The sequence below is a fragment of the Blastococcus mobilis genome, assembly GCF_900188025.1.
In the GTDB taxonomy this organism is placed as follows: domain Bacteria; phylum Actinomycetota; class Actinomycetes; order Mycobacteriales; family Geodermatophilaceae; genus Blastococcus_B; species Blastococcus_B mobilis.
In genome coordinates this window covers 112,274-224,075 of sequence record NZ_FZNO01000001.1, presented here as the reverse complement: position 1 = coordinate 224,075, position 111,802 = coordinate 112,274, and the positions used below count along the sequence as shown (strand labels likewise).

Below are 111,802 nucleotides of genomic sequence, written 5' to 3'. Positions count from 1 at the left end.
CTGGGAGTAGCTGTGGTAACTCAGGACGCCGTCGAAGAGCTCCCGCGCGAAGAGGTCACGGACCGCGCGCACCTCCGGCTCGGAGAACGCCCGCGGGCCGACGTACGTCTCGTCCGAGGGAACGTGGCTGGAGGTGCTGATGTCCAGCGTGCCCCACATGTAGCCGTAGTTGCGGTTGGGGTCGACGCCGATGCTGCCGCCCAGGTTCCGGCGCCGGTTCTTGCGCCAGAGCCGGTTCGCGGTGCGCGTGTGCTCGTGCCCGTCCGGGTTCACCATCGGGGCGACCCACACTTCCCCCTGCTGCAGCCACCGCTCGACGGGCTGGGACGAGGAGTTGTCGAGCAGGTGCTCGGCCAGCCGGTACGGGACCTCCACCGAGATCCACTCCCGCGCGTGGTGGCAGCCGAAGAACGCCACCTTGCGCGCGCCGCCCCGGCGCTCTCCGATGCGCAGCGCCCACAGCGGCCGCCCCTCGATACTGCGCCCGATCTCGTGCAGCTCCGCGATCTCCGGGTGCGACTCGGCGAGGCGCCGGAGGTCCTCCTCCAGGGTCGCCACCGTGTGGTAGCCCGACAGCGCCGCCGCCGTCGCGAACGTCGACAGGTACGGCTCGACCATCTGCAGCTGCTCGACGCCGTATCCCATCGCCTCCAGCCGGCCGGCCTGGTACTCGTCGGCCTGCAGGACGACGAAGTCGGGTGTGACCTCCCACACGTCCAGGCCGAGAGGAGCGCCGGCGAGTCGGGCGAGCGGTGCCCGGGCAGTCGTGGACGTGACCCTGGCGATCAGGCTCGCCATCGTGACCTCCCGTTCCCGCCGGTCCCTGCAGCAGGAGACCACCGGCGGCCTGGACCGACGGTGGAACCGCGGCCGCACGAGGTGGTTGCGCGAGAGACTAGGCCTGCCCGCAGGAGAAACCCCGGGTCGTCGTCGCGCGGGTCCCGGGCACGTGGCGCTGCGTACGAGCCGCGATCGGCCCTCGTCCTCGGGACGCCCTCGACGGATTCGTCACCGGGGCCGGACTCCGCTTCGGAGCTGACCAGGGGTTTCGAGAAGTCTCGTCAAGAAGTGACGTTCTGCTCGTGATGTTTCGTCACTCACGTGCCCCGGGTCGGGGCGCGGAACGGCCGATGGTGGGCACATGTCACGCCGGCTTTCCATTGCGGGGACCACCTGGGCGGACCGACAGGTCGCCTCCGAGCCGTCGTCGGCCTGGTGGCGGACGGCCGTGGTCTACCAGGTGTACCTGCGCAGCTTCGCCGACAGCAACGGCGACGGCATCGGGGACCTGGCAGGCGTCCGCTCCCGCCTGCCCTACCTCGCCTGGCTCGGCGTCGACGCGTTGTGGATCAATCCGCACTACCCGTCCGGCGGCGCGGACGGCGGTTACGACGTCGTCGACTACCGGGCGGTCGACCCCGACTACGGCGATGTCGCCGACCTCGAGGCCCTGGTCGCCGACGCCCGTCGACTGGGGCTGCGCGTCGTCCTCGACGTCGTCCCCAACCACACCTCGGACCGTCACCCGTGGTTCCAGGCCGCTCTCGCCGATGCCGACTCCCCCGAGGCGTCCCGCTACCACTTCGCTCCCCCCTCCGAGGCGCCCCCGAACAACTGGCAGTCGTTGTTCGGTGGCCCGGCGTGGTCGCGGACGCCGGACGGTCGCTGGTACCTGCACCTCTTCGCCCCCGAGCAGCCGGACCTGAACTGGCGCGACCCCGCGGTGGCCGCCGACTTCGAGAAGACCCTGCGCTTCTGGCTGGACCGGGGCGTCAGCGGCTTCCGCGTGGATGTGGCCTACGGCCTCTTCAAGGACCCCGCACTCCGGGACAACCCCGGCGGCTACTCCCCCACCTTGTTCGGTCACGGCCCCGAGCAAGCCATGACGTGGAATCAGCCCGAGGTGCACGACGTGTGGCGCCGCTGGCGATCCATCTGCGACGAGTACCCGGACACCATGCTCGTCGGTGAGGTCTGCCTGGCCGACCTGGATCAGGTGGCGCTCTACTCCCGGCCCGACGAGATGCACCAGTCCCTGTCGTTCCGGCTGCTCAAGTCGCCGTGGTCGACCGAGGCCTTCGCCGACGGCGTGCGCACCGCCCTGGAGGCGTTCGCCCAGGTGGGCGCCCCGGTCTCCTGGGTGCTCGGCAACCACGACAAGGACCGTCAGGTCAGCCGGTTCGGCGGCGGGGCGCTCGGCACCGCACGGGCGCGCGCCGCGGCGCTGCTGATGCTGGCTCTTCCCGGCTCCGCCTACCTCTACGCCGGCGAGGAGCTGGGGCTGCCGCAGGCCCACGTGCCCGACGAGGCCAAGCGCGACCCGATCTTCTTCCGGAGCGGCGGTGCCCGGACCGGCCGTGACGGCTGCCGCGTGCCGATGCCGTGGAACACCGCGGAGAGCCTGGGCTTCTCCCCTGCCGGTGCCGCCGAGCCGTGGCTGCCGGTTCCACCCGGGTGGGACCGGTACGCGGTCTCCCGTCAGCACCGGGACGGCGGCTCGATGCTGACCCTGTACCGGCGAGCCCTGGCCCTGCGCGGGGCACACCCGGCGCTCGGTTCCGGTACGGCGACGGTCGACACGGACGGCGACGTCCTCACCGTGCGCTGCGTCGGGGGGGACGAGACGGTGCGCTGCGTGGTGAACATGGGCACCGAGACGGCCCTCGTCGGCTGCTCCGGCTCCGTCCTGCTCGCCTCGACCGCGCGCCTCCACCGCTCCGGTGGCGGCCTCGCCCTCCCCCCCGACACCGCGGTCTGGCTCATCGAGGACTGATCGCGCCGGACGGGCGTCCCGGAGCCGGGTCCCGGGTCCTGCCGCGGTCGGCGCGCTCAGTCCGCGTCGGCCCAGGAGCCGACGACGGCGACGTCGAGCGGGAAGTCGACGGGGAAGCTCCCGAAGAGCAGCCGGCCGGCTTCCGCCGCAGCACGGCGCACCTCCTCGGCGACGGCGTCGGCCAGGTGTTCGGGCGTGTGCACCACCACCTCGTCGTGGAGGAAGAAGACCAGATGCGGACGCCGGCTCAGCGTCCCGGTGCCGCACAGCCGCCACAGCCGGTTGCGCAGGTCGGCCAGCCAGCACAGAGCCCACTCGGCGCCGGTGCCCTGGACGACGAAATTGCGGGTGAACCGGCCCCACGCCCGGCGGTGGCGGTCCCGGTCCTCGGTGGACCGGTCCTCGTCGGGCGGCTCCCCGAGCTCGAGCGGACGCTCGGCCCATGCCCCCGTGGGGGCCGGGGACCCCCGGCCGAGCAGGGTGTGCACGACCTCGCCGCGCTCCCCGGCCCGAGCGGCCGCCTCGACCAGCCCGATCGCCCGGGGGTAGCTGCGGGCCAGCCGGGGCATCATGCGCCCGCTCTCGCCCCGCGTGCCGCCGTACATCGCCCCGAGCATCCCCACCTTGGCCTCGGCCCGGGTCGCCACGGTGCCGGTGTCGACCATGCCCTGGTACAGGTCCGACGACCGCGCCGCCTCCGCCATGGCCGCGTCCATGCTCATGCCGGCGAGCACGCGCGGTTCCAACTGAGCGACGTCGGCCACGACGAAACGCCAGCCGTCGTCGGCGACCGCCGCCGGGCGCACCTGTGCGGGGACGGAGAGGGCGCCGCCGCCGTTGGAGGCCCATCGCCCGGTCACCACGCCGCCGGGCAGGAAGTACGAGCGGAACCGCCCATCACGCACCCAGGCGTCCAGCCAGTTCCACCCGTTGGCCTGGAGCAGCCGCGACAGCTTCTTGTACTCCAGGAGCGCCGGGATGCCGGGGTGCCGGAGCTGCTCGAGCGTCCAGGAACGGGTGTCGCTCACCGGCAACCCCGAGGTCTGGAGCGCGCGCAGCAACCCGCCGGGCGAGTCGGGGTTCAGCCCGGGCGCCCCGAAGGCCGCGCGGATCTCGGCCAGCAGTCGCTCGAGGGCCGGCGGTCGCCGGCCCGGCGCCGGACGGGGGCCCAGGAGCCCGGTCAACAGGCGTTCGTGCACGTCCGCCCGCCACGGCAACCCGGTATGGGTCATCTCCGCCGCCGCCAGCGCGCCGGAGGACTCGGCGGCGAGCAGCAGACCGAGGCGCCCCCGGCCCGGCGAGGCGGCCAGCGCGGCCTGGTGACGCGCGTGCTCGGCTACCGGGTCGAGACCGTCGGCGGGGTCGTCGAGGGGGAAGAGGGCCGGATCGGTTGCGGTCACCGGTTGGAGGGCGTCCCACCCCGGGGTCTCCTCGCCGACGAGCACGGCCTGATCGACCAGCGGGGACCGCCGGAGGACGGCGTGGCCGAGCCGCAGGTCGGCGCAGCGCTCGACCCGGACGCCGGCCTCCAGGAGCGCCGGGTACCAGCGGGTGGTGTCGTTCCACACCCAGCGGACGGGCGAGGCCTCGCGTTCCCGGACGAAGTCCGGGAGGTCGGCGGAGGGGAACCGGGTGACCCGCGCGGGCGTGTCGTCGTCGAGGCACTCCGACGCCTCGACGGTGGCCTCGCCGCGGCGCGCGAGGAGGACCCGGTTCATCTCCGCAGTGTCGCCGACCGGTCCGACAGAGACCTCCAGCCCCGTGCCGTCCGCAGCGGAGCGCCACACTGGCACGGTGACCTCGCTGCCTCCCGAACGCTCCGCGGCGCGCGGCATCGTCCGCCTGCTCAACACCGCCGCCGGACGGGTGCTGTGCCTCGCCGGCGACGTCGACGGGGTGGCGGTCGACTCCTTCGTGCGGCGCTACGGCCGCGAACCGGTACGGATCGACGCCATCGACGCGGGCTCGGTGACCGGGTTCTCGGCGCCGGCGCTCGAGCTCGTGCTCGACCACCTGGACGCTGCCGCGCGAGCAGGACGGCCGGTGGCGCTGTCCAGCTCTCCCGCTGTGGAGCGGCTGCTCAGGAGGGCGTCGTCGGTCGCCCAACGCCGAGCAGCCGGAGGTTCGCGAGAAAAGTGCTAAAGGTGCAGGTCAGACGCGCCGATGAGGCGGTGTGACCCGGACCGCCGAGGTGAATCGGAGGCGCAGCCCCGCTGCCGCGCCGTCCCTCGATGGCGTGCGCGCCGCCGAGCTGTCGGCGTCGGTCGCCGAACTGGAGAACCTCTCGCGCTTCGACCACGGCGACCTGGACCAGGACGCGGAGAAGGCGGTGGCGGCCGCCCGTGAGCTCGGCCTCGGTGAGCTCGAGCAGCGCGCCCGGCTGGTCCTGGCCGACCTGCTCCGGCGCCGCGGGAACGTCGCGGACGCCGCCCGCCAGGCCCAGAAGATCCACCGGTGGGCCACCGCGCACGACTCCCCGCAGCTCCAGGCTCGCAGTCACTTCGTCCTGACGGCGGTGTTCCAGGAGCTCGGTGACGTGTCCCTCGCCCTCGAGCACGCCGTTCGCGCCGTGGAACTCCTGGCAGATGACGTGGCGCCCACAGCACGGATCGACCACCTTGCGCGCCTGGCCGACTGCCTGGGCCTCAGCGGGGATCTCACGGCGCGGGACCGCTACGACCACGTCCTGCGGCTCGCCGAGGAGCTCGGTGACGTCGACCGCCAGCTCATGGTGCTCAACAACCGCGCGTACTACGAGACCCTGTCGGGGTCGTTCGAGGAGGTGCTGGCCTGGAGCACCAAGCTGCAGGAGCTGGCCGACCGGCACAGCCTGCCCATGAGCGTCGGCCGGCTCGACACCATCGGTCGGGCGCTGATGGGACAGGGGCGCCTCGAGGAGGCCGAGGCCGCGCTGCTGCCCGGACTGCGCCCGGAGGCCCTGCAGGCGTCGCTGGACGGCGACGCCGGTGCGGACTTCCTCCTGACCCTGGCCGAGATCAGGCGCCGGCGCGGCCATCTGGGAGAGGCCCAGGAGACTCTGGACGAGTGCGTGCGCCGCTGCGACGAGTACGGGCTGACCTCGATCCGCGTACGCGCCCGGTGCGAGCAGGCCGAGCTGCACGCCGCGAGCGGTTCCTTCCGCTCGGCGTTCGAGGAGCACAAGCTGTACTGCGCCGAACTCATGGAGCTGCAGTCGGCGGAGCGGGACGCCCGGGCCCGGGCGCTGCAGGCGATGTACGAGACCACGGAGGCGCGGCGGCAGACCCGCCGGTACCGCGAGCTCTCACTGCGGGACCCGCTGACGGGTCTCTACAACCGCCGCTACGTGGACGGTGTACTCCCGCGGCTCCTGCGCGGTCGTGCTGGAGTCGCCGAGCCGGTCACGGTGGCCCTGCTGGACCTGGACCACTTCAAGCGCATCAACGACACGTGCTCGCACGAGGTCGGCGACCAGGTCCTGTGCACGGTCGCCGAGCTGCTGATGAAGGCCGGTGCGTCGTTCGGCGGACCGAACGCCGGTTCCTTCGTCGCCCGCATGGGCGGTGAGGAGTTCCTGCTGGTCCTGGTCGGCGCCACTCCGTCGGCCGCGACGGGGCACCTGGAGGACGTCCGCCGGACGATCCGCACGCACCCCTGGGCGGAGGTGACCGGCGGTCTGCCCGTCACGGTGAGCATCGGGGCGGCCAGCGTGGCGGCACTGACCGTCGCGACACCCGCGGAGGTGCTCGGCCGGGCCGACGGGCACCTGTACCTGGCCAAGCGGTCAGGACGTGACCGGGTCGTCGGCGACGAGGCCTGACCTCGGTCGTCAGCCGTTCCCGAGCTCGGGCGCGAGCCGCGGGTCGCCGGTCCCGGGGCCCCCCGCGGTGTCCAGGACCTCGTGCACAACGCCGGCACTCCCGCCGCCCCGCCGCTCCGTTTCCGCGGCGGCCAGCACGAGTCCACCCGGCAGGTACTCGATGCCCGTTGCCGCGCCGAGCTCCGCGACCGACGTGAACTCGTGTCCGAGGGCCTCCAGCGCGGGGCCGTACGCCGCGATGAAGGCGGGCTCCGCATCGGTCGTCGCGGTGTTGCGCTGGCTGGCCCGGGGCGCCGCGATCGCCTCCGCGAGGTTCATGTTCCGGTCGATGCGGTTCACCAGCGTCTGGAGCAGGGTCGTGATGATCGTGCTGCCACCCGGTGAGCCGAGGGCGAGCACCGGCCTGCCGTCGTCCAGCACGATGGTCGGCGACATGCTGCTGCGCGGACGCTTGCCCGGGGCGGGCAGGTTCGGCTCGGGCCGGGTCGGGTCCGCCGCCTTGAACGTGAAGTCGGTGAGCTCGTTGTTGAGGATGAATCCCCGGCCGGGGACGGTGATCCCGCTGCCGCCGGTCTGCTCGATGGTCAGCGTGTAGCTCGCGACGTTCCCCGCCGCGTCGGCGACGGTGAGATGCGTGGTGGAGGGTCCCTCGGCGCCCGCCCCCGCGGTCGGCCGGTCCTCCGCCGGGCACGGACCGTACTGCCCGTCCGGGCTGCCCGCGGCTACCGGCGTCACCGATGCCGTGCCCGGATCGATGGCGCAGGCCCGCTCGGCCGCGAACCCGTCGGAGAGCAGCTGGGCCAGGGGCACCTGGGTGTACGCGGGGTCACCCACGTAGACGTTCCGGTCCGCGAAGGCCAGGGCGCTCGCCTCGAGGTAGTGATGCAGAGCGGGCACGTCGGGCATCGAGCTCAGGGGGAACAGCTCGAGGATGTTCAGGGCTTCACCGACGGTCGAGCCCCCGCTCGACGGCGGGGCCATCCCGTAGATCTCGAGCCCGCGGTAGTCGATCCTCGTGGGCTCGCGGAACGGGACGTCGTACCGGGCGAGGTCCACCGTGTCGAGCAGTCCCGGTCGCACGTCACCGGTGCCCGCGGCCTCCGGCGGGTCCTGGGCCGTCCGGACGATCTCCTCGGCGAGCTCTCCCGTGTAGGCCGTCTCCGCACCCTTGCCGGCCAGCAGCTCGTAGGTGCGGGCCAGATCCGGATTCCGGAACACCGAACCCACCTCGGGGAGAGCACCGTTCGGGAGGAAGAGCTCGGCGGTGGGCTGGAAGCGACGGAACTTCTCCTCGTTCTCGGCGGTCTGCTGCCGGAACGTCTCGTCGACGACGAAGCCCTCGTCGGCCAGCCGGATCCCACCCTGCAGGGCCTCGGCGAGCGAGAGGGTGCCGAACTCCTCGAGCGCCCGCGACCAGGTGAGCGGCGTGCCCGGCGTGCCCACGGACAGGCCACTCCGGACAGCTTCCTGGAACGGCAGGGCGTTGCCCTCGTCGTCGAGGAAGGCGCCGGCGCCCATCGCCAGAGGAGCGGTCTCCCGCCCGTCCAGCGTGAAGACCTTGCCGGTCGCGGCCTCGAAGTAGACGAAGAAGCCTCCGCCACCGATTCCCGCGGAATAGGGCTCGGTCACGCCCAGTGCGGCGGCCGCGGCGACTGCCGCGTCAGCCGCGTTGCCGCCGTCGGCCAGGACGTCCAGACCGACCCTGGTGGCATCGGGATCGACCGTGGCGACCGCGCCCCCGGTACCCACCGCGAGGGGCTGCTTCCCCGGCGGTGAGCCGCCTGCGGCGGCGGTGGCAGGAGCGCCGGCCACGAGAACGCCTGCAGTCAGCCCGGACAGGGCCAGCAGCGTGGTACGCCGACGCGGCATGGAGACTCCTCGAGGGTCGTCGATGCGCAGGCACACATCGGACACCCGCGGGCCGTGTCGCGCCAGCCGGTCGGACACCCGGCCTCGGTCAGCTCGTCCAGCGCAGCCCGAGGATCACCGTGTCGTCCCGTCCGCCGTCGACGTCCGGCATCTGCATCAGGTGGTCCAGGACCGTCGGCAGTGGCTGCGCGTTCGCGGCGGCGGCCGTGGACCGCAGTCGTTCCAGCCCGGCGTCGATCACCTCGCCCCGGCGTTCCACCGCGCCGTCGGTGAAGGCCAGCAGCGTCGTCGGCCCGGAGACCCGCGCCTCGGCCACTGCTGGCGGGGCCGGGGTCGCCACCCCGACCGGCGGCGCGACGGCGCAGTCCAGGAACTCCGCCCTACCGCCGGTCATGAGCAGCGGGCCGAAGTGCCCGGCCGACACGACCCGGACCAGGCCCGCTACCGGGTCCAGCTCGCCGAGCAGCACGGTGGCGAACTGGTGGTCGACGCTGACGTCGAGCAGGCCGCGCAGCTTCGTCAGGACGGTCGCGACGTCGTCGCCCTGGGCGACGTAGGCGCGCACGGCGAAGCGGAGCGCGGCCATCGTCGTCGCCGCGGCCAGCCCCTGGCCGGAGACGTCGCCGACGACGAACACCGAGCGCCCCGACGGGCCGGGGATGACGTCGTACCAGTCGCCGCCGACCTCCAGCTCGTCGACGCCGGCGACATAGCGGGCCGCGACCTCGATGCCGTCCACGCTGGCCACCTCGGGCAGCAGGGCGTGCTGCAGGGTGCCTGCGATGCCGCGCTGCTGCCGGTAGAGCTGCTCGTTGTCGGCAGCCAGCCGCTCGGCGGTGGTCCGACGCCGGGCGAGGCTCCCCGCGGTCATACCGCCGGCAACGGCCAGCACGCCGCCGACGCCGAGCACGATCCACGGCAGGGTCGCCGACAGCGGGCCGGTCAACCCGATGCGGGACGCGGCGACGACGGTGAAGGTGGTGTCGCCGAACGGCACCCGCGTGGTGACGGTGTCCCCTCGGATCGGGAGGGGAGCGGTGGCCTGCACCAGCTGGTCGGCGTCGGTCCCTCGGCCGAGGAACACCGCCATGTCCAGACCGCCGAAGGCGTCACCCGCCTCCACCGAGACCTGGCGGTCCAGCGGTACCTCCGCGTACACGACGAGGTCCCCGGTCTGCTCCGCGGGCATCAGCGCGTAGGCCAGTCGCGGCTCGGGGCGCTGCACGATCCCGGCGACGGCCAGTTGCCCGGTCGGCTCGAGCCCCGCGAGGAACGTGTCCCGGTCTTCCTCCGGCGCCTGCGGGTCGGGACCGTGCAGGGCCACCTGCTCGACCTGGTCCCCGTTGACCCGCCACAGGGAGAACGACATGCCGGGCCAGATCGCCGTCGCGGCCGCGAAGCGGGTGAACGGCTCCGGGCTGCCGTTCGTCGCGTCGGCGACCTGGCCGGCGTCGAGCATCTGCGTCTGGATCACCGCGACCTGGGTGGCGAGCAGGGTCGCGGCCTGGTCGACCTGCTGAGCCAGCAGCCGCTGCTTGTTGTTCGCGTTGACCGCGGACGCGAGCCAGGCCAGCACCACGGTGATGACCAGGACCACGGCGGTGACGATGACGCTGACCCGGCCGGGGGCGGTCCGCAACCCGCGCAGGCGTCCCTTGCCGGCCGCCACGGCACGGTCAGGGCCGGCCGACTCGCGGCGGGACCCGGTCGGCCGCGCACGTGCAGCCGTGCCGGCTGCGGTCCTTCCGGAGGCCCCCACCGCCGTCGGCTGCGCCGGTGGGCTCGTCGGCCCGGCCGCGGCACCGATCGAGTTCCGCGACCGGGCAGCCTCCTCGGTGACGTCCACGCGGGCCCACACGACCTTGCGCCCGTCGTCCTCAGCCGTCCAGCCGTGGGCCCCGGACAGCTTCGCGATGAGGTGCAGACCCAGGCCCCCGAGGGCGGCGTCCCGGTCGAGGGCCAGGACGGGCGGTGAGTTCCCGGCCGCGTCGCTGACCTCCACCAGCCAACCGGAACCCGCGTCGCTCACCGCCACCCGCACCGGTCCTCGACCGTGCCGCAGCGCATTGCTCACGAGTTCCTCGAAGACCAGCAGCAGCCGGTCCAGGTCGTCGTCGCGGGCACCTGGCGGCCGGCCGCCGTCGGCGAGCACCGTGCGCAGTTGCATCCGGAGCGCGCGCAGCTCGGCGAGCGTGGTCGGAGCGCCGTGCAGCACCGCATCCACCGGAGAGCCCAAGTGCGGCCGCGGGCGGTGCATCCACGGCGCCTCGATCATGAGCCTCATTTCGGCGACGGTGCCGGCCGGCAGCGCCGGGGCACATGTGTGGTCCGTGACTGTGGATCGGCAGCAGCTCGGTCCCCTCGGGTCGGTCAGCACGATCCGCAACGGCTCGGTCCGTACGAGCACGTTACCCAGTGGAGTCGCGCGCTCTCGACACGGACACGGGAGAACCCGCTGCCGCCGAGAATGCCGCGGTGGGGCCGGGCGCCGAGCCCCCGTGCGGCTCGGACGACCGTGGGAACCCGGATCCCCACCGGGGTTCCCAGGTGGCACCCGGCCGGTCACCTCCGCGGCCGGCGCCCCACCCAGCGGACGCGAGGGGCCGGCAGGCGTCGTGGCCGTCGGAGACCTCGTTCATGTCCACGTACGTCGTCGGACGGCGTTACGAAGCCACGTGACTCCCGTGCTCCTCGGGGGCCGGCTCGTCGCTGACGGCGTCGGTTCGTGGGAGGCGCCCCATGAGGAAGAACTCGGGGTTGGGTGCGAGCGCCACGAAGTGCGCCAGCCGGTTGGACAGGGCGAAGAACGAGGTGATCATCCCGACGTCCCAGACGTCGTCCTCGGTGAGGCCGTGGTCGGTGAGGACGGCGAGGTCGTGCTGCGTGACGGCGGCGGGATCGGCGGCCAGCCGCGTGGCCACGGTGAGCACGGCATGCATGCGTGGGGAGAGCGGGGCCTTGCGCCAGTCGATGGCGACCTGGTCGGCCAGGTAGGGGTCGCGCGTGCGGATCCGGGCGACAGCCCCGTGCGCGATCACGCAGTACAGGCAGTCGTTCGCGGCGCTGGTGGCGACCACGATGAGTTCGCGGTCGGCCTTGGACAGCCCGGGCGTCTCCTTGTCCATGAGGGTGTCGTGCATCGCGAAGAACGCCCGTGCCTCCTCGGGCCGCCAGGCCAGCGCGGCGAAGATGTTCGGGAGGAAGCCGGAGCGCTCCGCCACGTCGGCGTAGCGCTCGGCGAGGTCGGCCGGCAGCTGCGCTGACGGCCGGACGGGGAAACGGCTGATCGACGTCTCGGTCATCGCGCCACTGTGGCAGCGCACGGCCCCGTTCGCACCCAGCGGCGACCCCGGGAAGATCGCCGGCGAAGTGCGGCTTGCCCGGGCCGTCGGGTGGGCAGACATGGCCCATGGCCAAGGCCCGCACAGACGCGGCCCGCACGGACGAGGCCCGCGCAGAGGAAGCCGCGCCCCGCACGCCGGCATCGAAGAAGTCCGCCACGGCGACCGACGCCGTCTCGCCGCACCGGATCCCGCTCAGGGCGTGGCGGCCGATCCTCCGGCGCGTCGGGCGGCACGTCCTCAGCGACCGGCTCATGGTGCTGGCGGCGGGGATCTCCTTCTTCGCCGTCCTGTCGATCGCGCCGGTCCTCGTGACGGCGGTCTCGGTCTACGGCGCGGTCAACACCCCCGAGCAGGCGCTCGAGCAGCTGTCGTCGGTGGCCCGGGTGCTGCCGCCGGAACTCGAGCCGATCGTGGCCGACCAGCTGACGACGGTCACGGCGGCGTCGACGCAGGTACTCACGGTGCGGGGGCTCAGCGGCCTCGTCGTCGCCCTCTGGACGGCGACGACCGCCGCCACCTACCTCATCGACGCGCTGACGCTGGCCTACCACGAGACGGAGACCCGCGGCTTCCTCCGGCGCAGCGGTCTCGCGCTGATGTTCGTCCTCGGCGGCGCCCTGCTGCTGGGCGGGGTGATCGCGGCGGTGGGTGCGGCGTCGCGGGCGCTCGGCGGGGTTCGCGGCCCCGTCCGTGAGCTCGCGCCCGTGGTGGGCTGGCTGACCCTCGCGGCCCTCATGGCGATCGTCCTGGCGCTGCTCTACCGCTTCGCGCCCGACCGCAAGCAGGCCCGCTGGCGATGGATCACCGGGGGCGCGGCCGTGGCCACGGCCCTGTGGCTGGCCACATCGGTCGGACTCTTCGCCTATGTCCAGAGCCTCGGTTCCTACGAGTCCACCTACGGCTCGCTCGCCGGCGTCGCCATCAGCATGGTCTGGCTGTGGATCAGCGTCTTCCTCGTCATCGTGGGCGCGGCGATCAACGCCGAGGCCGAGCGTCAGACCCTCCGGGACTCGACCGTCGGGCCCGAGCGGCCGTTGGGCGAGCGGGGAGCGGTCGTCGCGGACAGCGTGCCGCCGTACCCGGACGGGAAGTAGCCGTACCCGGACGGGAAGTAGTTCGGCAGGCACGGCGCTGGTCTCGTCGCCGGCACCCGCGCTCCGTTCGGCGACCGAGGAGGATCGTCCTCGACCGTCGTCGGGACAAGGGCCGTCCGACCGTAGGTCCGGGGAGGTCGGGGTCGGCCCCGACTTCCCCCGACAGCGTTCGCCGGCGCGCTTCCTGGCTCGCCGGTCCGAGAACCGGACCGACGACGGCCGTCGACGATCCGACGACGCTCCTCGGGATGCAGGGGCCGTTCGATCAGTCCTCGGGCGGTGCGCCCTGCCCCATGGCGTCGTCGACCGCGGTCTCGCCTTCCGTTCGGCCGCCGCCGGGCCGCCCGACGTCCTTCCCCACGCTGGCGTGGGAGCCGTCCTCCTCGTCGCCCGACTGCAGCGGGGTGTCCGGTTGCTCGGTCATGGTGTCCTCCTCCGGGATGTGTCCTGATGGTTCCCCGCTCAGCCTCGCGAGAACATCGGGTCCCACGTCATCTGCTCGATGGGCCCGTCGGATCCCGGGCACCCCGCCGCTGCCCGCAGGCGCCGTGGAGGTCAGGCGGAAGCCACCCGCGGAACGACCTCCGTGCCGAGCAGTTCGATGCCCCGCAGCAGGTCGGTGTGCGCGAGTCGGGGGTTGGTCATCTGCAGCGAGATCCGGTCCACCCCGCCCAGCTGCTCGGAGACCCGGAGGAGCTTGTCGGCCACGGTGTCGGGGTCGCCCATGAAGAAGGCGCCGTTCGGGCCGCTCGTGGCGTCGAACCGGGCACGGGTCGGCGGCGCGAAGCCCCGCTCGCGGGACACCGTGGTGAACATCTCGTGCCAGCCGGGATAGATGGTGTCCGCTGCCAGCTGGGTGCTCTCCGCGACGAAGCCGAACACGTGCAGACCGACCTTCAGCTGCTCGGGGGCGTGCCCGGCCTGCGCCCCGGCCCGGCGGTACAGGTCGACGAGGGGGGCGAACTGCCGCGGTTCCCCGCCGATGACGGCCACCATGAGCGGCAGGCCGAGCAGCCCGGCCCGCACGAAGGACTCGGGCGTCCCCCCGACGCCGACCCAGATGGGCAGCGGGTCCTGCAGTGGCCGCGGGTAGACGCCCTGTCCGGTCAGCGCCGGCCGGTGCCGCCCGGACCAGGTGATCTGCTCCGACTCGCGGATGCGCAGCAGCAGGTCCAGCTTCTCCTCGAACAGCGAGTCGTAGTCGGCCAGGCTCAACCCGAACAGCGGGAAGGCCTCGGTGAACGAGCCGCGACCGACGACCAGATCGATCCGTCCCTTGGCGATCAGGTCCAGGGTGGCGAACTGCTGGAACACCCGGACCGGGTCGGCGGCGCTGAGCACCGCCACGGCGCTGCCGAGCCGGATGCGGGAGGTCCGCGCCGCCGCGGCCGCCAGGATCACCGGGGGGGCCGAGTCGTAGTACTCCCTGCGGTGGTGCTCACCGATGCCGAACGAGTGCAGCCCCACCTGGTCGGCGAGTGCGATCTCCTCGAGCAGGTGCTCCATCCGCTCCGCCGGCCCGATGACGCGCCCGGTCGAGGGATCGGTCACCGCCGAGACGAAACTGTCGACGCCGAGCTGCATGGCCGTCCTCCGGTGCGGGGGTTCGTGTCGGCGCCGGCGACCACATGCGGTCAAGCGCTCAACGACAGTCAACCAGGTGCCCTTCCGCCCGGGTGTCGCGCGCGGCGAGCCGATCGGAAAGGCCCGGTTCCCCGGTAGCGTGCCCCTGTCGGCCCGGCCTGTTCCTGGGGTGGCGCATGAGTGGACCCACGGCCCGGACGCGGGTGCTCGACCTCATCGAGCACGTGAGCGGTCCCCTGTCGGACGACGAGCACGATCCCGGCCCCCAGGCGCGCGCAGCCGCCCAGCACCCCGACCCGGGAGGCGCCCGCCACAACCTCCTCCGGCAGGAGGCGGTGCCGATGACGGTGCTGGCCCAGGATCCCTCCGTCGTCGACGAGCACGGCCCGGTACGGGCTCAGATCCCGGTCCCCGCCGAGCGGCTCCAGCGGGGGCCGCGTGGGCACCGGTTCCACGTCGTCCACCTGAACGTCGGCACCGGCCAGGCCACCCCGCCGGTCCTACTGCACGCCGACGACGCCTGGACCTACCGCGACCGCTGGTCGGTCGAACGGCACCCGGACGCCACGACCCTGAGCGGGGACCGCGAGTTCCGGGCCCAGAACGTGTACGCGGTCGCGGCCCGCACCCTGGCGCTGTTCGAGCAGCATCTGGGCCGGCCCATACCGTGGCGCTCGGGCTCTCCGCAGCTGTACCTCATCCCCCAGGCCCTGGTGGAGGCCAACGCCTTCTACTCGCGCGAGCACAACGGCGTGCTCTTCGGCTGGCTGCCGGCGCTCGGTGGCCGGCCGGCGCTGTACACGGCGCTGTCCCATGACGTCATCGCCCACGAGGTCAGCCACGCGATCCTCGACGGGCTGCGACCGCGGTTCACCGAGCCGGGCCTCCCCGACCAGCTGGCCTTCCACGAGGCTCTCGCCGACCTCGTGGCCCTGCTGTCGGTGTTCACCGTGCCGGGGGTCGCCCGGCGTCTGCTGGTCCCGGGGAACTCCGACCACATCCTGTTCCCGTCCGACGCGGACGCCCTCCGGATGCCCGACCGCGAGGAGCGGGCCGCGGCGCTGCTGGCCGGCCGGGCGGTCCTGCTGATGCATCTCCCGCTGGCACGCCTGGCCGAGGAGGTGGGCGGCCGGGCCCAGCGCCCGAGCGTCGGGGACGACACCTCGGGCCGGTTCCCGGCCCTGCGCTGGTCGGTCGTCCTGGAGGCCGGCGACCGGTGGAAGTCCGACCCGCAGTTCGCCGAGCCCCATCGCCGCGCCGAGGTCCTGGTCGCGGCGTTCATGCAGACGCTCGTGACGATGTGGGCCGGCAGGCTGGAGCCCCTCCGCGTGGAGGACGACGGCCTGGACGCCGACCGGGTCGCCGAAGAGGGCGTCAAGTCCGCACGGCACCTGCTGGCCATGCTCCTCCGCGGACTGGACTACCTGCCCCCGGTGGACCTGGGGCTCGCCGACGTGATCGACGCGGTCCTCACAGCCGATCGTCGGCTGGCCCCCGAGGACGAGCACGACTACCGGACAGCGCTCGAGCACGCGTTCGCCGGCTTCGGCATCACGTCCCCGCGGCACCCCATGGTCGACGCGGACGGCATGGCGGCGCCGGCCGGCGACGGGACGCCCGACGGTGCACGCGAGGAACCTGCCCCGGCCGTCTGTCCACCCGACCCCGATGCCGACACCGCCCTCGGGCTGCGGTACGAGCACCTCAACCTGGTCGCCCTCCGGACGTCACCCGAAGCGGTCTACGAGTTCATCTGGAACAACGCCGCGGTCCTGCAGGTCGACGTGCGGTTCCCGACCAGGGTGGAGCGGGTGCTGAGCAGCACCCGGGTGGGGCCCGACGGCCTCGTCGTCACGGAGATCCTCGCCGACTACACCCAGCGGCTGCGCACGGCGGTCCGGGACCTGCCGCCCGGCATCCGCGCCCCCGACGGGATGGCACCGGAGGACCGGGTGGAGCTCTGGGGCGGAGGAGTGCTCGTCTTCGACCAGTTCGGCCGGTTCCGGCTGCACCAGCGCCAGCCGCTGCTGGACCCCGACCGTCAGACCCGCCGCCTGCAGTACCTGGTCGACCGGGGCCTGCGCGGTCAGGACGGCGCATGGGGCTCCTCCGACGGTCTCGGCGAGGACCGGCGGTTGGCGTTGCTGCACCCGAGCCGCAGGGCCGCCGTTCGCACGACGACCAACGTCTCTGGTCAGTACACCTAAGTCAGGAACGCGACCGCCGCGGCCGTCGCACCGGTGGCGGCGAGGACCAGGCAGGCCCCCCTCGTCGCCGGGTCGTGGTGGGGACGCCGGCGCCGCTCGTACCAGGCCACCCCCACCGACGAGAGGACCACGACCGGGTCGTGGGCCGCGACGGCCATCAGCGCCATGAGGGGCCAGCAGCTGACCACGCAGTCCCGCCCCAGGCCGACGCCGTACCGACGGCATGCCCGACGTGACCGAGCCCGGTCCAGGGGCGGGGCGAGGAGGCGGTGGCAGCGGGCGACGCTGCGCCGCTTGAGCGCGGAGCACTGCCATCCGATCGCGGTCGCGGTCAGCAGGGCGATGGCTCCGAGCTCGCCGGCCGTGCTCGTCAGCAGCCAGGCGATCAGGCCGAGGAGGACCGCCGCGCCGGCCCACATGCCCGCCCACCCGGCGACGACGTCGCCCATGACGGCCGCGCGGGCCCGACGGGGGCTGCGCAGCGCCGCGTGACGCACGTTGGCCGTGATCAGCGGAGCCATCACCGCGATCATGGCTGCCCACGCGACGGCATGTGGGGCCAGGCCCGAGCCACCTGCCGCGTGGTGGCCGGAGTGTCCCGCCACCGGCGCCGCCCCCGGGCTCGGGAGCCAGCCGCGGAGGACGAGCGCTACGAGGACCAGCCCGCCGGCTCCGGCGACGGCCCACAGCCACCACTCCGGGTGGCGTTCCGGGTCGAGGCGCCCGGCGACCGGCGTCCGGCGTGGCTCCACCCACGGTGGCGCCGGACCGGTCACCCGAACTCCAGGGTGATGCGGTCGATCGACATCTGCGCGCCGGCCAGATCGCGGCCCGGGTTCACCGGCCGCAACCGGACCGAGGTGGCCAGCGGCCTGAGGTCCCCCGCTTGGGCCGACACCTGCGCGGTCACGTCCAGCCGCCGGCGCTGACCGCTGCCGGACGACGTCCCGTCGTCCCTGCTGGCCTCGTACACGCCGAACAGCGACAGCAGGCCCACGTAGTGCCCGTCGTCCTCCGGAGCGGCGTCCGCGCCGGGCTCCAGACCGAGGAACACCTCGTACGACGTCGGAGCGGGGCGGGTGGACCGGATGCCCTCGAACCGGAGCAGCCAGCGGGCGGCCGCCGGGAACGCATCGACGCCCATACCCTGGTCGGCGGGCTCCCCTCCGGAGACGACGACGTCCTGCTCCCCCACCAGGGACAGCGGGCCGGCCTCCGCGACGGGGACCGGGACCGGCTCACCGAGCCCGAACGGGTCCTCACCCGATCCCGGTGGCGGTGGCGGCGGCACTGCGGGGAGTGGCGGCGGAGCCGTCGTCTCGTAGGTGTAGCCCAACGCACCGACGTCCAGGAGCTTCGGCGCGGTCCACGTACCCGTGCTGCCGTCGGGACGGCGGAACCGGAACTGCCGGTCGATCCACGACGCATGGGCGGCCGTGCCCGTACCCACGCCGTTCCGGAACGGGTAGCCGTGCCCGAGATCGTGGGCGTAGGTCTCCCAGAGGCGGTCGACGTTGCAGTGGTGGAGCCAGAAGGCGGGATCGAGGCCCGCCGTCTGGAACAGCGCCATCGCGCCGCTCACCTGGTTGTGCACCGACCCGTGCGGCTGCATGTCCAGCTGACCGATCTCGGGCGATTCGCCGTGCCACTGCGCCGCGTTGGTGGGGTCCTCGATCACCCCGCCGCCGAACGACACCCGAGCGGTGTCCTGCTGATTGGCGTAGTGCGGGCGGAGCAGCGCCCTCGTCGCGGAAGCCCACGCGACGCTGTCCCCGGGGGCCGGCTCGTCGGGCCCGAGCCGGACCGGGATGAACAGGGGGTTCGGGAACGAGCCGTCGGCGAGTGGTTCCACACCCGGCACCTCGACGCCGTCGGGCAGCGTGTCACCCCGCAGCGGCACGGGCAGGCCGAGACGGCGGGGATCCGCGGCATGGTCGGAGTAGTTCCAGTACGGCAGTGCCCAGTCGTCGGCGGGACCGTCCAGCTGCCGGATGTGCTCCCGCACCACGGCTTCGAACTCCAGCAGGTAGGCCCGGTGCCACGGCAGGAAGAACCAGTGGTTGTGCGCGCACTCCTGCCACAGCGCCGTGCTCGGCCAGGCCGCCTTCGGCGCGAAGGTGCCGTGCACCTGGGACTGGTAGCCCAGGCTCATCGGGTCCTCCCACTGCCGGGCGATGGCGATCATGTCCCCGACCGGATCGCTGCTCGTCCCCACGCCCGTCAGGAGGGTCCGCAGGTGCTCGAAGAAGTCGTCGAGGCCCGGGGTGAGCGCCCTCATCCGGTGCATCCCGGCGGCGTACCAGACGAGATCGTCATCCCAGCCGCCCGCGGAGCCCTCCCGCCAGGCCGCTCGTCGCGTCGTCATGACCATCGGATCGCCCCTCGCCGTCGCGACGCCCGATCGTGGCACGACCGAGTTCCGTTCGGGGCCGTCCCCGTCGTGCTTCGCTCACCCACCGGGCGACGGACTCGACTCCTGGGCCGACCTCTTCCAGGGCCACCCCGGTGATATCGACACCCACGACGGCGGACGCGGCGGCTACCGGCCGGACCCGGACGGGGACGACCGGTCACCCGCCCGTACGGCGGGTGACCGGGCGACGGCCGCCCCGAGCGCTCGGGGCGGCCCCCACCCGCCCGTACGGCGGGTGACCTCACCGAGCCGGGCCGCCGATCAGCTGCGCGCCCGGACCGCCAGCTCGCCGAGCTCGGACCAGTCGTCCTGGGGAACGGTGGCGTTGACGATCCGCGGCGTCTCCGCCAGGTGCGGCGGCAGCTCCTTCTGGGCGGCGTGGAAGTGGTCCGACGTGACGTGCGCCGACGCCGCGTCGTCGTCCCGGAAGGCCTCCACCAGCACGTATTCGGCCGGGTCGTCGAGGCTCCGGGACCAGTCGAACCACAGGCACCCGGGCTCGGCGCGGGTGGCCTCGGTGAACGAGCGGCTGATCTCGGGCCAGGCGTCGGCATCCTCGGGACGGATACGGAACTTGGCGGTGATGAAGATCATCGGGTTCCTTCCTCTCGCCCCGTCCGGAGGCCGGCTGCCAGCTCGCGAGCGGCGAGCGGGACGGGGTCCTTCTTCACGGGACGAGGATGGCCCGACCGCGGACCCGGCCGGCGTCCAGGTCGTCGAGGGCGTCCTGGAAGCTCTCCAGCGCGTACTTCGCCGTGTGCAGCCTGACCCTCTGCTGGGCGGCGAGGGCCATCAGCTCGACCAGGTCGGTGTAGGACCCGACGAGGTTGCCGATGATGTTGATCTCGGTCGAGATGATGTCGATCGTCGGCACGCGGATGTCCTCGCCGTAGCCGACGACGTGGTAGTCACCGGCCCGGCGGGTCATCCGGATGCCCTCCGCGGTCGAGCCACCCTCGCCCACGAAGTCGATGACCTGTTCCGCGCCGTTCCCCCGGTGAGCTCGAGGACCTCCCCGACGTCATCGACGTCCACCACCTCGCGCCCGAGATCCTCGACGGTGGCCGGCGACCGCTGACCCGGCTGGAACGACTGGAGCGGGACGAGATCATCCGCTGCCTCACCGGCCCCGCGATCACGGTCACCAGGGCGGCCGAGGAGCTGGGCATCGCCCGGGCGACCCTCTACCGCAAGATCGCGCAGTACGACATCGTGCTGCCGTCCCGCTCGGGGGACGCGCCGCACTGATCCGCCCCGCCGGTCGCCCTCCGCCGGCGTGCGACGATCCGTCCTCGTGCGGAGACCGGGACAGAGCGAACTACCTCGCGAGGTCGCAATCCTCGCCGTCATCGCGTTCGTGGTCGCGCTGGGCTTCGGGATCGTGGCCCCCGCCATCCCCATCTTCGCCTCCTCGTTCGGCGTGGGGACGACCGCCGTCGGGCTGGCCGTGAGCGCCTTCGCCTTCTTCCGGTTCGTCTCGGCCTTCGGCGGCGGCTCGCTGGTCGAGCGGTTCGGCGAGCGCGCGGTGCTCACCGCCGGGCTGCTCCTGGTCGCGGTCACCACGGGGCTGGCCGGCCTGGCGAGCTCCTTCCCGGCCTTCCTGCTCCTGCGCGCCGCTGGTGGCGTGGGCAGCGCGATGTTCACCGTGTCCGCGCTGTCCCTGCTCCTTCGGGTCGCCCCGCCGACCCACCGGGGCCGTGCGGCGGCGACGTGGCAGGGCGGCTTCATGCTCGGCGGCGTCGCCGGGCCGGCGGCCGGGGGCCTGCTGGCCGAGCTGTCCCCGCGGTTGCCGTTCCTGCTGTATGCCGGGTTCCTGATCGTCGCCAGCGGCGTCGCGCTCCTGCTGCTGCGGCCCCCTCCGTCCCGATCGGCGGTGGGCGCAGCGAGCGCCGCAACGCCCGATCCGGGGCCGGACCCCGTGGGCCTGCGCCGCGCGCTGGGGTCGCGGATCTACCTCACCGCGCTCGTCGCCAACCTCGGAGTGGGCTGGGTGCTGTTCGGGGTCCGCAATTCGCTGGTCCCCCTCTACGTCACCGAGGAGCTCGGCCGCACGGTCGCGTGGGCCGGCGCGGGCCTGCTGGCCGGCTCGGCCGCGCAGGCCGTCGGGCTGCTGCGGTCGGGCCGGCTGACCGACGGCTGGGGCCGCCGCCCCTCGCTCGTCCTCGGCGCGGCACTGGCCACCGCCGCCATGGCCATCCTCGTGCTGCCGCCGGCGCTCTGGTCGTTCCTCGTGTCGATGGCGGTCTACGGTCTGGCCGCCTCCCTGCTGGGCAGCGTGCCGGCCGCCCTGGTCGGCGACATCAGCCCCGCGCGCGGCGGACGGGTGGTGGCGGTCTTCCAGATGTCGGCCGACCTGGGGGCGATCGCCGGCCCACTGATCGCCGGGTGGCTCACCGACGTGGCGTCGTTCCAGGCCGCGTTCGCCGTCACCACCGCGGTCGTCGCCCTGGCGCTGGCCGCTGCCCTCGGCCTGCCCGGGGACGACCGCCGCCCGGTGTCGGCCGGCTGAGCCCCTGGACGACGACGCCGGCGTCGTCGTCCAGGGGCCGGGTCGTGGGTGCGCACGCCACACCGCGCACGTCACCGCAGCCGGCAGACAGATCGGCGTGCGGTTGCGTTCCTACTGGACGAGGCGCGCGGCGAGGAGCACCGTGACCAGCAACTTCTCGTCCAGCCGCGGCGGGTGGTCCGGGAGCCGACGCACCGCCGACGGGAGTTGAGGCCGACGTGAAGGTCGCGCTGTTCGCCACCTGCCTGGTGGACACCATGGTGCCCCAGGTGGCGCGGGCGACCGCCGTGCTGCTGGAACGGCTCGGTCATGAGGTCGTCGTCCCGCGGGGCCAGAGCTGCTGCGGTCAGATGCACGTCAACACCGGCTACCGCCGCGAGGCCGTGCCCATCGTGGCCAACCACGTCCGCGCCTTCGCCGGCGCCGAGGCCGTCGTGGCGCCGTCCGGTTCGTGCGTGGCGTCGATCCACCACCAGCAGGCCGCGGTCGCCCGGCGGGCCGGCGAGCACGCGCTGGCCCACGAGGCCGCGGCGCTGGCCGAGCGGACCTGGGAGCTGTCGCAGTTTCTGGTCGACGTCCTCGGCGTCACCGACGTCGGGGCCTACTACCCGCACCGCGTCACCTACCACCCGACGTGCCACTCGCTGCGCATGCTGAAGGTGGGTGACCGCCCGCTGCAGCTGCTGCGCACCGTCCGCGGCCTGGACCTGGTAGAACTCCCCGCGGCCGAGCAGTGCTGCGGGTTCGGCGGGACCTTCGCGGTCAAGAACGCGGAGACCTCCACCGCGATGCTCACCGACAAGATGGCCAACGTGCTGTCCACGCACGCCGAGGTCTGCACCGCCGGGGACGCGTCGTGCCTCATGCACATCGGCGGTGGGCTCTCCCGCCTCCGGTCGGGCACGCGGACGGTCCACCTGGCCGAGATCCTCGCCTCCACGGAGGACGCGGTCTCCCCCGGCCAGTCCACCCGCCCGGCGGTACGGGCATGACCCCCACCTCCGGGACTCTCGGTACAGGAAGTCCCGACACCCCCGGGGACTCTCGGTACAGAAAGTCCCAGCCGACGTTCCTGGGGCTGCCGACGGCGCCGCGTGGAGTCGGGCACCTGCGGGGCGACCGCTCCTTCCCCGACGCCGCACGCGACTCCCTGCGCGACGGGCAGCTGCGGGCCAACCTCGGCCACGCGACGGCGACCATCCGCGCGAAGCGGGCCAAGGTCGTCGGCGAGGTGCCCGATTGGGCGCAGCTGCGCGAGGCCGGCCGGGCGATCAAGGCCGCCACCATGGCCCGCCTCGACGAGCACCTGATCGCGCTGGAGGAGCAGGTCACCGCCCGGGGCGGCACGGTGCACTGGGCCCGGGACGCCACGGAGGCCAACGCGATCGTCACCCGGCTCGTCCAGGCCGCCGGCGCCGACGAGGTCGTGAAGGTCAAGTCAATGGCAACCCAGGAGATCGCCCTCAACGAGGCCCTGGAGGCCGCGGGCATCACCGCGCACGAGACCGACCTCGCCGAGCTCATCGTGCAGCTCGGCGAGGACAAGCCCAGCCACATCCTGGTGCCGGCGATCCACAAGAACCGGGCCGAGATCCGCGAGATCTTCCTGCGCACCATGCCCGCGGTCGATCCGGCGCTGACCGACGAGCCCCGCAGGCTGGCGATGGCGGCGCGGTCGCACCTGCGCGAGCGCTTCCTCCGGGCGCGCGTGGCCATCAGTGGGGCCAACTTCGCCGTCGCCGAGACGGGGACGCTCGCGGTCGTCGAGTCCGAGGGCAACGGCCGGATGTGCCTGACGCTGCCCCGGACGCTGATCACGGTCATGGGCATCGAGAAGGTGGTGCCCACGTGGCGCGACCTGGAGGTGTTCCTGCAGCTGCTCCCCCGCTCCTCCACCGGCGAGCGGATGAACCCCTACACCTCGCTGTGGGCCGGCGTGACCCCCGGCGACGGGCCGCAGGAGTTCCACCTCGTCCTGCTCGACAACGGGCGGACGGCGGTGCTCGCCGACGAGCTCGGGCGCGAGGCGCTGCACTGCATCCGCTGCTCGGCCTGCCTCAACGTGTGCCCGGTCTACGAGCGCGCCGGCGGGCACGCGTACGGCTCGGTGTACCCCGGCCCCATCGGGGCCGTCCTCTCGCCGCAGCTGACCGGGGTCGAAGACAACGCCTCCCTCCCGTACGCCTCCTCGCTGTGCGGCGCCTGCTACGACGTCTGCCCCGTGGCGATCGACATCCCGTCGATCCTCGTCCACCTGCGCGGCGAGCACGTCGAGGCGCAGACCCGAACGACGCCCGAATCGATGGCCTTCCGGGCCCTGTCGAAAGCCATGTCCAGTCCCCGGCTCTGGCATCTCGCGCAGCGCGCGGCCGGCCTCGGCCGGCTGCTCGCCCGCGGCAGGGCCACGCTGCCGGCCACCCTTCCCCCGCCGGCGTCGCACTGGACCCGCACCCGCGACCTGCCCACGCCCCCGCAGGAGACCTTCACGCAGGCCTGGGCCCGGGAACACCGCCGATGAGTGCCCGGGAGGAGATCCTCGGCCGGATCCGGACGGCGCTGGGTGCCGACCGTCCGGAGCCCGCCGCGATCCCGCGGGACTACCGGCTCACCGACGGCCGCACCCCGGCCGAACTGCTCGACGTCCTGACCGACCGGCTCGAGGACTACAAGGCCACAGTGGTGCGCTGCGCCCCGTCCGACGTCGCCGCGACCGTTGCCGGCGCCCTCCGGACGGCGCTCGGAGAGCACGCACCGGGCGACGTCGTCGTCGCTCCCGGGGTCCCCGCGGACTGGCGGCCGGACGGCGCCGCGCAGGACGACGGCCGTCCCGCCGTCGCGCTCGCCGACTACGCCGCCACCGTCGCCGGGGTGTCGGTCGCCATCGCGGAGACCGGCACGCTCGTCCTCGACGGGAGCCCCGTCTGCGGTCGGCGCGCGCTGTCGCTGCTGCCGGACTGCCTGATCTGCGTGGTTCCCGCGGAGCAGGTGGTGGGTGGTGTCCCGGAGGGCCTGGCGCGGTTGGATCCGCTCGCGCCGCTGACCATGATCAGCGGGCCGTCGGCGACCAGCGACATCGAGCTGCAGCGGGTGGAGGGCGTGCACGGTCCGCGCACGTTGCTCGTCGTCCTCGTGGACGGCTAGAGCCCACGTCGCGCTCGATGCCCGCCCGGGACGACGCGACCACCTGCGCCGGCGGCCTCACCGACCCGCTCGGCCACGTCCCGCAGGTGGGTGGACGGACCAGTCCCACGTGGTCAGCTGCCGGCGACCCCCGCCTCCTACCCTGACCGGATGACGGCGACGGCGCACGAGGGCCGCTCACCGGGCGGCGTTCCCGCGGCCCGGCACACGCTCGCCCTGCTGCAGGCACTCGCCCGGCAGCCAGGCCCGGTCCCGGCCGCCGCGCTGGCCCGGGACCTCGGGCTGCCCCGCTCCACGACGTACCACCTCCTCGCCGAGCTCATCGCCGCCGGCTTCGTCGTCCACCTGCCCGAGGAGCGCCGCTACGGCCTGGGCGTGAGCGCCTTCGAGATCGGCAGCGCCTACTCCCGCCAGGAGCCCCTGGCCCGGCTGGCCCGCCCGGTGCTGTCGCGGTTGGTCGACACCGTCGGCCACACCGCACACCTGGCCGTGCTGCACGGCCGCGAGGTGCTGTACGTCGTCGAGCAACGGGCGCCGGGCCGCCCACCACTGGTGACCGACGTCGGCGTGCGGCTGCCGGCGCAGCTGACCGCCAGCGGGAGGGCGATGCTGGCCGACCTGCCCGGCCCGCACGTCCGGGCCCTCTTCCCCGACGCGAGCGCGTTCGTCGACCGGCACGGCACCGGTCCGCGTCGGCTCGCGGACCTGCGCCGGCTGCTGCTGTCGGTCCGCCGGGATGGTCACGCCTCCGAGGACGGCGAGGTGACGCCGGGCTTCGCCTCGGTGGCGGCGGCCGTCCACGACCACGCGGGCCGGCCGGCCGCGAGCGTCGCCGTCACGTTTCCCGCCGACGAGGTCGACGCTGCGACGAGGGAGGAGCTCGCCCGGCGGGTCACCCGCGCCGCGGCCGAGCTGACCCGCCGGATCGCCGGGCGGCCGCCCGGCCCGTGACGCCGGGCAAATGTCTGGGATACGGGACACGACCGGGGGACGAGAGCTGGGCGAGGCCCTGACCTCGGTGTGCGATGGGGCCATGCGCAGTGATCAGGTAGTCGTGGGGATCGGCCCGGTGGCCCCGGAGGCCGTCGTCCGCGTCGCCCGCGACGGGGCCGGAGTGCGGCTGGCCGACGAGGCGCTGGCCGAGATGGCGCGCAGCCGCGACGTCGTGGACTCCCTCGCCAAGGACGACCGGCCGCACTACGGGATCTCCACCGGGTTCGGCGCGCTGGCCACCACGCACATCCCGGCGGAGCGGCGGACCCAGCTCCAGCGCAGCCTGATCCGCTCGCACGCGGCCGGATCGGGCCCCGAGGTGGAGCGCGAGGTCGTGCGCGCGCTCATGCTCCTCCGGCTCTCGACCCTGGCCACCGGGCGCACCGGCGTCCGGGTGGAGACCGCGCAGGCCTACGCCGCGATGCTCGACGCCGGCCTGACGCCGGTGGTGCACGAGTACGGCTCGCTGGGCTGCTCCGGTGACCTGGCCCCGCTCTCCTCGGTGGCGCTCGCCCTCATGGGCGAGGGCGCCGTGCGCGACGGAGCGGGGACGCTCCGCGCGGCGGCCGAGGCGCTGCGCTCCTGCGGTATCGAGCCGGTGGAACTCGCCGAGAAGGAGGGGCTGGCGCTCGTCAACGGCACGGACGGCATGCTCGGCATGCTCCTGCTCGCCCTCGCCGATCTGCGGCTCCTCCTGGCCACGGCCGACGTCGCCGCGGCGATGAGCGTCGAGGCGCTGCTGGGCACGGACGCGGTGTTCGCCGACGACCTGCACCGCCTGCGGCCGCACCCGGGGCAGGCGGCGTCCGCGGCCAACCTGCGGGCCCTGCTGGCCGGCAGCGGGATCATGGCCAGCCACCGCGGGCCCGAGTGCACCCGCGTGCAGGACGCCTACTCCCTGCGGTGCGCGCCCCAGGTGCACGGTGCCGCACGGGACACGGCGGCGCACGCCTCCGCCGTCGCCGGCCGGGAGCTGGCCGCTGCCGTCGACAACCCGGTCATCACCCTCGACGGCCGGGTGGAGTCCAACGGCAACTTCCACGGCGCCCCGGTCGGGTACGTGCTCGACTTCCTCGCCATCGCCGTCGCCGACGTCGCCGGCATGAGCGAGCGCCGCACCGACCGGTTCCTGGACGTGGCGCGCAGCAACGGCCTGCCGCCGTTCCTGGCAGCCGACCCCGGCGTCGACTCCGGGCACATGATCGCCCACTACACGGCCGCGGGGATCGTCAGCGAGCTCAAGCGCCTGGCGGTGCCGGCCAGCGTCGACTCGATCCCCTCCTCCGCGATGCAGGAGGACCACGTCTCGATGGGCTGGGCCGCGGCCCGCAAGCTCCGCCGCGCGCTGGACGGCCTCACCCGGGTGCTCGCCGTCGAGATCGTCACCGCCGCCCGCGCACTCGACCTCCGCGCCCCGCTCGAACCCGCCGGTCCCACCGCCGCCGTGCGCGCCGCCGTGCGCGCCGCGGGTGTGGCCGGACCGGGACCCGACCGGCACCTCGCGCCGGAGATCGAGACCGTCGTCGACCTGGTGGGCAGCGGCGCGCTGCTCACCGCCACCGGCATCAGCCTCTCCTGACCCACCCGACCCGCCCTCGAAGGAGCCCGCCATGGACGGAGCACGACCCGTACGGTCCCCGCGCGGCACGACGCTGACCGCGCGCAGCTGGCAGACCGAGGCACCGCTGCGCATGCTGCAGAACAACCTCGACCCCGAGGTCGCCGAGCGCCCGGACGACCTCGTCGTCTACGGCGGCACGGGCCGGGCCGCGCGCGACTGGCGCAGCTTCGACGCGATGGTGCGGACGCTCACCACGCTGGCCGACGACGAGACCATGCTCGTGCAGTCCGGCCGCCCGGTCGGCGTGCTGCGCACCCACGAGTGGGCGCCCCGGGTCCTGATCGCCAACTCCAACCTCGTGGGCGACTGGGCGACCTGGCCGGAGTTCCGCCGCCTGGAGCACCTGGGCCTGACCATGTACGGCCAGATGACGGCCGGTTCGTGGATCTACATCGGGACCCAGGGCATCCTGCAGGGCACCTACGAGACCTTCGCCGCCGTCGCGGCGAAACGCTTCGGCGGCACCCTGGCCGGCACCCTCACGCTGACCGGCGGCTGCGGGGGCATGGGCGGGGCACAGCCCCTCGCCGTGACGCTCAACGGCGGGGTCTGCCTGGTGGTCGACGCCGACGAGGGCCGGCTGCGCCGCCGCGTCGCGCAGCGCTACCTCGACGAGGTGGCCGACGACATCGACGACGCGATCCGGCGCTGCCTGGCCGCCAAGCGGGACCGGCGGGCGCTGAGCGTCGGGCTGGTGGGCAATGCCGCCACCGTGTTCCCCGAGCTGCTGCGCCGCGGCGTGGAGATCGACGTCGTCACCGACCAGACCTCGGCGCACGACCCGCTCAGCTACCTGCCGGAGGGCGTCGGTCCCGGCGACTGGCACGACTACGCCGAGAAGAAGCCCGAGGAGTTCACCGACCGCGCCCGCGCCTCGATGGCGAAGCACGTCGAGGCGATGGTCGGGTTCCTGGACGCCGGCGCCGAGGTGTTCGACTACGGCAACTCCATCCGCGACGAGGCCCGGCTCGGCGGGTACGAGCGGGCGTTCGCCTTCCCCGGCTTCGTGCCCGCCTACATCCGGCCCCTCTTCTGCGAGGGCAAGGGCCCGTTCCGCTGGGCCGCCCTCTCGGGCGACCCGAAGGACATCGCCGCCACCGACCGCGCCGTCCTCGACCTGTTCCCCGACGACGACCACCTGCACCGCTGGATCCGCGCCGCCCAGGACAAGGTGGCGTTCCAGGGACTGCCGGCGCGGATCTGCTGGCTCGGCCACGGCGAGCGCGACGCCGCCGGGCTGCGGTTCAACGAGATGGTGGCCTCCGGGGAGATCACCGCGCCGATCGTGATCGGCCGCGACCACCTCGACTCCGGATCGGTCGCCTCCCCTTACCGCGAGACCGAGTCGATGGCCGACGGCTCCGACGCCATCGCCGACTGGCCCCTGCTCAACGCGCTGGTCAACGCCTCCTCCGGGGCCACCTGGGTGTCGATCCACCACGGCGGCGGCGTCGGCATCGGCCGCTCGATCCACGCCGGGCAGGTCAGCGTCGCCGACGGCACGGACCTCGCGGCGCAGAAGCTGGAGCGCGTCCTCCGCAACGATCCGGCCACGGGCGTGATCCGGCACATGGACGCCGGGTACGACCGGGCGGCACTGGTCGCCGAGGAGCGCGGCATCCGCATCCCCATGCAGGAGCTCGCGTGACGGCCACCGTGGCCACTTCGGCCGTCGGAGGGGGCACGTGAGCTCGTTCGATTCCCTGTGGGCCGACCTGCTCCCCGTCGGCCGGCATCCCGCGACCGGCGGGTACCGGCGCTACGCCTGGACGGCGACCGACGCCACCCTCCGCGACTGGTTCACCGGGGAGGCCGGCCGGCGCGGCCTCGACGTCACCACCGACCGGGCCGGCAACCTCTGGGCATGGACCGGCGATCCCGACGCGGCCGCCGCGGCCGGGCGGCCCGGGCTCGTCGTCGGCAGCCACCTGGACTCGGTCCCCGACGGCGGTGCCTTCGACGGACCGCTCGGCATCGTCTCCGCTTTCGCCGCGCTCGACGACCTGACCGCGCGGGGCTGGTCGCCGCGGCGTCCGGTGGGCATCGCCTGCTTCGCCGACGAGGAGGGCGCGCGCTTCGGCGTCGCCTGCGCGGGGTCCCGGCTGCTGACCGGCGTGCTCGACGCCGACCGCGCCCGGTCGCTGTCCGACGACGACGGCACGACCATGGCCGAGGCGATGGCCGCCTCCGGGCACGCCCCCCGCCTGCTGGGGCGCGACGACGAGGCGCTGCGCCGGATCGGCACCTTCCTCGAGCTGCACGTCGAGCAGGGGCGGGCGCTGGCCGCGGCCGACGGACGTGACGCGGCCGTCGGCGTCGCCTCGGCGATCTGGCCGCACGGACGCTGGCGGCTGGACCTGCGGGGCCGGGCCGACCACGCGGGCACCACCCGCCTGGCCGACCGGGAGGACCCGATGCCGGCCCTGGCCGGCGCCATCCTGGAGGCGCGGGCGTCGGCCGGCCGCCGCGGTGTGCTGGCCACCGTGGGCAAGGTCCGGGTCGAGCCCAACGGCGTCAACGCCATCCCCTCGGCGGTCACCGCCTGGCTCGACGCCCGCGGCCCGGTCGAGGACGGGGTCCGGGGGGTGGTCGCCGACGTCGGCCGCGTCGCGGGGACGACGCCGGTCGAGGAGTCCTGGACGCCGCCGACCACCTTCGACGCCGACCTCCGGGACCGGCTCGCCGTCCTGCTCGGGGACGCCGGCGGCGTCCCGGCGCCGATCCTTCCGACGGGGGCCGGCCACGACGCCGGGATCCTCGCCGCGGCCGGGATCCCGACGGCCATGCTGTTCGTCCGGAACCCGACCGGGGTCTCGCACTCCCCCGCCGAGCACGCCGAACCCGATGACTGCTCGGCGGGCGTGGCGGCCCTCGCCCGCGCGATCGACGCGTTGACGTGACCGCCTACTGGTGCGAGCACGCCTGGCTGGACGAGCGGCCCGTGCCCGGTGTCCGCGTCGTCGTGGACGCCGGCCGCATCATCGCCGTGGAGACGGGCGCTGTGCCGGCCACCGGCGACGTCCGGCTGGCCGGACTCGTGCTCCCCGGCCTCGCCAACGCGCACTCGCACGCCTTCCACCGCGCGCTGCGGGGGCGGACCCACGACGGCGGCGGCACGTTCTGGACCTGGCGGGAGCGGATGTACGCCGTCGCCGGGCGTCTCGACCCCGACGGCTACCTGGCCCTGGCCCGGGCGGCCTACGCGGAGATGGCGCTGGCGGGCATCACGTGCGTGGGCGAGTTCCACTACCTGCACCACCCGCCCGGCGGGAGCCGGTACGGCGACCCGAACGCCATGGCCACGGCCCTGGTGCAGGCCGCGGCGGACGCGGGGATCCGGCTGACCCTGCTCGACACCTGCTACCTGGCCGGCGGGCTCGACGGGAACGGGCACCTGCCGCTCGACGCCGTGCAGACCCGGTTCTCCGACGGGGACGCCGACGCGTGGGCGGCCCGCGTCGCGCTGCTGCCGGAGGCACCCGGGGTCCGGGTGGGTGCCGCGGTGCACTCGGTGCGCGCCGTGCCCACGCCGGCGCTGACCACGGTCGCCGACGCCGCGGCCGGGCGACCGCTGCACGTCCACCTGTCGGAGCAGCCCGCCGAGAACGAGGCCTGCCGGGCGTTCCACGGCTGCACCCCCACCCGGCTGCTGGAGGAGCACGGGGTGCTCGGCCCGCGGGCCACCGCCGTGCACGCCACCCACCTGACCGAGGAGGACATCACGACGCTGGGCAGGACCCGGACGGGCGTCTGCGGCTGCCCCAGCACCGAGGCCGACCTCGCCGACGGCGTCGGCCCCTTCCGCAGGCTGCGGGACGCCGGGTCACCGCTGTGCCTGGGCAGCGACCAGCACGTCGTCACCGACCTGTTCGCCGAGGCCCGCCTGCTGGAGGCGGCCGAGCGGCTGGTCACCGGGGAGCGCGGCCGGTTCCGGCCGGCCGAACTGGTCGACGCGCTGACCGTCGCCGGGCACCGCGCACTGGGCTGGCCGGACGCCGGCCGGCTGGCCGTGGGCATGCGGGCGGACCTGGTGGCCGTCCGGCTGGACTCTCCGCGCACGGCCGGGTGCGCACCGGGCCAGGTGGTGACGGCCGCCGGCAGCGCCGACGTGCACACCGTGATCGTCGACGGCCGCGTCGTCGTGTCCGAGGGGCAGCACGTCCTCGGGGACGTCGGCCGCCTGCTCGTCGCGGCGATCGGCGCGCTCGAGGAGGACCGGTGAGCCTGCTGGTCACCGGCATCGGCGAGCTGGTCACGAACGACCCCGCCCTGGGACACGGGCCCCTGGGGCTGCTGACCGACGCCGCCGTGGTGGTGGCCGACGGCGTGGTCGCCTGGACCGGCCCTGCGACGGCGGCGCCCGACGCCGACGCGCGGATCGACCTCGGCGGCCGGGCGGTAGTCCCCGGCTTCGTCGACAGCCATGCCCACCTGGTCTTCGCCGGCGACCGGGCCCAGGAGTTCGAGGCCCGGATGTCGGGTGCCCGGTACGACGGCGGCGGGATCGGCACCACCGTCGCCGCGACCCGGATGGCCTCCGACGAGGAGCTGCGCGGCCGGCTGCGAGGTCTGGTGGCCGAGATGCGCCGCCAGGGCACCACGACGGTGGAGGTGAAGAGCGGCTACGGGCTCACCGTCGCGGACGAGGTCCGGTCCCTCCGGCTGGCCGCCGAGGTCACCGCCGAGACGACGTTCCTCGGCGCCCACGTCGTGCCGGACGAGTACCGCGGACGGTCCGACGAGTACGTGGATCTCGTCACCGGACCGATGCTCGCCGCGTGCACACCGCACGCCCGGTGGGTGGACGTCTTCTGCGAGCCGGGCTCCGCGCACGCCTTCGACGGCGACCAGGCGCGGGCCGTGCTGGAGGCCGGTCGGGCCGCGGGACTGGGCCTGCGGGTGCACGCCAACCAGCTCGGGAACGGGCCCGGGGTGCGGCTCGCGGTGGAGCTCGGCGCCGCGAGCGCCGACCACTGCACCCACCTCGGCGCGGCCGACGTCGACGCGCTGGCCGGCGGGACGACGGTCGCCACCCTGCTGCCGGGCGTGGAGTTCTCCACCCGGTCGCCCTACCCGGACGCGCGCCGACTCCTGGACGCCGGGGTTCCGGTGGCGCTGGCCACCGACTGCAACCCGGGGAGCTGCTTCACCTCGTCGATGGCGTTCTGCATCGCGCTGGCGGTCCGCGAGATGCGGATGACGCCGGCCGAGGCGGTGTGGGCGGCGACCGCCGGGGGCGCGGCCGCGCTGCGCCGGACCGACGTCGGCCATCTGGCCCCCGGTGCGCGGGCGGACCTCGCCGTCCTCGATGCGCCGTCCTACCGGCACCTGGCCTACCGCCCCGGCGTTCCCCTCGTCCGGGCGCTGGAGCTGCCGGGCTGAGGGTTCGACTGCCCGTCCGCACTGAGGGCAGCCCAGCATGGCGAACTCCGCCTCGACGGTCCAGCTGCCGGTCAGCGGTGCCAGGCCCCCGGCATCCGGGAGACCGTCATGCCCGCTGGAACCGGTCGATCACCCGTGGAGCGATCTCCCCCGTCGTCGTCCCGACGACGGCCCAGCCCAGCACGATCAGCCAGGACACCGGGTCCAGCGGCCGGCAGCCGAAGAACCGGCTGACCCCGGGCGTCTGGACGACGGCGAACAGCACCGCCAGGGAACCGGCGGCCGTGGCGAGGACCAGCGGGCTCCGGCGTCCGGCCCAGGCGGTCTGGCCGAGCTGCGTGGCGATGAGCGCCGCGAGGCCCATCGTGCTGGCCCGGGCGAAGGTCCCGGTGAGCCGGCCGGTCGTCCACGCGCCCGTCGCGCCGACGGTGGTCGCGGCACCCCGGACCAGCACCATCCGCCGGACCGTGTCGGTGAACCCCCGCTGCGGCCCGGCCAGCAGGACCCCCGCGAGCGGGTGTCCGGCGAACGGCCCGTCGGCATCCTCGACGGCGGCGGCCCGCGGCGTCGAGACGGCGACGGCCAGCGCCGGGAACATGTCGGTGAGCAGGTTGACCAGCAGCAGCTGCCTCGTCCCGACGGGCGCCCGCCCGCCGAAGATCGTCCCGAGGACGGTGAACGCGACCTCGCCGGCGTTGCCGCCGACCAGCACGGACACGGCGTCGCGCACCCGCGACCACATGGCCCGGCCCTCGGCGATCGCGTCCACCAGCCGGGTGAGGTCCAGGTCGGTGAGCACCAGGTCGGCGGCGGTGCGGGCGGCGGGCGACTCCGCCCCCGAGACGCCGACGCCGACGTCGGCCAGCCGGATGGCAGCGGCGTCGTTGACACCGTCGCCGGTCATGGCCAGCGTCGCACCGGCCCGCCGCAGGGCCGCCACCAGGGTGACCTTCTGCTCCGGGGACAGCCGGGCGAACACACCGGCCGTGCGGACGAGCTCCGCGCGCTCGGTGTCCGACGCCCGGGCCAGCTCCGCGCCGGTCACGACACGGTCGGCGTGCGGGATGCCGGCCTTCGCGGCGATGGCGCCGGCCGTCTCGGGGTGGTCGCCGGTGGCCACCACCACCCGCACGCCCGCGGCGCACAACTGCTCGACAGCCGCGACCGAGGACTCCCGCAGCGCGTCGGCCAGGCCGATGAAGCCACGCAGGGTCAGGTCGCGCGCCGCCTCGTCGAGGTCGTCGGGTCGGCCGTCCACCGCACGGTCGGCGACGGCGAGGACCCGCAGCCCCTCCCCCGTCAGCTCCTGGATGCGCTCCTGCACCCCCTCGACGGCGGAGCAGCGGTCCAGCACCACCTCGGGCGCGCCCTTGACCACCAGGCGGCCGTCCCGGAGCGCCGCGGAGAACCCGCGCTCGGCGGCGAAGGGCAGAGCGCAGTCCGGGTCGTCGGCCGCGGCCACGTCTCGCTCGCCGGCCGCCTCGGCCACGGCCCGGTCGGTCTCGTGCGCCTTGTCGTCGCCCTCGGCGGCGGCGCCGGCCGCCAGCCGCAGCACGTCGCTCTGCGCCCCGTCGCCGTCGCCGTCGACCGACACGAGCCGGACCACCCGCAGCCGGTTCTCCGTGAGCGTCCCGGTCTTGTCGAAGCAGGCGGTGTCCACCCGGCCGAGCGCCTCCAGCACCCGGGCGCTGCGGACGACGGCCCCCCGCCGCGACAGCCGCCGGGCCGCGGACTGCTGGGCGACCGTGGCCACCAGCGGCAGTCCCTCCGGCACGGCGGCCACGGCGATGGCCAGCCCTGAGCCGACGGCCTCGCGCAGCGGCCGCCCCCACAGCACGCCGAGCAGCGCGACCGCGGCGCCGCCGGCCAGGGTGAGCGGCAGCACCGCGCGGGTGAGCTCGCCCAGGCGGGCCTGGACACCGGCCGGGGGCGCGGCTCCGCCGGCGGCGCGCGCGGCCCGCCCGGCCTGGGTGGCCTGGCCGACGGCGACGACGACGGCGCGGCCCCGGCCGGCCACCACGGTGGTCCCGTCGAAGAGCATGCAGGTGCGGTCGCCGACGTCGGCGCCGGGCGTGGCCTCCACGGCCTTGCAGACGGCGAGGGACTCGCCGGTCAAGTTGGACTCGTCGACCTCGAGGTCGACCACCTCGAGCAGCCGGGCGTCGGCGGCCACGACGTCGCCCGCCTCGACCAGCACGACGTCACCGACGCGCAGCGCGCCGCCGGGCACGTCCTCGCGCCCGCCGTCGGTCTCCCGGTGCACGGTGACGTCCTGCTCGAGCAGCAGCGACTCCAGCGCCGTCTCGGCCCGCAGCCGCTGCAGGCCGCTGATGAGCGCGTTCCCGACGGTCACGCTGCCCACGAGAATCGCGTCGGTGGACTCGCCCAGCACCGCCGTCGCGGCCGCGCCCGTGCCGAGGATCGGCGTCAGCGGATCGGCGAGCTCCGCGGCGACCGTCCGGGCGAAGCGGGCCGGGCCACGGACCACCGGTAGTGCCGCGACCGCCCGGACCGGCTTGGGCAGCCGGTGCCGCCCGTGCTCGGTCTGGGCAGGCAGATCGGAGACCCGGCGCAGCACGTCGTCGGGATCCAACGCGTGCCACGGTGTGTGCACCGACGGCGGCGGGGCGGGCCGCCGGGCCAGGCGGACGGCCGAGACCGCACCGTCGACCATGGCGTAGGGGGTCGCGGTCTTGCCGGGTGCCGTGGCCTTCGCCTGGCCGTATCGCGCACTCCCCACCGCCGCCAGCAGTGCCCCGAGCACGTTCCCGGTCAGCGCCGTGCCGGCCACTCGCCGGCTGACGGCCCGGGCGACGGTGGTGGCCGCGACGAGTCGGCACGCGTCCACGAGCCCGGGCGGCGTCACCAGGTCGGCGCCCCACGCCGGGGAGCGCCCCTTCCGCACCGGCGCGACGCCGACGTCGGCGGCCAGCAGGGCCGGGCCGTCGGTCACCGACACGACCAGCACCCCACGCCCCTCCGACTGCAGCCGGCGCACCGTGTCCACGAGCGACTCGTCCGCCGGCGTCACCTCGTCGGCGGCCCCGGCGATCTCCCGCGTCCCGACGTGCGGTGAGAGCACCAGCCGGTGGCCCGCCTCGCCGGCCGCCGTCAGCAGGGCCTCGGCGTGCGGGTCGAGCTCGGGCGCGACGGTCACCTGCCCCACCCGGCGACGGCCCTGCAGCAGCGTGCGCACCTCTCCGCCGGGGGTGTCCGGGGCCTCCCGGGCCGGTCCCAGCCGCAGTCGTGTCCCGTCCCCGTCGTTCCCCGCGCTCGACCCGACGGCGCCCAGCAGCCGGGCCGCCGCGGTCCACACCGCGGCCGAGTCCCAGCCCTTCGCGTCGGCACTGGCGTCGATCACCACCGGCGGGCCCGTGCACAGGGCGTCGGCGTCCACGACGACGGTGTCGACGCGATCGAGGCGGCGGTAGGCGGACCCGTCCATCGGCAGGACGCCCCGCCGGCACATGAGCAGGTCGACGACGGCGGCGAAGGACTCGCGCCCGAGAGCGGCGGCCTTGGGGGTCAGCGCCTTGAGCAGGTCGGCCGACCTGCCCGGACTCCGGGTGAGAGGCAGCAGACCCACCGCGCCGCCGAGAGCGGTCGGGCCGAGCCGAGCCTGGTACGACTCGATCGGTCCGCGCGGCAGCGGCACGGGACGCCCGCCGGGGGGCGGGAGCGGCTCGGAGACGTCCTCCTCCGGCTCCGGCCGGCACAGTTCGGCCTCCCGGCGCCGCCACACCTGTCGCCGGGCCCGGACCTCCAGCGCCTGCTGCAGCGCGGCCGCCGCATTGATGGCCGGGACGGTCGGGCTCTGGGTCAGGGCGTGCAGCAGTGCGCTGGTCCCGGTGAACACCAGGTCGGTACCGATCGGTCCGATCCGCGCCTCGAGCCCGTCCTTGATCCACTTCTGGGAGTCGAGGAGGGCGATGGTGAGCGTGGCGTGCCGGGTCAGCGCAGGGATCGGGAGGACCTTCGCGAAGAACGCCACCCCGACGGCCGCAGTGTCGATCGCGGCGTCCAGGACCGCCGCCAGCAGCGGCTCGAGGTCGGCCGGATGGTCCTGGCGACTCGGGAACACCTGCTTGGCGCCCCGGCCCTGCTCGATGGCCGTGACGACGCCGACGACCTCGTCGACGGAGACCCGCCGGTCGTCGATACCCACGAGCACCCGGCCGACCACGTCGTTGACCGTGGCCCACTGGACACCTTCGAGCCGCTCGAGGTGACGCCGCAGCGCGTGACGGACCTCCGCCTGGTCGCCCGCCGCGGGCGCGGCGACCTCGATCTGGACGTGCCGCCGGTCGGCGTACACCCGGCGCGTCTGCCGCGCCTCGGGGGGTTCGAACATCCCGCGCGCGATCCGCCCGATGCTCCGGACGTGCCCATCCGGGATCGGGTTGGCGCCGGTCACCAGCGTGCCGACCGCCCGGGTGCCGGTCTCGGCCGCCGACCTCGCGAGCTGGAGGGAGCCGCCGGCGACCGCCGCCGTGACGTCCATCCCGGCCCGGGCGAGCCGGCCCGCGGCCCGGGTGGGCTCCGCCAGCAGCCCCGCGGTCGCGAGAGCCGGCGTCGCGGCCAGCGCAGCCCCGGAGACGGCCAGGCGCACACCTGCCCCGGCCGCGGCTCGCGCGGCCTCGATCCGGCGGAGCAGTGCCATCGGCGTCCCCTGGAAACGACGTTGCCCGGGACGTTACGCCGCCCGAGCGCCCCTGGCCCGGCGTCGTCGCACGCCGGTTCTTCCCCGGGGTCGGCGGCGGCGGGCCGACCCCGGGTGCGCGGACGTCCCCGCGCCACTGCCGTCCGGCCCGGCCGGGGTACGGGCGCGTCCGCAGCGGCTCAGGACCGCAGGGACCTGACCAGCTTCCCGACGCCGGAGAACGCCAGCGCGGCCGCGACCACCCACGGCCCGGCGACGATGACCGGGTCGAGAACCTGGTGCACCCGATCGGTCCGCGTGGTGCCGAGCCGGGACTTCAGGCCGTGGTGGGTGAACTCGCTGCGGACACCGGTCTGGGTGATCGGGTTGTCCGGGCGCCGTGTCAGGAAGGACTTCAGGTGGTTCTCCCAGGCGTCCACCCGATCTGCGGCGATCAGCAGCAGCCAATGTGCCGCCCGGCCCTCGCTGTACGTGGCGTAGGAGAACCTGCGGATCGCGCCGGACAGGCCCCTCGGCGGCTGGGCCGTACCGAAGACAGGGGTGAGGAACTTGTGCTCGATGGAGCGTTCCCGTGGCCACTTCTCCGGCTGGCGCTCGGGGAACTCCCAGTGCGCTCCGGACAGGTCGTCGCGGAACTGCAGTTTGGGCACCGACGGCCGGTCCTCCGGGTTCAGGTCGACCCCCCAGCCGGGGATGCGTTCGCGCAGCTTCTCGATCGGCTCGGCGAGCGGCGGCTTGTGCGGCGTGTAGGCCATGATCGTCTCCCTTTCGGTCAGGCCGCGCTCGGGACGACCAACGGCTTGATGCAGCCGTCGAGCTTGGCGGAGAACACGTGGTAGCCCTCGGCGATGTCCTCGAGCGGGAACCGGTGGGTCACCAGTTCGCTGGGCTTGAGATAGCCGTTGCGCACGTGCTCGAACAGCCGCGGCCACTGCCGCTTGACCGGGGTCTGGTTCATCCGCAGGGTGAGCCCCTTGTTGAGGGCGTCGCCGAACTTCACGGCGCTGAAGATCGGGCCGTAGGCGCCGACCACCGCTACCGTCCCGCCCTTGCGGACGGAGTCGATGGCCCAGTTCAGCGCGATCGGCGAGCCGCCCTGCAGCTTGAACTTCGCCGTCGTCACGTGCTGGAGCAGATTCCCGTCGGCCTCGGCGCCCACCGCGTCGATGGCGACGTCGGCCCCCAGGTGATCGGTGGTCTTCTTCATCTCCACCACGATGTCGTCGTACTCGGCGAAGTTGTAGGTCTCGGCGTGCGCGAAGGTGCGCGCCTTCTCCAGCCGGTAGTCCAGGTGGTCGATGACGATCACCCGGCCCGCGCCCATCAGCCACGACGACTGCGCGGCCACCAGGCCGACCGGCCCCGCGCCGAAGACGACGACGGTGTCGCCCTCCACGATCTCGCCCAGCTGCGCACCGAAGTACCCGGTGGGAACGGCGTCGGTCAGCAGTACGGCGTCCTCGTCGCTCATCCAGTCCGGGATGAGGGCGGGTCCGACGTCGGCGAAGGGCACGCGCACGTACTGGGCCTGCCCCCCGTCGTAGCCCCCCGTGGTGTGCGAGTACCCGTAGATGCCGCCGACCGCCGTCGCGTTCGGATTGACGTTGTGGCAGTTGGAGTACAGGCCCCGGGCACAGAACCAGCAGGATCCGCAGAAGATGTTGAACGGCACCACCACCCGGTCACCGACCGCCAGGTTCTGGACCGACGACCCCACCTGCTCCACCACTCCGATGAACTCGTGGCCGAACGTGTGCCCGATGCGGGTGTCCGGCATCATGCCGTGGAAGAGGTGCAGGTCGGAGCCGCAGATGGCCGCCAGCGTCACCCGCACGATCGCATCGTTGGGATGCTCGATCGCCGGGATGTCCTTCTCCTCGACCCGGATCTTGTACGGCCCCCGGTACACCATCGCTCGCATCGAATGCTCTCCTCCGGCTGCGCTCGGGAAGACCGCGGCGCCGTATCCGCCACGGGCCCCCGACCCTGTCCTCCATCGAACCGACTCTGTGCGACCGGGAACGCCACCGCGACTCGAGCGGGACCAGCTGCCGCGGGGCCGGCCGCCGGGGATCGGTCGGTCCTGCCGTACCGGACATGGACCTGCCGGCTCGGACCGACCGGCGGAGGTGTCCCGCTCGGCGGATTCCCGAGGGACGTCGTCGTCCCGGAACGTCTCCCGCAGCCGGCGCGTCAGCGGGTCGCCGGTGACCGTCGTCGATCGCAGGAGGCCGACCACGGGCGCCCGTCCGCGGCCGGCTCCCGGCTGACCTGGCCGGATGGCGGTGGCCCGATGACTGGACGGGGCGACACGCCCGGACGGATCCGGAGGCCTCATTTCCGTCCGAACGGGTAGCGGCTTCGCACGGATCATGACCGTGCCAGCGGGGGGCTAGTCGACTGGCAAGGAGGACACGTGCTCTCGGACCGATCCCGTCCCGTGATCGAGGCGACGCTGCCCGTCGTCGCGGACAACATCGCCGAGATCGCGACGCGCTTCTACGCGCACCTCTTCGGCGAGCATCCGGAACTGATCGACGGCGTCTTCAACCGCGGGAACCAGGCCGAGCGGACCCAGCAGATGGCCCTCGCCGGCTCGGTGGCCGTGTTCGCCGGTTCGCTGCTGAAGGTGCCGGAGCAGACGCCCGAGCACCTTCTCTCGCGGATCGCGCACAAGCACGCCTCCCTCGGCGTCACCCCGGCCCAGTACGACGTCGTCCACGACAACCTGTTCTGGGCGATCGTCGACGTGCTGGGCGACGCCGTGACGCCCGAGGTGGCGGCGGCCTGGGACGAGGTCTACTGGCTGATGGCGTACGCGCTGATCAACCAGGAGCGGGGCCTCTACAGCGCCGGGGGCGTGCGCCCCGAGACGGTGTGGCGCGAGTGGGAGGTCGCCGAGAAGATCCCCGAGACCGAGGAGGTCGTGACGTTCCGGATGCGGCGGGTCGGCGACCGGCTGGTGAAGACCTCGCTGCCCGGGCAGTACGTGACCGTGCAGGTGCCCATGCCGGACGGCGTGCGCCAACCGCGGCAGTACAGCCTCACCAAGGCCGACGACGGGGAGCACCGCCAGTTCTCGGTCAAACGGGTGCGCGGCGGGGGCAAGCCCGACGGCGAGGTGTCCAATCTCCTCTGCGACACCGTGGGCGTCGGCGACCGGCTGACCATGTCGCTGCCGTTCGGGGACGTCGTCCTCGACGACTCCGGCCGTCCGGTGGTGTTCATCAGCGCCGGCATCGGCATCACCCCGATGGCCGGGATGCTCTCCCACCTGACCGCCGCCGGGTCGCACCTGCCGATCACGCTGCTGCACGCCGACGTCGACGAGGCGTCCTTCGCCCTGCGCGAGCAGGTGCTCGCGGACCTGCGCCGGTTGCCGGAGGGGACGGCGCACGTCTGGTACGAGCGTGGTGCCGACAGCAGCCTCCCGGTCGACGGCGTCCACTCCGGCATGATCGACCTCGACGACGTCAAGCTCCCCGAGGGTGCGGGCTACTACCTCTGCGGGCCGTTGCCCTTCATGAAGAGCGTCCGCAGCACCTTGATCGACCGGGGGGTGGCCGCCCGCGACATCCAGTACGAGGTGTTCGGCCCTGACCTGTGGCAGGCCGACCTGGCCACGGAGGCGACGCCCGGCGCGTCCGACGGAGGTGCTCCCCTGCCCGGCTGACCGTCCGTTCCGGGTTCCCCGGCCGAGCGCCCGACGACGAGGCCCGGCCACCGCATGCGATCGAGGAAGGAGGCGAGCGTGGACATCGCCGCGATGCGGGCGAACTTCGCCAAAGCCGCAGCCACCGGGGACGAGGCCCCGCTGTACTTCTACTCCCACCTGTTCCTGAGCCATCCCGAGACCCGCCAGATGTTCCCGGTCTCGATGGCCCACCAACGTGACCGGCTGTTCAGCGCCCTCGGCGACGTGGTCGCGAGGGTGGACGACCTCGACGCCCTCGTGCCCATCCTCCAGCAGCTCGGGCGCGACCACCGCAAGTTCGGGACCCTCGCGGCGCACTATCCGGCCGTGGGGGCCAGCCTGCTCGCCACCCTCGAGCACTTCGACGACGCGTGGACCCCCGAGCTCGCCAAGAGCTGGACGGAGGCCTACGACCTCGTCGCCACGGTGATGGTCCAGGCGGCCGAGGAGGCCTCCGGGCAGCCGGCGTGGTGGGAAGCCGACGTCGTCGAGCACGAGCGCCGCACGCTCGACGTCGCCGTCCTCCAGGTGCGGCCGCGCACGCAGTACGACTATCTGCCCGGTCAGTCGGTCTCGCTCGAGACCGACCTCCGGCCCCGGCTGTGGCGCTACTACTCCCCCGCCAACGCTCCCCGCCCGGACGGCCTCCTGGAGATCCACGTGAAGGCGCGCGACGGCGGCCCGGTCAGCTCTGCGCTGGTGCGCCGGGTGGGGGTGGGAGACGTGCTCCGCCTCGGCCCTCCCCTGGGTCACCTCACCCTGGACGCCGACTCCGATCGCGACCTCCTGCTGGTCGGCGGCGGCATGGGGCTGGCCCCGCTCAAGGCCCTGGTCGACCAGGTCGCCCGCAGGGGCCCGGCCCGCCGCGTCGACCTGTTCCTCGGCTTCCGCACCGAAAACCAGATCTACGATCGGGCCGCCCTCCGGCAGCTCGAGCAGGCCAACCCGTGGCTGAGCGTCACCTTCGCGGTCTCCGACGACAAGATGTCATCGCTGGAGCAGGGAGAGGTCGGTGAGGTGGTCGTGCGACACGGTCCGTGGCTGAGCCGGGAGGTGTGCGTCGCCGGACCCGCGCCGATGGTGGAGGACACCGTCTCGCGGCTCCAGCAGCACGGCGTACCACCACAGCGCATTGCCAGCGAGGTCTTCGCCCCCAGCCGACCGGGGCCCAGTGTTGACGGAGAGGTGACCGAATGAGCAGCACACCGAACGGGTCCAGCAACGGCGACCGGGGCATCATGCCGGCCGACCTCCAGAACCTGCAGTTCACGCGTGCCTCCATGCTGCGTCCCGGCTACGTCGACACCGAGGTGGACCGCGTGATGCACCGGGCCGCCGAGGAGCTTGCCCGGCTCATCGCGGAGAAGGCCGAGCTGCGGGACCGGGTGCGGGCCCTGGAGGCCCAGGTGGACGGGGCACCGGCGCAGGTGCCCCCGAGCGAGCAGGCGGTGCGCATCCTGGCCGTCGCGCAGCAGACCGCGGACAACTACGTCGCCGAGGCCGAAGAGTTCAGCCGGCAGGTGACCAGCGAGGCGCGAGCCGAGTACGAGGAGCAGATCCGACTGGCGAGGGAGAACGCCGGAGCGATCATCCAGGCCGCTCAGGAGGCCGCGGCGAAGATCGGTGGAGACGTCCCGGCCGGAGCCGACAGCGGGGCCCGGAGCATGGAGGAGCTCCAGGAGCAGGTGGCCTACCTCAAGGCGTTCGGCCAGGCATGTCGCGTGCAGCTGCGCTCCTACCTCGAGGCCCTGCTCGCCGACGTCGAGACCGAATGGGGCCGCGCCGACCCGGCCGCCCTCCCGCTGGCGGCACCCCGGCCGCCGGCCCAGCGTTCGGGACGCGACGACGACGGTGCGGCCGCCACCTTCACGGGCAACACCGTCGCGGAGTCACGACCCGACGACGCAGAGGGCGGTCTTCCGGCCACGGCAGGGTCCCGGGCCGCGTCGTAGGAGGCCTCGTCGTAGGGGGCCTCGTCGTAGGAAGCCGGCGACGGCTGCACGACGGCGGTCTCCGCCGACTCGTGCCGCCGTCACACCCGGGCCGCTCCCGTGCCGGCCCGGGACCTCGCCCTCACGGACGGAGCGCCGCGTAGACCTGCTCGGCGTGGTCGAACACGAGGAAGTGCCCCTCCCCGGGGAACCAATGGACGGAGGAGTCCGGCAGCATCGCGCCGAGCACCCGCCCGAGGGCCACCGGCACCAGCCAGTCCTGCGTCCCGTGCCAGATGTCGACGTGCTGGTGGACCGAGGACAGGGGGAACCCCCACGGCCGGAAGAGCAGGGCGCGGTCGTGCGCCAGCGCGGCCGACCCGTGCCGCAGGCCCTCCGTGAAGGTCTCGGAGAGGATGCGGCGGACGGCGGGCCGGCCGATCACCCGGCGGTCGGCCGGGTTGAGCCGCACCTGCAGGTACCGGGGGATCATCGCCGGGCGCACCGCCGTGGGAGCGAAGACCGGCCGCAGCAACGCGGCCGCGGGTGAGGGCCGGTGCGCGGCCGCCCGCATGCTCGTCGGCACCCAACCCGGCCACGGCCACGGGACGTCGGGGGGCGGCGCGCCGCCGAGCACCCCGACGGCGCGGACCCGGTCCTTGAAGACGTGCGCGCAGGCCAGCGCGTAGGCGGCACCACCCGACAGGCTGAGCACGGCGAACCGGTCGATCCGGAGGTGGTCCAGCAGGTGCGCCACGTCGGCCGGCCAGTCCATGACGCGACGGTCCGGGTGGGGGTCGGACCGCCCGAAGCCCGGCCGGTCGGGAACGATGAAGCGCACCCCCCAGCGCCGGTAGGCACCGTCGTCCTCGACGTGTCGCTCCAGCCGGGAGCTCGGCGACCCGTGACAACCGAGGACGGGCCAGCCGTCGGGGTCCCCCCATTCGGCGTACGCGAGCGTCCGGCCGTCGCCGACGCGGACGCTGCCCTCCCGAGGTCGCCGAGCCTGGTCCATGACAGCTCCCTACCCGGACGGTGGCCGACCACCTCTTGATCAGGAGTCCGGGGGGCCGACGTCGTCCCGAGGCGGCCGCAGCTGCCGGTAGATCCGTGCGAGGTCCGGCAGCTGCACGTGGGCGTTGAGCCCACTCGGGTTCGGGACGACCCAGGTCGCGGACCCGCCGACCGTCTCCGGTTGGCGGCCGACCGCCGCCCGTGGCCGGTCGAACCCCACGCGCCAGGCCGTGATGCCCAGGACCGCCAGCACCCGGGGCCGGTACTCCGAGACGAGCTCGGCGAGCCGCTCCGCTCCCTCCCGCAGCTCGGCCGGCGAGAGCTCGGCGGCCGTGCGCGTGGCCCGATCCACCACGTTCGTGACGCCCAGGCCGTGGTCGAGCAGCTGCCGGTCCTCCTCGGGCGCGAGCTGCCGCGGCGTCAGACCGGCGAGGTGGAGCGCGGGCCAGAACCGGTTACCGGGCCGGGCGAAGTGGTGCCCCCGGGCGGCGGAGGCCAGTGACGGGTTGATCCCGCAGAACAGGACGTCGAGGTCCGGCGCGACGACGTCGGGCAGCGGCTTGCTCGGCATGGTCAGGCCTCCAGGACCGCCCAGCCGTGCGCGGGCAGTCGCAGGCGGGCACGGCGCATCAGGGCTTCGAGCGGGCCTCAGCCCCCGCTCGCCAGACGCCTGACGGCAGCCGCGACGTAGAAGACCGACAACGCGAGGAACAGCCCACCGATCGCGGCGCGTACCTGCTCGTCGGCGAGCCCCGCGCGCCGCGCGACGGGCTCCGCCACGACATCTGCCACTCGTGCGCGCCAGCCCTGCAGGCCGGCCTTCCCGAGGGTGATCGCATCCATGCCCCTGCCGCTACCCGCTCGACGGCGGGCTAGGCACGATCCGGCCGTCCGCAGCATCCGGATCAGCCGCCCGTCTTCCAGCCGAGCCAGTCGACGGCCGCCCGGGCGATCTCGGGTGGAACGGTGTGCCCGCCGGCGAACTCCCGATAGGTGACGTCGTAGCCGTCGTCCTCGAGGGAGGGCACGATCCGCCGGCTGGTCCGGTCGACGGGCAGGACGTCGTCGGCGTCGCCGTGGGACACGAACACCTCCGGCCGGCCCGTCCGGCCTCCCGGGGGCACGAATCCCGGGGAGAACGCGACGATTCGGCCGAACAGCTCGCCGTTGGCCAGACCGAGACCCAGCGCGTACGAGGCGCCGTCGGAGAAGCCCGCCACGGCGATCCGCTCGGGGTCCACGGGAACCATGGCGAAGACCGTCTCCAGCGCCCGGCCGATCAGGTCCGCGTCGGGGCCGTAGCCGTCGCGGACGGCGTCCCACGTCGCTCCGCGCGACGCCGGCGCCACGACCAGCAGGCCGTGCTCGTCGGCCAGCGGCTGGAGCAGCGCCAGCCCGGCCGCGGCGGAACCACCCGCGCCGTGCAACGAGACCAGCAGTGGTGCGGCCCGCCCGGGCACGAGCCCGGGGGGTACGTGCAGGACCGGGTCCCGCTCGGCGACCAGGCCCAGCGGCCGGTCGCCCGGGGTCACCGGCTCCGCACCCGGTTCCGGTGCCCCGGTTGGCGGGCGCACCGCCAGCTCGGCACCGCCTCGTCGGCGGTCGGGCGCGCGCCCCTCCCGCTCCGGGACGGCGCAGCCCGCCAGCAGCGCCCCGGCGGCCAGCCGGGCGCCTGCGAGGAGGAACCGTCGCCGCGTCCGCACCGCTCCGCTCCTCCCCGCCCCTGCCCCCGTCACGGGTCGCCGTCGTGCGCGGCGGCCCAGAAGGCGGCCCGCACACCGCCGGCCCCCCAGGCGTTGGGTTCGATGAGGTCGCAGAACCACAGGTCCCGCTCCGCCGGTCGCGGCTCCCGCCGCGAGGGATCGCCGGCCAGCAGACCGTGGCCCTGGAAGAGCTGTGCGATCTCGGCGACGACGGCGCCGTGCCGGGCGGCGACGGTGCGCAGCGCATCGTTCAGCTCACCGATGACCGCCACGGCGTCGGGCCACGGCGGGAGCCCCAGCCGGGCGGCGTCGCCGGTCCCGTCACTGGGGTCGTAGACCGTCCCGAGCACGATCCGGGCAGCGGGGGCACAGACGCCGGTGAGCTGTGCCAGCGCGGTGTCGACGGCCGCCTGCACGCCCGCGATCACGTCGCGGGCGCCGCGGGTGTCCCCGTAGGCAGCGAGCAGGTCGTTGCCGCCGATCGTCAGGGTGACCAGGGAGGGCCGGACGCCGAGCGCCCGGAGGCGAGGGAGCTGCGCCTGCAGGAGCGTCCGGGTGGTCGCGCCGTCGGTAGCGAGCAGGGAGAACGTCGTTTCCGGGTGGACGGTTCGGAGATCACGACCGCGCCACTCCGGGAAGTCCTCGTCGCGGTTGGCGAACAGCAGGCTGGCACCGCCCCGGCCGGGGCCGCCCGCGTAGTCGTCGATGGAGATGGAGTCACCGAGGGCGGCGTAAGCCGGACCCGCGAGATCCGCCATGCAGCCATCGTGCGCGCTCGGCCGGGCGACAGCACCCGGGAGCCGAGCGGGGGCCGGCCCGAGGAACACTGGGTCCGTGCCGCCCCGACGCTGCCCCTGCGGAAGCGGTCTGCCGCTCGCCGAGTGCTGCGGCCGGCTGCACGCGGGAGAGGCGACCGCGGCGACGGCCGAACAGCTGATGCGCTCGCGGTACAGCGCCTTCGTCCTCGGCGACGCCGGGTACCTGCTCGCCACGTGGCACCGGACCACCCGGCCGCGATCGCTGGACCTCGACCGCGACGTGCGCTGGATCGGCCTCGACGTGCTCGCCACGAGCGGGGGTTCGCTGCTGGGCTCCGAGGGCACCGTGGAGTTCCGCGCCCACTACCTGAGTGGCGGTGTGGCCGGCACCCAGCACGAGAACAGCCGGTTCGTCCGCGACGGCGGCCAGTGGCGCTACGTGGACGGCGTGTCCCTGAGCTGACGTGGCCGCCGTCTGCCCGGGGGAATCGGTTCCGGGGCTGGACGGCGCCGGGGCTCTCGCCCGGAGGAGTGACGGGCGCTGGCCCTCGGCCCTCCGGCGACGGCCGCCTGACCTGCTCCGACGGCTCACCGCGAGGCCACGGAATGGCGAAGGTCACAAGGTGGAGATAGCTCACAGCCTCAGAAGTGCACGTATCGGGCCCGTTCGTCCGACGATCGGGAGAACTGCGCCGCCGGCGCACTTCCTGATCGGCCGGAGAGGCAGACGTGACTTCCGAGAGTGGCGTAGTAGGCGACAGCGCGAACCCCGACGTGGTCCTCGTCGGGGGCGGCATCATGAGCGCGACGCTGGCCGCGCTCTTCGGTGTCGTGGCCCCGCACTGGAACGTCACGGTCTTCGAGTCCGCGGCGGACGTCGCCGGGGAGAGCTCGGACGCCTGGAACAACGCCGGCACCGGGCACGCCGCCCTCTGCGAGCTGAACTACACGCCGGCCGGCCCGGACGGGCGCGTGGACCCGGCCAAGGCCGTCACGATCAACGAGCAGTTCCAGGTCTCCCGCCAGTTCTGGTCCTACCTGGTGCGCGGCGGCATGACGGGCTCGCCCAAGGACTTCATCACCCCGGTCCCCCACCTCAGCTTCGTCACCGGCGAGGAGGGGCGTGCCTACATGCGCACCCGGCACGCGGCCCTCGCCGCGCAGCCGCTGTTCGAGGGCCTGGAGTACACGGAGGACGCCGCGGAGCTCGCCGACTGGCTCCCGCTGATGATGGCCGGCCGCGACCCGGGGCAGATCGTCGCCGCCACCCGGTCGGCGGCCGGGACCGACGTGAACTTCGGCGCCCTCACCCGACTCATGCTCGACGACGCCGCCACCCGTGGTGTGACGGTGCACTGCAACCAGCGGGTGCAGAAGCTGCAGCAGGACACCGACGGCCGCTGGGTCGTCACCGTGCGGGACGCGGTCACCGGCGAGCGCCGGACCGTCCGCACCCGCTTCGTGTTCGTCGGCGCCGGCGGCGGCGCCCTGCCGCTGCTGCAGGCCGCCGCCATCCCCGAGATCCGCGGCTTCGGCGGCTTCCCGGTCAGCGGCCAGTTCCTGCGGACCACCTCCCCCGAGCTGGTCGGCCGGCACCAGGCCAAGGTCTACGGCCAGGCCGCCGTCGGCGCGCCGCCGATGTCGGTCCCGCACCTCGATCTCCGGCTCATCGACGGCGACCACTCCCTGCTGTTCGGGCCCTACGCCGGCTTCTCGCCGAAGTTCCTGAAGGCCGGCTCGATGTTCGACCTGCCGCGCAGCGTCCGCCCGAACAACCTCGGGTCGCTGCTGGGCGTGGCGCGGACCGAGCTCGCGCTCACCCGGTACCTGATCGGCGAGCTGATGCAGTCCCGCTCGGATCGGCACGCGACCCTGACCGACTTCGTGCCCGAGGCCCAGGAGCACGACTGGGAGATGATCACCGCCGGCCAGCGGGTCCAGGTGATCAAGCGCGACCCGGCGACCGGCCGCGGCGTCCTGCAGTTCGGTACCGAGCTCGTCGTGGGCGGGGGCGGCTCGATCGCCGGTCTGCTCGGCGCCTCGCCCGGCGCCTCGACGGCGGTGTCGGCGATGATCACCCTGCTCGAGCAGTGCTTCCCCGACCGCATCCCGGCCTGGCGACCGGCCCTGCAGGAGGCCATCCCCTCCTACGGACGCCGGCTGTCGGAGGACGCCACCCTGCGCGCCGAGGTGCGGGCCGAGACGATGCAGGTGCTCGAGCTCAACGGCTGACCGGCGTCGTCCGCCGTCGCAGGTGGCGGACCGTCGGTCGGATCAGCGGGCCCGGCCGTCGGTCACCGCGCGGATGAGCTCGGCGACCTCGGGCGTGGCCGCATGGGCTCCGGCCGCCAGGAACGACTGCTGGATGACCTCGTCGAGCCGGCGGCGCGACATCATGTCGGTGCCCATGACCTGCTGTTCCCCCCGGCCGGGGGTGAAGACGACGGTCCGGATCCCGGCCGCCTGCAGGGCCCTGACCTCTCGCTGCAGCAGCCGTTCGGAGTACCGGCGGGCTGCCGGGAAGAACCCGGGACGCCAACCGGCGGGGCCGCTCATCGGCGCGATGACGATGACGACGTCCAGCTCCTGCCACCGCAGGACCGCCGCGTTGGTCGACGAGTGCACACCCCCGTCGATGTAGCTGTGCCGGCCGATCTGCACGGGGGCGAAATAGCCCGGCACGGCGCACGACGCTCCGACCGCCCGGTGGATCGGCGCCTCGGGTGAACCCCGGCGGCCGAACACCACACGGCGCCCGTCCCGCCGTCGCACGGCACAGATCCAGAGGTCCGGCTCCGGCCATTCCGGTCGCTCGAGCTCGCGCAGCGCCGCGAGCTGCTCGAGGATGTCGTGCCGTCCGGGCGCCATGAGAGCCATGCCCGCCGCCATGGGCCGGAACTGCAGGGGCCGGGTCAGGGCCCGCGCCACCATGTGCCGGCCCGGCGGCCGCAACGGGCGGCGCAGCAGCTCCAGTGGTCGGAAGGGTGCGAGCTCCGGGACCCGCGCCTCGGCCATCTGCCGCAGCACGTCGTCGTCTCCGGACAGCGGGGCCTTCACCGTCCAGGCGGCCAGGTCCTCCGCCGAGACGCCGAGCCGGAGCAGGGTGCCGGTGATCGAACCCGCCGACGTGCCGACGATCATGTCGGCCCCGCGGGCGTCGAACCCGAAGTCGTGCTGCAGGACGGCCAGCACACCGGCGTGGTACGCCTGGCCGACGACGCCACCGCCGCCCAGCACCAAGCCCACGCGCTCCACCCGTCGAGCCTGCCACGCGGCAGGCACCCGCTCGCAGGCCGGTCAGGGCGTGCACGGAGGCACTGCGCGGCCGATCACAGCGGATCCACGTCCAGCCGACCGGTCGACCGCTCCGCCGTACCGACGACGACGACAGCGGCCATCAGCACCGCCAGGGCACCGACGACGACCACTGCCGGCAGTTCCAGGACGGCATCGAGCACCGCGAAGGCGGCCGCGGCCAGCGGCCACCACCAGCGTCTCCGGGTCTCCCGCGACATCCCGCTGTCGGTCACCGTCATCGAGACCAGGTAGACCGCCACGCCGCCGGCCAGCAGGAACCGGGTTCCGGCGGGCACCTCGCCTGCTCCGCTCTGCACGACGGCCAGCTCGATCCCGGCCCCGACCGTCGCCAGCGCCAGGGTGAGGGGAAGCTGACCGAACACGTACACGTCGTGCGAGAGGTCGCTCTGCTCTCCGCCGGCCTCGTTGAGCAGGCGTTTGGCGCGCGCCCCGGCGAGGTCGAAGTAGCTCCACCACAGCGCGGCGGCCAGTAGGAAGGACAGCACCGCGACGGGGATCGCCGACGGGGCCCACTCCGCGTAGTAGAGCCCGTGTGCGATCCCGGCCACCGACTCACCCAGCACCAGGATCACGAAGAGCCCGAACCGCTCGGGCAGGTGCTCCACGTGCAGGGGGACGTCGGTCGAGTGGCGCGTCGCCAGGAGCGGCACCAGCGCCTCGACCAGGACCGCCGCGGCCCACAGCCCGAAGCCGACCGGCCGCGGCACGACAAGCGAGACCGCCCACAGCAGCGCTCCGATGCCGGCGCCGACCAGGTAGAGCCGGGCGATCGGCCGGGCGGCCGCGACGTGCCGGTAGGCCCGGCCGTACTGCAGGATGAGCGTCGCCCGCAGCAGCAGCTGGCACCCGACGAAGATGGCGTACCGATCCCCCGTCGCCTCGGTCGCCGACGCGGCCAGCCCGATGACGGCCGCCATGCTGCCCAGCTTGTACAGCCGGTAGACGACGTCATCGTGGTCGAACCGGTTGGCGTAGAGGGTGGCGCTGATCCACGACCACCACACGAGGGTGAACAGCCCGGCGAAGAGCAGCTCGCCGTGGAGCGTGACGTCGGCGCGGAGTGCGATGGCCAGCTCCGCCACGACCAGGACGAAGGCCAGGTCGAAGAACAGCTCCAGCCGAGAGGCGGTGCGCTCCGCACCGGTCGTCAGCTCGGGCGGCCGGACCAGACCTCTCAGGGCACCCCGCAGACGTCCCGCCGGCGTGCCGTCCGCCATGTCAGTGACTGACGGTTCCGCGACGGGACCGCAGGGACGGCTCGATCATCCGATCGGCGACGAGCCCGGTCGTGACCGAGTAGATCGCCTTGTGCAGCACGTCGACCGCGCGTTCGTCCCGGGGCCAGGTCGCGGGCGGCGCGCCCACCCCCGTCGCGTTCTCCAGGGTCTGGTCGGTCGACAGCCGCACCACCGTGTGCGCGACGTGCGCCTCCAGCCCGCGGATGCCCACGGCCGCCCATACGCCGCGCAGCGCCCCGAGCACCGCACCGGTGCCCCAGTGCATCGCGTGATTCCACAGCGTCGGCTGGTCGACGTCGGCCGGATGGCGGCCCAGCAGGGTCAGCAGGGTGCGCGCCGGGACATAGGAGTTCGGCCGGTGGGTGACGGCCTGCTCGACCTTCTCCGCCGTCGTCATGACCGCCACGCCGAGCAGGCCGGCGAGGACGCCGCGTCCCGCGGCCGGCAGGAGGGCACGGGCGCGGCTGACGCGGTCGATCTCGACCATGGCTGCCCTTTCGTCGGGGGACTCCCATAGCCCGGCCGCCGCACCCCTACACCCCCGCCCGGGAAGTCGAGCGCGTCGCGCTGCCTTGCTAGCTTCCGGGAATGGCTGTCGACCCGCGCGGTGCCGACCTGAAGCGCTACGTCCAGGAGGACCCGGGCGGTCCGGTGGTGATGCTGAACCTGCTCCGGTACGCCGAGGGCGGCCGCGAGCTGTACGCCCAGTACGCCGCGGCACTCTCCGACACGTTCCTGCCCCGGTACGGCGGCGAGATCCTGTACGCCGGCGACGGCTCCACGGCGCTGGTGGCCGAGGACGGCCAGGACTGGGACGCGGTCCTGCTGGTGCGCTACCCCTCGCGCCAGGCGTTCAGCGCGATGGTCGCCGATCCCGAGTACCAGCAGGTCACCGAGCTGCGGACCCGCGCACTCTCGGAGGCGGTGCTCCAGGCGACCCGACCCTGGTAGACCGTCGCCCTAGAGGCTGATCGCGACGGTCGCAGCCAGCTCCCGGCAGGTCTCGAGGTCCGCGGCCGCCGGTGGGCCGGTCAGGCTCAGCGGTGCCGCTACCTGCTTCCACCGCAGCGCCCCGGTGATCCGCTGGATGGCCGCCAGGGCGCCGGCGGTGTCATCCCCACCGTGGATGTAGACGCCGTACGGCAGGCCGACGGTCGCGTCGAGGCACGGGTAGTAGACCGTGTCGAAGAAGTGCTTGAGAGCACCGGACATGTACCCGATGTTGGCCGGCGTCCCGAGCAGGACGCCGTCGGCCTCGAGCAGGTCGGCGGCTCCGGCCGACAACGCCGGCCGCACGACCGGCTCGACCCCGTCGACCAGCGCGACACCCTCCTTGACCGCCTCCAGCAGCGCCTGCAGGTTCGGCGAGGGGGTGTGGTGGACGACGAGCAGACGCGGCATGCCGGAATCATCCCCGTGCCCCGGCGTCGTGGATAAGGACGGTCGTTCCTATACGTGGGTACGGTGGATCCGTGGACGACACCCGCACCATGCGCGAGCGGATGCTCCCCGGTGACCTCTACATCGCCGACGACCCGGAGATCGGCGCGCAGAGCGCCGCTGCCCTCGACCTGATGGCTGCCTACAACGCGACGTCGGTCCGGCAGGCCCCGCTGCGCAGACAGCTGCTGGAGCAGTTGCTCGGGGCGATCGGCGAGGGGACGGAGATCCGGCCGCCGTTCTCCATCGACTACGGGGCGCACGTCCGCATCGGCGCCCGCTGCTTCGCCAACTTCGGGCTGGTGGCCCTGGACGTCGCTGCCATCACCATCGGCGACGACGTCCAGATCGGGCCCAACGTCCAGTTGCTGACGCCCACGCACCCGGTCGATCCGGAACCCCGCCGGGAGAAGTGGGAGGCCGCCCGGCCGATCGTCATCGGCGACAACGTCTGGCTCGGCGGCGGTGCCGTCGTGCTGGCCGGCGTCACCATCGGCGAGAACACGGTGGTGGGCGCCGGAGCCGTCGTCACCCGCGATCTGCCCGCGAACGTCGTCGCCGTCGGCAACCCGGCCCGGGTCGTCCGGTCGCTGGACATCGAGGCGGACGGCAGCCGGTGACCGTGGGGCGAGCGGCCGCGCCGCCGGCGCGGCGGGTCCGGCGCCACGATCCGGGACGCCGCGACCGCCTGGTGGCCACGGCGCTGGACGTGATCGCCGCGCACGGTGTCGCCGGGGCCTCCCACCGGGCGATCGCGCGGGCCGCTGACGTCCCCCTCGGCTCGATCACCTATCACTTCGCCACGCTGGACGAGCTCCTCGCGGCGGCGTTCACGCTGCACGTGGACACCGTCGCTCCTCGGTTCGACGAGCGGATGCGCGCCGCCGCCGACCGGGACGCGGTGCTGGAGTGCCTGGTCGACCACCTCGCCGGCGATCTGCTGGACTCCCCCCGCGACCTGGTGCTCGCCGTGGAGCTCTACGTCGCCGCCGCCCGCAACCCGCTGCTCCGCGCGGTCACCCAGGACTGGATGAGGCGCAGCCGCAGGAGCCTGGAGCGGCACTTCGAACCCGTGACCGCCCGCGAGCTGGACGCACTCATCGAAGGCCTGGTGCTGCACAGCGCCCTGTCCACCGACCCGATGGGTCGCGACCAGATCCGGCACGCGCTCGAGCGGTTCGTCCGGTGACCGGCGCCCGTGTCGCGGAGGCGGCGACCGTTCCCCGCCGCTTGCGCCGGGCGCGGGTCGCGGTCGCCGCCTGCTTCTTCCTCAACGCGGTCTTCTACGCCAACCTCGTGCCGCGGCTGCCGGAGATCAAGGCCGACCTCGGCCTGAGCAACGCCTCCCTCGGTGCGGCACTCGCGGCGCTCCCGCTCGGTGCGCTGCTCGCCGCGCTCTCCGCCGCTCCCCTCATCCGGCGGTTCGGCTCCGCCCGGGTGGCCACCTCCGGGCTGACGGTCCTCGGCCTCTGTCTGTGGGCGGTCGGCCTGGCGCCCAACTGGCCCGCGCTGGCTGCGGCGCTCCTCCTCACCGGCGCGCTGGACGCCGTGGTCGACGTGGCGCAGAACGCCCACGGGCTGCGGGTGCAGCGCCTGTACCGGCGCTCGATCCTCAACGGGTTCCACGGCATCTGGAGCATCGGCGCGGTCAGCGGAGGCCTCCTCGGCTCGGCCGCCGCGGGTCTCGGGATCCCGCTCGCCGTCCACCTCGGCACCTCAGCCGTCGTGTTCGGCGTCCTCGCCCTGCTGGCTCTGCACACCCTGCTCCCCGGCGGTGACGACGCCGACCGCGACACCACCCCGCAGTCCGCCGGCGCGGTGACTCGGGACGCCCCCCCGGAGCAGGCCCGGCGCGGCGTCGTCCTGACGCTCGCGGCCCTCGCCGTCCTGGCGACCTGCGGCGCCTTCGTGGAGGACGCGGGCGCCTCCTGGAGCGCGCTCTACCTCCGCACCGAACTCGCCGCCGGTGCCGCCACGGCGGGACTGGGATTCGTCGCGCTCCAGGGGGCGATGACGGTCGGCCGGCTCGCCGGGGACCGCGTCGTCGACCGGATCGGCCAGCGCCGGGTCGTCCAGGTGGGCGGAGCGCTGACCGCCGCCGGCATGGGACTGGCCCTCGCGCTCCCGTCGGTGCCCAGCACGCTGGCCGGGTTCGCGCTGGCCGGACTCGGCGTCGCGACGCTCATCCCGGCCGTCTACCACGCCGCCGACGAGCTGCCGGGGCTGCGGCGCGGTACCGGGCTGGCGGTGATCAACTGGCTGCTGCGGATCGGCTTCCTGCTGTCGCCCCCGGTGATCGGCGTCCTGGCCGACGCCACCAGCCTGCGGGTCGCCCTCCTGGCGGTGGTGGCAGCGGGCCTGGGCGCGGTGCTACTGGGACCGGTGCTGCCGGGGCGGGTGCTGCCGGGCCGGACGCGGCGACCGCTCACCTGAGGGTGCCGGCCGCGTGTGACAGTGGGGCATGCATCTGGTGCTGGAATACTCCCTGGCCCCCGACTACCTGGAGCGCCGGGCGGCGCTGCGCGAGGAGCACCTCGCCCTCGCCCGGGCCGCGCACGAGCGCGGCGAGCTCGTGCTGGCCGGCGCGCTGCCCGACCCGTACGACCGGGCGCTGCTGGTGTGGACGGCGCCGCGCGAGGCCGTCGAGCGCTTCGCCACGCACGATCCCTACGTCGTCCACGGGCTGGTGACCGGCTGGACGATCCGGGCCTGGAACGTCGTCATCGGCTGACCGGGGTCAGAGCTGCCGGACGTCGGCCTCCACGGCCTCGAACGCCTTCCGTGCCGCGATGAGCACGGGGTCCCAGACGGGCGAGAACGGCGGGGCGTAGGAGAGGTCGAGCGACAGGATCTCGTCGACGGACATCTCGTTCCAGATGCAGATGGCCAGGGCGTCGACGCGCTTGGCCGCCGCTTCCCGCCCCACGATCTGCGCCCCCAGCAGTCGCCCGCTCCGCCGCTCGGCGATCATCGAGACGTGGATGGGCTCGGCGCCCGGGAAGTAGCCGGCCTTGGTCGTCGAGTCGACGCCGACCTTCACGAAGGAGTAGCCCGCCGCCTCCGCCTCCACCGACGACAGGCCGGTGCGGGCCGCCTCCAGGTTGCAGACCCGCGTGATGGCCGTGCCGATCACCCCGGGGAAGGTCGCGTAGCCGCCGCCGATGTTGATCCCCGCCACCCGGCCCTGCTTGTTGGCATGGGTGCCCAGGGCCACCACCACCCGTTGCCCGGACAGCCGGTGCCGTGACTCGACGCAGTCCCCGGCCGCCCACACCCCCTCCGCCCGGGTGCGCATGCGTGCGTCGACGGCGACGCCCCCGGAGGTGCCCAGCGGGATCCCGGCCTCCTGCGCCAGGCGTACGTCCGGCCGCACGCCGAGACCCAGGACGACCAGGTCGGCGGGCAGCTCCCGGCCGCTGGCGGTGACCACCGCCCGGGCGCGGCCGTCGCGACCGACCTCGATGGCAGCGACGCCGTCGGAGAGCACCACATCGATGCCCTCCTTCCGGACCGCCTCGGCGATCTGCGCACCGACATCGGGATCGAAGGTGCCGACCGGGGTGGCCGAGCGGTCCACGACGGTGACGTCGAGACCCCGCATCCGGCACGCCTCGGCGATCTCCAGGCCGATGTAGCCGCCTCCGACGACCACGACCCGGCGCACCGAGTCCCGGGACAGCTCCGCACGGAGGGCCGCCCCGTCGTCGAGGACCTGGACGCCGTGGACCCCGGCGGCGTCGATGCCCGGCACGGGCGGGCGCATGGGCACGCTGCCCGTCGCGTAGACCAGGTCGTCGTAGGGCTCGGTCCCGGCGGCGCCGCCGTCCAGGTCCCTCCAGTGCACGACCTGCCGCTCCAGGTCGATGCCGACCACCTCGGTGCGCATCCGGACGTCGATGCCCGCGGCCCGGTGCTCGTCCGGTGTCCGGGCGACGAGGGACGCCTCGTCGTCCACCGCGCCGCTGATCCAGTACGGGATGCCGCACGCGGAGTAGGACGTCGCCCGTCCGCGCTCGAACATGACCACGTCGAGATCGCGCTGCCGCTTCTTGGCCTGGGACGCCGCGCTGCCGCCGGCCGCGTCCCCTCCGATGACCACCAGGCGCTTGCTCACCCCCGCGACGCTAGGGCACTGCCAGCGTCACCGCGGGTCGACGCCAGGACGATCAGTGGGGCGCTGCCACGGTCGCCGATGCCCGGATCGGCCTGGTGCGCGGCGGCGGTCTCCCCATCCGGCCCGACGGCCACCATCGTGAAGTAGCAGCTGTTGGTGTGCCGGACGACCTGCCGCACCAGGTCCTGGGTGGTCACCCGCACGCCGATCTCGAGGGACGTCCGGCCCGTGTGGTTCACCGACGCCTGGAAGGTCACCAGTTCCCCGACGTGGATGGGTTCGCGGAAGACGACCTGGTCCACCGACAGGGTGACGGCGTAGTTGCGCGCGTAGCGGGTCGCGCAGGTGTAGGCGACCTGGTCGAGGTACTTCAGCAGGGTGCCGCCGTGCACGTTGCCCGCGAAGTTCGACATGTCGGGCGTCATCAGGATGGTCATCGACAGGCGGTGCAGGTCGTCGGCGCTCCCGTCAGCGACCGCCTCCGCCGCTGCGCGGGGCTCAGGCATGCGGCAACACCTTCCCAGGGTTCATCAGGCTGCCGGGATCGAACAACCCCTTGATCCCGCGCATCAGGTCCAGCTCGGTGGCGTCCTTGTAGGTGGCGATGACGTCCCGCTTGGACTGCCCCAGCCCGTGCTCGGCGCTGATGCTCCCGTCGAAGCTGCTGGTCGAGTCGTAGACGACCCGCGCCAGCTCCTCGGCACGGGCCCGGAAGGCGTCGTCGTCACTGCCGACGGGCTTGCTCAGGTTGTAGTGCAGGTTGCCGTCGCCGATGTGCCCGTAGGTCACGATCCGGATCCCGGGCACGGCGGCGCGCAACGCGCGGTCGGTCTGCTCGACGAACGCGGCGATGCTGCTCACCGGCACGGTGACGTCGTGCTTGAGACTCGGGCCCTCGAAGTTCTGTGCCTCGGAGATCCCCTCGCGCAGCGCCCAGAGTGCGGCGACCTGGGCCGGACCGGAGGCCACGACCGCATCGGAGGCCACCGCCCGGTCGAACGCCTCGGCCAGTGCGGTCTCCAGCAGGCCGTCCAGGCCGGCGCCGGGCAGCGTGTCGCTCAGCTCCACCAGCACGTACCAGGGATGGACGGCGCCGAGGAGGTCGCGGGAACCCGCCCGGTGCCGGAGCACGAAGTCCAGGCTCTGCCGCGACAGGATCTCGAACCCGGTGAGCCGGTCGCCGCACAGCGCGCGGACGAGGCCGATGAGGTCGACCGCTGCCTGCGGGGAGGGCAACGCGACCCACGCCGTCGCCCGGCTGCGCACGGCCGGGAAGAGCTTCAGCACCGCCGCCGTGATGACGCCGAGCGTGCCCTCCGCCCCGATGAACAGGTGCTTGAGGTCGTAGCCGGTGTTGTCCTTGCGCAGCCCACGCAGGCCGTTCCAGATCCGGCCGTCGGGCAGCACGACCTCCAGTCCCAGGGTGAGGTCGCGCATGTTCCCGTAGCGGAGCACCCCGGTCCCGCCGGCGTTGGTCGACAGGTTGCCGCCGATGGTGCAGCTGCCCTCGGCGCCCAGGGAGAGCGGGAACAGACACCCCTCCGCCGCGGCGACCTCCTGCACCGACTGCAGGATGACCCCCGCCTCCACCGTGATCGTCTGGTTGACCGGGTCGACCCCGCGGATCCGGCGCATGCGGTCCAGCGAGAGCACGACCTGCCGGCCGGAGGAGTCGGGCATCGAGCCGCCGCACAGCCCGGTGTTGCCGCCCTGGGGAACCACCGCCACCCCCGCCTCCCGGCACAGGCGGACGACGGCCGCGACCTCCGCCGTGCTCGCCGGCCGGACGACCGCTGCCGCGCTGCCCGCGTACGCGTGGCGCCAGTCGGTCAGGTAGCCGCTCATCCGGTCCGCCTCGGTGATCAGGCCGGCATCGCCCACCAGGCTGGAGAGGCGGGTGGTCAGGTCGTCGCGGGTCATGCGGGGGTCCTTCCGAAGGCATCGGCGGCCGGATCGAGGTTCAGGACCCGACGCGCGGCGGCCGTGCGGGCGGCGAGCTCGGCGGGATCGGGACGGGCGAGGGAGGCCGGCGACGGGGCGATCTCGGCGAGCCTGGGCGCCCACTGCGCCATGCGGCCGGGGAAGCTCGCCGCGAGCACGTCGACCATCGTGGACGCGGCGGTCGCGACGCCCCCGGGGAGGCGCCCAGCAGGGCGGCCAGCGAGCCGCCGGCCGAGGTGACCACCTCCGTGCCGAAGCCGACCATCGCGCCTCGTCGCCGACCGGGCCCACCTGACATCTTGAGCACCTGCACCCGCTGCCCGGCAGTGATCAGTTCCCAGTCGCCGGCCTCCGCTGCCGGGACGAACGCGCGCAACGCGTCCAGCCGCGCCCGCGACGTCTGGGCGACCTGGCGGACCAGGTAGGCCATGAGCGAGCGGTTGTCCCGTGCGGACGCCGCGAGGACCGGGAGGTTGCCCGGGCGCACCGACCGGACCAGGTCGGTCAGCCGCCCGGTGCGCAGGAAGCGCGGGGAGAAGGCCGCGAACGGCCCGAACATCTGGTACTCCCGCCCGTCCACGGTGCGGTGGTCCAGGTGCGGCACGGAGATCGTCGGCGCTCCCGGTGCGGCGTGCCCGTAGACCTTGGCCCGGTGGGCCGCGACGAGGTCGGGTCGGGACGTGCGCAGGAACTGGCCACTGATCGGGAAGGCGCCGTACCGGCGCACCTCCGGAACGCCGGCCCGCTGCAGCAGCGGCAGCGTCCCACCGCCCGCGCCGACGAACACGTACGGCGCCCGGAGCGAGCGGCGAGCCCGTGTGCCCCGGTCCCGCACGTCGAGTGCCCAGGACCCGCCGGTGCGGGCCAGCGAGACGACCTCGTGCTGCAGCCGGAGCACCCCGCCGCGCTGCTGCAGGGCGGCGAGCAGCCGCCGCGTCAGGGCGCCGAAGTCGACGTCGGTCCCACGCGTGGAACGCGTGACGGCGACGGGCCCGTCGTCCGGCCGATCGCCGAACATCAGCGGCAGCCAGCCGGCCAGGACATCGCGGTCGTGGCTGAAGTCCGTCTCGGCGAAGAGGGGGTGATCGCGCAGCGCCTCCCAGCGGGCCCGCAGGTGCGCCACGCCGTCGGGACCCCGGCCGAGACCGAGGTGGGGCACCGGGCGGAGGAAGTCCTGCGGCCGCCCGAGCAGGCCGCGCTCGACCAGGTGCGCCCAGAACAGCAGGGAAGCCGAGAACTGCTCCCCGATCTCCACGGCGCGGGAGACGTCGACCGACCCGTCGGGCCGCCGTGGCGTGTAGTTGAACTCGCAGAGCCCGGCGTGCCCGGTGCCCGCGTTGTTCCAGGCGCCGGAGCTCTCCAGCCCCGCCTCGGTCAGGCGTTCGACGACGGCGACCCGCCAGCCGGGCTCGAGCTCCGCGAGCAGCATCCCGAGCGTCGCGCTCATGACGCCGCCCCCGACGAGGACGACGTCGAACTCCTCGGCCGGGTGGGTGGTCACGGCTTCTCCCCTCATCCGAGCAGCAGGGCTCATCCCAGTAGCACCGCCATGCCGACGAGGACGGGAACCGACAGCACGGTGCTGAGCAGGATCACGTCGCGGGCCAGCAGGGTGCCGCGGTCGTAGGCCGACGCGTAGACGAAGACGTTCTGGGCCGTGGGCAGCGCGGAGGTGACCGTGACCGCGAGCAGCGCGATGCCGTCCAGGTCGGCCACCCAGCGGCCGAGGGCGTAGGCGATGGCCGGCATCGCCACGTTCTTGAGGGCGACCGCGAGCCAGACCTGGCCCGCCAGTGGGCCGGCGGCCGGCCGCGGCGCCCCGTGCAGGGTCATGCCGTAGGCCAGCAGGGCGGCCGGCACCGCCAGCGCCGCGATGAGCTCCACCGGCTCCAGGACCAGCGCGGGCAGCTGCAGTCCGCTGGCCGCCAGCAGCAGGCCCAGGGCGCAACCGATGACGACCGGCGTGCGGAGCGGCTGGACGAGCAGCTGCCGCCAGTGGGTCGTGGGCCCAGCCTCCGCTCGCGAGTCGGCGAGGACCGCGAGCCCGACCGGAGCCATGACCAGCACCTGGAACAGCAGCACCGGCGCGACGTACGACGCGTCCCCGAGGACGTACACCGACACCGGGACGCCGAGGTTGCCGGCGTTGACGTAGGACGCCGCGAGGCCACCGGTGGCGAGCTCGGCGGCCGGCAGCCGCCACCGCGACCAGGCCAGACCGGCGAACAGCAGCGCGCTGACCACCGCGGCCCCCGCGGTCCCGATCAGCGCGGCGGACGCGACGACGCCGGTGTCCGCCCTGGCGAGCGTCAGGAAGAGCAGCGCCGGGGTGGCCACGTAGAACGACAGCCGGGACAGGATGCCCGGCGCGTCCTTCCCGAGGATGCCGGTCCGGCCCACCACCCAGCCGGCGGCGATGACCGCGGCCAGGGCGGCGAAGCCGCTCAGCACGCCACTCACTGCTGGAGTTCCGCCTCCACTGCACGCGCGAGGGCCACGGCGGCCTCGGGTGCCTGCGGGAGGAAGAGGCTGGGCTCGGTCAGTTCCAGTTCCAGGACGACCGGCCGGCCGGCCCCGTCCTGCACCAGGTCGATCCGCGCATACAGCGGCGCCGCCGCCTCGGGGACCAGCGTCGTGATCGCCGCGAACACCGCGTCGGCGACCTCCCGCTGCGCCGGCGTGGGGTCTACCCGGCGCAGGTCGCCGCGGCTGTCCCGGTCCTGCCGGACGCCCTCCCCGCGCCTGAGCAGCGGCCCCTTCCGCACGGCGTGGGAGAACCGGCCGCCGATGAACAGCATCGCCGTCTCGCCGAGGTCGTCGACGCTGTCGAGGTAGGGCTGCACCATCGCCGTCCGACCGGCCGCCGTCAGCTCGGCCACGTGGGCCAGGGCCGCCGTCGGGTCGGTCCACCGCGCCGTGTCCCGGGAACCGGCGGACACGGAGGGCTTGACCACCCACTCCCCCGCGTCGGGCAGCTGGTCGGCACCGAGGGGGTGCCACACGGTCGGCACGACCGGCAGGCCGGCCCGCTCGAGGTCGCGCAGGTAGGTCTTGTCGGTGTTCCAGCGCAGCAGCTCCACGGCATTGCGCAGCCGAGTGGCCTGGCCCGGGAACGCCGCCGCCCAGGACAGGAACTCCTCCAGCCGCCAGGCGTAGTCCCAGCAGGAGCGGACGACGGCGAGGTCGAACCCCCACCAGTCCACGTCGGCGTCGTCCCACCGGACCAGGTCGACCTCGTACCCGGCGTCCCCGAGCGCCGCCACGGCGAGCGGCAGGTCGGGATCGACCCGCAGCCCCCGTTGGGAGCCGACCAGCGCGACCCGCTCAGTCACGGGGCAGCTGCAGCTTTCCGTCGATCCGGCGGGGGATGTCCTGGAAGCCGTCGGTCAGCTCCTCGGGCAGCACCTCCTGCGGGGCGCCCTGCCAGGTGACCGGCCGCAGGAACCGGCGGATGGCGGTCGTCCCGACCGAGGTGTGCTGGGAGTTGGTCGAGGGCCACGGACCGCCGTGGTGCTGCGCCCAGGAGACCGCGACCCCGGTCGGGTAGGCGTCGTAGACCAGCCGGCCGGCCCGGGTGCGCAGTTCCTGCGACACCGCCAACGGCAGCTCGGTCTCGCCCTCGCCGCGCAGCACCGTCGCGGTCAGCGACGACGGCATGAGCTCCAGCGCCGCGAACAGCGCCTTCTCGCCGTCGTAGCGGGCGACCACGGCGACCGGCCCGAAGCACTCCTCGGTGACCTCGTGCGGCAGGTCGGCCGCCTCGGTGGTGAGCAGCAGCGGCGTCGCCTGGAAGCCGGGTCCCTGCGGTTCGCCCCCGTGCGCGACCGTCGAGACCCCGGGCAGCTCGGCCAGCGCGGACGAGATCCGCGTGTAGGAGCCGGCGATGCCCTCGTTCAGCAGCGTCTGCGCCGCGGTCTCCCGCACCGCGTCGGCCATGGCGGCCACGACGGCGTCGCCCTCCGGGCCGCTGGGCACGAAGGCCAGCCCCGGCTTGGTGCAGAACTGCCCCGCGCCGAGGGTGAAGGAGCCGACGAGTTCGCGGCCGAGCTGCTCGCCGCGCTCGACGGCCGCCCGGGGCGTGACGACGACGGGGTTGAGGCTGCTCAGCTCGCCGTAGAACGGCACCGGGTCCGGCCGGCGCTCGATGATCTCCAGCAGCGCCTTGCCGCCGTTCACCGACCCGGTGAAGCCGACGGCGCGGATGGCCGGGTGGGCCACCAGGTCGGCGCCGGCCTGCAGGCCGTGCACGATGCTGAGCGTGCCGTCGGGCGCACCGGCCTCGCGGGCGGCCGCGGCCATGATGTCGAAGGCGAGCTGGGAGGTCGCGGGGTGCGAGCCGTGCGCCTTGACGATCACCGGGGAGCCGGCGGCGAGGGCGGAGGCGGTGTCGCCGCCGGGGACGGAGAAGGCCAGCGGGAAGTTGCTGGCGCCGAAGACGGCGACCGGACCGATCGGCACGAGCATCCGGCGCAGGTCCGGGCGCGGGCCCATCGGGGTGTCCCCGGCGTGGTCGATCGCCGCCTCGAGGTAGCTGCCCTCCAGCAGCACCTCGCCGAAGAGCCGCAGCTGGTAGCAGGTGCGGGTGAGCTCGCCGTTCAGCCGAGTGGGGCCGAGGCCCGTCTCCCGGTCGGCGGTCGCGACGACGTCCTCGCGGCGGGCCTCGAGGGCGTCGGCGAGGACGCCCAGCAGAGCCGCCCGGCCGGCGCGCCCCATGTGGTCGAGCACGGGAGCGGCGGCGAGGGCGGCCGCGCAGAGGCGGTCCACGTCGGCGGAGGTGGTCTCCTGAGCGACGACCTCGACGGCCGCTCCGGTCCGGGGATCGATGCTGATGACGTCGCGGACGCCGGGTGTGGCCATGGGGGTCCTCCTGGGTGCGGTGCAGGTGAGAGCGGTCAGCGGGCTGCGTCGATGCGGACGGTGTCCACCGTCCACGCGCGGGCCTGCTCGGTGAGGGTGACGCCGAGGCCGGGCCGGTCGGACAACAGCATCCGGCCGTCGCGGATCTCGAGCCGCTCGTTGAACAGCGGGTAGAGCCAGTCGAAGTGCTCCACCCAGGCGCCGTGGGGATACGCCGCGGCGAGATGCAGGTGGATCTCCATGGCGAAGTGCGGCGCCATCTGGAGATTGCTGTGCTCGGCGAGGGCTGCCAGCTTGAGGAACTGGGTGATGCCCCCGATGCGCGGCGCGTCCGGCTGGATGATGTCGACCGAGCCGGCGCGGATCAGCTCGTAGTGCTCGGGCACGCTGGTGAGCATCTCTCCCGTCGCGATCGCGGTGTCCAGCGACCGGGCGAGCTGGGCGTGCCCCTCGGCGTCGTAGGCGTCGAGCGGCTCCTCGATCCAGACGAGGTCGAACTCCTCCAGCGCCCGGCTGACCCGCATCGCGGTGGGCCGGTCCCACTGCTGGTTCGCGTCCACCATGAGGGGCATCCGGTCGCCGATGTGCTCGCGCACCGCGCGGACCCGCCGCAGGTCCTCGGCCCAGTCCGGCTGGCCCACCTTGATCTTGATGCCGCCGATGCCCTCGCCGATGGTTCGGGTGGCGTTCTCCAGCACCTGGTCGATCGACTCGTGCAGGAAGCCGCCGGAGGTGTTGTAGCAGGGGACGGAGTCCCGGTGTGCCCCCAGCAGCTTGGCCAGGGGCAGGCCCGCCCGCTTGGCCTTGAGGTCCCACAGCGCGATGTCCATGGCCGCGATGGCCTGCGTCGAGGCGCCGCTGCGGCCCACGGACGCCCCCGCCCAGACGAGCTTGGTCCAGAGCCGTCCGATGTCGCTGGGGTCCTCGCCGATCAGATCGGCGGCGATCTCCTTGGCGTGCGCGAACTGTGCCGGCCCCCCGGCACGCTTGGAGTACCCGAACCCGATGCCCTCGTGACCGCCCTCGGTCCGGATCTCGGCGAAGAGGAAGACCACCTCGGTCATCGCCCGCTGGCGACCGGTGAGGACCTTGGCGTCGCTGATCGGGTCGGACAGCGGCAGGACGACCGATGAGAGCGTCACCGAGGCGATGCGGTCGAGGACGGCGGGACTGGTCGTACGGGCGATCTGGGTGGCCGTCACGGTCGTCTCCAGTTCAGCGGACGAGACACGGGCGCTTAGGGTCGAACGCCCAGTCGGGCACCAGGTAGCGCATCGCGACAGCGTCGTCCCGGGCGCCGAGGCCGTGCTCCAGGTAGAGCTGGTGCGCGGCGTCGACGGCGTCCCGGTCGAGCTCGACGCCGAGTCCGGGCGCGGCCGGCACGGCGATGGCGCCGTCCTGGATCTGCAGCGGGTTGCGCGTGAGCGCCTGACCGTCCTGCCAGATCCAGTGGGTGTCCAGCGCGGTGATGCGCCCGGGGGCCGCAGCGCCCACCTGGGTGAACATCGCCAGGGAGACGTCGAAGTGGTTGTTGGAGTGCGAACCCCACGTCAGACCGAAGTCGTCGCACAGCTGGGCGACGCGCACCGAGCCGCGCATCGTCCAGAAGTGCGGGTCGGCCAGCGGGATGTCGACGGCGTGCGAGCGGATCGCGTGGGCCATCTGCCGCCAGTCGGTGGCGATCATGTTGGTCGCCGTGGGCAGGCCCGTGGCGCGGCGGAACTCGGCCATGGTCTCGCGGCCGGAGCAGCCGTCCTCGGGCCCGACGGGATCCTCGGCGTAGGCCAGCACACCGCGGAGGTCGCTGCACAGCTCGATGGCGTCGGCGAGCAGCCAGGCGCCGTTCGGGTCCAGCGTGATCCGCGCGTCGGGGAAGCGCTCGGCCAGCGCCCGGACGGCGGCCACTTCCTCCTCGCCGGAGAAGACGCCGCCCTTGAGCTTGAAGTCGGTGAAGCCGTACCTGGCCTGGGCGGCCTCGGCCAGGGCGACGACGGCCTCCGGCGTGAGGGCGGGCTCGCGCCGCAACCGCTCCCAGTCGTCGGCCGGGTCGGGTTCGGCGAGGTAGGGCAGGTCGGTTGCCCTGCGGTCACCGATGTAGAAGAGGTAGCCGAGCATCGGCACGCTCTCGCGCTGCTGGCCCTCACCGAGCAGCTCCGCGACCGGGACGTCGAGATGCTGGCCGAGCAGGTCGAGCAGCGCCGACTCCAGGGCGGTGACGGCGTGGATCGTCGTCCGCAGGTCGAAGGTCTGCAGGCCGCGCCCGCCCCTGTCGCGCTCGGCGTAGGTGAGCGCGACCGTCCGCAGCAAGCGGCCGTAGTGCGCGACCGGCTGCCCGACCAGGAGCGTGGCGGCGTCCTCGATGGTGCGGCGGATGGCTTCACCGCCCGGCACCTCACCCAGACCGGTGCGGCCCTCGCTGTCGGTGACGATCGCGATGTTGCGGGTGAAGAAGGGTCCGTGCGCGCCGCTGAGGTTGAGCAGCATGCTGTCGTGTCCCGCTACGGGGACGACCTCGACGGTGGCGACGGTCGGCGTGCTGCCGGTCATGCGGTCCTCCTGGTGTTGGGCGCGGACGGCGTCAGGAGATCTTGGCGACCAGAGCCGTGAGTTCGGCGAGGTCCGCCTCGGTCAGGTCGGTCAGCGGCGGGCGCACCCGGCCGCCGTCCCGGCCGACGGCCGTCAGGCCGGCCTTGACGATGGAGACGGCGTACCCCTTCGTCCGGTCCCGGATATCGATGTAGGGGATGACGAAGTCGTTGAGCATGGAGTAGACGGTGACCCGGTCCTGGGCGCGCACCGCGGCGTAGAAGCGCAGCGCGAACTCCGGGAGGAAGTTGTACAGCGCCGACGAGTAGGTGCTCACGCCCAGCTGGAGCAGCGGCAGTGCGAACGTCTCGGCCGTGGGCAGCCCACCGACGTAGATCAGCCGATCACCCACCTTGGCGTAGGTCCGGGTCATCTGCTCGATGTCGCCGATGCCGTCCTTGAGCCCGATCAGGTTGGGGTTGCGGTCGGCCACCTCGGCGACCGTGGCGTCGGAGAGGACGGCGTTGGCCCGGCTGTAGACGATCACCCCGAGGTCGGTCGCCCGGCAGACGGCGCCGATGTGCTCGACCAGACCGGCCTGGCTGGCCTCGGTGAGGTAGGGCGGGAAGAGCAGCAGGCCCGAGGCGCCGGCCTCCTGCGCGGCCCGCGCCTGGGCCACCGCCTGCGCGGTGCTGCCCGTGGCCGGCGCCAGCACCGGCACGCGGGCACCGGCCTCCTCGACCGCGATGCGCACCACGCGGTCGATCTCCTCCGAGGTCATGGAGAAGCCCTCGCCCGTGCCGCCGGCGGCAAACAGCCCGGCCACGTCGAAGCTCGACTGCCAGGCGAGGTGCTCGCGGTAGCGCGCCTCGTCGACGCGCAGGTCGGCGCCGAAGTGCGTCACCGGGAAGGAGAGCAGGCCGGACTTCAGACGGTCGGCGAGAGCGTCAGGAGGCAACAGCGTCACGGGGATCAGGTCCTTGGGTCCGACGGGATCGCGCGGCCGCCGACGACGGGCGGCGGGGCACGAGCGGTGGTCGGCGTCACCGTAAGAAGATCCGACGATGCCTGTCCAAGAGTTGTTGCGCATCGAGCGATGCCCGCACGGCATCGACTCCCGGCGTCAGAAGGTGACGCCGGTGTGCGCGAGCAGGTCGAGGACGTGCCGGAGCGCGGGATTGCGGGACTCCCGGACCCAGAGCAGGTGCAGCTCGACGGGGTCGGGGACGGCCGTCTGCAGGTGGACGAACTCGACCCCCTCGATGGGCAGCCGCGCCGCCGAGGCGGGTACGAACGCGATTCCCCGGCCCGCGGCCACGAGCCACAGCATCGTGAGGACCTGGCTCACGGTGTGCACGGCGTTCTCCGAGGCCACCGGCACCATGCTCACGACCAGGTCGTAGAAGTACCGCGCCCGGGTCGGCGAGTGCATGACGACCGGTTCGTTCGCGAGGTCGGCCGGGACCACGTCCCGTCCCAGGTCGAGGAGCCGGTGGCCGGTGGGGACGGCCACCAGCAGCGCCTCCCGGAGCAGCAGGCGGGACCCGAACGTCTCCGCATCGAACGGTGGCCGCGCCAGACCGAGGTCCACCTCCTCGTTGAGCAGTGCCGCAACCTGCTCACGGGTGACCATCTCCTGCAGATCGAGGTCGATGTCCGGCAGGCCCCGGCCCACCTCGTTGAGCAGCCGGCCGAGCGTGCCGTAGGTGGAGGCGGCGGTGAACCCGATGCGGACGACCCCGCGCGAGCCGGACGACACCCGTCGGGCCAGTTCGGGGGCAGTGTCGGCGAGGGTCAGCAGGCGACGGGCCTCGGCGAGGAAGACCTGCCCGGCGGCGGTGAGCGCGACCCGGCGGTTGTCACGCTCGAGCAACTGGGCGCCGACGACCCGCTCCAGCTTCTGGATCTGGCGACTCAGCGGCGGCTGCGTCATCTTCAACCGGGCAGCCGCCCGACCGAAGTGGAGCTCGTCGGCCACAGCCACGAAACCCCGGAGCTGCTCCAGCGTGAATGCCATGCCAGCAAGGTATCAACCAATGCCGCATAGGTTTTGGACAGGCATGATGCGGTGTCCATACGCTCCCCCACGTCCGGCTCCGTGACGCCACTCACAGGGCCCCGTTCCAGCCGAAGAGCTGCTCGTAGAGGAGATCGACATGACCACGAACCACCGTGCGCGCCGCTGGGCGACGGCCGGTGCCGGACTTGCTCTGGCCCTCTCGCTCGCCGCGTGCGGCGGCAACATCGCCGGCGGGTCGGACGCCGAGGGCGGGGAGTTCCCGGGCGGCGACCCGGTCACGATCTACGTCGGCCAGGACCCGGGCGGCAGCACCGACCTGATCGCCCGCGCCCTCGCCGACGAGGTCTCCGACGACCTCGGCGTACCGGTGACCGTGGAGAACAAGCCCGGTGCCAACGGTGCCCTTGCCGCGCAGGAGCTGGCCGGCGAGAAGCCGGACGGCCACACGCTGATGATCTACAACGGCAGCCTGGCCTACATCACCCCGCTCGCCGTCGGCGAGGGCAAGGCGCCCGACATCGCCGACTACGAGATCGTCACCGGCATCTCCCTCGACGACTACGTCCTGGTCACGGCACCGGGCTCCGGCTTCACCACGATCGAGGACCTCGCCGGCGCAGGCCGCCCCATCACGTTCGGTACGACGGGGGTGGGCACGGGCAGCCAGCTCTCCCAGGAGCTGCTCTTCGCGCAGGCCGACATCGAGGCCACCGCGGTTCCCTTCGACGGCGGCTCGCCTACGCTCACCGCAGTGCTGGGTGGCCAGGTCGACGTCGGCTCGATCCAGCTCGGTGAGGCCATCGAGCAGATCGAGGCCGGCGAGCTGACCCCGATCGTGACCTTCGCCGAGGAGCGGGTGAGCTACCTGCCCGACACCCCCACGGCCGTCGAGGCCGGATACGACGTCCCGGTCCAGCAGGCCCGCGCGGTCTTCGCACCCAAGGGCACGCCGGAGGACGTCCTGCAGTCCCTGCGTGAGTCGTTCCAGTCGGCGTTCGAGTCCGAGGCGTACCAGGAGTTCAACGAGTCCAACCAGCTCACCCCCAACGAGATCGACGGGGAGCAGCTGCGCGAGCAGTGGACCAGCAACCTGGAGGACTACCGGTCCGTGGTCGAGGAGTACGGCATCGACCTCGGCGGAGACCAGTGACCCAGCCCGCCAGGTCGCGCAGGGGGACAGCGCCCCTGGTCATGCGGCCGACGAGCGCCAGCGAGGAGTACGCGTGACCTCTCCGCACGACGGGGCGCACACCCCGGGGAGCCCCGGCGGCCGCACGGCCGCCGGGGCCACCTCCCAGGGCGACGTCGAACCGACCTCGGCCGGACCCGCCCATCCCGCCGAGCCCGCTCCCTCGACCCTGCACGACCTCGAGGAAGCGGTCCACCAGCTCGAGGCCGAAGCGGAGCACCGCCCGCCCCCCGCTGGACTCGGAACCAACCTCGTCGTCGCCGCCGTCGTGGTGATCCTCGGTGCCGCAGCCCTCCTCGGATCGATGTCCCTCGGCGCGGGCAGCGCGGGCAACCCCGGCCCCGGCACCTGGCCGATGATCATCAGCGTCGTGCTCGTGGTCCTCGGGATCGGGCTCGTCGTCACCGCCCGCTCGACCTCCGACGCCGAGCGCTTCTCCGGTTCCACCTGGCTGGTCCTCGCCGGCCTGGCCACCATGGTCGTCTTCGTCGCGCTGATCTCGGTCATCGGCTTCGAGATCCCCGCGGCCCTGCTCGCCTTCGTCTGGCTGCGCTTCCTGGGCCGCGAGAGCTGGCGCTCGTCGATCGTCACCAGCCTCTGCGTGGTGGTCGCCTTCTACGTCGTCTTCGTGGCGGCCCTCTCGGTCCCCATCCCGCACCTCTTCTGAGGAAGTCCCGCTATGGACCTCGCCCCGGTGCTCGACGGGTTCACCGTCGTCCTGGAACCGACCAACCTGCTCTACTGCCTGATCGGCGTCGTCATCGGCATGCTGGTCGGCGTGCTCCCGGGCCTCGGTCCGGCGGCCACGATCGCGATCCTCCTGCCGATCACGTTCGGCGTCGAAGCGGTGACCGCGATCATCATGCTCGCGGGCATCTTCTACGGTGCCCAGTACGGCGGCACGATCACCTCGGTGCTCCTGCGCCTCCCCGGGGAGGCCTCCTCCGTGGTCACCGTCTTCGACGGCCACGCCCTGGCCCGCCAGGGCAAGGCCGGCACGGCCCTGGGCATCGCGGCGATCGGCTCCTTCATCGGCGGCACCGTCTCGATCCTCGCCCTGACGTTCCTCGCTCCCCTGGTGGCCGGCTTCGCGCTCGACTTCGGGCCGCCGGAGTACACCGCGCTGGCCCTGCTCGGCATCCTCCTGGTGGCCACCGTCAGCAGCGGCAGCCGGCTCAAGGCCGTCATCGCCGCCGCCATCGGACTGCTGCTGGCCACGGTGGGCCGCGACGCCTTCACCGGCGGCGAGCGCTTCACGTTCGGCAACCTGTCGCTGGCCGACGGGCTGGACTTCGTGCCCATCGCGATGGGCCTCTTCGGCCTCGGCGAGATCCTCTACAACCTGGAGGAGCGGCACACCGCCGTCCACGCGCCGGCGACCGTGGCCAACGTCTGGCCCTCCCGCAAGGACCTGCGCCAGTCCTCCGGCTCCATCGGCCGCGGCTCGGTGCTGGGCTTCGTCCTGGGCATCCTGCCCGGCGGCGGCGCGACGCTGTCGTCACTGGCCGCCTACGCCATGGAGAAGAAGCGGTCCAAGACCCCGGAGCGGTTCGGCCACGGCGCCGTCGAGGGCGTGGCCGGTCCGGAGACGGCGAACAACGCGGCCGCGACGTCGTCGTTCATCCCGCTGCTGACCCTCGGCATCCCGGCCAACGCCACCATGGCGGTGATCTTCGGTGCCCTGCTGATCCAGGGCGTCAGCCCCGGTCCGCAGCTCGTCACGCAGGAGCCGGAGCTCTTCTGGGGCGTCGTCAACTCCTTGTACATCGGCAACATCCTGTTGCTGATCATGAGCATCCCGCTGGTCGGCCTCTTCGTGAAAATCCTGCGGGTGCGGCCGGCCATCCTCGCCCCCATCACCGTCCTGATCACGCTGGTCGGCGTCTACACGGTGAACAACGACGTGTTCGACATCGTCCTGGTCATCGTGTTCGGCGCGCTGGGCTACCTGATGAAGAAGCTCGGCTTCGACCCCGGCCCACTGGTGCTGGCCTTCGTCCTCGGCACCCTGCTGGAGGACTCGCTGCGCCGGTCGCTGCTGATCTTCGACGGTGACGCCACCGAGTTCTTCGCCCGGCCGATCTCGGGCATCCTGCTCGTCCTCTTCCTGCTGGTGGCCCTCCTGCCACCGGTCCGGTCCGCGATCGTCCGTCGCCGCACCACGTCCACCGAAACCCGCACCAAGGAGCTGGTATGACCGTCCTCGTCGGATATGTACCCACGCCGGAGGGCGAGGCCGCCTACGGCGCAGCCCTCGACGAGGCGCAGCGCCGCGGCGAGCCGCTCGTGCTCCTGAACTCCCCCCGGAGCGGGGCGCCGGTCAGCGCGGACGTCGCGCCGGAGGACACGGTCCGGGAGATGACGACGCGGGCCCAGGCCTCCGGCGTCGAGCTGCAGGTCCGGCAGACGCCGCACACCGGGGAGATCGCCGACGAGGTCCTGCGGGTCGCCCAGGAGACCGACGCCTCGGTGATCGTCATCGGGCTGCGCAAGCGCTCCCCGGTCGGGAAGCTGATCATGGGCAGCAGCGCCCAGCGCATCCTGCTCGACGCCGACCGACCGGTCCTCGCCGTCAAGCCGTGAACCCTGGGCGCTGACGGCGCGCTCCCGCGTCAGCGGAACGGTTCTACCCCCGCCGGCGCTCGGGAGGGACCTACGCCGTCGGGCCCCGGCCCGACCAGGACCACGCGTACTTCCCGTCGTCCACGGCCCTGCCGCCCTCGCCGAGGCCCAGTGGCCGGAAGGTGTCGACCATGACGGCGAGCTCGTCGAAGAACTCGGCGCCGAGCGAGCGCTCGACCGCGCCCGGCTGCGGCCCGTGCGAGTGCCCACCCGGGTGCAGGGAGATCGAGCCCTTGCCGATGCCCGAGCCCTTCCGCGCCTCGTAGTCGCCGTCGACGTAGAACATGACCTCGTCGGAGTCGACGTTGGAGTGGTAGTAGGGCACCGGGACCGCGAGCGGGTGGTAGTCCACCTTGCGGGGCACGAAGTTGCAGATGACGAAGTTGGCGCCCTCGAAGACCTGGTGCACCGGCGGTGGCTGGTGCACGCGGCCGGTGATCGGCTCGAAGTCGGCGACGTTGAAGACGTAGGGGTAGAGGCAGCCGTCCCAGCCGACCACGTCGAACGGGTGCTCCGGGACGACGTGCACCGTGCCGGTCAGCCCGCCCGGCCCGTCGCCGCGGTGCTTGACGTACACCTCGACGTCGGTGCCCTCGGCCAGCAACGGCTCGGTGGGGCCGCGCAGGTCGCGCTCGCTGTAGGGGGCGTGCTCGAGGAACTGCCCGTACCGGGAGAGGTACCGCTTCGGCGGGCTGATGTGGCTGTTGGCCTCGATCACGTAGGTGCGCAGCCGTTCCTGGCCGGTCGGCACCCATCGGTGCGTGGTCGCGCACGGCAGGATGACGTAATCGCCCTGGGCCACGTCGAGCGCGCCGAACACCGTCTCGACCGTGGCGCTGCCGCGCTCGACGTAGACGCACTCGTCGCCGGTCGCGTTGCGGTAGTACGGCGAGGCCAGTGACGAGACCGCGTAGGAGATCCGGACGTCGGCGTTGCCCAGCACCAGCCGGCGGCCGGTCACCGGATCGGTGGCCCTGCGCTCGTCAGACGGCATGGCCTCCTCGCCGGCGAACAGGTCGTGCAGCTTCAGGTGCCGCGGCACCAGTGGGGCGTTCGGGGTGAGCGTCTGGTCCCCGAGCGCCCACGGTCGGGCGTCGACCAACGCCGAGGGGATGCCGCGGTGGTAAAGCAGTGCGGAGTCCGACGAGAAGCCCTCCTCCCCCATCAGCTCCTCCGAGTACAGGCCGCCGTCGGGACGACGGAACTGCGTGTGCCGCTTCGGCGGGACCTCGCCCACCTGCCGGTAGTGCGCCATCGGACCCCACCTCTCCCGGGCCCCTGCAGGGTCCCGCCGCGAGCCTGCGAGTGGCGGGGGCAGGGGGTCCTCTGTCAGAAGTTGCCGCGCTTCTCCTGCTCGCGCTCGATCGCCTCGAACAGTGCCTTGAAGTTGCCGATCCCGAAACCGAGGGAGCCGTGCCGCTCGATGAGCTCGAAGAAGACCGTGGGCCGGTCACCGGTCGGCTTGGTGAAGATCTGCAGGAGGTAGCCGTCCTCGTCGCGGTCGACCAGGATGCCGCGCTTCTGCAGTTCCTCGATGGGTGCCCGGACCGTGCCGATGCGGGCGCGCAGCTCCGGGTCCTCGTAGTAGGAGTCGGGGGTGGTCAGGAACTCGATCCCCTCGGCCCGCAGCGCATCCACGGTGCCGATGATGTCGTTGGTGGCCAGCGCGACGTGTTGCGCGCCCGGCCCGCCGTAGAACTCGAGGTACTCGTCGATCTGGGACTTCTTCCTGCCCAGGGCCGGCTCGTTGAGCGGGAACTTCACCCGGTGGTTGCCGTTGGCCACCACCTTGCTCATCAGCGCCGAGTAGTCGGTGGCGATGTCCTCGCCGACGAACTCGGCCATGTTGGTGAAGCCCATGACGCGGTTGTAGAAGTCCACCCACCGGTCCATGGCGCCGAGCTCGACGTTGCCGACGACGTGGTCCACGGCCTGGAAGAGGCGCCTGGGCGCGCCCGGGCGCTTGACGAAGGACGACGTCCGGGCGACGTAACCGGGCAGGTAGGGCCCGGTGTACCGGGACCGGTCGACGAGCGTGTGGCGGGTGTCCCCGTAGGCCGCGATCGCCGCGATGCGCACCGTGCCGTACTCGTCGGTGAGGTCGTGCGGCTGCTCCAGGACGGTCGCGCCCTGGGCGGTCGCGTGCGCGATGCAGCGGTCCACGTCCGGGACCGACAGCGCGATGTCGGAGATGCCGTCACCGTGTGCGCGGTGGTGGTCGGCCAGCGGGCTGCCCGGGTCGTAAGCACCCGTGATCACGAACCGGGCCGCGCCGGAGGTCAGGACGAACGCGTGGTGATCACGGTTGCCGGTCTCGGGGCCGGAGTAGGCGACGAGCTCCATGCCGAATGCGGACTGGAAGAAGTGCGCGGTCTGCACCGCGTTGCCGACGATCCACACGAGCGCGTCCCAGCCGGACACCGGGAACGGGTCCCCGGAGGCGTCGTACTCCACGAGTCCGACCAGCTGCTTGAGCTGGTCGAGGTCCAGGTCGGCCAGGCGCTCCTCGTCGTTCAGCGTCTGCTCGAGGCTCATGCACGTCCCCTCTTCCCGAGTTGCGGTGCGGCGGTGTCGGGAACACTGGACAACACCACGCTGAGGTGCGCGAGCAGCCTGGGGATCACTGGCCTGTCCGCCCAATTCAGCTAGCTGTCTGTCGCTTCTGCTGCGCAAAGTGCATAGTCGCCACGACGCCACGCGGGGTGGTGGAACGGAAGGTGCACCGATGGCCGACAAGCCCGCCCTCGACGCCCTCGACGTCGCACTGCTGGGCGCACTGCGCGAGCACCCCCGCGCCGGGGCGCTGGAGCTCTCCCGGATCACCGGCGTGGCTCGAGCGACCGTGTCCGCACGCCTCCAGCGTCTCGAGGACAGCGGCGTCGTCACCGGCTACGGCCCGGACATCGACGTGACGGCCGCCGGCTTCGGGGTCCAGGCCTTCGTGACCCTCGAGATCGCGCAGGGCGCGATCGAGGACGTGCAGCGAGACCTGGAGAACATCCCGGGGCTCCTCGAGGCGCATGCGACGACGGGCAGCGGAGACGTGCTGTGCCGGGTCGCGGCCCGCTCGCACGAGGCGTTGCAGCAGGTCCTGGTGGACCTGAACCGCTCGCCGGCGGTCGTGCGCTCGACCAGCGTGGTGGCGTTGTCCCAGCTCGTTCCCTGGCGCACCCTCCCGCTGGTGGAATCCGAGGCCGCCCCGGGCGCCGGGCGCTCCGCGATGAGGCCGCCCGTCCCCCGCCGGGAGGACGCAGCGCCGCTCGGGTCCCGCCCCGCCGGCTGACGGCGGGCGGCGACGCTCGCCGCGGTCGCCAGCCGGAGGCGCGGGCCCCCGGTCACCCCGGGCGGGGCCCGTCGCTCAGTCCAGACGGTGCGCGGCGGCAGCGGCCAGCGTGCCCAGGCAGTTTGCCGCCAGGTGCAGCAGGACGGGAGCGAGCAGGCTTCCGCTGCGCAGCCGCAGCCAGGTGAGGAGGACCCCCGCGCCCGCCGTGACCAGGCACCCCAGCAGCACGGCGACGCCGCGGCTGACGGGCCCGTCGGCCAGATCGTTGGCGGCCAGCGCGCTGAGCGTCGGCCGGATGTGCCAGATCCCGAAGACGATCCCCGCGCCCGCCGTCGCCGCGCGCGGGGACACCGCTCCGCCCAGCGCGGCCGGCAGCACACCACGGAAGGCCACCTCCTCCCACAGGACGGTGCCGACGGGGATGCGCACCAGCACCTGGAAGGCGAGCTGCCCCCCGTCGAGACCGGCGATCCGGGCGTCCTTCAGCAGGGGCCGGACGCCGGGCAGGAGGAGGGCGACCGCGTAACCGGTGGCCACCACCGCGGCCCCTGCCCCGCCCCACCGTGCGCCCGCAGCGAGCCGCCGCCGGGCGAGCCCCAGCTCGTGCCAGGGCAGCCGGGCCGACCGGGCCGCCGCGAGCAGGACCACCGTGGCCCCCGCGTTGACCACCACGTAGGACGCCGGTGCCGTGGGCAGCCGGGGGACGATCAGGTTGTTCCAGGCGGTGAGGACCAGGACGAGCGGCGCGGCGAACGCGAGAGCCCGTCGACGGCCGGCCGGGCGTGCATGCACCGGTGCGGAGTCCCCCGGACGAGGTCGGCTCACGCCACCAGCGCCGTGCCGGCCGCAGACCCGCTCGGCCCTGGGCCCACGCACCCGGCGCTCTCGGGTCAGTCGGGCGCGCTGCGCAGGCCGGCGAACAGGGTGGCGACGAGTGCGTCGGCGAGGTCCTCGGCGGACAGGTCGCCGTCGGGGCGGTACCACTCGGTGAGCGAGTTGACGGCGCCGAACAGCAGCCGGCTGATGATCGCGGGGTGGACATCGGTACGGACGTCGCCCTCGTGCTCGGCGGCGCGGACGAGGCCGGCGACGATCCGGTCGAATTCGCGCCGCCGGTGCAGGGCAGTCCGCTCGACCTCGGTGTTCCCCCGCAACCGCAGGAGCAGGGTCACGAACGGCAGCTCTGCCGCCAGGACCCGCACCGATCCCCGGACCACGTACTCCAGCCGGTCGATGGCCGGCCCGGTGGTGGCCCCGGGCTCCCGGGTGAGCGCGAACAGCGCGTCCAGCGCCCGATCGAGTGCCAGGCGCAGCAGCTCGACCTTGCTGGGCACGTGGTGGTAGATCGCCGACTTGGTGACCCCGAGCCGGGTGGCCAGTTCGTCCATGCTCGTCGCCTCGTAGCCACGCTCGTTGAACAGCGCGACGGCGGCGACGAGCAGCGAGTCCAGCGAGTGGCCGGGGCGGCCACGCCGGCCCGGGACCCGCTCGGCCGCGACGGTCACGCCCCTGTCCGCTCACGTGTCATCGGTTCGCTCCCGCGGGAGCGCTCCGCTCCTCGCTCGTTCCTCGCTGCGATGCTCATGCCCCCGCCCGCTCACGGAGGTCGGTGAGTCGCTTCAGCTTGCCCACGGACCGGGCGAGGGTGTCCGGGTCCACGACGGCGACGTCCACGCTGACGCCGACGGTGTCCTTGACCGCCATCGCCACCTCACGGGCCGCCGGGTCGCGGCGCTCGGCCGGGCAGTCGGGCCGGGCCTCCACCTGCACGGTGAGGTGGTCCAGCCGGCCCTGGGTGGTCAGCACGAGGGTGAAGTGCGGCGAGAGCCCGGGCGTCTGCAGCACGATCTCCTCGATCTGCGTCGGGAACAGGTTGACCCCGCGCAGGATGATCATGTCGTCGGTGCGGCCGGTGACCTTCTCCATGCGGCGCATGCCCGGGCGGGCGGTGCCCGGCAGCAGCCGGGTGAGGTCCCGCGTGCGGTAGCGGATGACCGGCATGGCCTCCTTGGTGAGCGAGGTGAAGACCAGCTCCCCCTCCTCGCCCTCCGGCAGCACCTCGCCGGTGAAGGGGTCGATCACCTCGGGGAAGAAGTGGTCCTCCCAGATGTGCAGCCCGTCCTTGGTCTCCACGCACTCCTGCGCGACGCCGGGCCCCATCACCTCGGACAGGCCATAGATGTCGATCGCCTCGATGTCGAGCCGCTGCTCCATCTCCTGGCGCATCTGCTCGGTCCAGGGTTCGGCGCCGAAGATGCCGATCTCCAGGGAGGTGGTGCGGGGATCGATGCCCTGCTTCTCCAGCTCGTCGATCACCGTGAGCATGTACGACGGCGTCACCATGATCACGCGCGGCGCGAAGTCCTGGATCAACTGGACCTGCCGCGGCGTCATCCCGCCGGAGACCGGGATGACGGTGCACCCGAGTTTCTCCGCGCCGTAGTGCGCGCCGAGGCCACCGGTGAACAGCCCGTAGCCGTAGGCGTTGTGCAGCCTGTCGCCGGCCCGCCCGCCGGCCGCCCGGATGGAACGCGCCATGACGGTGGCCCAGGTGTCGATGTCGCGTTCGGTGTAGCCGACGACGGTCGGCCGCCCGGTGGTGCCGCTCGACGCGTGCACGCGGCGCACCTGGGCCTGGGGAACGGCGAACATGCCGAACGGGTAGTTGTCGCGCAGGTCGGCCTTGCTGGTCGTGGGGAACCGGGCCAGGTCGCCGAGCTCACGGCAGTCCTCCGGGTGCACCCCGACGGCGTCGAAGGCGGCGCGGTAGTGCGGCACGTGCTCGTAGGCGTGCCGCAGGGTCCACTGCAGCCGCTCCAGCTGGAGGGCGCGCAGCTCGTCCACGCCCATCCGTTCGGTGGCGTCGAGGGAGGCCTGGTCCGGCGCGTTCCCGAGCCGTCGCGTCACCGCTCGCTGTTCGGTCCTCGTCATCGCCGCCGTCCCTGGTCGCTTGTGTTGAGGCGTTGCCTGGGTCACACTATTCCTGACCGGTTGGTCAGTAAATGGCTGAGGGAGACGTTGATGTCCGCGCCGCCGCTGGACCGCCCCACCGTCGCCGACGAGCAGGCGCTGCAGGACCTGTTCGATGCGACGATCGCCGCCGATCACCGGATCGAGCCGCGCGACTGGATGCCCGAGGGCTACCGCAAGACCCTGGTCCGCCAGATCGCGCAGCACGCGCACTCGGAGATCATCGGCATGCAGCCCGAGGGTGACTGGTTGCTGGCCGCCCCCAGCCTGCGCCGGAAGGCGATCCTGCTGGCCAAGGTCCAGGACGAGGCCGGACACGGAATGTACCTGTACTCCGCGGCCGAGACCCTGGGCGCCGACCGTGCCGACCTCACCGACAAGCTGATCGAGGGCCGGCAGAAGTACAGCTCCATCTTCAACTACCCGACCCTCACCTATGCCGACGTCGGGGTCATCGGCTGGCTGGTCGACGGCGCCGCGATCTGCAACCAGGTGCCGCTGTGCCGCAGCTCCTACGGCCCGTACGCCCGGGCGATGATCCGCATCTGCAAGGAGGAGTCCTTCCACCAGCGGCAGGGCTACGAGCTGCTGCTGACGATGATGCGCGGCACCCCCGAGCAGCGGGCGATGGTCCAGGACGCCGTCGACCGGTGGTGGTGGCCGTCGCTGATGATGTTCGGCCCGCCCGACGACGACAGCCCCAACTCGGCGCAGTCGATGGCGTGGGGCATCAAGCGGCACAGCAACGACGAACTGCGCCAGCGCTACGTCGACATGTCGGTGCCGCAGGCCGAGGTCCTCGGCGTGACCCTCCCCGACCCGGACCTCTCCTACGACGCCGAGACGGGGCACTACCGGTTCGGCGCCATCGACTGGGACGAGTTCAAGCGCGTCATCAGCGGCAACGGGCCGGCCAACGCCGAGCGGATCGCCCGCCGTCGCGCGGCTCGCGACGACAACGCGTGGGTGACCGAGGCGGCCACGGCGTACGCCACCAAGCACGGGAGGGCCGCGGCGTGACCACGACCGACGTCACCGCCGAGGGCGGGCACGGTGCCGTCCCGACCGGCCCGGAGGTGCCGGTGGAGCCGAAGCCGGCGCTCAGCCGCCGCGACTGGCCGCTGTACGAATGCTTCGTCCGCGGCAAGCGAGGGCTCAACCACGTGCACGTCGGCTCGCTGCATGCGCCGGACGACGAGATGGCGGTGCACGCCGCGCGTGACCTGTTCACCCGGCGCAACGAGGGCGTGAGCATCTGGGTGGTCAAGGCCGCCGACATCACCGCGTCGAGCCCCGACGAGAAGGACCCGATGTTCGCCCCCAGCGGCGACAAGGTCTACCGGCACCCCACGTTCTACGAGATCCCCGAGAACGTCCCCCACATGTAAAACACCCTCTCCCTCCCCACGCCTCGCAAGCTCGGCGCGGGCCCCTGGGAGAGGGCGGCCGTTCCGGCCCCTCGCAAGAGCAGCCGCTGGGCGCGCATGACGGAAAGGAAGCGTTCGCATGGGGCACGAAGAGACGGTGTACGAGGCGCTCGACCACGCCCACGGCGGCGAGGGGCACTGGGCCTTCGGCACCGGCTTCGACGACCCCCTGGCCGGCGTCGACACCACCGTCCCCGACGGCGTCGACCCGGCCGACCTCGGCGAGTACTGCCTGATGCTCGGTGACGACGCGCTCGTGCTGGCGCAGCGGCTGACCCAGTGGATCACCGCCGCGCCGGAGCTCGAGGAGGAGGTCGCGATCGCCAACGTGGCCCTGGACCTGCTCGGTCAGGCACGACTGCTCCTGGCCCGCGCCGGTTCGGTCGGCGTCCTGGGCCGCTCCCGGGAGAAGGCGACCGAGTCGATCCCCGACGAGGACGCACTGGCCTACTTCCGCGACGCCGACGAGTTCCGCAGCACCGCGCTGGTCGCCGCGCCCAACGGCGACTTCGCGCAGACCATCGTCCGGCTGCTGGTCGCGTCCACCGTCCGGCTCGCCGTCTTCGCGCGGCTGCGGGAATCCCGCGACCCGGTGCTCGCCGCCATCGCCGCCAAGGGCGTCAACGAGTTGACCTACCACCGGGACCACGCCGCCCGCTGGCTGCTCCGCCTCGGTGACGGAACCGACGAGTCGCACCGCCGCGCGCAGGCCGGCGCCGACGCCATCTGGCGGCTGCTCGACGACCTCTTCGTCCCCACCGACGTCGAGCGGCGCCTGACCGAGGCCGGCGTCGCCGTCGACCCGGCCGGCACTCGCGACGAGGTGCGGTCGGTACTCGTCCAGGTGCTCGAGCGGGCGACCCTGCGGGTGCCCGGATGGCCGGCCGAGGCTCCTCCGCGAGGCCGCCTCGGCCAGCACGGGCCCGAGCTGGCCGAACTGCTGGGCGTGCTGCAGGGTCTGGCCCGTCAGCACCCGGCGGCGACCTGGTGAGGGCCGTGGCCGCCCGCAGGAACGGCCGAAGTGGCCACATCGGCCGCGAGGACCCGTGGGAGGTGGCCGCCACGGTCACCGATCCGGAGCTGCCGACGCTGACCCTCGCCGACCTCGGGGTGCTGCGCGACGTGCGGATCGAGGACGACGGCACCGTCGTCGTCGAGATCACGCCGACCTACACCGGCTGCCCGGCCATGGGTGTCATGCGGGCCGACCTCGTGCACGCCCTGCACCGCGCCGGCTTCCCCGACGTCGACGTCCGGACCGTCCTCTCCCCCGCCTGGACCACCGACTGGATCACCGCGGCCGGCCGGCGCAAGCTGGTCGAGGCCGGCATCGCCCCGCCCGGTGCGGCGCCGGTCCGCTCCCCCGGTCCCGTGCCGCTGCGGCTGGACGCGACGCGCCGGACGGCGGCCTGCCCCCTGTGCGGCTCGTCCGACACCGAGGAGCTGAGCGAGTTCGGCGCCACCGCCTGCAAGGCCCTCCGCCGCTGCCGCAGCTGCAGCGAGCCGTTCGAGCACGTCAAGGAGATCTGATGAGTGCGCCCACCCGCCGGCGGCCGCAGTTCCACCCCCTGACGGTGGCCCGGGTCGAGAAGCTCACCGACGACGCCGTCGCCGTGACCTTCGACGTCCCCGAGGACCTCGTCGAGGACTACCGCTTCAGGCCCGGCCAGGCCCTGACCCTGCGCCGGGTGGATGGCGACCGCGACGAGCGCCGCTCGTACTCCATCTGCGCACCCATGGGGGCCCAGCCGCGGGTCGGCGTCCGCGAGGTGCCGGGCGGCTTCTTCTCCTCCTACCTGGTGCACGAGGTGCAGCCCGGCGACCGGATCGACGTCCTGCCCCCGTCGGGCACGTTCACCGCCGACCTCTCGACCCCCGGCGATCACGTCTTCGTCGTCGCCGGCTCCGGGATCACCCCGGCACTGTCCCTCGCCGGCACCGTCCTGCGGGACGGGACCTCGACGGTCACCGTCTTCTACGGCAACCGGCGCACGAACACGGTGATGTTCGCCGACGAGCTCGCGGACCTGAAGGACCGCTACGGGACCCGCCTGCAGCTGGTCCACGTCCTCTCGCGCGAGTCGCGCGACGCCGAGCTGACCAGCGGCCGCCTCGACGGGGCGCGGCTGCGGACACTCGTCGAGAACCTGGTCGACGCCCAGCACGTCGACCACTGGTGGCTGTGCGGGCCGCACGGGCTGGTGCAGGACGCCCGCGCGCTGCTGGCCGAGCTCGGCGTCCCCTCGGAGAAGGTGCACCAGGAGCTCTTCTACGTCGACGACGTCCCGCCCGAGCCCGTGCGCGGCGACGAGGAGACGGTCACCGGGCCGAGCAGCCAAGTCACCGTGATCCTCGACGGCCGATCCACGACCATGGCCCTCCCCCGCGACGAGCCGGTCCTCGACTCGGCCCAGAAGGTGCGCGGCGACCTGCCCTTCGCCTGCAAGGGCGGGGTGTGCGGAACCTGCCGGGCACGGGTCACCGACGGCGAGGTGCTCATGCGCCGCAACTACGCGCTGGAGGCCGCGGAGCTGGACGCCGGCTACGTCCTGACCTGCCAGACGCTCCCGGTGTCCGACGCCGTCACCGTCGACTTCGACGCCTGATCCCGCATGCTCCCCATCCCGGTCGGCACGACGGCGGTCCTCGACGTCGTCGTGCGCCCCGACCACACGGTCGACTTCGACGAGATGGGGAACGTCCACCCGGTCTACGCGACCTACACGATGGCCAAGCACTTCGAGGAGGCCGGCCGCAAGCTCCTGGTGCCACACCTGGAACCCGGCGAGGCCGGCATCGGCACGTCCGTCTCGGTCGAGCACCTGGCCCCCAGCTGGGTGGGCGACACCCTCCGGGTGACCGCACGCTGCGTCGAGGTGCGCGACGGTCGGCTGACCTGCGAGTGCCGCGCCACGGATTCCTACGGGCGTGACCTCGGGCGCGGCGCGACGGTGCAGCTGGTGCGCCCGGCGGCGCTGATCGAGGCCCGCCTCAGCGAGGAGGCACGCCGGAGCCGGCGCGGTGCCTCCGACGCCGGCGGGCTGCCGGTTCCCGGCCGGGACTGACGCGGGGCCGGCGTGCGGAGCGTCATCGGTGGCCCGCTTCCTCCGCGGCATCCGGAGCCGGGCCCTCCACCGGGGAGGTGGCTTCGCTGAAGCCGCCGCCGAGGAAGGCCGCGGTGACCCTCGGGTCGGATGCGAGCGTCGCGGCATCGCCGTGCAGCACCACCCGGCCCCGGTCCATCACGTAGACGTGGTCGGCGACGGCGAAAGCGGCGCGGGCGTTCTGCTCCACTGCCACCAGGGTCAGCCCGTCGTCACGGAGCCGGCCGAGCGCGGCGAAGATCTCACCCACCAGGCGCGGCGCGAGCCCGACGCTGGGCTCGTCCAGGACGAGCACCCGTGGCCGGGCCATCAGCCCCCGCGCGATGGCCAGCATCTGCTGCTCGCCGCCGGACAGCGTCCCGGGGGCCTGCTGCAGACGCGGTTCCAGCCGCGGGAACAACGCCAGGGCCCGGTCGCGCACCCGCCTGCGTTCGGCCGCCGGTTCCCGCCGACGGGTGTACGCGCCGAGCCGGAGATTGTCCTCGACGGTCAGCGACGGGAACACCAGCCGGTTCTCCGGCACGTGGGCCAGCCCCTCCCGCGCCAGCCGCTCGGGGCCGTACCCGGTCACGTCGACGCCGGCCAGCGTGACGGAGCCGCCGCTCACCGGGATCAGCCCGGACAGCGCGCGGAGCAGCGTCGTCTTGCCTGCGCCGTTGGCGCCGATGACGGCGACGAGCCGTCCGTCCGCCGCCTCTAGGTCGAGGCCGTGCAGCACCGACAGCCGGCCGTACCCGGCCGACAGGCCCCGCACCTCCAGGCTCATCGGACCTCCCGGCTCATGAGGAACCGCCCGGTCCCGCCTCCGCGACCGCGACCGCGGTGCTGTCCTCCGGCTCGACCCCGAGATAGGCCGCGACGACGGCCGGGTCGTGCCGGACCTCCTCGGGGGTGCCCAGGGCGATGCGCACCCCGCCCTCGAGGACCACGACCCGGCCGGCGAGGGCGAGGACGGCCTCGACGTCGTGCTCCACGAGCACGATGGCCATCCCGCCGGCGCGCAGCCGCCGCAGCAGCCGGGCCAGGTCCCGCCGCTCGGCGCCCGACAGCCCGGCCATCGGCTCGTCCAGCAGCAGCAGATCCGGCTCGACCGCCAGCGCGCGGGCGACCTCGACCAGCCGCTGGCGGCCGAAGGGCAGGTCGACGGCGAGCCGGTCGGCGTCTTGGCCCAGGCCGAGGAGGTCGAGCAGTTCTCGCGCGGCTGCCTCGATCGCACGCTCCTCCCGCCGGCCGGGGACGACGAGGGCGGCGCCGACGAGACCGGTGCGGCTGCGCAGGTGCCGGCCGACCATGACGTTGCCGAGCACCGTGGCCGAGCTGAACAACTGCAGGTTCTGGAAGGTGCGGGTCGCGCCGGCCCGGGCGAAGACGTGCGGCTTGCGGCCGTCCACCCGGGTGCCGGCCATCGTCACCCGGCCCGCGGTGGGGACGACCGCGCCGCTGATCATGTTGAACGCGGTCGTCTTGCCGGCGCCGTTGGGCCCGATCAGGGCCACGATCTCCCCGGCGTACACGGTGAGGTCCAGGCCGTCGACCGCGGTCACGCCGCCGAAGCGCTTGGTCAGGCCCTCGACCTCCAGCAGTGGCGTGCCAGGCGCCGGCCGGCCCTCACGCGCCAGGAGCGGCCCCTCGTCAGGAGCGGGGGTGGAGCCGTCCGCGGCCGGGAGTTCCTCCTCACCATGCAGCGGACCGTCGGCGCCGCCCACCGCTCCGGTGGCTCCCTGAAGGACGCCTTCCGGGCCACGCACGAGGCCCTCGCTCCGACGTTCGGGTGCTGGCCCATCTTCGAGCACTGCCTGCCCTTCGACGTGCAGCGGCTGTGGGACGAGCTCGACGGCATCGAACGACCGGTGATCTGGACGGCGGAGCGCGACCGCCAGGTCTGGGCCGAGCTGCAGGGCTGACCGGGCATGAGCCGCTCCCCCGTCGCCGGCCCCGTGCTGGTCGCGGGCGCCGGCCCGGTCGGCCAGACCGCGGCCCTGCTGCTGGCCCGCTGGGGCCTGCCGGTGGTCGTCCTCGACAGCCGGCCCGAGCGCGACATGGTCGGCAGCAAGTCGATCTGCCAGCAGCGCGACGTCCTCGACGTCTGGGAGTCCGTCGGCGTGGGGGCCGAGGTGGCCCGCCGCGGGGTCACCTGGACGACCGCCCGCACGTTCCACCGCGACACCGAGCTGTTCAGCGTCCGGTTCGCCGCCCGCGGGCGGTCACCGTTCCCTCCGTTCGTCAACATCTCGCAGTGCGAGACCGAGCGGCTGCTCGACGAGCGGATCGCCGCCGAGCCGCTGATCGAGGTGCGCTGGGGGCACCGCGTGGTCGGCATCGCGCAGGAAGGTCCGGCGGACGGGGCCGGGGCCGTCGCCCTGACCTGCGCGACCGACGAGGGCGAGGCCGTGGTGCGGGGCAGCTACCTCCTCGCGTGCTCCGGCGCGCGCTGCGATGCCGTCCGCACCGCCCTGGGGCTGTCCTTCGACGGGCAGACCTTCGGCGACCAGTTCCTCATCTGCGACATCCGCACCGACCTCCCGGGATGGCAGCAGGAGCGGCGCTTCTACTTCGATCCTGAGTGGAATCCGGGGCGCCAGGTGCTCATCCACCCCTGCCCCGACTCCACCTTCCGCATCGACTGGCAGGTGCCGCCGGGCTTCGACCTCCGCGCCGAGGAGACGTCGGGTGGGCTGGACCGGCGCATCCGCCAGGTGATCGGCGACCGCCCCTACGAGATCGTGTGGAAGTCGGTCTACCGCTTCCACTCCCGTGTCGTGGACCGGATGCGGGTCGGCCGCGTGCTCATCGCCGGAGACGCCGCCCACCTGGTCGCCCCGTTCGGCGCCCGCGGCCTGAACTCCGGGGTGCTGGACGCCGAGAACGCCGCATGGAAGATCGCGTTCGTGGCCCGAGGCTGGGCGCCCGCGACGCTGCTCGACAGCTACCACGACGAGCGGCACGCCGCCGCGCTCGAGAACCTCGAGGTCACCGGCGCCACCATGCGCTTCCTGGTCCCTGGCACGGAGGAGGACGCCGGCCGGAGGCTCGACGTCTTGGAGCGCGCCGCCCACGATCCGGCCGCCCGCGCGCAGGTGGACTCCGGGCGGCTGGCCGAGCCCTTCTGATACGTGGACTCGCCGCTGACCACGCCGGACGAGCGCCGCCCCTTTTCCGGCCGACCGGCCCGCGGCGACGTTCCCGTTCCCGCCCCCGGCATCCTGGTGCCCGACTGTCCGGTCACCGTGGGCGGGCGGCCCGACCTCGTCCGGCTGCGCCAGCTCGCCCGCGAGGGCATCACCGTGCTCGTGGGCGACGAGGCGCCCCACCCCCGGCTGCCGGAAGCACTTCCCGGCGACCTGCCGATCGCCGTGCACCGCATCGCCGACCTCGACGGAGGGCCGACCCTGCCGAACGCGCTCGGCGCCCGGCCCGACGAGATCTGGGTGCTGCGCCCCGATGCCTACGTGGCGGCCGTGCTCCCCCGCGTCGCCGACGTCGCCCCCGCGGTCGCCCGGTTGCTCGGCCGCGCCGTCCCGAGCCGCGTTCCCGCCTGAACCGCTCGGACCGCGGGTGGTGTCCATGGCGTTCTGCCGACAGGGGATGCGGTGCACTGCGACCGGGACACCCCTGCAGGACGAGAGGGACGACGAGGGCGGCAGTCGACGACGCGCGCACCGCGCGGTGGGCTCCGGTCCGCCGGTCGACCCCTGACCCGTCAGGCGACGGGGCGGCCCGGATGCGGCTCGGCCGAGAACATGGTCACCAGCTCCATGCCTCCCCAGGCGACGAGATCCTTGCCCGACTCCGCCCACTCCGGCGACCGGAATCCGGCCTTCATGGCTTCGGCCGACTCGAACACCAGCTCCGCCAGCAGGAAGTAGTCCGGCTGCCCGACGAACTGGCGGGTGACCCGGTGAACCCGGTTCTCGACCAGTCCCGGCGTCTTCTCCACCAGCGGCACGTGCGTGCCGAAGTAGTGCTCCTCGAAGGCGGCCGGGTCCTCGGGCGTGCGGTACAGGGCGAAGTAGCTGACGGTCATGGGTACAGGCCTACCCGATCCCGGCGCCTGACGCGGGATCCTCGACCGTGGCGATTCCTCGTCCGCCGCGGTCCTACCGGCTGCGGTAGAGGCGCGTGGTGATCGGCAGGAACACCGCCGCGAGGCCCGCCGCCACGGCCAGGGAGACGACGATGGCGGTGCCGTCCGGCTGCCCCTGCATGAGGGAACGCGACGCCGTGGCCAGGATCGAGATCGGGTTGACGTCCACGAACGCCTCCAGGGGCCCGGGCAGCGTCGTCGGGTCGACGAAGACGTTGGAGAGGAACGTCAGCGGGAAGATGGCCATGAACCCGGAGTTCATCACCGCGTTCGGCGACCGGAGCAGCAGGCCGAGCACCGAGAACACCCACGACAGCCCGAACGAGAAGACGACGACCAGCGCCAGTGCCGCCAGCGCCCCGACCGCCCCGCCCTCGGGCCGGTAGCCCAGGGCCACGCCCAGCACGATGATCACGGTGCCGGCGACGACGTAGCGGACGCTGTCGCCGAGGAGGGACCCCAGCAGCGGGGCCGGCCGCCAGATGGGGAGGGACCGGAACCGGTCCACGACGCCCTTGGTCAGGTCGGTGTTCAGCGAGATGCCGGAGTAGACCGTGGTGAACAGCACCGACATGACCAGCATCCCGGGGAGGATGTACTGCAGGTAGGCGCTGGTGGACCCGGCGATCGCGCCGCCGAACAGGTACGTGAACATCAGCACGAACATCACCGGCGTGATGGTGACGTCGACCAGCTGCTCGGGCACGTGCTTGACCTTGAGCATCCCGCGCCAGCCGAAGGTGAGCGCCGTCGACAGCCGGCCGGGTCGGGGTGGCCGCTCGGTGGAGGCGATGGCCCGGCGGACCGCGGCGGTGTCGGCGCCGCCGGCTGTCGTGGTCGTCGGGTTCATGACGCCTGCTCCTCGAGGGTGTGGTCGGACTCGGCCATGTGCCCGGTGAGCGCCAGGAAGACCTCGTCCAGGCTCGGTTGGCCCAGGGAGAACTCGGCGATGCCGACGCCGGCGCGGGCCAGCTCCGCGACGCCGGTCGCCGCCCGCTCGGCGTCGGAGCACGACACCGTGAGCGCCGCCGGATCCGGTTCCAGCTCCACGGCGCCGACCGCGCGTCCCAGGACAGCCGCAGCCTCCGGCCGGCGGCCCGGGTCGAGGAGACGGACGTGCAGCGCGCCGGCGCCGACCGATGCCTTCAGCTGCCCGGGGGTGCCCTCTGCGATGACCCGGCCCCGGTCGATGACCGCGATGCCGTCGGCCAGCTGGTCGGCCTCCTCCAGGTACTGGGTGCAGAGCAGGATCGTCGTCCCGCCGGCGACCAGTGCCCGGGCGATCTCCCACACCTGGTTGCGCGACCGCGGGTCCAGGCCGGTGGTCGGCTCGTCGAGGAACATGACTCGGGGGGTGACGACGATGCTGGCCGCGATGTCCAGTCGCCGTCGCATGCCGCCCGAGTAGTGCTTCACCAGCCGGCCGGAGGCCTCGGCGATCTCGAACGCCTCCAGGAGCTCCTGCGACCGCGCCTTCGCGGCCCTCCGGGACAGCCCGAGCAGCCGGCCCAGGAGCACCAGGTTCTCCCGCCCGGTCAGCTCCTCGTCGACCGAGGCCAGCTGGCCGGTGAGGCTGACCAGCCCCCGGACGGCGTCCCCGTCGGCGTGGATGTCGTGCCCCATGACCCGGGCACTGCCCGCGTCGGGCGCGATGAGGGTGGCGAGCATCCGGATGACCGTCGTCTTCCCCGCGCCGTTGGGCCCGAGCACGCCGTAGATGGCGCCTTCCGGCACGGCCAGGTCGACACCGGCGACCGCCCGGGTCGCCCCGAAGGACTTCTCCAGCCCCGTGGCTTCGATCGCGAGTGGTGCATGCGTCGTCATCGGACTCCTCACCCAGGCCCCCGCGAACCGCTGTCACCTGTCAGACGCAGGGTCCGCCGTGAAGTGATCGGTCGCGAGCGACTTTTCTGCCCGGGGAAGCGGTCCGGTCAGCTCCGCGGCGCGAGCTCGGAGACGTCGCCCGGCGGCAGACGGAAGCGGATACGGCACTGTTCTCGGGCCGCGCCCCGACGGGTGGCGCGTCCGGGGGACCTGACCCGGGGCGGTAGGAAGGACCCATGAGCGACGAGGCGTACTCCCTGGCCGAGCTGACCGCCGAGGAGGAGGAGCTGCAGTTCTCCGGGTTCAGCCACGACGACGCGTGGGCGCTCGGGTCGGCGCTCGTCGCCGCGGGCCAGGAGCGGGGCGCGCCCATCGCGGTCGACATCAGCCGCAACCGGCACCAGCTGTTCCACGCAGCCCTGCCCGGCTCGAGCCGGGACAACGACGGGTGGATCCGGCGCAAGACGCGGGTCGTCGACCGCTTCGGGCACAGCAGCCTCTACATGCGCCAGGCGAGCATCGAGCGAGGCACGACGTTCGAGGCGGAGTTCGGTCTCCATCCAGCCCGCTACGCCGCCCACGGCGGGGCGTTCCCCATCACGGTGCGCTCGGTCGGGCCGGTCGGCGTCGTCGTCGTCTCCGGACTCCCGCAGGTGGAGGACCACCGGATGGTCGTCGCGGCGCTGCGCGCCCACGCCGCCCGGTGATCGTCTTCGCTCGGCGCCCCTCGTGACCTGCACCGGATCGCACCGGACGACCGGGACGGTGGCGGCCGCCGGGTAGGCTCGCCGACGATGAAGCGCGACGACCGCCGGGGCGAGAGGTTCACCTACGAGGGCGTGGACATCGCACCCGCCACCGGCGAGATCACCTCGCGGTACTCCCTCGACGGCCGCTCCTTCCAGGAGACCGTCCACCTGCCTCCCGAACTCGACTGGGACCAGCCCGGCGTCGCCGCGGCGGCCCGCATCCTCTTCCTGCTGAGCGGCATCTCCTACTACAAGACCGGCGCTCCCCCGGTGATCGAGCTGGGCGACACCCCCGTCACCGAGGACGAGGTCGCGTTCCTGCGCGAGTTCTACCTCCATGGCCTGGGCGAGTTCAGCTACGTCAACGACCTCTCGATCGACGACCTGCAGATCGTCGGGGGCCGGCGCGACCTGGCCGAGCCGGTCCCCTGGCACCTGCCCGAGGAACGGCCGCTGATCCCGTTCGGCGGCGGCATCGACTCCGTCGTCGTGGTGGAGGAGACCAAGCAGCGGTTCCCCGACAGCAGCCTGTTCATCGTCGGCCGGTTCGACCCGATCGAGGACGCGGCGGCGGTCACGAAGCTGCCGATCGTCCGGGCCGGCCGCACGCTCGACCCGCAGGTGCTGCGCAGCCGCGAGCTGGGCTTCCTCAACGGGCACGTGCCGGTCACCGGCGTGCTCTCGGCCATCGCCGTCCTCGCCGCCGTCCTCGACCACCGCAGCGCGGTGATCATGAGCAACGAGTGGTCGGCGTCCGCGGCGACCATCGAGGTCGACGGCCGCGGCATCAACCACCAGTACTCGAAGTCCCTGGACTTCGAGTCCGGCTTCCGCCGGCTCCTGGACGCCGTCCTGCCGGGGTTCCGTTACTTCTCGGCGCTGCGGCCGTACTCCGAGCTGTGGGTGGCCGAGCGGTTCGCCCGGCTGACCGAGTACCACCCGGTGTTCCGCAGCTGCAACCGCGCCTTCCACGTCGACCCGGCCCTGCGTGCGTCGGCCTGGTGCGGCGAGTGCGACAAGTGCGCGTTCATCGACCTCATCCTCGCCCCCTTCATGTCCGCCGAGCAGTTGCGCGCGGTCTTCGGCGGCCGGGAGCCCCTGGACCGCCCCGACCTGCTGCCCCGCTTCCGCGGGCTCCTCGGCGACACGGCCGCCACGAAACCGTTCGAGTGCGTGGGTGACGCCGGCGAGTGCCGCGTGGCCCTGGAGCTGGCCGCGGCCCGACCTGACCGCGCCGGCAACCCCGTACTGGCCCAGCTGCGGGCCGAGCAGCCGGCCACACCGGGTCCGACCGACCGGTACTTCGCCCCGATGGGTGAGCACTTCATCGAAGCGCCGTATGCCGCCGACGATCTCCTGGTCTGACCTGCGCGACCGCAGGGTCGGCGTCTGGGGCCTCGGGGTCGAGGGTCGCGCGAACCTGCGCAAGCTCGCTGCGCTCGGGATCGCGCCGCAGGCGCTGGTCGACGACCGGCCGGCGGCCGATGACGTCCTCGCCACGGGGGACGGCGGGCTGGACGCCCTGGCCGGCTGCGACGTCGTCGTCAAGTCGCCGGGCATCTCCCGGACGCGCGCGGACCTGCAGTCGCTGGAGTCCGCCGGCGTCCCGGTGGCCGGTGGCCTCGGGCTGTGGCTGGCCGAGGCCGACCGCGACCGGGTCCTGTGCATCACCGGTACCAAGGGCAAGAGCACGACCACGGCCATCGCCGGCCACCTGGCCACCGGGCTCGGGCAACGCGTGCTGCTCGGCGGCAACTTCGGTACCGCGCCCTGGGACCCCGAGGCGCCGCAGGACGTCGACTGGTGGGTCGTGGAGACCTCCAGCTACCAGGCCACCGACGTGGTCCTCGGTCCCGCCGTCGTCGCCGTGACGTCCCTGAGCCAGGACCACCTCGACTGGCACGGCGGCCCGGAGCACTACTACCGCGACAAGCTGTCGCTGTGCCGGCGGCCCGGGGTCCGGCGGGTGGTCGCCGACGGGGACAGCCCCCTGCTGCGGGAGCACGCCGACCTGCTGGGCTCCGAGGTTCGCTGGGTGCGCGCCACCGACGACCCCGGCTGGACGGGCGGGCTGGGGCTGCTGGGCGAGCACAACGTCCGGAACGCGCTCGTGGCCCGCGCCGCCCTGGTCGAGCTGGGTGTGCCCGGCGCCGACGACGACGCGCGGATCGCCGCCGCCGCCCGGGACTTCGCCGGGCTGGGCAGCCGGCTCCGCCCGGTCGGCCGGGTGGACGGGGTGGACTTCGTCGACGACAGCCTGTCGACCAACGTGCTGCCGACGCTCGCCGCCGTGGACGCGTTCCGCGGCCGGCGGGTGGTGCTGCTCGTCGGCGGCCACGACCGTGGCATCGACTACGCGCCGCTGGCCGAGGGCCTCACCGGCCGGGCCCACCTGCTGGTCCTGTGCCTCCCCGACAGCGGCCCGCGGATCGCCGAGGCGCTCCGGGCCGGCGCACCGGACCTCGACGTGCGCGAGGTACCGGCGCTGTCCGACGGCGTGCGCGCCGGGTTCGAGTGGGCCCGCCCCGACGGCGTGGTGCTGCTCTCCCCCGCCGCACCGAGCTTCGGGCAGTACCGCGACTACGCGGACCGCGCGGCCGACTTCGTCCGCAGCATGGAGTCCCTCAGCCAGAGGTGACGGCCGTCGACCTCGGCACCGCGTGGACGTCCCGCGCACCGGTGAGCTCGTGCCCCTCGTCGCAGACGAGACCGAGGTGCACCGGGGAACCGCAGTCCCGGTGCTCCAGCGACAGCGGCGGGACGCCGTCGTCGGCGAGGTACCTGTCGCCCCACTGCATGAGCGCCACCAGGGTGGGATAGAGGTCGAGCCCCTTGGCGGTCAGGCGGTATTCGTGGCGCTGCCGCTCCCCCTCGGCCTGGTAGGGCACCCGGCGCAGGATCCCCTGCTCGACGAGGGTGCCCAGCCGGTCGGTCAGGACCGCCTTGGGCGCCCCGAGCTGTCGCTGGAAGTCGGCGAACCGGCGGACGCCGAGGAAGGCCTCCCGGAGGACGAGCAGGCTCCACTTCTCGCCGACCACGGCCAGGGTGCCGGCGACCGAGCATCGGGACCGGTCCCAGGAGGCGTTGCTCACATCCGCAGTCTAACCACGCTGGGTTCACTTGACGAACCTCCCCCGGAGGAGCACAGTTCATATCACGAACCCAGGAGGCCGGGATGGACGTCACGGTGGCGACGAGGCGGTGGAACCGGCGGACCGGCGACTGTTCTGCCGGCTCTGGGGCCGCCTCTCCCGCGAGACCGTGTACCGCCGGTTCCACGCGCCCGTGCACGCGCTCCCCGAGGAGAGCGTCCGCCGCCTGGTGACCGTCGACCACGACCTCCGGGAGGCCGTCGTGGCCGTCGTCGGCGGCGAGGTGGTCGGCGTCGCCCGCTACGACCGGCCGGTCGAGGACCCGTCCACCGCCGAGATCGCCGTCCTGGTCGAGGACGCCTGGCAGGGCGTGGGAGTGGGCCGGCAGCTCCTCGCGGAGGTCACCGGCCTCGCCGCACGCCGTGGAGTGCGCACCCTCACCGCGACCGTCCAGCCCGACAACGGACCGGTCCTGGGTCTCCTGCGCCGCGTGCTCCCCGGGGCGACCCTCACCCCGGAGGCCGACGTCTACGCCGTCACCAGTCCGCTCGCCGCTCCGGAGCCGCTACCCACCGCTCCCCCGCGCGTCCCGGTCCTTGCATCAGCCACCCACTGAGAAACCGAAGGAATCGCCATGTCCCGCCTGCAGTCCACCTTCAGCCGCCGCCGTGCCGCTCGCGCCCACCTGCGCGAGGAGCGCGCTCTGGCCCACGCCCTGGCGGCTGCGCCGACCGTCGAGTCCGCCCACGAGATCTCGGCGCTGATGGCACGACGCTGAGCTCACCCCCGGCGGGGGAACGAGTGGTGCTCGTGGGGACCACCCACCGCCCGTCCTGCCTCCGGAGGCCGAGGGTGAGGCGCAGCCGGTTACCGGGATCCTGCGCCAGCTCCTCCTCGGTGCCACAGCGCAGCAGCGCGTGGGCGAAGGCCACGTCGCCGCCCGCCGCGACCTCGAGCGAGACGATGTCGAAGACGGCGCCCTGCCGCTGCCAGTCGAAGAACGGCGGCCAGGTGTCGCGGTAGGCCGCGATCCCGCGGACACCCTCCTCCGGCGGCGGGACGTCGAACATGACGATGTCGTCCGCGTGATCGGCCAGGACGGCGTCGAGGTCGCCCTCGTGCACCGCCCTGGCCCACCGCCGGATCAGATCGCGGATCTGCGTCTCGTCGTCGGACACGGGTTGCTCGCTGCCGTCGGACACGGGTTGCTCGCTGCCGTCGGCCACGCGGGGTAGACGCCTCTGGACCGACGGACTCATCGCCGGGGCAGCCGCCCGTCAGTCGGTGGCGGCCCTGCGGCGGCAGGCGAAGAGGAAGGCCGGCGGCACGTTCACCGGCGAGATGCGGCGTCGCACCGAGGGGAACAGCCGGCGCAGCTCCGACTGGATCAGCGGCGAGTACTGGATCACCAGCGCGACGCCGTCGTGAGCCAGCGCCCCCGGCAGGGACTCGAGGATGCGGCGGCGCAGGCCCGGCTCCAGCGAGGTGAACGGCAGGGCGCACACCAGGACGTCGGCCCGCTCCTCGCCCAGGTGCTCCCAGAGGTTCTCCGCCGAGTCGCACACGACCTGCAGGCGCGGGTCGTCGAAGCGCTCCTCGAGGAGCTTGGCCAGCCGGGGGTCGATCTCCAGCGCCACCAGCCGAGCGTCGGGCCCCATCCGCGCGAGGATCTCGCCGGTCTGCGAGCCGGTGCCCGCACCCAGCTCGACGACCAGGGAGGCGCCGGGCACGTCGCCCATGTCGAGCATGTCGCGCACGGCCAGCCGGGACGTCGGCAGGATCGCCCCGACCTGGCGTGGGTTGGCGGCGAAGGCACGCAGGAAGCGAAGACGATCGGCCAGTTGCTGGTTCATGCAGCCCTTCCGGAGGCCCGGCGGAGCGGGTCCGGCGCCCGACTCTCCGGAGCACGATGGCACGGACCCGACCGCGGTGCAGCCCGGACCCCCGACGCAGGGCACCACGGAGGCGGCCGCGTGGTGGCGCCGACGGGCGGGACAGCGGGTGGGAGACCCCCGGTCGGGGACGCGCGTCCCCGTCGGGAAGCCGGACAGCGTAGGGTTGTCCCTGGTCGCTGTTGTGCCTCTGCTTCGTTCTCGAACGTCCGCAGTCGTCTTCTGCCTGACGTTCCTCTCGGTCCTGCCGGTGGTGCAGCGACCCGAAGACCGGCGACTGCCGGTCCGGACACCCCCAGCACGGAATGAGAACAGCATGGCTCAGGGCACTGTGAAGTGGTTCAACGCGGAGAAGGGCTTCGGGTTCATCGCCCAGGACGGCGGCGGCGCCGACGTCTTCTGCCACTACTCCGCCATCGTCTCGGACGGCTACAAGTCGCTCGACGAGGGCCAGCAGGTCGAGTTCGACGTCACGCAGGGCCAGAAGGGCCCCCAGGCGGAGAACGTTCGCCCCATCTGATCCACCGGGACGGGGGTCACGGCGCAGCGCGCCGTGGCCCCCGTTCTGCATTTCCGGGGCGGCACTGGTTCCTGCAGGCGCCGGCGCACGAGTGCGTGTCGGCCCGCCGGAGCGCCGCCGTAACGTTCAGGGCATGAGTCGCACGCACCCTGAACTGCGCACCCCGCCGCCCCTGCCCGACGGCGGCCTGCGCGTGATCGCCCTGGGTGGCCTCGGCGAGATCGGTCGCAACATGACCGTGTTCGAGCACGCCGGCAAGCTGCTGATCGTCGACATCGGGGTGCTCTTCCCGGAGGAGCACCAACCCGGCGTCGACGTGATCCTCCCGGACTTCACCGCCATCCGGGACCGGCTGGACGACGTCGTGGCGATCGTGCTGACGCACGGCCACGAGGACCACATCGGTGGCGTGCCCTACCTGCTGCGCGAGCGGGCCGACATCCCGCTGGTCGGCTCCAAGCTGACGTTGGCGTTCATCGACGCCAAGCTCAAGGAGCACCGGATCCGCCCGGTCACCGTCGAGGTGTCCGAGGGTGACCGGGTCGATTTCGGCCCCTTCGGCCTCGAGTTCCTCGCGGTCAATCACTCGATCCCCGACGCCCTGGCCGTCGCCATCCGCACCGCCGCGGGCCTCGTCCTGCACACCGGCGACTTCAAGATGGACCAGTTCCCCCTGGACCGCAGGATCACCGACCTGCGCGGCTTCGCCCGGCTCGGCGAGGAGGGCGTGGACCTCTTCCTCACCGACTCGACCAACGCCGAGGTGCCCGGCTTCACCACGTCCGAGGGTGAGCTGGTCCCGGCCATCGAGAAGGTCTTCCGCACCGCACCGCGGCGGGTCATCGTCTCCAGCTTCGCCAGCCACGTGCATCGCATCCAGCAGGTGCTCGACCAGGCTCACGCCCACGGCCGCAAGGTCGCCTTCGTCGGCCGGTCGATGGTCCGCAACATGGGCATCGCCCGCGACCTCGGCTACCTCAACGTGCCCGACGGCCTGGTCGTGGACATGAAGGTGCTGGAGAAGCTGCCGGCCAACCAGGTCTGCCTGGTCTGCACCGGATCCCAGGGCGAACCGATGGCGGCGCTGTCGCGGATGGCCAACCGCGACCACGTCATCCGCATCACCGAGGGCGACACCGTCCTCCTGGCGAGCTCGCTCATCCCCGGCAACGAGAACGCGATCTACCGGGTCATCAACGAGCTGACCCGCTGGGGCGCCAACGTCGTGCACAAGGGGAACGCCAAGGTGCACGTCTCCGGGCACGCCAGCGTCGGCGAGCTCGTCTACTGCTACAACCTCGTGCAGCCGCGCAACGTGATGCCGGTGCACGGCGAGTGGCGGCACCTGCGCGCCAACGGCGATCTGGCGATCCGGACCGGGGTGCACCCGAAGGGCGTCGTCATCGCCGAGGACGGGTTCGCCGTCGACCTGCTCAACGGCCGGGTGAAGATCAGCGGCAAGGTGCCGGCGGGCAACGTCTACGTCGACGGCGAGACGGTCGGCGGCGCGACCGAGGCCCACCTCAAGGACCGGCGCAACCTCGCCGAGGAGGGTGTCGTCACCGTCGTCGCCATCGTCGACGCCGACACGGGCATGCTGGCCGAGCCGCCGGACTTCCTGGCCCGGGGCTTCGCCCACGACGAGACGACGTTCGACGCCGTGGTGCCGCTGATCGAGAAGGCGCTGGCGAAGGCGGCCGAGGAGGGTGTGGGCGGGGCGACACAGCTGGAACAGCTCATCGCGCGCGCGGTGGGCCAGTGGGCCCACCGCCGGGGACGGCGCAGCCCGATGATCATCCCGATCGTCATCGACGCCTGACCGCTCCCTGCCGGCCGCCCGCCCGCTCAGGGCGGCCCGCGATCGGTCGGGACCGGTGCCGACGCGGGAACCTCGAACCCGGGGCAGGGCGTTGTGGAGGCGACGGTCGTCTTCAGTTGCACTCCCCGGCTGCCGATGCCTCCGAGGGCCCAGCCACCCAGCCGCTGTGCCGATCGCGCGACCGAGGAGGAGCGATGGAGTACTTGCGCCGCATGCAGATGGAGCGGCCCGTTCTCTTCTGGGTGGTGATGCTGGTCGCCTTCGTGGTCGGCTTCCAGCTCCTGCTGTTCGTCGTCGCGCTCTTCCTGGGGCCGTTCGGGGTGCCCTCCTGGGTGCCGTTGGTCGTGGTCCTGGGCGTGCTCGTCGCCGTCGCCCGGTACCAGCAGAGATCGCGGTAGACCCGGCGTCGACCGGGACCGCGCCGAGGCCGACCTCCTCGGCCGCCCGGCCCGGGGCGCGGGCGCTGAAGCCGGGCTAGGAGATCCGCTCGTCCAGGTGCACGGTGACGGCGTCACCGGCCTGCTTGCCGATGGCCGGTCGCACGTCGGCCGCGACGGGCAGCTTGTGCGTCCCGTCACCCAGGGCCATGAACGAGCCGCGGAACGGGTGCCCGTCCACGCTGCCACGCACCTTCACCAGCCCCCGGGTGCCGAAGAACTCGGCCGAGCCGGGCATCTGCACGTAGGTCCAGCCTCCGGGCGCCGGGCTCTGCACCAGCGTGGCGGTGAACTCGGTGTCCAGGGGTCCCTGCCTGCCTGTCCGCTCGCTCATCCCGGCCTCCTCCGGTCCCTGCCGTTCTCGTCGACAGGACCACCCCGACCGACGGGACTCATCGGCAAGGCTCGGCTCGGTGCCCCCGTGCGCCACCTCGCGGCCGCCGGGTCAGGGCAGCGGCGTCGGTGGCGCGTCGTCGCCGAGGTGGCGCTGGAGCCAGACGACGTCGTGCCAGCGGCCGTGCTTCCAGCCGATCCGCCGGTAGGTGCCGACCGGTTCGAAGCCCAGCGCCCGGTGCAGGCCTTCGCTGGCCTCGTTGGGCAGGGCGATCCCGGCGAGCACCGTGCGGATCCCGCGGGCGGCGAGGCGGTCGAACAGCGCCTCGTAGAGAGCCCGCCCGCCACCGGACCGCCGGCGGGCGCCGTCGAGGTAGACGCTCACGGTCGACGCCCAGCGGTAGGCGGCCCGGCTCATGAAGGGCCCGCCGTAGGCGTAACCGATGACCGTCCCGCCGTCCTCGAGCACCAGCCAGGCGTGCTCGCGCTGCGCCTCGGCGATCCGCCCCGCCATCTCGTCCGCGGCCGGCGGATCGGTCTCGAAGGAGATGGCCGTCTCGCGCACGTAGGGGGCGTAGATCTGTGCACAGCGCAGCGCGTCCGCGGGGACGGCGTCACGCACTGCACCCGGACCGTGGTCGATCACGACCCCATGATCGTCCCCGACCGCCGCCGCCACCCACCGGTCCCGAGGGACCCCGCCTGCGTCCCCGGTCCCAGCCGACGTCCAGGCCGTCCCCAGCTCGGGTGCGGGTACGCGGAGCACGGTGAGGGCATGGACGACGACCCGCACCGCCGGCTCTTCGACCCGGCGACCGCCCACCGCCTCGTGACGGAGCCGGTGCCACTGCAGCGGCTCGCCGTGGAGGGCGACGCGCTCGGCGCCGCCGCGATCCATGGCCTCGCCCAGCGGTCGGCGTCAACGATCTCGGGGAGGCGCCCGTGAGGCCGACCCGCCGGGTCCTCGACGCCGGGCTGGCCTCCGCCCTGGCGGGGGTCGCCCTCGTCACTCTGGTGCCCACCGGCGGGGGCTGGTCGTGGGCCGCGCCCGTGTCGGAGCTCCAGTGGTACGCGGCCGCGCTGGGCTCGGGACCCGCGATGCTGCAGTTGTTCGGCAACCTGGTCCTGCTCGCACCGCTCGCGGCGCTCGCCGTCCTGCGGTGGCCGCCGCTGTCGGCGCCCGGCCGGCTCGTCGCGGCCTCCGTCGCGGCCGGAGCGGCCGTGGAGCTGCTGCAGTGGAGCCTGCCCCTGGGGCGCGTCGTCTCACCGGTGGACGCGCTGCTCAACGCGGCCGGCGCGGTGCTCACCGGCCTGGTGGTCGCACGCCTCGCCGCTCCGGAGGGGCGGCGAGCGCGGCACCGGTGTCCGGGCCCGACGGGCGCGGGATCTAGCTTCTCCCCGTGGTGAATGTCCTCTCGATCCAGTCCCACGTCGCCTTCGGGCACGTCGGCAACTCCTCGGCCGTGTTCCCGCTCCAGCGTCTCGGTATTGAGGTGTGGCCGGTGCACACGGTGCAGTTCTCCAACCACACCGGCTACGGCGCGTGGACCGGTCGGGTCTTCGACGGTCAGGCGGTCGAGGAGCTCGTCCAGGGCATCTCCGACCGCGGCGTGCTCGGACGCTGCGACGCCGTCCTCTCCGGCTACCTCGGCTCGGCCGACATCGGGCACGCCGTCGTCCAGACCGTGGGCAGGGTGCGGAAGGCCAACCCGGACGCCGTCTACTGCTGCGACCCCGTCATCGGCGACGTGGGCCGCGGGATCTTCGTCCGGCCGGGCATCGAGGAGTTCATGCGCGAGGTCGCGGTGCCGGCCGCCGACATCGTCACGCCCAACCATTTCGAGCTGGACCTGCTCTCCGGCGCCACCACGCGGTCCCTGGCCTCGGTCAAGGACGCGGTCGCCGCGGTCCACGCCCTCGGGCCCCGGGTGGTCCTCACCACCTCGCTGGTCACCGACGACACCCCGGACGACGCCGTGGACCTGCTGGCGTCCGAGGGTGGCCGGCACTTCCGGGTGCGCACCCCGCGGCTGGGGGTCTCGGTGAACGGTGCCGGCGACGCGATCGCCGCTCTGTTCCTGGCGCACTGGCTCGACACCCGCTCGGCCGGCACCGCGCTCGGCCGCGCCGCGGCGTCGGTCTTCGGCCTGCTCCAGCGCACGGAGGATGCCGGTTCACGGGAGATCCTCCTGGTCGCGGGGCAGGAGGAATTCGTCTCGCCGACGCACACCTTCGAGGTGACCGAGGCCTGAGGGCCCGGGACGCCCCGGCTCCCGCCGCGGGCGTGAGGCATGTGCCGTGGTCGCCGGACATGCTGCGGGCCCCGGCCGGAGCCGGGGCCCGCAGGACGGCGGATCAAGCGGCCAGCGTCTCCCGCTCGGGGACACGCGCGGCCGGCGTGCCGAGCCGGGCGAGCGGGACGTGCGCGGTCTCGCGGGCGGTCAGGGCGCACAGGCCCGCCACCGTGGCGGCACCGGCGGTCAGGAAGGCGACCGGCAGCCAGCCGTTCGGACCGTCACCGACGATCGCCGCGGCGATGGTCGGCGAGAAACCGCCCAGGGCGAACCCGATCTGCGTGCCGATCGCCATGCCCGAGTACCGGACCCGGGTGTCGAACATCTCGCCGTAGAGCGTCGGCCAGACGCCGTTCGCCGCGGAGTAGACGACCCCGGAGAGCAGCAGCCCGAAGACGAAGATCAGCGTGAAGTTCCCCTGCGCCACGGCCCACAGGAACGGGAAGATTAGGACGGCCGACCCGAGCGCACCGAAGGCGAACACCGGCCGGCGACCGATCCGGTCCGACAGCCGGGCCCACATCGGGATCGCGCCGAGCGCGACGACGTTGGCCGCGACGATGACCCACAGGAAGGTCGCCCGCTCCAGGCCGAGGTCACCGGTCGCCCAGGCGAGCGCCCACGTGGCGACGACCGTGCTCACCACCGAGACCAGCGCGCACAGGATGACGCGCAGCACGCTGGGCCAGTGGTCCCGGAACAGGACGGCCACGGGCAGCTTGGCGACGGCGTGGTTCTGCTCGACCTTCTCGAACTCCGGCGTCTCGGGCAGCGTGCGCCGCACCCAGTAGCCGACGGCCACCACGACGGCGGAGAGGAAGAACGGGATCCGCCAGCCCCAGCTGAACAGCTGCTCGTCCGGGAGTGCCGCGACCGGGATGAACACGAGGGTGGCCAGGATCAGGCCGGCCTGGGTGCCGCTGAGGGTGAAGCTGGTGAAGAAGCCCCGCCGCCCCTCGGGCGCGTGCTCCAGGGTCAACGAGTTCGCACCGCTCTGCTCGCCGGCGGCCGACAGCCCCTGCAGGACGCGGAGCACGACCAGCAGGATCGGCGCGGCGACCCCGATGGCGGCGTAGGACGGCAGCAGGCCGATCAGGAACGTCGAGACGCCCATCAGCAGCAGCGTCAGCACCAGCATCTTCTTGCGGCCGAGCTTGTCGCCGAAGTGGCCGATGATGACCGCGCCGAGCGGCCGGGCCACGTAGGCGACGCCGAAGGTGGCCAGCGACAGCAGGGTTGCCGTGGCGGGATCGCTGTCGGCAAAGAAGACGGTCGGGAAGACCAGTCCGGCCGCAGAGCCGTAGATGAAGAAGTCGTAGTACTCGAGCATGCTGCCGACGAAGCTCGCGAGCGCGGCCTTGCGGGGCACGCGATCGGTCGGGGGTCCACCGGCGGCGGTGGTGGAGGTCATGGGGTTCTCCTGGGAGTACCGGCGGCAGCGACCGAGTCGTGCCGGGTAGGGCCGGGCGGGGCCCGGTGCGGTCAGCGTGCGGCGTTTCCGTGCTGCGCGGCGCCCGGGGTCACCGGCCGTCCGCTCCCCGCCCTCGTCGGGCGATGGGACCCCAGCTGCTTATGTACCAACTGGTTACGTACCAAATGGTGAGGTGATGACGGTCACCTGTCAAGTGGCGATGTCGGGGGTGTGGCGGCCCGGGGCGAGAGGGAGAAGTGGCGAGGCGTCCGAGCGGCGACGCCACGCCCCGACCCCCCGGCCCCCGTCCGCGCGACGGCACCGCCGGAGCCGCGGCTCGTCGGGCCGGGAACGGGGTACCGCTCGCGACGGCGCGAGGTCAGTGGGTCGTCAGGTAGGCGACGACGAGGTCGCCCAGCATCCGGCGCTGGTGCTCCCGGCGGGCATGGTCGAGCATGTCGCGTCCGAAGATGGCGCCGAAGGTATGACGGTTGGCCGTCCGGAAGACGCAGAACGCACTGATCACCTGGTGGACGTCGAGCGCGTCGACGTCGTCCCGGAACACTCCGGCATCCCAGCCGCGCCGGAGGATCGCCCCCAGCACGTCGACCGCTGGATTGGCCAGGTTGGAGAGGACCGTCGAGCGCGCGATGTGCTCGGCCCGGTGGATGTTCTCGATGCTCACCAGGCGGATGAAGTCCGGATGGGACTCGTGGTGGTCGAAGGTCACGCCGGCGAGTTCGCGGATCGCGTGCACCGGGTCGAGATGCTCGACGTCGATCTGCTGCTCGAGAACCCGGATCCGGCGGTAGGCCTCTTCCAGGACGGCGACGTAGAGCTGCTCCTTGCCGCCGAAGTAGTAGTAGATCATCCGCTTGGTGGTGCTGGTCTTGTCGGCGATCTCGTTGATCCGGGCGCCGGCATAGCCGCGATCGGCGAACTCCCGGGTGGCTACGGCGAGGATGTCGGCGCGGGTCCGCTCGGCGTCCCTGATCCGCTCGACACCGGCCACCCCCACGTCCGGCACGTCACCGCGCACGGGCGCACCGGGCTCGGACGGCTGCGCGGCCACGAATCTCCTCCAGGTCGACGGACAGGCCGAGCCTAGGGCGCGCCCTCGAGGACCGACGCCTCGCCCACGAACGGATGCGACGCAGATCCCCCCGAGGCCTGGCGGACAGCCGCGGAATGTGGTCCCCTCAGAACTAACTCACCAACTGGTACATGACCGGAGGCCCCCGTGAGCGGCAGCTCCCACAGTTACCTCATCGGCCTGGTCGGCAACGGCATCGGCCCGTCGCTGACCCCCGCCCTGCACGAGCGCGAGGCCGACGAGCTCGGGATCCGGTACCTGTACCGGCGCCTGGACCTCGACGTCCTCGGCCGGCCGGCGACCGCCGTCGGCGAGATCCTCGGCGCCGCTCAGCTGGCCGGCTACGACGGGCTCAACATCACCCACCCGTGCAAGCAGCTCGTCCTCGACCACCTCGACGAGCTCTCCCCCGATGCCGCCGCTCTCGGTGCGGTCAACACCGTCGTCCTGAGCGACGGACGCATGGTCGGCCACAACACCGACTGGTCCGGCTTCGCCCGGTCCTTCGACCGCGGACTGCCCGATGCCCCCCTGACCTCGGTCGTCCTCCTCGGGGCCGGTGGGGCGGGAGCCGCCGTGGCGCATGCCCTGCTCACCCTCGGCACCGCCCGGCTCACGATCCTCGACGTCGACCAGTGGCGGGCCCGCGGACTCGCCACGGCCCTGTCCGACCGCTTCGGTCCGGGTCGGGCGCTCGGCGGTGCGGCCGACGACCTCGCCGACGCGCTGGCCACCGTCGACGGCCTGGTCCACGCCACCCCGACCGGCATGGCCGCCCATCCCGGCCTCCCCCTGCCGGCCGACCTCCTGCGCCCCGACCTCTGGGTGGCCGACATCGTCTACCGCCCACTGGAGACCGCCCTCGTCCGCACCGCCCGAGATCTCGGCTGCCGGGTGCTCGACGGCGGCGGCATGGCCGTCTTCCAGGCCGTCGACGCCTTCAAGCTGTTCACCGGCGTGGAGCCCGACGCCGACCGCATGCTGGCCCACTTCACCGCCCTGGTCACGGAACCGAGCACCGGTGTCCGTGTCGCTTGACCGGCCGGTGCGCCGGACGATCGCGACGGTCTGCCTGTCGGGCACGCTGGAGGACAAGCTGGTCGCGGCCGCGGCCGCGGGATTCGACGGCATCGAGATCTTCGAGCCGGACCTGATCGCCTCCCCGTGGGCGCCGAAGGAACTGGCCGCCCGCTGCGCCGGACTGGGCCTGTCGGTCGACCTCTACCAGCCGTTCCGGGATCTGGACTCCACCGATCCGGAGCGTTTCGCCCGCAACCTGCGGCGGGCCGGGCACAAGTTCGACGTGATGGCGGAGCTCGGCACCGACACGGTCCTGGTGTGCTCGTCGGTCGCGCCGGACGCCGTCGCCGACCCCGACCGGCTCGCCGAACAGCTCGCCGCGGCGGCCGAACTGGCCGACGAGCGGGGGCTCCGGATCGCCTACGAGGCGCTGGCGTGGGGGCGGCACGTCTCCACCTGGGACCGCTCGTGGGACGCCGTCCGCCGGGCCGCCTCCCCTGCCCTCGGTCTGTGCCTGGACAGCTTCCACGTGCTCTCCCGCGGTGGTGACCCCGCCGGCTTCGCCGAGGTACCCGGCGAGAAGCTGTTCTTCCTCCAACTGGCCGACGCCCCGCACATGGACATGGACGTGCTCCAGTGGAGCCGCCACCACCGGCTCTTCCCCGGTCAGGGGGCCTTCGACCTGCCTGCCTTCCTCGGGCACGTGCTGGCCGCCGGCTACACGGGGCCGCTGTCCCTGGAGGTCTTCAACGACGTCTTCCGCCAGTCCGACCCGGCGCGGGCCGCGGTCGACGCCATGCGCTCACTGCTCTGGCTGGAGGAAGGCCTCGCAGTGCGGCGTTCCGAACTCGGCCTGACCACACCCCCTCCGGCGCCGGCCCTCACCGGGTACGCGTTCACCGAACTCGCCGTGGACGGCGTGTCGGGACCGGAGGTCGCCGGCGCGCTGGCGGCACTGGGCTTCACCCACACCGGACAGCACCGGTCCAAGCCGGTCCAACTGTGGGAGCAGGGACGGGCGCGCGTGCTGCTCAACGCCTCGGTCGTGCGGCCGGCCGCAGCCGGGGTCGCCGAAGTGGCGGCCCTTGCCCTGGAGAGCGAGGACCCGGGCCGTTCGGCGGAGCGGGCCGAGGCCCTGCTCGCCCCCGTCCTTCCCCGCACACGCGGCGCCACGGAGGCCGACCTGTCCGCGGTCGCTGCTCCCGACGGGACCCAGGTCTTCTTCGCCCGCACCGGCCCGGGCGGGTGGCCGGCCGACTTCCTGCCGACCGGCTCGGTGGCCGGCGCGGGCGCGGGCGTCACCGCCGTCGACCACGTGGCGCTGACCCAGCCGTTCGACTCCTTCGACGAGGCCGGGCTGTTCTACCGGTCGGTGCTCGGACTGGAGCCCGAGGCGGTCACCGAGGTCGCGGCGCCGTTCGGCCTCGTGCGCAGCCGGGCCGTGACCGGTCCCGACCACGCCGTGCGGCTGGCGCTCACCGTCTCGTTGCTGCGCCGGGGCGAGTGGGCCCCTGGCGTCCCGGCCCCGCAGTCGGTCGCCCTCGCCACCGACGACATCGTCGCCACCGCCCGTGCCCTGCGCGCAGCGAACGCGCCGCTGCTGCCGGTGCCGGCCAACTACCACGACGACCTCGACGCCCGCCTCGACCTCGATCCGGGCCTGCTCGCGGACATACGGGAGTGTGGGCTGTTCTACGACGAGGACGAGCACGGTCGCTACCTGCACCTGGTCACCGAGGTGCTCGGCTCCCGTGTCTTCTTCGAGGTGGTGCAGCGCGTCGGGGGCTACGACGGGTACGGCACGGTCAACGCCCCGGTCCGGATGGCCGCCCACCGCCGCCTCCGCACGCCACCGGAGTAGGTCCCCCGAGTGCGCCCGAGAGCAGTCGTCCTGGCGTCGGGACATGTGCTTTCGCGCGCAATCGCCCGGGCCGCCGTCCGGGCGGATTACTGTCGTGTCGTGTTCCCCTTCGCGTTCCGTCGGTCCCGTGCTGCCCGGGCGGGGCTCCGATGAGCGCGCTGGACGAGCGGACCGCCCCGGCGAGCACGCCCACGGACGTCCTCGACCAGGCCGCCCGCCGGCGCACTTTCGCCGTCATCAGCCACCCCGACGCCGGCAAGTCCACGCTGACCGAGGCGCTGGCCCTGCACGCTCGCGTGATCGGGCAGGCCGGCGCCGTGCACGGCAAGGCAGGCCGCCGCGGCACGGTGTCGGACTGGATGGACATGGAGAAGGCCCGTGGCATCTCCATCACGTCGGCGGCCCTCCAGTTCGAGTACGGCCCCGGTGACGAGAAGGCCGTCATCAACCTGCTCGACACCCCGGGCCACGCGGACTTCTCCGAGGACACCTACCGCGTGCTGACCGCGGTCGACGCCGCGGTGATGCTCATCGACGCCGCGAAGGGCCTCGAGGCGCAGACCATGAAGCTGTTCGCGGTCTGCCGTCACCGCGGCATCCCGGTGCTGACCGTCGTCAACAAGTGGGACCGCCCGGGCAAGGACGCCCTGGAGCTCATGGACGAGATCACCGAGCGGACCGGCCTCACGCCCACCCCGCTGACCTGGCCGGTCGGCATCGCCGGGGACTTCCGCGGCGTGCTGGACCGCCGCGACGGCACCTACCGCCGGTTCACCCGCACCGCCGGCGGCGCCACGATCGCCCCCGAGGAGACCCTGTCGGCCGAGGACGCCCTCGCTCGTGAGGGCGACGCCTGGCAGCGGGCCGTCGAGGAGGTCGACCTGCTGGCCGCCACCGGCGCCGATCACGAGCAGTCGCTGTTCCTGGACGGCGTGACGACGCCGGTGCTCTTCGCGTCGGCGGTCTCCAACTTCGGCGTCGGCGCACTGCTCGACACCCTGGTCGACCTCGCCCCCGCTCCGGCGGGGCTGGCTGCCGCCGACGGGACGATGCGGGCGCTGACCGACCCGTTCAGCGCCTTCGTGTTCAAGGTGCAGGCGGGCATGGACACCGCGCACCGTGACCGGCTGGCGTTCATCCGGATCTGCTCGGGCGTCTTCGAGCGCGGGATGGTGGTCACCCACGCGCGGACCGGCCGCCCGTTCGCGACCAAGTACGCCCAGCACGTGTTCGGCCGGGAGCGGGAGAGCATCGACGTCGCCTATCCCGGGGACGTCGTCGGCCTGGTCAATGCGGCGGCGCTCGGCGTCGGCGACACCCTCTACGCCGAACGCCCGGTGACCTTCCCCCCGCTGACCACCTTCGCCCCGGAGCACTTCGCCGTCTGCCGCAGCCGGGACACCGCCAAGCACAAGCAGTTCCGCCGCGGGATCGAGCAGCTGGACTCCGAGGGCGTGGTGCAGGTGCTCCGCTCGGACCGCCGGGGTGAGCAGGCGCCGGTGCTGGCCGTGGTCGGGCCGATGCAGTTCGAGGTGGCCACCCACCGGATGGAGCACGAGTTCGGTGCCCCGGTGGAGCTGGACCGGCTGCCGTACAGCCTGGCCCTGCGCACCGACGAGGCCTCGGCCCCCGTCGTCTCGACCGCCCGGGGCGCCGAGGTGCTGCAGCGGACCAACGGTGAACTCGTCGCGGTGTTCAGCGACAAGTGGGGTCTGCGGGTCTTCAAGGAGAAGCACCCGGACCTGCTCCTGGAGTCGCTGGTCGCCGCCCAGCTCTGAGGTCAGCGCGGACTGGGAACGGTCTCCCGCCGCTTGGTGGCGGTCAGGAGCAGGTACTCCCAGTCGACGACGGTCGACCCCTGCCCGCGGTCCATGCGCCGGGCCAGCTCGGCCAGTTCTCCGTCCAGCGCTGCGGCACGCTCCGGCTCCTCCGCGAGCGATCGGTAGACCGCGATGGTCGGGCCGTACACGGCCTTGAAGTAGTCGCGGAAGTCCTCGGGCCGGTCGAAGTGGTCGACCGTCAGCATGCGGCGCTCGGTGGTGACGTCGGTGACCCGGTCGCCGAGCAGCTCGAGCACGTGGTCCTCCCGACCCCACAGCGGCGGCGGCGAAGCACCGGGCGGAGGCGGCGGCGCGTAGGGCTTCATCGTGGCGAACAGCTGCCCGATGAACCCTTCCGGCGTCCAGCTGATCAGCCCGATCCGGCCGCCGGGCCGGCACACGCGGACCAGCTCGTCGGCGGCGGGCTGGTGGTGCGGAGCGAACATGACGCCCACGCAGGACAGCACCACGTCGAACTCGCCGTCGGCGAACGGCAGCGCCTCGGCGTCGCCCTCCCGCCACTCGAGGTCGACGCCCTCGGCCTCCGCACGCGCTCGGCCCGCGTCGAACAGCTCTGGGGTCAGGTCGCTGGCGACCACGCTCGCGCCGGCCTTCGCCGCCTGGACCGCGACGTTGCCGGAACCGGCCGCGACGTCCAGCACCCGGTCCCCGCTGGCCACACCGCAGGCCTCGACGAGGGTGCGGCCCAGTTCCGGCAGCAGGTCGGCGGCGAGGCGCGGATAGTCGCCGAGCGCCCACATCGCGCGGTGCCTGGCCTTGAGGGCGCGGTCGGCGTCGGCAGCGGTACCGGTTGTCGAGGTCATCGAGAGCAGCCCTTCGTCCGGGGTGACCCGGCGACCCACCGGGTCCTGGTGCCAGCGCTGGTCAGGCTGGCCCTCCGGACCGCGGACCGGCCAGTGCCGAAGGGCCTCAGCCGATCCCGGCGGCCCGGAGGATCGCGACCACCTCGTCGGCGGTCGCCGGTTGCACCGGGAGGTGCGGCAGCACCGCGAGGACGTCGTCGGGCTCCAGGCCGTGCGCGACCAACTCCTCCAGCAGCCGCTCCGCCGCGTCCGGGCCCATCGGGAGCGGCGCTCCGGTCGCGGTCACAGCGGCCCGGGCGAGGAACAGCGAACCGGCGAGGTCGTCACCCGGGGCCCGGGGCTCCGGCGGTGCGGCCTCCCGGGCCACGGCCTCGGCGGCGTGCACGAGCGACAGCGGCAGCCCCTCCGCCTCCACCTCGATCAGCGGCACGTCCCTGAGGGCGGCGAGGATCAGGTGCTCGGCGTCGATCCGCAGCGGCCCCTCCCAGCCACCGGCGCGGACGACGTCGTCGAGGTCGGATGCCTCCTCCCCCACGTCGTCGACGAGCTCGGCCCAGGCCTCCGGGCGGGTGTTGCGGGCACGCTCGGCCGCGGCCAGGCAGGTGGCGTGCACGAAGGGGTGGAGGACGTCGGCGTCGAACCGGTCGGCCTGGACGGTGCCGTCGGCGTCGACGGAGTTCAGGGCGTCCTGGAAGCTGCCGGGCCGGGCGTCGCCGAGATCGAGCCGGCCGTCCTCGTCACCGCTGAGCGGGAGGCCGTGGGCGGCCCGCTCCCCCACCGTCAGTCCGGTGGCGACGATCCGCCCGCCCGAGCGCAGGTGGTGGGGCTGGTCGGACATGCCCACCGACCACGCGCAGGCCTCGGCGATCAGATCGGCGGCCCGCTCGCGGAGCACCTCGCGGGTCAGCAGGCCCATCCAGTCGACGTCGAACACGCCCTCACTCTCCCAGCCCGAGCACCGCCGCCCGGCGCCGCACGGTCGCGTTCCCGGTCCCCGGCCCCAGACTCCCCGGACTCCACGGCGCGGCGGTGGCGCCGGTCAGGCGGGCGCCCCGGCCGGCTCGGTCAGCGGCAGCAGCACCTGGAAGCGGGTGTCCCCCGGGACCGAGGTGACCCGCAGGTCCCCGCCGTGCCGCTGGACGACGATGCGCCAGGAGACGTCCAGACCCAGGCCCGTGCCCTGCCCCACCGGCTTGGTCGTGAAGAAGGGCTCGAACACGCGGGGCCGCAGGTCCTCGGGAATGCCCGGGCCCGTGTCGGCGATCTCGACCAGCGCGCAGTTCCCCTCCCGCCGCGTCCGGACGGTCAGCGTGCCCTTCCCGGCCATGGCGTCCAGCGCATTGACGATCAGGTTGGTCCAGACCTGGTTGAGCTCACCGGCGTAGGCGGGGACCTGCGGCAGGTCGGGGTCGTAGTCCCTCACCACGGTGACCCCCTGCCCCACCTTGCCGCCGAGCATCACGAGGGTGGCGTCCAACCCGGCGCGCAGGTCGGCGGGCTGGTGCGGTGTCCGGTCCAGCTGGGAGTACTGCTTGGCGGCGTCCACCAGGTTGGAGATCCGGCTGGTGCTGTCGACGATCTCCAGCAGCAGCGTCTCGGTCTCCACGGTGTAGGCCAGCCACCGCAGGGCCGGCTCCAGGAAGGACGACGCGACGGCGTCGGCGACCCGGTCGAGGTCCTCGGGTCCGAGCCCGGCCGCGACGAAGACCCCCGCGAGGTCCCATGGCTGGGTGACCTCGTGATCGTCGAGCCAGTCGGCGAGGCCGTCCTCGAGGTCGGACCGCTCCAGCGCACTGAGCTCCCGTGCGCCGGGGATGCGGGCGACGAACTCCTCCTGCAGGCCGGTCAGGCACCGGAGCACCTCGCCGTCGATCTCGGCCTCGGACAGCAGCGCGAGCTTGTGCCGCATGCCGGCGAAGCGGTCGCGCAGCGCGGCGGTCGCCCGTGCCGCCGCGGCCGCGGGGTTGTTCAGCTCGTGGGTCAGGCCCGCGGTCAGCTTGCCCAGCGCCAGCAACCGCTCGCGCTGCCCGACGAGCTCTGCGGAGTTCCGCTGCCCGAGGAACATCCCCTCGAGCAGGTGCACCGCCATCGGGTACCACTGCCGGAAGACCGCGGCGAACGGCCCGGCGGGCAGTGCGAGGAACCGGCAGTCGGTCACGGCGCGGACCGTGGCGGGGTACCGCTGCTCGAGCCGGTCGCCGAAGTAGAACTGGACCGCACCCGAGTACACGCCTCGGTGCGAGGTCCGCACCGTCTCCACCTCGCTGCCCGCGACGAGACGGGACATCGTCATCGTCCCCTCGAGGAGCACGAAGAAGCACTCGGCCGGCTCACCCTCGACCGACACCTCCGTGCCGGCCGGGCTGTCGACGACGTCACCGTTGTCGGCCACCCAGGTCAGCTGGTCGTCGTCGAGGTCCTCGAAGAGGAACAGCCCGCGCAATTCCTCCGGGGTCAGCCGGGGTTCCGTCGTCGTCATCGCTCCCCCAGGTACCGGTGCACGAGGGTGACGGCCATGGCGCCCTCACCGACCGCCGAGGCCACCCGTTTCACCGACTCCGCCCGCACGTCACCGGCGACGAACACCCCGGGCACGCTCGACTCGAGGAAGTAGGGGTCGCGGTCCAGGGTCCAGCCGTGCGGTCGGCGGCCGTCCTCCAGCAGACCGGGGCCGGTCGGGATGAAGCCACGTTCGTCCCGCACGACGACGCCGTCCAGCCAGTTCGTCCGGGGCGCGCCGCCGATGAAGACGAGAAGGCGACTGGCGGGGTGGGTCGAGCGTTCGCCCGTCACCGCGTCCTGGAGCGTCAGCTCCTCCAGGTGGTCGGCGCCGTGCGCCTCCGCCACCGTCGTGCAGGTGTGCACGTGGACGTTCTCGATCGCGGCCAGCTGCTCGACGAGGTAGTGCGACATCGAGGCCTCGAGCGAGGGCCCCCGGACCAGCAGGTGCACCGAACGCGCGTACCGGGCGAAGAAGACCGCCGCCTGGCCCGCCGAGTTCGCGCCGCCGACGATGTACACCTTCTGGTCGGCGCACTCGGCCGCCTCCGTCATCGCGGAGCCGTAGTACACGCCGCGACCGGTCAGCCCGTCCGCCCCGTCCACGCCGAGACTGCGGTAGGAGACGCCCGTGGCGAGGACGACGGCGTGCGCGGCGATGCTGCTGCCGTCGTCGAAGCGCAGCACCCGCTTGGACCCGTGCGCTTCCAGGGCGACGACGTCGCGGGCCAGGAGCATCTCCGCCCCGAACTTCCGTGCCTGGCGCCGCGCACGGTCGGCCAGCTGCCCACCGGACACCCCGTTCGGGAACCCGAGGTAGTTCTCGATCCGGCTGCTCTGGCCGGCCTGGCCGCCGGTGGCCTCCCGCTCGACGAGCACCGTCCGCAGCCCCTCGGAGGCGCCGTAGACGGCGGCGCCGAGCCCGGCCGGGCCACCGCCCACCACGATCAGGTCGTAGAAGTCCGACTCGGGAGCGACGCTGAGACCCACGACGGAGGCCAGCTCCGACTCGGTCGGCGCCTTCAGCACGACGCCCTCCGGGGTGATGATCACGGGGACGTCGTCCGGACCGGCGTCGGCGGCCTCGAGCAGGCGCTGTCCCTCCGGCTCGTCCGGCTGTACCAGCGGTAGGGGACGGCGTTGCGGGCGAGGAGGTCGCGCGCACGGAACGACGGCGCCGACCAGCGGTGGCCGACGAGCTTGACGTCCGCCACGGCGGCGTCGGGACTGTCCCGCCAGGCCTGGATCATCTGGTCGACGACGGGATAGAGCTTCTCCTCCGGCGGGTCCCACGGCTTGAGCAGGTAGAAGTCGACGTCAACGACGTTGATCGCCTGGATGGCGGCGTCGGTGTCGGCGTAGGCGGTCAGCAGCGCCCGCCGGGCCCCGGGAACAGATCCATCGCCTGCTCGAGGAACTCGATGCCGTTCATCTGCGGCATCCGGTAGTCCGCCAGCAGCGCGGCCACGGTGTCCCCCCGGAGCTTCAGCTCGCGGAGGGCTTCCAGCGCCTCCTGGGCCGAGGACGCGCGCAGCACCCGGAAGTCCTTCCCGTAGTACCGGCGCAGGTCCCGGGCGACCGCCCGGGAGACCCCGGGGTCGTCGTCCACGCTGAGCAGGACGGGCTTGCCCATGGCAGCTCCTGTCGGCGAGCTCCGGCCCGGCCGTGGCCCTCCTGCAGGGGCCCGCCGCC

Annotated in this window: 109 protein-coding genes and 1 pseudogene (1 of these 110 only partly in view); 53 read left to right on the top strand and 57 right to left on the bottom strand. The window is 73.4% G+C overall.

All coding sequences use genetic code 11. The annotated features are described in order from the left end of the window. A protein-coding gene (locus tag CHB94_RS01085; RefSeq protein ID WP_089334721.1) for a M14 family metallopeptidase crosses the window boundary here: on the bottom strand, positions 1-798 show its 5' portion. The gene continues 345 nt to the left of window position 1, outside the view; the window shows 798 of its 1,143 coding nt (coding positions 1-798); the start codon lies at positions 796-798; the stop codon falls past the left edge of the window. 343 nt (positions 799-1,141) lie between these two features. Here CHB94_RS01085 and CHB94_RS01080 point away from each other — a divergent pair, with 343 nt between their 5' ends. Then, positions 1,142-2,773: a glycoside hydrolase family 13 protein gene (locus CHB94_RS01080; RefSeq protein WP_089334720.1), complete on the top strand. Its 1,632-nt coding sequence runs from the start codon at positions 1,142-1,144 to the stop codon at positions 2,771-2,773. A 56-nt stretch (positions 2,774-2,829) separates the two neighbouring features. Here CHB94_RS01080 and CHB94_RS01075 read toward each other — a convergent pair whose 3' ends face one another. Then, positions 2,830-4,491, bottom strand: coding sequence for a bifunctional 3'-5' exonuclease/DNA polymerase (locus CHB94_RS01075; protein WP_089334875.1), 1,662 nt, complete (start codon positions 4,489-4,491; stop codon positions 2,830-2,832). A 76-nt stretch (positions 4,492-4,567) separates the two neighbouring features. On the opposite strand from CHB94_RS01075, the gene CHB94_RS01070 reads away from it, so the two are divergent. Further along, positions 4,568-4,915: a hypothetical protein gene (locus CHB94_RS01070; protein WP_089334719.1), complete on the top strand. Its 348-nt coding sequence runs from the start codon at positions 4,568-4,570 to the stop codon at positions 4,913-4,915. A 31-nt stretch (positions 4,916-4,946) separates the two neighbouring features. Continuing rightward, positions 4,947-6,572, top strand: a complete 1,626-nt coding sequence (locus tag CHB94_RS01065) for a sensor domain-containing diguanylate cyclase (protein ID WP_254920321.1) — start codon at positions 4,947-4,949, stop codon at positions 6,570-6,572. 9 nt (positions 6,573-6,581) lie between these two features. Here the strand turns inward: CHB94_RS01065 and ggt are convergent, their stop codons facing one another. From ggt to CHB94_RS01050, 3 genes are all read right to left on the bottom strand, one after another. Next, positions 6,582-8,441 (bottom strand): gamma-glutamyltransferase, encoded by a 1,860-nt coding sequence (gene ggt / locus CHB94_RS01060; RefSeq protein ID WP_089334873.1) that lies wholly within the window; start codon positions 8,439-8,441, stop codon positions 6,582-6,584. Between the two features lie 88 nt (positions 8,442-8,529). Continuing rightward, a complete protein-coding gene (locus tag CHB94_RS01055; RefSeq protein ID WP_141137386.1) occupies positions 8,530-10,725 on the bottom strand; it encodes an ATP-binding SpoIIE family protein phosphatase in 2,196 nt (731 codons plus the stop codon). Between the two features lie 379 nt (positions 10,726-11,104). Continuing rightward, positions 11,105-11,743, bottom strand: a complete 639-nt coding sequence (locus CHB94_RS01050; RefSeq protein ID WP_089334717.1) for a peroxidase-related enzyme — start codon at positions 11,741-11,743, stop codon at positions 11,105-11,107. A gap of 107 nt (positions 11,744-11,850) precedes the next feature. Here CHB94_RS01050 and CHB94_RS01045 point away from each other — a divergent pair, with 107 nt between their 5' ends. Continuing rightward, positions 11,851-12,879 (top strand): YihY/virulence factor BrkB family protein, encoded by a 1,029-nt coding sequence (locus CHB94_RS01045; protein ID WP_089334716.1) that lies wholly within the window; start codon positions 11,851-11,853, stop codon positions 12,877-12,879. 265 nt (positions 12,880-13,144) lie between these two features. Here the strand turns inward: CHB94_RS01045 and CHB94_RS24865 are convergent, their stop codons facing one another. Further along, entirely contained in the window at positions 13,145-13,303 is a 159-nt protein-coding gene (locus CHB94_RS24865) for a hypothetical protein (RefSeq protein WP_176445344.1), read from the bottom strand. 131 nt (positions 13,304-13,434) lie between these two features. Beyond that, positions 13,435-14,463 (bottom strand): LLM class flavin-dependent oxidoreductase, encoded by a 1,029-nt coding sequence (locus CHB94_RS01040; protein ID WP_089334715.1) that lies wholly within the window; start codon positions 14,461-14,463, stop codon positions 13,435-13,437. 176 nt (positions 14,464-14,639) lie between these two features. Between CHB94_RS01040 and CHB94_RS01035 the strand changes: the two genes are divergently transcribed. Next, the gene (locus CHB94_RS01035) at positions 14,640-16,670 is read left to right on the top strand and encodes a gluzincin family metallopeptidase (protein ID WP_141137385.1); all 2,031 of its coding nucleotides are present in this window, start codon (positions 14,640-14,642) and stop codon (positions 16,668-16,670) included. Here the strand turns inward: CHB94_RS01035 and CHB94_RS01030 are convergent. The 4 genes and pseudogenes from CHB94_RS01030 to CHB94_RS01015 form a co-directional block, all read right to left on the bottom strand. Beyond that, on the bottom strand, positions 16,667-17,446 hold the full coding sequence (locus CHB94_RS01030) for a copper chaperone (protein ID WP_089334713.1): 780 nt from the start codon (positions 17,444-17,446) through the stop codon (positions 16,667-16,669). The two genes, CHB94_RS01035 and CHB94_RS01030, sit on opposite strands and share 4 nt — an antisense overlap. Then, the gene (locus CHB94_RS01025; RefSeq protein WP_176445343.1) at positions 17,443-19,035 is read right to left on the bottom strand and encodes a tyrosinase family protein; all 1,593 of its coding nucleotides are present in this window, start codon (positions 19,033-19,035) and stop codon (positions 17,443-17,445) included. The genes CHB94_RS01030 and CHB94_RS01025 overlap by 4 nt, the downstream gene beginning before the upstream one ends. Before the next feature lie 309 nt (positions 19,036-19,344). Then, positions 19,345-19,677, bottom strand: coding sequence for a putative quinol monooxygenase (locus CHB94_RS01020; protein ID WP_089334712.1), 333 nt, complete (start codon positions 19,675-19,677; stop codon positions 19,345-19,347). Positions 19,678-19,750: 73 nt separating this feature from the next. After that, positions 19,751-20,068, bottom strand: a pseudogene (locus CHB94_RS01015) (zinc-binding dehydrogenase); the annotation flags it as partial. Positions 20,069-20,106: 38 nt separating this feature from the next. On the opposite strand from CHB94_RS01015, the gene CHB94_RS26625 reads away from it, so the two are divergent. From CHB94_RS26625 to hutI, 11 genes are all read left to right on the top strand, one after another. After that, positions 20,107-20,331: a helix-turn-helix domain-containing protein gene (locus CHB94_RS26625; RefSeq protein ID WP_089334871.1), complete on the top strand. Its 225-nt coding sequence runs from the start codon at positions 20,107-20,109 to the stop codon at positions 20,329-20,331. Between the two features lie 46 nt (positions 20,332-20,377). Then, positions 20,378-21,592 (top strand): MFS transporter, encoded by a 1,215-nt coding sequence (locus CHB94_RS01005; RefSeq protein ID WP_254920320.1) that lies wholly within the window; start codon positions 20,378-20,380, stop codon positions 21,590-21,592. Positions 21,593-21,810: 218 nt separating this feature from the next. Beyond that, positions 21,811-22,584 (top strand): (Fe-S)-binding protein, encoded by a 774-nt coding sequence (locus CHB94_RS01000; protein WP_089334710.1) that lies wholly within the window; start codon positions 21,811-21,813, stop codon positions 22,582-22,584. Then, complete coding sequence (locus CHB94_RS00995; protein ID WP_089334709.1) at positions 22,581-24,110, top strand: LutB/LldF family L-lactate oxidation iron-sulfur protein; 1,530 nt, start codon at positions 22,581-22,583, stop codon at positions 24,108-24,110. Before CHB94_RS01000 ends, CHB94_RS00995 begins: the two co-directional genes overlap by 4 nt. Beyond that, positions 24,107-24,733, top strand: a complete 627-nt coding sequence (locus tag CHB94_RS00990; RefSeq protein ID WP_089334708.1) for a LutC/YkgG family protein — start codon at positions 24,107-24,109, stop codon at positions 24,731-24,733. The genes CHB94_RS00995 and CHB94_RS00990 overlap by 4 nt, the downstream gene beginning before the upstream one ends. A gap of 150 nt (positions 24,734-24,883) precedes the next feature. After that, a complete protein-coding gene (locus CHB94_RS00985) occupies positions 24,884-25,684 on the top strand; it encodes an IclR family transcriptional regulator (protein ID WP_089334707.1) in 801 nt (266 codons plus the stop codon). A gap of 82 nt (positions 25,685-25,766) precedes the next feature. Next, complete coding sequence (hutH, locus tag CHB94_RS00980) at positions 25,767-27,305, top strand: histidine ammonia-lyase (protein ID WP_089334706.1); 1,539 nt, start codon at positions 25,767-25,769, stop codon at positions 27,303-27,305. 31 nt (positions 27,306-27,336) lie between these two features. Next, a complete protein-coding gene (gene hutU / locus CHB94_RS00975) occupies positions 27,337-28,995 on the top strand; it encodes a urocanate hydratase (protein WP_089334705.1) in 1,659 nt (552 codons plus the stop codon). 37 nt (positions 28,996-29,032) lie between these two features. Next, the gene (locus CHB94_RS00970; protein ID WP_217899107.1) at positions 29,033-30,247 is read left to right on the top strand and encodes an allantoate amidohydrolase; all 1,215 of its coding nucleotides are present in this window, start codon (positions 29,033-29,035) and stop codon (positions 30,245-30,247) included. Then, a complete protein-coding gene (locus CHB94_RS00965; protein ID WP_089334704.1) occupies positions 30,244-31,569 on the top strand; it encodes a formimidoylglutamate deiminase in 1,326 nt (441 codons plus the stop codon). The genes CHB94_RS00970 and CHB94_RS00965 overlap by 4 nt, the downstream gene beginning before the upstream one ends. Continuing rightward, positions 31,566-32,729: an imidazolonepropionase gene (gene hutI / locus CHB94_RS00960; protein ID WP_089334703.1), complete on the top strand. Its 1,164-nt coding sequence runs from the start codon at positions 31,566-31,568 to the stop codon at positions 32,727-32,729. The genes CHB94_RS00965 and hutI overlap by 4 nt, the downstream gene beginning before the upstream one ends. Positions 32,730-32,835: 106 nt before the next feature. On the opposite strand, the gene CHB94_RS00955 is transcribed toward hutI, so the two are convergent. The 3 genes from CHB94_RS00955 to CHB94_RS00945 all read right to left on the bottom strand — a co-directional run bounded on the left by CHB94_RS00955 (position 32,836) and on the right by CHB94_RS00945 (position 39,310). Then, positions 32,836-37,389 carry a cation-translocating P-type ATPase gene (locus CHB94_RS00955; RefSeq protein WP_089334702.1) on the bottom strand — a complete coding sequence of 1,518 codons (4,554 nt, stop codon included), beginning with the start codon at positions 37,387-37,389 and terminating at the stop codon, positions 32,836-32,838. Between the two features lie 179 nt (positions 37,390-37,568). After that, positions 37,569-38,144 (bottom strand): hypothetical protein, encoded by a 576-nt coding sequence (locus tag CHB94_RS00950; protein ID WP_089334701.1) that lies wholly within the window; start codon positions 38,142-38,144, stop codon positions 37,569-37,571. 17 nt (positions 38,145-38,161) lie between these two features. Further along, positions 38,162-39,310, bottom strand: a complete 1,149-nt coding sequence (locus tag CHB94_RS00945) for a zinc-dependent alcohol dehydrogenase (RefSeq protein WP_089334700.1) — start codon at positions 39,308-39,310, stop codon at positions 38,162-38,164. Between the two features lie 495 nt (positions 39,311-39,805). Between CHB94_RS00945 and CHB94_RS00940 the strand changes: the two genes are divergently transcribed. The 3 genes from CHB94_RS00940 to CHB94_RS00930 all read left to right on the top strand — a co-directional run bounded on the left by CHB94_RS00940 (position 39,806) and on the right by CHB94_RS00930 (position 43,035). Then, the gene (locus CHB94_RS00940; protein ID WP_089334699.1) at positions 39,806-41,062 is read left to right on the top strand and encodes a globin domain-containing protein; all 1,257 of its coding nucleotides are present in this window, start codon (positions 39,806-39,808) and stop codon (positions 41,060-41,062) included. A gap of 78 nt (positions 41,063-41,140) precedes the next feature. Continuing rightward, positions 41,141-42,280 (top strand): globin domain-containing protein, encoded by a 1,140-nt coding sequence (locus tag CHB94_RS00935; RefSeq protein ID WP_089334698.1) that lies wholly within the window; start codon positions 41,141-41,143, stop codon positions 42,278-42,280. Further along, complete coding sequence (locus CHB94_RS00930; protein WP_089334697.1) at positions 42,277-43,035, top strand: DivIVA domain-containing protein; 759 nt, start codon at positions 42,277-42,279, stop codon at positions 43,033-43,035. The genes CHB94_RS00935 and CHB94_RS00930 overlap by 4 nt, the downstream gene beginning before the upstream one ends. 121 nt (positions 43,036-43,156) lie before the next feature. Here the strand turns inward: CHB94_RS00930 and CHB94_RS00925 are convergent, their stop codons facing one another. The 5 genes from CHB94_RS00925 to CHB94_RS00905 all read right to left on the bottom strand — a co-directional run bounded on the left by CHB94_RS00925 (position 43,157) and on the right by CHB94_RS00905 (position 46,489). Then, positions 43,157-44,029 carry an alpha/beta fold hydrolase gene (locus CHB94_RS00925; protein ID WP_089334696.1) on the bottom strand — a complete coding sequence of 291 codons (873 nt, stop codon included), beginning with the start codon at positions 44,027-44,029 and terminating at the stop codon, positions 43,157-43,159. 39 nt (positions 44,030-44,068) lie between these two features. Beyond that, positions 44,069-44,599, bottom strand: coding sequence for a G/U mismatch-specific DNA glycosylase (gene mug / locus CHB94_RS00920; protein WP_089334695.1), 531 nt, complete (start codon positions 44,597-44,599; stop codon positions 44,069-44,071). Positions 44,600-44,676: 77 nt separating this feature from the next. Further along, the gene (locus tag CHB94_RS00915) at positions 44,677-44,871 is read right to left on the bottom strand and encodes a hypothetical protein (protein WP_089334694.1); all 195 of its coding nucleotides are present in this window, start codon (positions 44,869-44,871) and stop codon (positions 44,677-44,679) included. 62 nt (positions 44,872-44,933) lie between these two features. Continuing rightward, on the bottom strand, positions 44,934-45,731 hold the full coding sequence (locus CHB94_RS00910; protein WP_089334693.1) for an alpha/beta hydrolase: 798 nt from the start codon (positions 45,729-45,731) through the stop codon (positions 44,934-44,936). A 29-nt stretch (positions 45,732-45,760) separates the two neighbouring features. Further along, positions 45,761-46,489: an SGNH/GDSL hydrolase family protein gene (locus CHB94_RS00905; RefSeq protein ID WP_089334692.1), complete on the bottom strand. Its 729-nt coding sequence runs from the start codon at positions 46,487-46,489 to the stop codon at positions 45,761-45,763. Between the two features lie 76 nt (positions 46,490-46,565). On the opposite strand from CHB94_RS00905, the gene CHB94_RS00900 reads away from it, so the two are divergent. Both CHB94_RS00900 and mqo (CHB94_RS00895) read left to right on the top strand, forming a co-directional pair. After that, complete coding sequence (locus CHB94_RS00900) at positions 46,566-46,952, top strand: YchJ family protein (protein WP_089334691.1); 387 nt, start codon at positions 46,566-46,568, stop codon at positions 46,950-46,952. Between the two features lie 266 nt (positions 46,953-47,218). Further along, complete coding sequence (gene mqo / locus CHB94_RS00895) at positions 47,219-48,721, top strand: malate dehydrogenase (quinone) (protein WP_089334690.1); 1,503 nt, start codon at positions 47,219-47,221, stop codon at positions 48,719-48,721. 42 nt (positions 48,722-48,763) lie between these two features. Here mqo (CHB94_RS00895) and CHB94_RS00890 read toward each other — a convergent pair whose 3' ends face one another. The 3 genes from CHB94_RS00890 to CHB94_RS00880 all read right to left on the bottom strand — a co-directional run bounded on the left by CHB94_RS00890 (position 48,764) and on the right by CHB94_RS00880 (position 51,532). Continuing rightward, a complete protein-coding gene (locus tag CHB94_RS00890; protein WP_089334689.1) occupies positions 48,764-49,744 on the bottom strand; it encodes a patatin-like phospholipase family protein in 981 nt (326 codons plus the stop codon). A 74-nt stretch (positions 49,745-49,818) separates the two neighbouring features. Next, positions 49,819-51,024, bottom strand: coding sequence for a low temperature requirement protein A (locus CHB94_RS00885; RefSeq protein WP_089334688.1), 1,206 nt, complete (start codon positions 51,022-51,024; stop codon positions 49,819-49,821). A gap of 1 nt (position 51,025) precedes the next feature. After that, positions 51,026-51,532: a hypothetical protein gene (locus CHB94_RS00880; protein ID WP_254920319.1), complete on the bottom strand. Its 507-nt coding sequence runs from the start codon at positions 51,530-51,532 to the stop codon at positions 51,026-51,028. 101 nt (positions 51,533-51,633) lie between these two features. On the opposite strand from CHB94_RS00880, the gene CHB94_RS00875 reads away from it, so the two are divergent. Next, positions 51,634-51,996 (top strand): DUF1330 domain-containing protein, encoded by a 363-nt coding sequence (locus tag CHB94_RS00875; RefSeq protein WP_089334687.1) that lies wholly within the window; start codon positions 51,634-51,636, stop codon positions 51,994-51,996. A gap of 9 nt (positions 51,997-52,005) precedes the next feature. Here CHB94_RS00875 and CHB94_RS00870 read toward each other — a convergent pair whose 3' ends face one another. Next, on the bottom strand, positions 52,006-52,446 hold the full coding sequence (locus tag CHB94_RS00870; RefSeq protein ID WP_089334686.1) for a flavodoxin family protein: 441 nt from the start codon (positions 52,444-52,446) through the stop codon (positions 52,006-52,008). Positions 52,447-52,517: 71 nt separating this feature from the next. Between CHB94_RS00870 and CHB94_RS00865 the strand changes: the two genes are divergently transcribed. The 4 genes from CHB94_RS00865 to CHB94_RS00850 are packed head-to-tail and all read left to right on the top strand — an operon-like array spanning position 52,518 to position 55,216. Then, positions 52,518-53,105, top strand: coding sequence for a sugar O-acetyltransferase (locus CHB94_RS00865; protein WP_254920318.1), 588 nt, complete (start codon positions 52,518-52,520; stop codon positions 53,103-53,105). Continuing rightward, on the top strand, positions 53,102-53,674 hold the full coding sequence (locus tag CHB94_RS00860; RefSeq protein ID WP_254920317.1) for a TetR/AcrR family transcriptional regulator: 573 nt from the start codon (positions 53,102-53,104) through the stop codon (positions 53,672-53,674). The genes CHB94_RS00865 and CHB94_RS00860 overlap by 4 nt, the downstream gene beginning before the upstream one ends. Continuing rightward, a complete protein-coding gene (locus CHB94_RS00855) occupies positions 53,671-54,918 on the top strand; it encodes an MFS transporter (RefSeq protein ID WP_089334685.1) in 1,248 nt (415 codons plus the stop codon). Before CHB94_RS00860 ends, CHB94_RS00855 begins: the two co-directional genes overlap by 4 nt. 28 nt (positions 54,919-54,946) lie before the next feature. Next, the gene (locus tag CHB94_RS00850) at positions 54,947-55,216 is read left to right on the top strand and encodes a YciI-like protein (protein WP_089334684.1); all 270 of its coding nucleotides are present in this window, start codon (positions 54,947-54,949) and stop codon (positions 55,214-55,216) included. Positions 55,217-55,222: 6 nt separating this feature from the next. On the opposite strand, the gene CHB94_RS00845 is transcribed toward CHB94_RS00850, so the two are convergent. The 11 genes from CHB94_RS00845 to CHB94_RS00795 all read right to left on the bottom strand — a co-directional run bounded on the left by CHB94_RS00845 (position 55,223) and on the right by CHB94_RS00795 (position 67,940). After that, complete coding sequence (locus CHB94_RS00845) at positions 55,223-56,599, bottom strand: FAD-dependent oxidoreductase (protein WP_089334683.1); 1,377 nt, start codon at positions 56,597-56,599, stop codon at positions 55,223-55,225. Next, positions 56,596-57,105 (bottom strand): acyl-CoA thioesterase, encoded by a 510-nt coding sequence (locus CHB94_RS00840; protein WP_089334682.1) that lies wholly within the window; start codon positions 57,103-57,105, stop codon positions 56,596-56,598. Before CHB94_RS00840 ends, CHB94_RS00845 begins: the two co-directional genes overlap by 4 nt. Further along, positions 57,098-58,519, bottom strand: a complete 1,422-nt coding sequence (locus tag CHB94_RS00835) for an FAD-binding oxidoreductase (RefSeq protein ID WP_089334681.1) — start codon at positions 58,517-58,519, stop codon at positions 57,098-57,100. The genes CHB94_RS00840 and CHB94_RS00835 overlap by 8 nt, the downstream gene beginning before the upstream one ends. Positions 58,520-58,559: 40 nt before the next feature. Next, on the bottom strand, positions 58,560-60,041 hold the full coding sequence (gene mqo / locus CHB94_RS00830) for a malate dehydrogenase (quinone) (RefSeq protein ID WP_217899106.1): 1,482 nt from the start codon (positions 60,039-60,041) through the stop codon (positions 58,560-58,562). 29 nt (positions 60,042-60,070) lie between these two features. Further along, positions 60,071-61,000 (bottom strand): AEC family transporter, encoded by a 930-nt coding sequence (locus CHB94_RS00825; protein ID WP_089334680.1) that lies wholly within the window; start codon positions 60,998-61,000, stop codon positions 60,071-60,073. After that, positions 60,997-61,872, bottom strand: a complete 876-nt coding sequence (locus CHB94_RS00820; RefSeq protein WP_089334679.1) for an ATP-grasp domain-containing protein — start codon at positions 61,870-61,872, stop codon at positions 60,997-60,999. Before CHB94_RS00820 ends, CHB94_RS00825 begins: the two co-directional genes overlap by 4 nt. Further along, a complete protein-coding gene (locus CHB94_RS00815) occupies positions 61,865-63,397 on the bottom strand; it encodes an aldehyde dehydrogenase (NADP(+)) (RefSeq protein WP_089334678.1) in 1,533 nt (510 codons plus the stop codon). Before CHB94_RS00815 ends, CHB94_RS00820 begins: the two co-directional genes overlap by 8 nt. 35 nt (positions 63,398-63,432) lie before the next feature. Then, on the bottom strand, positions 63,433-64,599 hold the full coding sequence (locus tag CHB94_RS00810) for an L-talarate/galactarate dehydratase (RefSeq protein ID WP_089334677.1): 1,167 nt from the start codon (positions 64,597-64,599) through the stop codon (positions 63,433-63,435). Positions 64,600-64,612: 13 nt separating this feature from the next. Next, on the bottom strand, positions 64,613-65,944 hold the full coding sequence (locus tag CHB94_RS00805; protein ID WP_089334676.1) for an enolase C-terminal domain-like protein: 1,332 nt from the start codon (positions 65,942-65,944) through the stop codon (positions 64,613-64,615). 31 nt (positions 65,945-65,975) lie between these two features. Beyond that, positions 65,976-66,890 carry a 5-dehydro-4-deoxyglucarate dehydratase gene (kdgD, locus tag CHB94_RS00800; RefSeq protein ID WP_089334675.1) on the bottom strand — a complete coding sequence of 305 codons (915 nt, stop codon included), beginning with the start codon at positions 66,888-66,890 and terminating at the stop codon, positions 65,976-65,978. A 156-nt stretch (positions 66,891-67,046) separates the two neighbouring features. Next, positions 67,047-67,940, bottom strand: coding sequence for a LysR substrate-binding domain-containing protein (locus CHB94_RS00795; RefSeq protein ID WP_089334674.1), 894 nt, complete (start codon positions 67,938-67,940; stop codon positions 67,047-67,049). Between the two features lie 139 nt (positions 67,941-68,079). On the opposite strand from CHB94_RS00795, the gene CHB94_RS00790 reads away from it, so the two are divergent. The 4 genes from CHB94_RS00790 to CHB94_RS00775 all read left to right on the top strand — a co-directional run bounded on the left by CHB94_RS00790 (position 68,080) and on the right by CHB94_RS00775 (position 71,715). Then, on the top strand, positions 68,080-69,093 hold the full coding sequence (locus CHB94_RS00790) for a Bug family tripartite tricarboxylate transporter substrate binding protein (RefSeq protein WP_089334673.1): 1,014 nt from the start codon (positions 68,080-68,082) through the stop codon (positions 69,091-69,093). Between the two features lie 73 nt (positions 69,094-69,166). Beyond that, the gene (locus tag CHB94_RS00785) at positions 69,167-69,799 is read left to right on the top strand and encodes a tripartite tricarboxylate transporter TctB family protein (protein ID WP_089334672.1); all 633 of its coding nucleotides are present in this window, start codon (positions 69,167-69,169) and stop codon (positions 69,797-69,799) included. A 12-nt stretch (positions 69,800-69,811) separates the two neighbouring features. Further along, positions 69,812-71,329 carry a tripartite tricarboxylate transporter permease gene (locus CHB94_RS00780; protein WP_089334671.1) on the top strand — a complete coding sequence of 506 codons (1,518 nt, stop codon included), beginning with the start codon at positions 69,812-69,814 and terminating at the stop codon, positions 71,327-71,329. Next, a complete protein-coding gene (locus CHB94_RS00775; RefSeq protein ID WP_089334670.1) occupies positions 71,326-71,715 on the top strand; it encodes a universal stress protein in 390 nt (129 codons plus the stop codon). Before CHB94_RS00780 ends, CHB94_RS00775 begins: the two co-directional genes overlap by 4 nt. Positions 71,716-71,785: 70 nt before the next feature. Here the strand turns inward: CHB94_RS00775 and CHB94_RS00770 are convergent, their stop codons facing one another. Together CHB94_RS00770 and hppD are read right to left on the bottom strand one after the other, a co-directional pair. Continuing rightward, positions 71,786-73,009 carry a homogentisate 1,2-dioxygenase gene (locus tag CHB94_RS00770; protein ID WP_089334669.1) on the bottom strand — a complete coding sequence of 408 codons (1,224 nt, stop codon included), beginning with the start codon at positions 73,007-73,009 and terminating at the stop codon, positions 71,786-71,788. 74 nt (positions 73,010-73,083) lie between these two features. Beyond that, a complete protein-coding gene (gene hppD, locus CHB94_RS00765) occupies positions 73,084-74,289 on the bottom strand; it encodes a 4-hydroxyphenylpyruvate dioxygenase (protein WP_089334668.1) in 1,206 nt (401 codons plus the stop codon). Between the two features lie 190 nt (positions 74,290-74,479). Here hppD and CHB94_RS00760 point away from each other — a divergent pair, with 190 nt between their 5' ends. Beyond that, a complete protein-coding gene (locus tag CHB94_RS00760) occupies positions 74,480-75,037 on the top strand; it encodes an Lrp/AsnC family transcriptional regulator (RefSeq protein WP_089334667.1) in 558 nt (185 codons plus the stop codon). A 75-nt stretch (positions 75,038-75,112) separates the two neighbouring features. On the opposite strand, the gene CHB94_RS00755 is transcribed toward CHB94_RS00760, so the two are convergent. From CHB94_RS00755 to paaK, 3 genes are all read right to left on the bottom strand, one after another. Continuing rightward, positions 75,113-75,829 carry a CPBP family intramembrane glutamic endopeptidase gene (locus tag CHB94_RS00755; RefSeq protein ID WP_089334666.1) on the bottom strand — a complete coding sequence of 239 codons (717 nt, stop codon included), beginning with the start codon at positions 75,827-75,829 and terminating at the stop codon, positions 75,113-75,115. A gap of 98 nt (positions 75,830-75,927) precedes the next feature. Further along, positions 75,928-76,542: a TetR/AcrR family transcriptional regulator gene (locus CHB94_RS00750; protein ID WP_089334665.1), complete on the bottom strand. Its 615-nt coding sequence runs from the start codon at positions 76,540-76,542 to the stop codon at positions 75,928-75,930. A 76-nt stretch (positions 76,543-76,618) separates the two neighbouring features. After that, entirely contained in the window at positions 76,619-77,968 is a 1,350-nt protein-coding gene (paaK, locus tag CHB94_RS00745; RefSeq protein ID WP_089334664.1) for a phenylacetate--CoA ligase PaaK, read from the bottom strand. A gap of 90 nt (positions 77,969-78,058) precedes the next feature. Between paaK and paaA the strand changes: the two genes are divergently transcribed. The 6 genes from paaA (at position 78,059) to CHB94_RS00715 (ending at position 82,499) form a co-directional block, all read left to right on the top strand. Next, a complete protein-coding gene (gene paaA, locus CHB94_RS00740; protein WP_089334663.1) occupies positions 78,059-79,027 on the top strand; it encodes a 1,2-phenylacetyl-CoA epoxidase subunit PaaA in 969 nt (322 codons plus the stop codon). Continuing rightward, positions 79,024-79,395, top strand: a complete 372-nt coding sequence (gene paaB, locus CHB94_RS00735) for a 1,2-phenylacetyl-CoA epoxidase subunit PaaB (RefSeq protein ID WP_368073838.1) — start codon at positions 79,024-79,026, stop codon at positions 79,393-79,395. Before paaA ends, paaB begins: the two co-directional genes overlap by 4 nt. Before the next feature lie 118 nt (positions 79,396-79,513). Beyond that, complete coding sequence (paaC, locus tag CHB94_RS00730) at positions 79,514-80,425, top strand: 1,2-phenylacetyl-CoA epoxidase subunit PaaC (RefSeq protein ID WP_089334662.1); 912 nt, start codon at positions 79,514-79,516, stop codon at positions 80,423-80,425. Positions 80,426-80,430: 5 nt separating this feature from the next. Beyond that, entirely contained in the window at positions 80,431-80,964 is a 534-nt protein-coding gene (gene paaD, locus CHB94_RS00725) for a 1,2-phenylacetyl-CoA epoxidase subunit PaaD (RefSeq protein WP_254920316.1), read from the top strand. Further along, positions 80,964-82,040: a 1,2-phenylacetyl-CoA epoxidase subunit PaaE gene (gene paaE, locus CHB94_RS00720; RefSeq protein WP_089334660.1), complete on the top strand. Its 1,077-nt coding sequence runs from the start codon at positions 80,964-80,966 to the stop codon at positions 82,038-82,040. Before paaD ends, paaE begins: the two co-directional genes overlap by 1 nt. A gap of 6 nt (positions 82,041-82,046) precedes the next feature. Continuing rightward, positions 82,047-82,499 (top strand): thioesterase family protein, encoded by a 453-nt coding sequence (locus tag CHB94_RS00715; protein ID WP_089334659.1) that lies wholly within the window; start codon positions 82,047-82,049, stop codon positions 82,497-82,499. A 22-nt stretch (positions 82,500-82,521) separates the two neighbouring features. Here the strand turns inward: CHB94_RS00715 and CHB94_RS00710 are convergent, their stop codons facing one another. Then, positions 82,522-83,304: an ABC transporter ATP-binding protein gene (locus CHB94_RS00710; protein WP_089334658.1), complete on the bottom strand. Its 783-nt coding sequence runs from the start codon at positions 83,302-83,304 to the stop codon at positions 82,522-82,524. Positions 83,305-83,317: 13 nt separating this feature from the next. After that, positions 83,318-84,244: an ABC transporter ATP-binding protein gene (locus CHB94_RS00705; protein WP_254920315.1), complete on the bottom strand. Its 927-nt coding sequence runs from the start codon at positions 84,242-84,244 to the stop codon at positions 83,318-83,320. On the opposite strand from CHB94_RS00705, the gene CHB94_RS00700 reads away from it, so the two are divergent. From CHB94_RS00700 to CHB94_RS25905, 3 genes are read left to right on the top strand one after another with little or no spacing between them, the layout of a single operon-like run. Beyond that, on the top strand, positions 84,218-84,442 hold the full coding sequence (locus CHB94_RS00700) for a hypothetical protein (RefSeq protein ID WP_254920314.1): 225 nt from the start codon (positions 84,218-84,220) through the stop codon (positions 84,440-84,442). The two genes, CHB94_RS00705 and CHB94_RS00700, sit on opposite strands and share 27 nt — an antisense overlap. 6 nt (positions 84,443-84,448) lie before the next feature. Next, a complete protein-coding gene (locus tag CHB94_RS00695) occupies positions 84,449-85,648 on the top strand; it encodes an FAD-dependent monooxygenase (protein ID WP_254920313.1) in 1,200 nt (399 codons plus the stop codon). A gap of 3 nt (positions 85,649-85,651) precedes the next feature. Continuing rightward, on the top strand, positions 85,652-86,077 hold the full coding sequence (locus CHB94_RS25905; RefSeq protein ID WP_254920312.1) for an FAD-dependent oxidoreductase: 426 nt from the start codon (positions 85,652-85,654) through the stop codon (positions 86,075-86,077). Between the two features lie 161 nt (positions 86,078-86,238). Here CHB94_RS25905 and CHB94_RS00690 read toward each other — a convergent pair whose 3' ends face one another. The 3 genes from CHB94_RS00690 to CHB94_RS00680 all read right to left on the bottom strand — a co-directional run bounded on the left by CHB94_RS00690 (position 86,239) and on the right by CHB94_RS00680 (position 88,446). Continuing rightward, positions 86,239-86,562, bottom strand: coding sequence for an EthD family reductase (locus CHB94_RS00690; protein WP_089334657.1), 324 nt, complete (start codon positions 86,560-86,562; stop codon positions 86,239-86,241). Between the two features lie 73 nt (positions 86,563-86,635). Next, positions 86,636-87,472, bottom strand: coding sequence for an ABC transporter permease (locus tag CHB94_RS00685; RefSeq protein ID WP_089334656.1), 837 nt, complete (start codon positions 87,470-87,472; stop codon positions 86,636-86,638). Then, on the bottom strand, positions 87,469-88,446 hold the full coding sequence (locus CHB94_RS00680; RefSeq protein WP_089334655.1) for an ATP-binding cassette domain-containing protein: 978 nt from the start codon (positions 88,444-88,446) through the stop codon (positions 87,469-87,471). Before CHB94_RS00680 ends, CHB94_RS00685 begins: the two co-directional genes overlap by 4 nt. 236 nt (positions 88,447-88,682) lie before the next feature. On the opposite strand from CHB94_RS00680, the gene CHB94_RS00675 reads away from it, so the two are divergent. The 3 genes from CHB94_RS00675 to murD all read left to right on the top strand — a co-directional run bounded on the left by CHB94_RS00675 (position 88,683) and on the right by murD (position 91,833). Beyond that, positions 88,683-89,153 (top strand): heme-degrading domain-containing protein, encoded by a 471-nt coding sequence (locus CHB94_RS00675; RefSeq protein ID WP_089334654.1) that lies wholly within the window; start codon positions 88,683-88,685, stop codon positions 89,151-89,153. A gap of 87 nt (positions 89,154-89,240) precedes the next feature. Next, complete coding sequence (locus CHB94_RS00670; protein ID WP_089334653.1) at positions 89,241-90,560, top strand: MurL-like N-terminal domain-containing; 1,320 nt, start codon at positions 89,241-89,243, stop codon at positions 90,558-90,560. Further along, the gene (gene murD, locus CHB94_RS00665) at positions 90,511-91,833 is read left to right on the top strand and encodes a UDP-N-acetylmuramoyl-L-alanine--D-glutamate ligase (protein WP_176445342.1); all 1,323 of its coding nucleotides are present in this window, start codon (positions 90,511-90,513) and stop codon (positions 91,831-91,833) included. Before CHB94_RS00670 ends, murD begins: the two co-directional genes overlap by 50 nt. Here murD and CHB94_RS00660 read toward each other — a convergent pair. Then, a complete protein-coding gene (locus tag CHB94_RS00660) occupies positions 91,820-92,287 on the bottom strand; it encodes a winged helix-turn-helix transcriptional regulator (protein ID WP_089334651.1) in 468 nt (155 codons plus the stop codon). The genes murD and CHB94_RS00660 overlap by 14 nt on opposite strands. 109 nt (positions 92,288-92,396) lie before the next feature. Between CHB94_RS00660 and CHB94_RS00655 the strand changes: the two genes are divergently transcribed. After that, positions 92,397-92,903, top strand: a complete 507-nt coding sequence (locus CHB94_RS00655) for a GNAT family N-acetyltransferase (RefSeq protein ID WP_176445341.1) — start codon at positions 92,397-92,399, stop codon at positions 92,901-92,903. A gap of 40 nt (positions 92,904-92,943) precedes the next feature. Here CHB94_RS00655 and CHB94_RS00650 read toward each other — a convergent pair whose 3' ends face one another. Together CHB94_RS00650 and CHB94_RS00645 are read right to left on the bottom strand one after the other, a co-directional pair. Continuing rightward, positions 92,944-93,513, bottom strand: coding sequence for a YybH family protein (locus CHB94_RS00650; RefSeq protein WP_217899104.1), 570 nt, complete (start codon positions 93,511-93,513; stop codon positions 92,944-92,946). Positions 93,514-93,564: 51 nt separating this feature from the next. Continuing rightward, on the bottom strand, positions 93,565-94,140 hold the full coding sequence (locus CHB94_RS00645; protein WP_089334649.1) for a class I SAM-dependent methyltransferase: 576 nt from the start codon (positions 94,138-94,140) through the stop codon (positions 93,565-93,567). 355 nt (positions 94,141-94,495) lie between these two features. Here CHB94_RS00645 and CHB94_RS00640 point away from each other — a divergent pair, with 355 nt between their 5' ends. The 3 genes from CHB94_RS00640 to CHB94_RS00630 all read left to right on the top strand — a co-directional run bounded on the left by CHB94_RS00640 (position 94,496) and on the right by CHB94_RS00630 (position 96,916). After that, complete coding sequence (locus CHB94_RS00640; RefSeq protein WP_089334648.1) at positions 94,496-94,699, top strand: cold-shock protein; 204 nt, start codon at positions 94,496-94,498, stop codon at positions 94,697-94,699. Between the two features lie 133 nt (positions 94,700-94,832). Next, positions 94,833-96,518, top strand: a complete 1,686-nt coding sequence (locus CHB94_RS00635) for a ribonuclease J (RefSeq protein WP_089334647.1) — start codon at positions 94,833-94,835, stop codon at positions 96,516-96,518. 194 nt (positions 96,519-96,712) lie between these two features. Next, positions 96,713-96,916, top strand: a complete 204-nt coding sequence (locus tag CHB94_RS00630; RefSeq protein ID WP_089334646.1) for a hypothetical protein — start codon at positions 96,713-96,715, stop codon at positions 96,914-96,916. Positions 96,917-96,992: 76 nt separating this feature from the next. Here the strand turns inward: CHB94_RS00630 and CHB94_RS00625 are convergent, their stop codons facing one another. Further along, positions 96,993-97,289 (bottom strand): DUF1905 domain-containing protein, encoded by a 297-nt coding sequence (locus CHB94_RS00625; protein WP_089334645.1) that lies wholly within the window; start codon positions 97,287-97,289, stop codon positions 96,993-96,995. A gap of 111 nt (positions 97,290-97,400) precedes the next feature. Beyond that, positions 97,401-97,934, bottom strand: a complete 534-nt coding sequence (locus tag CHB94_RS00620) for a GNAT family N-acetyltransferase (RefSeq protein WP_254920311.1) — start codon at positions 97,932-97,934, stop codon at positions 97,401-97,403. Positions 97,935-98,063: 129 nt separating this feature from the next. On the opposite strand from CHB94_RS00620, the gene CHB94_RS25900 reads away from it, so the two are divergent. Genes CHB94_RS25900 through pdxY form a run of 3 tightly spaced genes read left to right on the top strand, consistent with a single transcriptional unit; the run spans position 98,064 to position 99,540 of the window. Further along, positions 98,064-98,234 carry a hypothetical protein gene (locus CHB94_RS25900; protein WP_254920310.1) on the top strand — a complete coding sequence of 57 codons (171 nt, stop codon included), beginning with the start codon at positions 98,064-98,066 and terminating at the stop codon, positions 98,232-98,234. Then, positions 98,231-98,695, top strand: a complete 465-nt coding sequence (locus tag CHB94_RS00615) for a VanZ family protein (RefSeq protein WP_089334643.1) — start codon at positions 98,231-98,233, stop codon at positions 98,693-98,695. The genes CHB94_RS25900 and CHB94_RS00615 overlap by 4 nt, the downstream gene beginning before the upstream one ends. Then, complete coding sequence (gene pdxY / locus CHB94_RS00610; RefSeq protein ID WP_217899103.1) at positions 98,689-99,540, top strand: pyridoxal kinase PdxY; 852 nt, start codon at positions 98,689-98,691, stop codon at positions 99,538-99,540. The genes CHB94_RS00615 and pdxY overlap by 7 nt, the downstream gene beginning before the upstream one ends. A gap of 103 nt (positions 99,541-99,643) precedes the next feature. Here the strand turns inward: pdxY and CHB94_RS00605 are convergent, their stop codons facing one another. Continuing rightward, on the bottom strand, positions 99,644-100,993 hold the full coding sequence (locus tag CHB94_RS00605) for an MFS transporter (RefSeq protein WP_089334642.1): 1,350 nt from the start codon (positions 100,991-100,993) through the stop codon (positions 99,644-99,646). 379 nt (positions 100,994-101,372) lie between these two features. Then, positions 101,373-102,065, bottom strand: a complete 693-nt coding sequence (locus tag CHB94_RS00600) for a TetR/AcrR family transcriptional regulator (protein ID WP_254920309.1) — start codon at positions 102,063-102,065, stop codon at positions 101,373-101,375. Between the two features lie 168 nt (positions 102,066-102,233). On the opposite strand from CHB94_RS00600, the gene CHB94_RS00595 reads away from it, so the two are divergent. The 3 genes from CHB94_RS00595 (at position 102,234) to CHB94_RS00585 (ending at position 106,745) form a co-directional block, all read left to right on the top strand. Beyond that, positions 102,234-103,124 carry a shikimate dehydrogenase gene (locus CHB94_RS00595; RefSeq protein WP_089334641.1) on the top strand — a complete coding sequence of 297 codons (891 nt, stop codon included), beginning with the start codon at positions 102,234-102,236 and terminating at the stop codon, positions 103,122-103,124. Beyond that, entirely contained in the window at positions 103,108-104,967 is a 1,860-nt protein-coding gene (locus tag CHB94_RS00590) for a sugar phosphate isomerase/epimerase and 4-hydroxyphenylpyruvate domain-containing protein (RefSeq protein ID WP_254920308.1), read from the top strand. Before CHB94_RS00595 ends, CHB94_RS00590 begins: the two co-directional genes overlap by 17 nt. 149 nt (positions 104,968-105,116) lie before the next feature. Then, a complete protein-coding gene (locus CHB94_RS00585; RefSeq protein WP_089334640.1) occupies positions 105,117-106,745 on the top strand; it encodes a peptide chain release factor 3 in 1,629 nt (542 codons plus the stop codon). Between the two features lie 2 nt (positions 106,746-106,747). Here CHB94_RS00585 and CHB94_RS00580 read toward each other — a convergent pair whose 3' ends face one another. The 6 genes from CHB94_RS00580 to CHB94_RS25885 all read right to left on the bottom strand — a co-directional run bounded on the left by CHB94_RS00580 (position 106,748) and on the right by CHB94_RS25885 (position 111,743). Beyond that, positions 106,748-107,611, bottom strand: a complete 864-nt coding sequence (locus CHB94_RS00580; protein WP_089334861.1) for a class I SAM-dependent methyltransferase — start codon at positions 107,609-107,611, stop codon at positions 106,748-106,750. 106 nt (positions 107,612-107,717) lie between these two features. Beyond that, positions 107,718-108,545: a hypothetical protein gene (locus tag CHB94_RS00575; protein ID WP_089334639.1), complete on the bottom strand. Its 828-nt coding sequence runs from the start codon at positions 108,543-108,545 to the stop codon at positions 107,718-107,720. A gap of 105 nt (positions 108,546-108,650) precedes the next feature. Beyond that, complete coding sequence (locus CHB94_RS00570) at positions 108,651-110,090, bottom strand: ATP-binding protein (RefSeq protein ID WP_089334638.1); 1,440 nt, start codon at positions 110,088-110,090, stop codon at positions 108,651-108,653. Further along, a complete protein-coding gene (locus tag CHB94_RS25895; protein WP_254920307.1) occupies positions 110,087-111,163 on the bottom strand; it encodes an NAD(P)/FAD-dependent oxidoreductase in 1,077 nt (358 codons plus the stop codon). Before CHB94_RS25895 ends, CHB94_RS00570 begins: the two co-directional genes overlap by 4 nt. Further along, positions 111,160-111,360: a hypothetical protein gene (locus tag CHB94_RS25890; RefSeq protein ID WP_254920306.1), complete on the bottom strand. Its 201-nt coding sequence runs from the start codon at positions 111,358-111,360 to the stop codon at positions 111,160-111,162. The genes CHB94_RS25895 and CHB94_RS25890 overlap by 4 nt, the downstream gene beginning before the upstream one ends. 116 nt (positions 111,361-111,476) lie before the next feature. Next, positions 111,477-111,743, bottom strand: a complete 267-nt coding sequence (locus CHB94_RS25885) for a response regulator (RefSeq protein ID WP_254920305.1) — start codon at positions 111,741-111,743, stop codon at positions 111,477-111,479. Positions 111,744-111,802 lie beyond the last annotated feature (59 nt).

What these genes read in the sequence shown, in the direction of transcription:
- CHB94_RS00585 (WP_089334640.1), top strand. Translation starts at nt 105,117, where the DNA reads ATGAGCGCGCTGGACGAGCGGACCGCCCCGGCGAGCACGCCCACGGAC.
- paaA (WP_089334663.1), top strand. Translation starts at nt 78,059, where the DNA reads ATGTCCGCGCCGCCGCTGGACCGCCCCACCGTCGCCGACGAGCAGGCG.
- ggt (WP_089334873.1), bottom strand. Translation starts at nt 8,441, where the DNA reads ATGCCGCGTCGGCGTACCACGCTGCTGGCCCTGTCCGGGCTGACTGCA.
- CHB94_RS00770 (WP_089334669.1), bottom strand. Translation starts at nt 73,009, where the DNA reads ATGGCGCACTACCGGCAGGTGGGCGAGGTCCCGCCGAAGCGGCACACG.
- CHB94_RS00695 (WP_254920313.1), top strand. Translation starts at nt 84,449, where the DNA reads ATGAGCCGCTCCCCCGTCGCCGGCCCCGTGCTGGTCGCGGGCGCCGGC.
- CHB94_RS01075 (WP_089334875.1), bottom strand. Translation starts at nt 4,491, where the DNA reads ATGAACCGGGTCCTCCTCGCGCGCCGCGGCGAGGCCACCGTCGAGGCG.
- paaE (WP_089334660.1), top strand. Translation starts at nt 80,964, where the DNA reads ATGAGTGCGCCCACCCGCCGGCGGCCGCAGTTCCACCCCCTGACGGTG.
- CHB94_RS00925 (WP_089334696.1), bottom strand. Translation starts at nt 44,029, where the DNA reads ATGGACCAGGCTCGGCGACCTCGGGAGGGCAGCGTCCGCGTCGGCGAC.
- CHB94_RS00840 (WP_089334682.1), bottom strand. Translation starts at nt 57,105, where the DNA reads ATGCCTGAGCCCCGCGCAGCGGCGGAGGCGGTCGCTGACGGGAGCGCC.
- CHB94_RS01020 (WP_089334712.1), bottom strand. Translation starts at nt 19,677, where the DNA reads ATGATCTTCATCACCGCCAAGTTCCGTATCCGTCCCGAGGATGCCGAC.
- CHB94_RS00680 (WP_089334655.1), bottom strand. Translation starts at nt 88,446, where the DNA reads ATGACGACGCATGCACCACTCGCGATCGAAGCCACGGGGCTGGAGAAG.
- CHB94_RS00985 (WP_089334707.1), top strand. Translation starts at nt 24,884, where the DNA reads ATGACGGCGACGGCGCACGAGGGCCGCTCACCGGGCGGCGTTCCCGCG.
- CHB94_RS00645 (WP_089334649.1), bottom strand. Translation starts at nt 94,140, where the DNA reads ATGAACCAGCAACTGGCCGATCGTCTTCGCTTCCTGCGTGCCTTCGCC.
- CHB94_RS00850 (WP_089334684.1), top strand. Translation starts at nt 54,947, where the DNA reads ATGCATCTGGTGCTGGAATACTCCCTGGCCCCCGACTACCTGGAGCGC.
- hutH (WP_089334706.1), top strand. Translation starts at nt 25,767, where the DNA reads ATGCGCAGTGATCAGGTAGTCGTGGGGATCGGCCCGGTGGCCCCGGAG.
- CHB94_RS00905 (WP_089334692.1), bottom strand. Translation starts at nt 46,489, where the DNA reads ATGGCGGATCTCGCGGGTCCGGCTTACGCCGCCCTCGGTGACTCCATC.
- CHB94_RS00835 (WP_089334681.1), bottom strand. Translation starts at nt 58,519, where the DNA reads ATGACCCGCGACGACCTGACCACCCGCCTCTCCAGCCTGGTGGGCGAT.
- CHB94_RS00955 (WP_089334702.1), bottom strand. Translation starts at nt 37,389, where the DNA reads ATGGCACTGCTCCGCCGGATCGAGGCCGCGCGAGCCGCGGCCGGGGCA.
- CHB94_RS00685 (WP_089334656.1), bottom strand. Translation starts at nt 87,472, where the DNA reads ATGAACCCGACGACCACGACAGCCGGCGGCGCCGACACCGCCGCGGTC.
- CHB94_RS00625 (WP_089334645.1), bottom strand. Translation starts at nt 97,289, where the DNA reads ATGAGCGAGCGGACAGGCAGGCAGGGACCCCTGGACACCGAGTTCACC.
- CHB94_RS25900 (WP_254920310.1), top strand. Translation starts at nt 98,064, where the DNA reads ATGGACGACGACCCGCACCGCCGGCTCTTCGACCCGGCGACCGCCCAC.
- CHB94_RS00805 (WP_089334676.1), bottom strand. Translation starts at nt 65,944, where the DNA reads ATGACCGGCAGCACGCCGACCGTCGCCACCGTCGAGGTCGTCCCCGTA.
- CHB94_RS00990 (WP_089334708.1), top strand. Translation starts at nt 24,107, where the DNA reads ATGAGTGCCCGGGAGGAGATCCTCGGCCGGATCCGGACGGCGCTGGGT.
- CHB94_RS01055 (WP_141137386.1), bottom strand. Translation starts at nt 10,725, where the DNA reads ATGAGGCTCATGATCGAGGCGCCGTGGATGCACCGCCCGCGGCCGCAC.
- CHB94_RS01040 (WP_089334715.1), bottom strand. Translation starts at nt 14,463, where the DNA reads ATGCAGCTCGGCGTCGACAGTTTCGTCTCGGCGGTGACCGATCCCTCG.
- CHB94_RS00630 (WP_089334646.1), top strand. Translation starts at nt 96,713, where the DNA reads ATGGAGTACTTGCGCCGCATGCAGATGGAGCGGCCCGTTCTCTTCTGG.
- CHB94_RS00915 (WP_089334694.1), bottom strand. Translation starts at nt 44,871, where the DNA reads ATGGATGCGATCACCCTCGGGAAGGCCGGCCTGCAGGGCTGGCGCGCA.
- CHB94_RS24865 (WP_176445344.1), bottom strand. Translation starts at nt 13,303, where the DNA reads ATGACCGAGCAACCGGACACCCCGCTGCAGTCGGGCGACGAGGAGGAC.
- CHB94_RS00690 (WP_089334657.1), bottom strand. Translation starts at nt 86,562, where the DNA reads ATGACCGTCAGCTACTTCGCCCTGTACCGCACGCCCGAGGACCCGGCC.
- CHB94_RS00930 (WP_089334697.1), top strand. Translation starts at nt 42,277, where the DNA reads ATGAGCAGCACACCGAACGGGTCCAGCAACGGCGACCGGGGCATCATG.
- CHB94_RS00995 (WP_089334709.1), top strand. Translation starts at nt 22,581, where the DNA reads ATGACCCCCACCTCCGGGACTCTCGGTACAGGAAGTCCCGACACCCCC.
- CHB94_RS00635 (WP_089334647.1), top strand. Translation starts at nt 94,833, where the DNA reads ATGAGTCGCACGCACCCTGAACTGCGCACCCCGCCGCCCCTGCCCGAC.
- CHB94_RS00815 (WP_089334678.1), bottom strand. Translation starts at nt 63,397, where the DNA reads ATGGCCACACCCGGCGTCCGCGACGTCATCAGCATCGATCCCCGGACC.
- CHB94_RS01050 (WP_089334717.1), bottom strand. Translation starts at nt 11,743, where the DNA reads ATGACCGAGACGTCGATCAGCCGTTTCCCCGTCCGGCCGTCAGCGCAG.
- hutU (WP_089334705.1), top strand. Translation starts at nt 27,337, where the DNA reads ATGGACGGAGCACGACCCGTACGGTCCCCGCGCGGCACGACGCTGACC.
- CHB94_RS00795 (WP_089334674.1), bottom strand. Translation starts at nt 67,940, where the DNA reads ATGGCATTCACGCTGGAGCAGCTCCGGGGTTTCGTGGCTGTGGCCGAC.
- CHB94_RS00710 (WP_089334658.1), bottom strand. Translation starts at nt 83,304, where the DNA reads ATGAGCCTGGAGGTGCGGGGCCTGTCGGCCGGGTACGGCCGGCTGTCG.
- CHB94_RS01080 (WP_089334720.1), top strand. Translation starts at nt 1,142, where the DNA reads ATGTCACGCCGGCTTTCCATTGCGGGGACCACCTGGGCGGACCGACAG.
- CHB94_RS01035 (WP_141137385.1), top strand. Translation starts at nt 14,640, where the DNA reads ATGAGTGGACCCACGGCCCGGACGCGGGTGCTCGACCTCATCGAGCAC.
- CHB94_RS00670 (WP_089334653.1), top strand. Translation starts at nt 89,241, where the DNA reads ATGAAGCGCGACGACCGCCGGGGCGAGAGGTTCACCTACGAGGGCGTG.
- CHB94_RS00715 (WP_089334659.1), top strand. Translation starts at nt 82,047, where the DNA reads ATGCTCCCCATCCCGGTCGGCACGACGGCGGTCCTCGACGTCGTCGTG.
- paaK (WP_089334664.1), bottom strand. Translation starts at nt 77,968, where the DNA reads ATGACGAGGACCGAACAGCGAGCGGTGACGCGACGGCTCGGGAACGCG.
- CHB94_RS25890 (WP_254920306.1), bottom strand. Translation starts at nt 111,360, where the DNA reads ATGATCCAGGCCTGGCGGGACAGTCCCGACGCCGCCGTGGCGGACGTC.
- hppD (WP_089334668.1), bottom strand. Translation starts at nt 74,289, where the DNA reads ATGAGCCTCGAGCAGACGCTGAACGACGAGGAGCGCCTGGCCGACCTG.
- CHB94_RS00640 (WP_089334648.1), top strand. Translation starts at nt 94,496, where the DNA reads ATGGCTCAGGGCACTGTGAAGTGGTTCAACGCGGAGAAGGGCTTCGGG.
- CHB94_RS00875 (WP_089334687.1), top strand. Translation starts at nt 51,634, where the DNA reads ATGGCTGTCGACCCGCGCGGTGCCGACCTGAAGCGCTACGTCCAGGAG.
- CHB94_RS00950 (WP_089334701.1), bottom strand. Translation starts at nt 38,144, where the DNA reads ATGGCCTACACGCCGCACAAGCCGCCGCTCGCCGAGCCGATCGAGAAG.
- CHB94_RS00945 (WP_089334700.1), bottom strand. Translation starts at nt 39,310, where the DNA reads ATGCGAGCGATGGTGTACCGGGGGCCGTACAAGATCCGGGTCGAGGAG.
- CHB94_RS01025 (WP_176445343.1), bottom strand. Translation starts at nt 19,035, where the DNA reads ATGACGACGCGACGAGCGGCCTGGCGGGAGGGCTCCGCGGGCGGCTGG.
- CHB94_RS00780 (WP_089334671.1), top strand. Translation starts at nt 69,812, where the DNA reads ATGGACCTCGCCCCGGTGCTCGACGGGTTCACCGTCGTCCTGGAACCG.
- CHB94_RS00760 (WP_089334667.1), top strand. Translation starts at nt 74,480, where the DNA reads ATGGCCGACAAGCCCGCCCTCGACGCCCTCGACGTCGCACTGCTGGGC.
- paaC (WP_089334662.1), top strand. Translation starts at nt 79,514, where the DNA reads ATGGGGCACGAAGAGACGGTGTACGAGGCGCTCGACCACGCCCACGGC.
- CHB94_RS00775 (WP_089334670.1), top strand. Translation starts at nt 71,326, where the DNA reads ATGACCGTCCTCGTCGGATATGTACCCACGCCGGAGGGCGAGGCCGCC.
- CHB94_RS00790 (WP_089334673.1), top strand. Translation starts at nt 68,080, where the DNA reads ATGACCACGAACCACCGTGCGCGCCGCTGGGCGACGGCCGGTGCCGGA.
- CHB94_RS00605 (WP_089334642.1), bottom strand. Translation starts at nt 100,993, where the DNA reads ATGACCTCCACCACCGCCGCCGGTGGACCCCCGACCGATCGCGTGCCC.
- CHB94_RS00700 (WP_254920314.1), top strand. Translation starts at nt 84,218, where the DNA reads ATGCAGCGGACCGTCGGCGCCGCCCACCGCTCCGGTGGCTCCCTGAAG.
- CHB94_RS00885 (WP_089334688.1), bottom strand. Translation starts at nt 51,024, where the DNA reads ATGGCGGACGGCACGCCGGCGGGACGTCTGCGGGGTGCCCTGAGAGGT.
- CHB94_RS01045 (WP_089334716.1), top strand. Translation starts at nt 11,851, where the DNA reads ATGGCCAAGGCCCGCACAGACGCGGCCCGCACGGACGAGGCCCGCGCA.
- CHB94_RS00580 (WP_089334861.1), bottom strand. Translation starts at nt 107,611, where the DNA reads ATGACCTCGACAACCGGTACCGCTGCCGACGCCGACCGCGCCCTCAAG.
- mug (WP_089334695.1), bottom strand. Translation starts at nt 44,599, where the DNA reads ATGCCGAGCAAGCCGCTGCCCGACGTCGTCGCGCCGGACCTCGACGTC.
- CHB94_RS00570 (WP_089334638.1), bottom strand. Translation starts at nt 110,090, where the DNA reads ATGACGACGACGGAACCCCGGCTGACCCCGGAGGAATTGCGCGGGCTG.
- CHB94_RS00870 (WP_089334686.1), bottom strand. Translation starts at nt 52,446, where the DNA reads ATGCCGCGTCTGCTCGTCGTCCACCACACCCCCTCGCCGAACCTGCAG.
- CHB94_RS00880 (WP_254920319.1), bottom strand. Translation starts at nt 51,532, where the DNA reads ATGGTCGAGATCGACCGCGTCAGCCGCGCCCGTGCCCTCCTGCCGGCC.
- CHB94_RS25885 (WP_254920305.1), bottom strand. Translation starts at nt 111,743, where the DNA reads ATGGGCAAGCCCGTCCTGCTCAGCGTGGACGACGACCCCGGGGTCTCC.
- CHB94_RS00675 (WP_089334654.1), top strand. Translation starts at nt 88,683, where the DNA reads ATGAGCGACGAGGCGTACTCCCTGGCCGAGCTGACCGCCGAGGAGGAG.